The organism is Stenotrophomonas sp. Steno-C18 (assembly GCF_056393195.1).
The window spans coordinates 1-111,838 of sequence record NZ_JBWJOX010000010.1; the positions used below are offsets into that span (position 1 = coordinate 1).

General features: G+C 68.0%; 103 protein-coding genes, 1 other RNA gene, 1 pseudogene and 1 riboswitch (1 of these 106 cut by a window edge). Of the genes and pseudogenes, 40 read left to right on the plus strand and 65 right to left on the minus strand.

Annotated features, from left to right (window positions below; genetic code table 11):
• Window positions 1-195 (plus strand): annotated as a pseudogene (locus AC06FE_RS17095) (transaldolase); the annotation flags it as partial.
• Between the two features lie 170 nt (window positions 196-365).
• On the opposite strand, the gene AC06FE_RS17100 reads toward AC06FE_RS17095, so the two are convergent.
• Genes AC06FE_RS17100 through AC06FE_RS17115 form a run of 4 tightly spaced genes read right to left on the minus strand, consistent with a single transcriptional unit; the run spans window position 366 to window position 2,509 of the window.
• The gene (locus AC06FE_RS17100) at window positions 366-875 is read right to left on the minus strand and encodes a flavodoxin family protein (RefSeq protein WP_478073725.1); all 510 of its coding nucleotides are present in this window, start codon (window positions 873-875) and stop codon (window positions 366-368) included.
• Window positions 876-878: 3 nt separating this feature from the next.
• On the minus strand, window positions 879-1,529 hold the full coding sequence (gene msrA, locus AC06FE_RS17105) for a peptide-methionine (S)-S-oxide reductase MsrA (RefSeq protein WP_446541958.1): 651 nt from the start codon (window positions 1,527-1,529) through the stop codon (window positions 879-881).
• 31 nt (window positions 1,530-1,560) lie between these two features.
• Window positions 1,561-1,827, minus strand: coding sequence for a putative signal transducing protein (locus AC06FE_RS17110; protein ID WP_192286636.1), 267 nt, complete (start codon window positions 1,825-1,827; stop codon window positions 1,561-1,563).
• A gap of 13 nt (window positions 1,828-1,840) precedes the next feature.
• A complete protein-coding gene (locus AC06FE_RS17115; protein WP_478073726.1) occupies window positions 1,841-2,509 on the minus strand; it encodes a glutathione S-transferase family protein in 669 nt (222 codons plus the stop codon).
• 102 nt (window positions 2,510-2,611) lie between these two features.
• On the opposite strand from AC06FE_RS17115, the gene AC06FE_RS17120 reads away from it, so the two are divergent.
• Window positions 2,612-4,363: a glutamine--tRNA ligase/YqeY domain fusion protein gene (locus AC06FE_RS17120; RefSeq protein ID WP_132864930.1), complete on the plus strand. Its 1,752-nt coding sequence runs from the start codon at window positions 2,612-2,614 to the stop codon at window positions 4,361-4,363.
• A gap of 78 nt (window positions 4,364-4,441) precedes the next feature.
• Here the strand turns inward: AC06FE_RS17120 and AC06FE_RS17125 are convergent, their stop codons facing one another.
• From AC06FE_RS17125 to AC06FE_RS17135, 3 genes are read right to left on the minus strand one after another with little or no spacing between them, the layout of a single operon-like run.
• Window positions 4,442-5,518, minus strand: a complete 1,077-nt coding sequence (locus tag AC06FE_RS17125; protein ID WP_132864931.1) for an ABC transporter substrate-binding protein — start codon at window positions 5,516-5,518, stop codon at window positions 4,442-4,444.
• Window positions 5,515-6,900, minus strand: coding sequence for a sensor histidine kinase N-terminal domain-containing protein (locus tag AC06FE_RS17130; RefSeq protein ID WP_478073727.1), 1,386 nt, complete (start codon window positions 6,898-6,900; stop codon window positions 5,515-5,517). Before AC06FE_RS17130 ends, AC06FE_RS17125 begins: the two co-directional genes overlap by 4 nt.
• The gene (locus tag AC06FE_RS17135; RefSeq protein ID WP_478073728.1) at window positions 6,887-7,576 is read right to left on the minus strand and encodes a response regulator; all 690 of its coding nucleotides are present in this window, start codon (window positions 7,574-7,576) and stop codon (window positions 6,887-6,889) included. Before AC06FE_RS17135 ends, AC06FE_RS17130 begins: the two co-directional genes overlap by 14 nt.
• A 222-nt stretch (window positions 7,577-7,798) precedes the next feature.
• On the opposite strand from AC06FE_RS17135, the gene AC06FE_RS17140 reads away from it, so the two are divergent.
• From AC06FE_RS17140 to AC06FE_RS17185, 10 genes are all read left to right on the plus strand, one after another.
• Window positions 7,799-8,944, plus strand: coding sequence for an OprO/OprP family phosphate-selective porin (locus tag AC06FE_RS17140; protein ID WP_478073785.1), 1,146 nt, complete (start codon window positions 7,799-7,801; stop codon window positions 8,942-8,944).
• A gap of 31 nt (window positions 8,945-8,975) precedes the next feature.
• Window positions 8,976-10,313 carry a CitMHS family transporter gene (locus AC06FE_RS17145; protein ID WP_478073786.1) on the plus strand — a complete coding sequence of 446 codons (1,338 nt, stop codon included), beginning with the start codon at window positions 8,976-8,978 and terminating at the stop codon, window positions 10,311-10,313.
• A gap of 31 nt (window positions 10,314-10,344) precedes the next feature.
• Window positions 10,345-11,085, plus strand: coding sequence for an acetoacetyl-CoA reductase (gene phbB, locus AC06FE_RS17150; protein WP_192286640.1), 741 nt, complete (start codon window positions 10,345-10,347; stop codon window positions 11,083-11,085).
• Window positions 11,086-11,270: 185 nt separating this feature from the next.
• Complete coding sequence (locus tag AC06FE_RS17155; RefSeq protein ID WP_478073729.1) at window positions 11,271-13,583, plus strand: TonB-dependent receptor; 2,313 nt, start codon at window positions 11,271-11,273, stop codon at window positions 13,581-13,583.
• Between the two features lie 203 nt (window positions 13,584-13,786).
• Window positions 13,787-14,347 (plus strand): nucleoside deaminase, encoded by a 561-nt coding sequence (locus AC06FE_RS17160; protein WP_313252633.1) that lies wholly within the window; start codon window positions 13,787-13,789, stop codon window positions 14,345-14,347.
• Between the two features lie 131 nt (window positions 14,348-14,478).
• A complete protein-coding gene (rlmM, locus tag AC06FE_RS17165) occupies window positions 14,479-15,528 on the plus strand; it encodes a 23S rRNA (cytidine(2498)-2'-O)-methyltransferase RlmM (RefSeq protein ID WP_478073730.1) in 1,050 nt (349 codons plus the stop codon).
• 90 nt (window positions 15,529-15,618) lie between these two features.
• Window positions 15,619-15,999, plus strand: a complete 381-nt coding sequence (locus AC06FE_RS17170) for a hypothetical protein (protein WP_478073731.1) — start codon at window positions 15,619-15,621, stop codon at window positions 15,997-15,999.
• A gap of 112 nt (window positions 16,000-16,111) precedes the next feature.
• Window positions 16,112-17,026: an SMP-30/gluconolactonase/LRE family protein gene (locus AC06FE_RS17175; protein WP_478073787.1), complete on the plus strand. Its 915-nt coding sequence runs from the start codon at window positions 16,112-16,114 to the stop codon at window positions 17,024-17,026.
• Window positions 17,027-17,057: 31 nt separating this feature from the next.
• The gene (locus tag AC06FE_RS17180; RefSeq protein ID WP_192286645.1) at window positions 17,058-17,780 is read left to right on the plus strand and encodes a hypothetical protein; all 723 of its coding nucleotides are present in this window, start codon (window positions 17,058-17,060) and stop codon (window positions 17,778-17,780) included.
• 106 nt (window positions 17,781-17,886) lie between these two features.
• On the plus strand, window positions 17,887-18,291 hold the full coding sequence (locus tag AC06FE_RS17185; protein WP_132864940.1) for an EF-hand domain-containing protein: 405 nt from the start codon (window positions 17,887-17,889) through the stop codon (window positions 18,289-18,291).
• 110 nt (window positions 18,292-18,401) lie between these two features.
• Here AC06FE_RS17185 and AC06FE_RS17190 read toward each other — a convergent pair whose 3' ends face one another.
• Complete coding sequence (locus AC06FE_RS17190) at window positions 18,402-19,580, minus strand: UbiH/UbiF family hydroxylase (protein WP_478073732.1); 1,179 nt, start codon at window positions 19,578-19,580, stop codon at window positions 18,402-18,404.
• Complete coding sequence (gene ubiH, locus AC06FE_RS17195; RefSeq protein ID WP_478073733.1) at window positions 19,577-20,788, minus strand: 2-octaprenyl-6-methoxyphenyl hydroxylase; 1,212 nt, start codon at window positions 20,786-20,788, stop codon at window positions 19,577-19,579. The genes AC06FE_RS17190 and ubiH overlap by 4 nt, the downstream gene beginning before the upstream one ends.
• A 115-nt stretch (window positions 20,789-20,903) precedes the next feature.
• Between ubiH and AC06FE_RS17200 the strand changes: the two genes are divergently transcribed.
• The 10 genes from AC06FE_RS17200 to AC06FE_RS17245 all read left to right on the plus strand — a co-directional run bounded on the left by AC06FE_RS17200 (window position 20,904) and on the right by AC06FE_RS17245 (window position 30,720).
• On the plus strand, window positions 20,904-21,485 hold the full coding sequence (locus tag AC06FE_RS17200; protein WP_478073734.1) for a hypothetical protein: 582 nt from the start codon (window positions 20,904-20,906) through the stop codon (window positions 21,483-21,485).
• A 13-nt stretch (window positions 21,486-21,498) separates the two neighbouring features.
• A complete protein-coding gene (locus AC06FE_RS17205; RefSeq protein WP_192286649.1) occupies window positions 21,499-22,053 on the plus strand; it encodes a cob(I)yrinic acid a,c-diamide adenosyltransferase in 555 nt (184 codons plus the stop codon).
• Window positions 22,054-22,115: 62 nt separating this feature from the next.
• Window positions 22,116-23,039, plus strand: a complete 924-nt coding sequence (locus AC06FE_RS17210; protein ID WP_132864945.1) for a histone deacetylase family protein — start codon at window positions 22,116-22,118, stop codon at window positions 23,037-23,039.
• Between the two features lie 97 nt (window positions 23,040-23,136).
• The gene (lptD, locus tag AC06FE_RS17215) at window positions 23,137-25,509 is read left to right on the plus strand and encodes an LPS-assembly protein LptD (RefSeq protein ID WP_192286651.1); all 2,373 of its coding nucleotides are present in this window, start codon (window positions 23,137-23,139) and stop codon (window positions 25,507-25,509) included.
• On the plus strand, window positions 25,506-26,855 hold the full coding sequence (locus AC06FE_RS17220) for a peptidylprolyl isomerase (RefSeq protein ID WP_192286652.1): 1,350 nt from the start codon (window positions 25,506-25,508) through the stop codon (window positions 26,853-26,855). The genes lptD and AC06FE_RS17220 overlap by 4 nt, the downstream gene beginning before the upstream one ends.
• 3 nt (window positions 26,856-26,858) lie before the next feature.
• A complete protein-coding gene (gene pdxA / locus AC06FE_RS17225) occupies window positions 26,859-27,839 on the plus strand; it encodes a 4-hydroxythreonine-4-phosphate dehydrogenase PdxA (RefSeq protein WP_478073735.1) in 981 nt (326 codons plus the stop codon).
• Window positions 27,836-28,648: a 16S rRNA (adenine(1518)-N(6)/adenine(1519)-N(6))-dimethyltransferase RsmA gene (rsmA, locus tag AC06FE_RS17230; RefSeq protein WP_313252648.1), complete on the plus strand. Its 813-nt coding sequence runs from the start codon at window positions 27,836-27,838 to the stop codon at window positions 28,646-28,648. The genes pdxA and rsmA overlap by 4 nt, the downstream gene beginning before the upstream one ends.
• Before the next feature lie 49 nt (window positions 28,649-28,697).
• The gene (gene apaG / locus AC06FE_RS17235; RefSeq protein WP_132864950.1) at window positions 28,698-29,081 is read left to right on the plus strand and encodes a Co2+/Mg2+ efflux protein ApaG; all 384 of its coding nucleotides are present in this window, start codon (window positions 28,698-28,700) and stop codon (window positions 29,079-29,081) included.
• Window positions 29,081-30,091, plus strand: coding sequence for a symmetrical bis(5'-nucleosyl)-tetraphosphatase (locus tag AC06FE_RS17240; protein ID WP_478073736.1), 1,011 nt, complete (start codon window positions 29,081-29,083; stop codon window positions 30,089-30,091). The genes apaG and AC06FE_RS17240 overlap by 1 nt, the downstream gene beginning before the upstream one ends.
• 26 nt (window positions 30,092-30,117) lie before the next feature.
• Window positions 30,118-30,720: a DUF1287 domain-containing protein gene (locus AC06FE_RS17245; protein ID WP_478073737.1), complete on the plus strand. Its 603-nt coding sequence runs from the start codon at window positions 30,118-30,120 to the stop codon at window positions 30,718-30,720.
• A gap of 238 nt (window positions 30,721-30,958) precedes the next feature.
• Here the strand turns inward: AC06FE_RS17245 and AC06FE_RS17250 are convergent, their stop codons facing one another.
• The 10 genes from AC06FE_RS17250 to AC06FE_RS17295 all read right to left on the minus strand — a co-directional run bounded on the left by AC06FE_RS17250 (window position 30,959) and on the right by AC06FE_RS17295 (window position 38,809).
• Window positions 30,959-31,450 carry a dihydrofolate reductase gene (locus AC06FE_RS17250; protein WP_478073788.1) on the minus strand — a complete coding sequence of 164 codons (492 nt, stop codon included), beginning with the start codon at window positions 31,448-31,450 and terminating at the stop codon, window positions 30,959-30,961.
• A gap of 47 nt (window positions 31,451-31,497) precedes the next feature.
• Window positions 31,498-32,292, minus strand: a complete 795-nt coding sequence (locus tag AC06FE_RS17255) for a thymidylate synthase (RefSeq protein ID WP_192286656.1) — start codon at window positions 32,290-32,292, stop codon at window positions 31,498-31,500.
• A complete protein-coding gene (gene lgt / locus AC06FE_RS17260; protein WP_132864954.1) occupies window positions 32,289-33,194 on the minus strand; it encodes a prolipoprotein diacylglyceryl transferase in 906 nt (301 codons plus the stop codon). Before lgt ends, AC06FE_RS17255 begins: the two co-directional genes overlap by 4 nt.
• A gap of 64 nt (window positions 33,195-33,258) precedes the next feature.
• Window positions 33,259-33,750 (minus strand): TPM domain-containing protein, encoded by a 492-nt coding sequence (locus AC06FE_RS17265; RefSeq protein WP_478073738.1) that lies wholly within the window; start codon window positions 33,748-33,750, stop codon window positions 33,259-33,261.
• A complete protein-coding gene (locus AC06FE_RS17270; protein ID WP_478073739.1) occupies window positions 33,750-34,631 on the minus strand; it encodes a TPM domain-containing protein in 882 nt (293 codons plus the stop codon). The genes AC06FE_RS17265 and AC06FE_RS17270 overlap by 1 nt, the downstream gene beginning before the upstream one ends.
• A 10-nt stretch (window positions 34,632-34,641) precedes the next feature.
• Window positions 34,642-35,274 (minus strand): LemA family protein, encoded by a 633-nt coding sequence (locus AC06FE_RS17275; protein ID WP_132864957.1) that lies wholly within the window; start codon window positions 35,272-35,274, stop codon window positions 34,642-34,644.
• Window positions 35,275-35,372: 98 nt separating this feature from the next.
• Window positions 35,373-36,122, minus strand: coding sequence for a TerC family protein (locus AC06FE_RS17280; protein WP_132864958.1), 750 nt, complete (start codon window positions 36,120-36,122; stop codon window positions 35,373-35,375).
• Window positions 36,123-36,175: 53 nt separating this feature from the next.
• A complete protein-coding gene (locus AC06FE_RS17285) occupies window positions 36,176-36,556 on the minus strand; it encodes a diacylglycerol kinase (protein ID WP_313252657.1) in 381 nt (126 codons plus the stop codon).
• Between the two features lie 143 nt (window positions 36,557-36,699).
• Window positions 36,700-37,965 carry a sensor histidine kinase gene (locus tag AC06FE_RS17290; protein WP_478073740.1) on the minus strand — a complete coding sequence of 422 codons (1,266 nt, stop codon included), beginning with the start codon at window positions 37,963-37,965 and terminating at the stop codon, window positions 36,700-36,702.
• 130 nt (window positions 37,966-38,095) lie between these two features.
• Window positions 38,096-38,809, minus strand: coding sequence for a response regulator transcription factor (locus AC06FE_RS17295; protein ID WP_057633435.1), 714 nt, complete (start codon window positions 38,807-38,809; stop codon window positions 38,096-38,098).
• A 168-nt stretch (window positions 38,810-38,977) separates the two neighbouring features.
• On the opposite strand from AC06FE_RS17295, the gene AC06FE_RS17300 reads away from it, so the two are divergent.
• Window positions 38,978-39,331, plus strand: coding sequence for a DMT family protein (locus tag AC06FE_RS17300; RefSeq protein WP_478073741.1), 354 nt, complete (start codon window positions 38,978-38,980; stop codon window positions 39,329-39,331).
• A 106-nt stretch (window positions 39,332-39,437) separates the two neighbouring features.
• On the opposite strand, the gene AC06FE_RS17305 is transcribed toward AC06FE_RS17300, so the two are convergent.
• The 4 genes from AC06FE_RS17305 to AC06FE_RS17320 form a co-directional block, all read right to left on the minus strand.
• A complete protein-coding gene (locus AC06FE_RS17305) occupies window positions 39,438-40,364 on the minus strand; it encodes a DUF6607 family protein (RefSeq protein WP_478073742.1) in 927 nt (308 codons plus the stop codon).
• 111 nt (window positions 40,365-40,475) lie between these two features.
• Window positions 40,476-42,683 (minus strand): TonB-dependent hemoglobin/transferrin/lactoferrin family receptor, encoded by a 2,208-nt coding sequence (locus tag AC06FE_RS17310; protein WP_478073743.1) that lies wholly within the window; start codon window positions 42,681-42,683, stop codon window positions 40,476-40,478.
• Window positions 42,684-42,845: 162 nt separating this feature from the next.
• A complete protein-coding gene (gene hemP / locus AC06FE_RS17315; RefSeq protein ID WP_132864964.1) occupies window positions 42,846-43,040 on the minus strand; it encodes a hemin uptake protein HemP in 195 nt (64 codons plus the stop codon).
• Window positions 43,041-43,226: 186 nt separating this feature from the next.
• Window positions 43,227-44,198 (minus strand): potassium channel beta subunit family protein, encoded by a 972-nt coding sequence (locus AC06FE_RS17320; RefSeq protein WP_478073744.1) that lies wholly within the window; start codon window positions 44,196-44,198, stop codon window positions 43,227-43,229.
• A 199-nt stretch (window positions 44,199-44,397) separates the two neighbouring features.
• Here AC06FE_RS17320 and AC06FE_RS17325 point away from each other — a divergent pair, with 199 nt between their 5' ends.
• From AC06FE_RS17325 to dusB, 3 genes are all read left to right on the plus strand, one after another.
• The gene (locus AC06FE_RS17325) at window positions 44,398-45,696 is read left to right on the plus strand and encodes a NupC/NupG family nucleoside CNT transporter (RefSeq protein WP_132864966.1); all 1,299 of its coding nucleotides are present in this window, start codon (window positions 44,398-44,400) and stop codon (window positions 45,694-45,696) included.
• A gap of 30 nt (window positions 45,697-45,726) precedes the next feature.
• Entirely contained in the window at window positions 45,727-46,680 is a 954-nt protein-coding gene (locus AC06FE_RS17330; protein WP_132864967.1) for a ribokinase, read from the plus strand.
• A gap of 93 nt (window positions 46,681-46,773) precedes the next feature.
• Entirely contained in the window at window positions 46,774-47,772 is a 999-nt protein-coding gene (gene dusB / locus AC06FE_RS17335) for a tRNA dihydrouridine synthase DusB (protein WP_323438227.1), read from the plus strand.
• Window positions 47,773-47,873: 101 nt separating this feature from the next.
• Here dusB and proP read toward each other — a convergent pair whose 3' ends face one another.
• The 4 genes from proP to AC06FE_RS17355 all read right to left on the minus strand — a co-directional run bounded on the left by proP (window position 47,874) and on the right by AC06FE_RS17355 (window position 52,352).
• A complete protein-coding gene (gene proP, locus AC06FE_RS17340; RefSeq protein ID WP_132864969.1) occupies window positions 47,874-49,403 on the minus strand; it encodes a glycine betaine/L-proline transporter ProP in 1,530 nt (509 codons plus the stop codon).
• 309 nt (window positions 49,404-49,712) lie between these two features.
• Window positions 49,713-50,120: a ribosomal maturation YjgA family protein gene (locus tag AC06FE_RS17345; protein ID WP_478073745.1), complete on the minus strand. Its 408-nt coding sequence runs from the start codon at window positions 50,118-50,120 to the stop codon at window positions 49,713-49,715.
• Entirely contained in the window at window positions 50,117-50,671 is a 555-nt protein-coding gene (locus AC06FE_RS17350; protein WP_132864971.1) for a DUF3228 family protein, read from the minus strand. Before AC06FE_RS17350 ends, AC06FE_RS17345 begins: the two co-directional genes overlap by 4 nt.
• A gap of 67 nt (window positions 50,672-50,738) precedes the next feature.
• The gene (locus AC06FE_RS17355) at window positions 50,739-52,352 is read right to left on the minus strand and encodes an APC family permease (RefSeq protein WP_132864972.1); all 1,614 of its coding nucleotides are present in this window, start codon (window positions 52,350-52,352) and stop codon (window positions 50,739-50,741) included.
• Window positions 52,353-52,678: 326 nt separating this feature from the next.
• Here AC06FE_RS17355 and AC06FE_RS17360 point away from each other — a divergent pair, with 326 nt between their 5' ends.
• From AC06FE_RS17360 to AC06FE_RS17370, 3 genes are all read left to right on the plus strand, one after another.
• Entirely contained in the window at window positions 52,679-53,431 is a 753-nt protein-coding gene (locus AC06FE_RS17360; RefSeq protein ID WP_478073746.1) for a COG4705 family protein, read from the plus strand.
• Between the two features lie 86 nt (window positions 53,432-53,517).
• A complete protein-coding gene (metF, locus tag AC06FE_RS17365; RefSeq protein WP_192286669.1) occupies window positions 53,518-54,348 on the plus strand; it encodes a methylenetetrahydrofolate reductase [NAD(P)H] in 831 nt (276 codons plus the stop codon).
• 55 nt (window positions 54,349-54,403) lie between these two features.
• The gene (locus AC06FE_RS17370; protein ID WP_132864975.1) at window positions 54,404-55,024 is read left to right on the plus strand and encodes a DUF4124 domain-containing protein; all 621 of its coding nucleotides are present in this window, start codon (window positions 54,404-54,406) and stop codon (window positions 55,022-55,024) included.
• Here AC06FE_RS17370 and AC06FE_RS17375 read toward each other — a convergent pair.
• From AC06FE_RS17375 to AC06FE_RS17385, 3 genes are all read right to left on the minus strand, one after another.
• Window positions 55,014-55,967, minus strand: coding sequence for a Nudix family hydrolase (locus AC06FE_RS17375; RefSeq protein ID WP_313252682.1), 954 nt, complete (start codon window positions 55,965-55,967; stop codon window positions 55,014-55,016). The genes AC06FE_RS17370 and AC06FE_RS17375 overlap by 11 nt on opposite strands.
• A 240-nt stretch (window positions 55,968-56,207) precedes the next feature.
• Window positions 56,208-58,916, minus strand: a complete 2,709-nt coding sequence (secA, locus tag AC06FE_RS17380; RefSeq protein WP_132864977.1) for a preprotein translocase subunit SecA — start codon at window positions 58,914-58,916, stop codon at window positions 56,208-56,210.
• A gap of 160 nt (window positions 58,917-59,076) precedes the next feature.
• Window positions 59,077-60,027 carry a M23 family metallopeptidase gene (locus AC06FE_RS17385; protein WP_192286672.1) on the minus strand — a complete coding sequence of 317 codons (951 nt, stop codon included), beginning with the start codon at window positions 60,025-60,027 and terminating at the stop codon, window positions 59,077-59,079.
• Window positions 60,028-60,039: 12 nt separating this feature from the next.
• Between AC06FE_RS17385 and AC06FE_RS17390 the strand changes: the two genes are divergently transcribed.
• Window positions 60,040-60,474, plus strand: coding sequence for a DciA family protein (locus AC06FE_RS17390; protein ID WP_192286673.1), 435 nt, complete (start codon window positions 60,040-60,042; stop codon window positions 60,472-60,474).
• 221 nt (window positions 60,475-60,695) lie between these two features.
• Here the strand turns inward: AC06FE_RS17390 and lpxC are convergent, their stop codons facing one another.
• The 14 genes from lpxC to mraZ all read right to left on the minus strand — a co-directional run bounded on the left by lpxC (window position 60,696) and on the right by mraZ (window position 76,749).
• Window positions 60,696-61,607 (minus strand): UDP-3-O-acyl-N-acetylglucosamine deacetylase, encoded by a 912-nt coding sequence (gene lpxC, locus AC06FE_RS17395; protein ID WP_478073747.1) that lies wholly within the window; start codon window positions 61,605-61,607, stop codon window positions 60,696-60,698.
• 275 nt (window positions 61,608-61,882) lie between these two features.
• Window positions 61,883-63,115: a cell division protein FtsZ gene (ftsZ, locus tag AC06FE_RS17400; RefSeq protein WP_132864981.1), complete on the minus strand. Its 1,233-nt coding sequence runs from the start codon at window positions 63,113-63,115 to the stop codon at window positions 61,883-61,885.
• Between the two features lie 199 nt (window positions 63,116-63,314).
• A complete protein-coding gene (gene ftsA / locus AC06FE_RS17405; RefSeq protein WP_132864982.1) occupies window positions 63,315-64,550 on the minus strand; it encodes a cell division protein FtsA in 1,236 nt (411 codons plus the stop codon).
• Window positions 64,547-65,275 (minus strand): cell division protein FtsQ/DivIB, encoded by a 729-nt coding sequence (locus AC06FE_RS17410; protein WP_132864983.1) that lies wholly within the window; start codon window positions 65,273-65,275, stop codon window positions 64,547-64,549. Before AC06FE_RS17410 ends, ftsA begins: the two co-directional genes overlap by 4 nt.
• A 91-nt stretch (window positions 65,276-65,366) precedes the next feature.
• The gene (gene murC / locus AC06FE_RS17415; RefSeq protein ID WP_192286674.1) at window positions 65,367-66,803 is read right to left on the minus strand and encodes a UDP-N-acetylmuramate--L-alanine ligase; all 1,437 of its coding nucleotides are present in this window, start codon (window positions 66,801-66,803) and stop codon (window positions 65,367-65,369) included.
• 43 nt (window positions 66,804-66,846) lie between these two features.
• On the minus strand, window positions 66,847-67,938 hold the full coding sequence (gene murG, locus AC06FE_RS17420; protein ID WP_478073748.1) for an undecaprenyldiphospho-muramoylpentapeptide beta-N-acetylglucosaminyltransferase: 1,092 nt from the start codon (window positions 67,936-67,938) through the stop codon (window positions 66,847-66,849).
• Entirely contained in the window at window positions 67,938-69,254 is a 1,317-nt protein-coding gene (gene ftsW, locus AC06FE_RS17425) for a putative lipid II flippase FtsW (protein WP_478073749.1), read from the minus strand. The genes murG and ftsW overlap by 1 nt, the downstream gene beginning before the upstream one ends.
• Window positions 69,254-70,339: a phospho-N-acetylmuramoyl-pentapeptide-transferase gene (mraY, locus tag AC06FE_RS17430; RefSeq protein ID WP_313252689.1), complete on the minus strand. Its 1,086-nt coding sequence runs from the start codon at window positions 70,337-70,339 to the stop codon at window positions 69,254-69,256. Before mraY ends, ftsW begins: the two co-directional genes overlap by 1 nt.
• Entirely contained in the window at window positions 70,329-71,711 is a 1,383-nt protein-coding gene (locus AC06FE_RS17435) for a UDP-N-acetylmuramoyl-tripeptide--D-alanyl-D-alanine ligase (protein ID WP_478073750.1), read from the minus strand. Before AC06FE_RS17435 ends, mraY begins: the two co-directional genes overlap by 11 nt.
• Complete coding sequence (locus AC06FE_RS17440) at window positions 71,708-73,183, minus strand: UDP-N-acetylmuramoyl-L-alanyl-D-glutamate--2,6-diaminopimelate ligase (RefSeq protein WP_446541915.1); 1,476 nt, start codon at window positions 73,181-73,183, stop codon at window positions 71,708-71,710. Before AC06FE_RS17440 ends, AC06FE_RS17435 begins: the two co-directional genes overlap by 4 nt.
• A gap of 8 nt (window positions 73,184-73,191) precedes the next feature.
• Window positions 73,192-75,054, minus strand: coding sequence for a peptidoglycan D,D-transpeptidase FtsI family protein (locus AC06FE_RS17445; RefSeq protein WP_132864990.1), 1,863 nt, complete (start codon window positions 75,052-75,054; stop codon window positions 73,192-73,194).
• On the minus strand, window positions 75,051-75,314 hold the full coding sequence (ftsL, locus tag AC06FE_RS17450) for a cell division protein FtsL (protein WP_132864991.1): 264 nt from the start codon (window positions 75,312-75,314) through the stop codon (window positions 75,051-75,053). The genes AC06FE_RS17445 and ftsL overlap by 4 nt, the downstream gene beginning before the upstream one ends.
• Window positions 75,311-76,279: a 16S rRNA (cytosine(1402)-N(4))-methyltransferase RsmH gene (rsmH, locus tag AC06FE_RS17455; protein WP_192286680.1), complete on the minus strand. Its 969-nt coding sequence runs from the start codon at window positions 76,277-76,279 to the stop codon at window positions 75,311-75,313. Before rsmH ends, ftsL begins: the two co-directional genes overlap by 4 nt.
• 14 nt (window positions 76,280-76,293) lie before the next feature.
• Window positions 76,294-76,749 (minus strand): division/cell wall cluster transcriptional repressor MraZ, encoded by a 456-nt coding sequence (mraZ, locus tag AC06FE_RS17460; RefSeq protein ID WP_132864993.1) that lies wholly within the window; start codon window positions 76,747-76,749, stop codon window positions 76,294-76,296.
• Window positions 76,750-77,069: 320 nt separating this feature from the next.
• Here mraZ and AC06FE_RS17465 point away from each other — a divergent pair, with 320 nt between their 5' ends.
• Window positions 77,070-77,840 carry an NRDE family protein gene (locus tag AC06FE_RS17465; RefSeq protein ID WP_478073751.1) on the plus strand — a complete coding sequence of 257 codons (771 nt, stop codon included), beginning with the start codon at window positions 77,070-77,072 and terminating at the stop codon, window positions 77,838-77,840.
• A 567-nt stretch (window positions 77,841-78,407) separates the two neighbouring features.
• Here the strand turns inward: AC06FE_RS17465 and rnpB are convergent.
• From rnpB to rsmI, 3 genes are all read right to left on the minus strand, one after another.
• An RNA gene (rnpB, locus tag AC06FE_RS17470) (RNase P RNA component class A) lies at window positions 78,408-78,839 on the minus strand.
• A 49-nt stretch (window positions 78,840-78,888) separates the two neighbouring features.
• Window positions 78,889-79,653: a hypothetical protein gene (locus AC06FE_RS17475; RefSeq protein ID WP_478073752.1), complete on the minus strand. Its 765-nt coding sequence runs from the start codon at window positions 79,651-79,653 to the stop codon at window positions 78,889-78,891.
• The gene (rsmI, locus tag AC06FE_RS17480) at window positions 79,631-80,467 is read right to left on the minus strand and encodes a 16S rRNA (cytidine(1402)-2'-O)-methyltransferase (protein WP_478073753.1); all 837 of its coding nucleotides are present in this window, start codon (window positions 80,465-80,467) and stop codon (window positions 79,631-79,633) included. Before rsmI ends, AC06FE_RS17475 begins: the two co-directional genes overlap by 23 nt.
• Window positions 80,468-80,548: 81 nt before the next feature.
• Here rsmI and AC06FE_RS17485 point away from each other — a divergent pair, with 81 nt between their 5' ends.
• Genes AC06FE_RS17485 through AC06FE_RS17500 form a run of 4 tightly spaced genes read left to right on the plus strand, consistent with a single transcriptional unit; the run spans window position 80,549 to window position 84,597 of the window.
• Window positions 80,549-82,273 carry a penicillin-binding protein activator gene (locus tag AC06FE_RS17485; RefSeq protein ID WP_478073754.1) on the plus strand — a complete coding sequence of 575 codons (1,725 nt, stop codon included), beginning with the start codon at window positions 80,549-80,551 and terminating at the stop codon, window positions 82,271-82,273.
• On the plus strand, window positions 82,263-82,640 hold the full coding sequence (locus AC06FE_RS17490) for a YraN family protein (RefSeq protein ID WP_313252702.1): 378 nt from the start codon (window positions 82,263-82,265) through the stop codon (window positions 82,638-82,640). The genes AC06FE_RS17485 and AC06FE_RS17490 overlap by 11 nt, the downstream gene beginning before the upstream one ends.
• Window positions 82,640-83,182: a metal-dependent hydrolase gene (locus AC06FE_RS17495; RefSeq protein WP_478073755.1), complete on the plus strand. Its 543-nt coding sequence runs from the start codon at window positions 82,640-82,642 to the stop codon at window positions 83,180-83,182. The genes AC06FE_RS17490 and AC06FE_RS17495 overlap by 1 nt, the downstream gene beginning before the upstream one ends.
• The gene (locus AC06FE_RS17500; RefSeq protein ID WP_478073756.1) at window positions 83,179-84,597 is read left to right on the plus strand and encodes an FAD-binding oxidoreductase; all 1,419 of its coding nucleotides are present in this window, start codon (window positions 83,179-83,181) and stop codon (window positions 84,595-84,597) included. Before AC06FE_RS17495 ends, AC06FE_RS17500 begins: the two co-directional genes overlap by 4 nt.
• An 80-nt stretch (window positions 84,598-84,677) precedes the next feature.
• Here the strand turns inward: AC06FE_RS17500 and AC06FE_RS17505 are convergent, their stop codons facing one another.
• The 9 genes from AC06FE_RS17505 to AC06FE_RS17545 form a co-directional block, all read right to left on the minus strand.
• Window positions 84,678-85,232: a GTP-binding protein gene (locus AC06FE_RS17505; RefSeq protein ID WP_132865001.1), complete on the minus strand. Its 555-nt coding sequence runs from the start codon at window positions 85,230-85,232 to the stop codon at window positions 84,678-84,680.
• On the minus strand, window positions 85,229-86,185 hold the full coding sequence (locus AC06FE_RS17510) for a hypothetical protein (protein ID WP_478073757.1): 957 nt from the start codon (window positions 86,183-86,185) through the stop codon (window positions 85,229-85,231). The genes AC06FE_RS17505 and AC06FE_RS17510 overlap by 4 nt, the downstream gene beginning before the upstream one ends.
• Window positions 86,186-86,262: 77 nt before the next feature.
• Entirely contained in the window at window positions 86,263-86,625 is a 363-nt protein-coding gene (locus AC06FE_RS17515) for a roadblock/LC7 domain-containing protein (RefSeq protein ID WP_132865003.1), read from the minus strand.
• A 152-nt stretch (window positions 86,626-86,777) separates the two neighbouring features.
• The gene (locus AC06FE_RS17520; RefSeq protein WP_313252710.1) at window positions 86,778-87,176 is read right to left on the minus strand and encodes a roadblock/LC7 domain-containing protein; all 399 of its coding nucleotides are present in this window, start codon (window positions 87,174-87,176) and stop codon (window positions 86,778-86,780) included.
• A gap of 168 nt (window positions 87,177-87,344) precedes the next feature.
• Complete coding sequence (gene thiL, locus AC06FE_RS17525) at window positions 87,345-88,337, minus strand: thiamine-phosphate kinase (protein WP_478073758.1); 993 nt, start codon at window positions 88,335-88,337, stop codon at window positions 87,345-87,347.
• Between the two features lie 91 nt (window positions 88,338-88,428).
• Window positions 88,429-88,908: a transcription antitermination factor NusB gene (gene nusB / locus AC06FE_RS17530; protein ID WP_132865006.1), complete on the minus strand. Its 480-nt coding sequence runs from the start codon at window positions 88,906-88,908 to the stop codon at window positions 88,429-88,431.
• Entirely contained in the window at window positions 88,905-89,372 is a 468-nt protein-coding gene (gene ribH / locus AC06FE_RS17535) for a 6,7-dimethyl-8-ribityllumazine synthase (RefSeq protein ID WP_132865007.1), read from the minus strand. Before ribH ends, nusB begins: the two co-directional genes overlap by 4 nt.
• 264 nt (window positions 89,373-89,636) lie before the next feature.
• Entirely contained in the window at window positions 89,637-90,737 is a 1,101-nt protein-coding gene (gene ribB / locus AC06FE_RS17540; RefSeq protein ID WP_192286692.1) for a 3,4-dihydroxy-2-butanone-4-phosphate synthase, read from the minus strand.
• Complete coding sequence (locus AC06FE_RS17545; protein ID WP_446541924.1) at window positions 90,734-91,336, minus strand: riboflavin synthase; 603 nt, start codon at window positions 91,334-91,336, stop codon at window positions 90,734-90,736. The genes ribB and AC06FE_RS17545 overlap by 4 nt, the downstream gene beginning before the upstream one ends.
• Window positions 91,337-91,411: 75 nt before the next feature.
• A riboswitch (FMN riboswitch) is annotated at window positions 91,412-91,598 on the minus strand.
• Window positions 91,599-91,755: 157 nt separating this feature from the next.
• Between AC06FE_RS17545 and AC06FE_RS17550 the strand changes: the two genes are divergently transcribed.
• Complete coding sequence (locus tag AC06FE_RS17550; protein ID WP_446541925.1) at window positions 91,756-92,379, plus strand: outer membrane beta-barrel protein; 624 nt, start codon at window positions 91,756-91,758, stop codon at window positions 92,377-92,379.
• Window positions 92,380-92,581: 202 nt separating this feature from the next.
• On the opposite strand, the gene ribD is transcribed toward AC06FE_RS17550, so the two are convergent.
• From ribD to glyA, 5 genes are all read right to left on the minus strand, one after another.
• Window positions 92,582-93,667, minus strand: a complete 1,086-nt coding sequence (ribD, locus tag AC06FE_RS17555) for a bifunctional diaminohydroxyphosphoribosylaminopyrimidine deaminase/5-amino-6-(5-phosphoribosylamino)uracil reductase RibD (RefSeq protein ID WP_478073759.1) — start codon at window positions 93,665-93,667, stop codon at window positions 92,582-92,584.
• Window positions 93,668-93,784: 117 nt separating this feature from the next.
• Window positions 93,785-94,252, minus strand: a complete 468-nt coding sequence (locus AC06FE_RS17560) for a GNAT family N-acetyltransferase (protein WP_478073760.1) — start codon at window positions 94,250-94,252, stop codon at window positions 93,785-93,787.
• 58 nt (window positions 94,253-94,310) lie between these two features.
• Window positions 94,311-95,045, minus strand: coding sequence for a hypothetical protein (locus tag AC06FE_RS17565; protein WP_478073761.1), 735 nt, complete (start codon window positions 95,043-95,045; stop codon window positions 94,311-94,313).
• 88 nt (window positions 95,046-95,133) lie between these two features.
• On the minus strand, window positions 95,134-95,667 hold the full coding sequence (gene nrdR / locus AC06FE_RS17570) for a transcriptional regulator NrdR (RefSeq protein WP_313252728.1): 534 nt from the start codon (window positions 95,665-95,667) through the stop codon (window positions 95,134-95,136).
• A 171-nt stretch (window positions 95,668-95,838) separates the two neighbouring features.
• Entirely contained in the window at window positions 95,839-97,092 is a 1,254-nt protein-coding gene (gene glyA, locus AC06FE_RS17575; protein ID WP_192286698.1) for a serine hydroxymethyltransferase, read from the minus strand.
• Window positions 97,093-97,329: 237 nt separating this feature from the next.
• Between glyA and AC06FE_RS17580 the strand changes: the two genes are divergently transcribed.
• Window positions 97,330-99,024, plus strand: coding sequence for a ShlB/FhaC/HecB family hemolysin secretion/activation protein (locus AC06FE_RS17580; RefSeq protein ID WP_478073762.1), 1,695 nt, complete (start codon window positions 97,330-97,332; stop codon window positions 99,022-99,024).
• Window positions 99,025-99,034: 10 nt separating this feature from the next.
• A complete protein-coding gene (locus tag AC06FE_RS17585; RefSeq protein WP_478073763.1) occupies window positions 99,035-104,410 on the plus strand; it encodes an MBG domain-containing protein in 5,376 nt (1,791 codons plus the stop codon).
• A 129-nt stretch (window positions 104,411-104,539) separates the two neighbouring features.
• Here AC06FE_RS17585 and AC06FE_RS17590 read toward each other — a convergent pair whose 3' ends face one another.
• Entirely contained in the window at window positions 104,540-105,004 is a 465-nt protein-coding gene (locus AC06FE_RS17590) for an RcnB family protein (RefSeq protein WP_446541931.1), read from the minus strand.
• A gap of 217 nt (window positions 105,005-105,221) precedes the next feature.
• Here AC06FE_RS17590 and ettA point away from each other — a divergent pair, with 217 nt between their 5' ends.
• Both ettA and AC06FE_RS17600 read left to right on the plus strand, forming a co-directional pair.
• A complete protein-coding gene (ettA, locus tag AC06FE_RS17595; protein WP_192286702.1) occupies window positions 105,222-106,886 on the plus strand; it encodes an energy-dependent translational throttle protein EttA in 1,665 nt (554 codons plus the stop codon).
• A gap of 269 nt (window positions 106,887-107,155) precedes the next feature.
• Window positions 107,156-108,472, plus strand: a complete 1,317-nt coding sequence (locus AC06FE_RS17600) for an NCS2 family permease (protein ID WP_478073764.1) — start codon at window positions 107,156-107,158, stop codon at window positions 108,470-108,472.
• Window positions 108,473-108,500: 28 nt separating this feature from the next.
• Here the strand turns inward: AC06FE_RS17600 and AC06FE_RS17605 are convergent, their stop codons facing one another.
• From AC06FE_RS17605 to AC06FE_RS17615, 3 genes are all read right to left on the minus strand, one after another.
• A complete protein-coding gene (locus tag AC06FE_RS17605) occupies window positions 108,501-109,286 on the minus strand; it encodes a DUF3667 domain-containing protein (protein ID WP_478073765.1) in 786 nt (261 codons plus the stop codon).
• A 76-nt stretch (window positions 109,287-109,362) separates the two neighbouring features.
• A complete protein-coding gene (locus tag AC06FE_RS17610) occupies window positions 109,363-110,391 on the minus strand; it encodes a fimbrial protein (RefSeq protein WP_478073789.1) in 1,029 nt (342 codons plus the stop codon).
• Window positions 110,388-111,838 carry the 3' portion of a fimbria/pilus outer membrane usher protein gene (locus tag AC06FE_RS17615; protein WP_478073766.1) on the minus strand. The gene runs 1,156 nt beyond the window's last position, so the window shows 1,451 of its 2,607 coding nt (coding positions 1,157-2,607); its start codon lies off the right edge, out of view; its stop codon occupies window positions 110,388-110,390. The genes AC06FE_RS17610 and AC06FE_RS17615 overlap by 4 nt, the downstream gene beginning before the upstream one ends.

Consider the following 111,838-nt stretch of genomic DNA (forward strand, 5'->3'; position numbering starts at 1 on the left):
ACCGGCGAACTGCCGCGCAAGCTGGTGGCCCGTGCGGCCGAAGCCGTCGACGTGGCTGCCATCGATGAAGCCAGGTTCGACGCCGACCTGGCCGCCGACCCGATGGCCACCGAGAAGCTGGCCACCGGCATCGACGCGTTCGCCAAGGACCTGCAGACACTGCGCCAGCGCATAGCCGACGAACTGGCGAAGTAAGCAGACCCACACGTAGTACCAGCAAACCTCCCTTCTCCCCTGCAGGGGAGAAGGTGCCCCGAAGGGGCGGATGAGGGCGTTTCTGCGTCGCCTTAACGCTTGCGCGCTTCCAAAGCGCCCTCACCCCAACCCCTCTCCCGCCGTGCGGGAGAGGGGCTTGAGCAAAGAAGCTAGAACACGCCCAGCTCCAGGCCCGCCGCCAGCAACGCACCGAGCTCGCGGCCGCGCGCCAGCGCAGAGGCCGGCACCTGCTTGGCCGCCAGAATCGCCTCCGCCGTCTGTGCCTGCGTACACACCAGCACCGGCTCGGCCACCTCCTTCAGGCGCAGCCCCAACGCTATCCGCCGCAACTGCGCGATCGTTGGCTGCCCGTCCGAACCGGCACACACCAGCAGCGCATACGGTTTGCCTTCGCAGCGCCCCAGCAACGGGTAATAGCTGCGGTCGAAGAAGTCCTTCATCGCCCCGCTCATCGAGGCCAGCGTCTCGGGCGTGGCGAACACCACTGCATCGGCCGCCAGCACATCCGCCGCGCCGGCATCGGCCGCACGCAACGCACTCACTTCCACGGCATCATCCGTCGCCGCGCGTGCACCTTCCAGCAACGCACCGACCATGGCCTCGGTCGCACCGGTGAAGCTGTGCCACACCACCAGCAGACGCCGCGGCGTGGCCCCCATCGCTCAGACGTCCAGCCCGATCGGGCAGCTCACGCCGGTGCCACCGATGCCGCAATAGCCGTTCGGGTTCTTGGCCAGGTATTGCTGGTGGTAGTCCTCGGCGTAGAAGAACGCCGGTGCCGGATAGGCGATCTCGGTGGTGATCGGCCCGTAGCCGGCCGCTTCCAGCTGCTGCTGGTAGGCCGCGCGGCTGGCGATGGCCGCGTCGTACTGCGCCTGCGTATGGCAGTAGATCGCCGAGCGGTACTGGGTGCCGGTGTCGTTGCCCTGGCGCATGCCCTGGGTAGGGTCGTGGTTCTCCCAGAACGTGCGCAGCACGGTCTCCAGGGGCACCTGTGCGGGGTCGAACACGACACGCACGACCTCGGTGTGGCCCGTGAGCCCGGAGCAGACCTCCTCGTAGGTCGGGTTGGGGGTGAGCCCGCCCTGGTAGCCCACCGCGGTGGTCACCACGCCCGGCAGCTGCCAGAACTTGCGCTCGGCACCCCAGAAGCAGCCCAGGCCCACGTCCAGTACCTGCAACCCGGCCAGATCGCCCTGCAACGGCTGGCCGTTGACGAAATGCACGTTGTGCAGCGGCAGCGGGGCCTCGCGCCCCGGCAACGCCTCTTCCGGGCGCGGCAGGCGCTGCTTGAACGCACCGATACCCAGCAAACCTTGGCCGATTCCCAACATGGTCAGTTCCTCAGGCCGGGAGCAGTCCCGGCGCCTCATCTGCATCGGAAATGGGGTCGCCCGGGCCCTCGTCCAAGGCCAGTGCGGCCACGATGTCCTCGGCCTGCGGCTGGGCCGAATCCGGCACGCAGACGCGCAGCAGGCCGAACAGCGGCAGTTCGCCGCCGGCGCCCAGCAGCGACTCGCCGAACACGAACGCCGGGATGCCGGCGTCCTCCAGCGCGTGCTTGACCAGATGGGCGTCGAACAGGTTGTTGGTCTGGTAGATCTGCTGCATCAGTGTTCTCCCTTCACAGCGGCACGCGCAGTGCATCGGTGGCGGCCAGTCGCTCGGTTTCCGCCGCGCCGGCCTGACGCCATTCGCGCAGCGCCGGCAAGGCCAGCAACGCGCGATGGTACGGTTCCGCACCGCCATCCACGGGCACCCCGTAGCCATCGAAACGTACCGCCACCGGTGCAAACATCGCATCAACGATGCCGAACTGCCCGAACAGGAAGTCACCGCCGGTACCGTAGGTCCCGCGCAGTTCGGCCCACAGCGCGCAGATCCGGCCGATGTCGGCCTGGGCCGCGGCATCCCAGCGGTAGCCGTCCGGCTGCCGCCGGCTGTTCATTGGCAACTGGGTGCGCAGGGCGGTGAAACCTGAATGCATCTCGGCCGCCGCCGCCCGCGCCACGGCCCGCTGGGCCGGGTCGGACGGCCAACCACGCCCGTCCAGCCAACGCTCGTTGGCGTACTCGCAGATGGCCAGCGAGTCCCACACGTGCAGGCCGCCGTCACGCAGGGCCGGCACCTTGCCGGTCGGCGAGTGACGCAGGGCCTGGCGGGTGAAATCCGGGCTGTCCAGCGCCAGCCGCACCTCGTCGAAGGCCACGCCGAAATGGCGCAGCAGCAGCCACGGGCGCAGCGACCAGGACGAGTAGTTCTTGTTGCCTATCACCAGAACGGGGCGGTCCATCGTTACGGTCCACGGGGCGGGAACCCCCAGCATAGCCCCGTCCCGGCAGCCGAGGCCGGGCTCGGCTAAACTTGCGGCTTATTTCAATACGTTGCGTCCCCCATGTCCGAGAACACGCCTGCCGCCGGTGCCACGCCGGAGAACGCTCCCGCCGAGAAGCGCGACTTCATCCGCCAGATCGTCCGCGAGGACCTGGCCAGCGGCAAGCACACGGCCATCAAGACCCGCTTCCCGCCCGAGCCCAACGGCTACCTGCACATCGGCCATGCCAAGTCGATCTGCCTGAACTTCGGCATCGCCGGCGAGTTCAGCGGCGTGTGCAACCTGCGCTTCGACGACACCAACCCGGCCAAGGAAGACCCCGAGTACGTCAACGCCATCCAGGACGACGTGCGCTGGCTGGGCTTCGAGTGGAACGAGCTGCGCCATGCCTCGGACTACTTCGATGCCTACTACCTGGCCGCGCAGAAGCTGATCCGCGACGGCAAGGCCTATGTCTGCGACCTGTCGGCCGAGGAAGTGCGCGCCTACCGTGGCAGCCTCACCGAACCGGGCCGCCCGTCGCCGTACCGCGAGCGCAGCGTCGAGGAGAACCTGGACCTGTTCGCGCGCATGCGTGCCGGCGAGTTCCCCGATGGCGCCCGCACCCTGCGCGCCAAGATCGACATGGCCAGCGGCAACATCAACCTGCGCGACCCGGCGATCTACCGCATCAAGCACGTCGAGCACCAGAACACCGGCGATGCCTGGCCGATCTACCCGATGTACGACTTCGCGCATGCGCTGGGCGATTCGCTGGAAGGCATCACCCATTCGCTGTGCACGCTGGAGTTCGAGGACCACCGCCCGCTGTACGACTGGTGCGTGGACAACGTCGACTTCGCCCACGACAACGCGCTGACCCAGCCGCTGGTCGACAAGGGCCTGCCGCGTGAAGCCGCCAAGCCGCGCCAGATCGAGTTCTCGCGCCTGAACATCAACTACACGGTGATGAGCAAGCGCAAGCTGATGGCGCTGGTCACCGAGCAGCTGGTCGACGGCTGGGACGACCCGCGCATGCCGACCCTGCAGGGCCTGCGCCGCCGCGGCTACACCCCGGCGGCGATGCGCCTGTTCGCCGAACGCGTGGGCATCTCCAAGCAGAACTCGATGATCGACTTCAGCGTGCTGGAAGGCGCACTGCGCGAGGACCTGGACAGTGCCGCCGCACGCCGCATGGCGGTGATCGATCCGGTCAAGCTGGTGCTCACCAACCTGCCCGAAGGCCATGAAGAAACCCTGACCTTCAGCAACCATCCGAAGGACGAAAGCTTCGGCACCCGCGAAGTACCGTTCGCACGCGAGCTGTGGATCGAACGCGAGGATTTCGCCGAAGTCCCGCCGAAGGGCTGGAAGCGGCTGGTACCGGGCGGCGAAGTGCGCCTGCGCGGCGCCGGCATCGCCCGCGTCGATGAGGTGGTGAAGAACGACGCCGGTCAGATCGTCGAGCTGCGCGGCTGGCTGGACCCGGAATCGCGTCCGGGCATGGAAGGCGCCAACCGCAAGGTCAAGGGCACCATCCACTGGGTCAGCGCCCGGCACGCGGTGGAAGCGGAAGTGCGCCTGTACGACCGCTTGTTCTCGGTCGCCGACCCGGACGATGAATCCGAAGGCAAGACCTACCGCGATTACCTCAACCCGGAATCGCGCAAGGTCGTCACCGGCTATGTCGAGCCGGCCGCCGCCATTGCCGCGCCCGAGCAGGCCTTCCAGTTCGAGCGTACCGGCTACTTCGTCGCCGACCGCCGCGACCACACGGCCGGCAAGCCGGTGTTCAACCGCAGCGTGACCCTGCGCGATACCTGGGCGGGCTGATCCAACGCCGCTGCAATGAAAACGCCGGGCAATGCCCGGCGTTCTTGTTTTCCCCTCCTGGCCGTCGCTGGCTGCACGCTACCGCTGCACGTCGACAGCCTGCGGCTGACCTGCGGGTTCCACGCTGCTGCGCCAGGCATCCAGGAACTGCCGCCGCTTGAGCGCGTCCAGGTACACCAGCAGGCCCGGCCCCAACTGGATCGGCCGGCGGTTGCGGCCGGGCGTGCCATCGCGCCCTGCCGCACCCACGATCGGCATCAGCCGCGCCTCGCGTGAGAGCACCAGCTGTCCGCGCGGGGACAGCAGGTAATCCAGGAAGCTGCGTGCCTCGGCCGGGTTGCGGCTGCTGCGCGGGATCATCGCCGTGCGCAGCACCACCAGCGTGTAGTCCTCCGGCTCGACGATACCCAGCGGCGCACCGGCATCGATGCGTGCCTGCGCATACGACCCCAGCACGTTGTAGGCCAGCGACAATTCGCCGCTGCTGACCTTGTCCAGCAGCACGCCGGTGCGCTCCTCGCGGACCACCGCGTTGTCCCCCAGCGCCCCCAGCAAGGCGCCGGCGATGCTGCCGCGATGCGCGTCCTGGGTGGCCAGCAGGTACCCCACGCTGCTGCGTTCGATGTCATAGGTACCGACCTTGCCGCGCAACGGCGCGCCTTCACCGCGCAGCAGCGCCAGCAACTGCCGGCGGGTATGCGGGACCCGTGCCGGCGGCAGCGCGCGGGTGTTGTAGACGATGGTCACCGGCTCGTAGCTGATGCCATAGGCTTCGTGCCGCCACTGTGCCCAGGCCGGCACCGCGTCGGTCCACACCGACTGGTGCGGCAGCGCATGACCGTCATTGACCAGTTGCGTCTGCAGGTCCATGCCGCTGGAAATCAACAGGTCCGGCCCGTTCGGGCCCTTGCCGGTGCGCAGGAAACGCGCATGCAGGTCCTGGGTGATGATGTCCTCGTAAATCACCTCGGTGCCCGGATGCAGGCGCTGGTAGTCGGCGATCACCCGCGCGAACACCTCGATATCGGTGGTGCCGTGGATGCGCAGCTGTGCGGTGGCCGCGCCCTTGGCCGGGAAGCGTTGCACATCCCCCGGCGCGGCCCGGGCCGGCAGCACCAACAGGCAGCACAACATCATGATCAACAGGGACTTCATGCATTGCTCCTGGGCAGGTGCAGGGTGGCGACCAGGCCGCCTTCCGACCGGTTGGCCAGATCGATCCTGCCGCCATGGCTGTCGATCACCCGCTTGACGATGGCCAGGCCCAGCCCGGCGCCGCCGGCCGGCGCGTGCTCGCCGCGGCCAAAGCGCTCGAACACCCGCTCGGCGTCGGCCGCCGCGATGCCCGGGCCGTGGTCGGCGATGGTCAGCACCGCATCGGCCGCCTCCACGGTCAACGCGATCTGCAGCGCGCCGGCACCGCCGTACTTCACCGCGTTGTCGATCAGGTTCTTGATGGCCTCGCGCAGCAGCAGGGCGTCGCCGTTGACCGACACCACCGCGTTGGTCATCGCCAGCTGCACCCGCGGCGCCGGGCCCGCCTGCGGCAAGGCCTCGTGCAGGGCCTGGTGCACGACGTCGGCCAGGTCCACCGTGGCGAAGCTGCGCAAGTGCGAACGGTGGATCACGCTGGCATCGCTGAGCAGCTGGTTGAGCAGGCGGCTCATGTGGGTGGCGTTGCGCTCGATCGCCTGCAGGCTGCGCCGCATCTCCTGCGGGTCGTCCTCGTCCAGCGCCAGCTGCGCCTGCGCGCGCAAGGCGGCCAAGGGCGTGCGCATCTGGTGCGCGGCGTCGGCCATGAACGCACGCAGGGTCTCGTTGCTGCTGGACAGGCGCTCCATGAAATGATTCAGCGCACCGACCATCTGGTCCATCTCGCGTGGCACCCGCGCGTCCAGCGGCTTCAGGTCCGACGGCTCGCGCCGCGACAACTCGCGCTCCACCCGCACCAGCGGGCGGAACGCGCGGTGCACGCCGAACGCGACCAGCGCCAGGGCAAGTGCCGACAGCACCCCGATCGCCAGCAGCGCGCGGTTGACCATCTCCTGTGCCAGCGCCTCGCGGGCACGGCGGGTCTGCCCCACCTGCACCTCCACTTCGCCCTGCGCCGAGGCGGCGGCAAAACTGCGCGCGACCACCACGAAGCGCACCGTCTCGCCGCTGTAGGCGGCATCGAACAGCTGCGGCCGGCCATCGGCGAGCTGCGGCGATGCCGGCAGGTCCGGGTAGCCGGTGATCAGCGCACCACGGCTATCGGCGATGCGATAGAACACGCGGTCCTCCTCGGCCATCGACAGCAGGTCCAGCGCTGCATACGGCAGGTCCACCTGCCATTGCCCGTCCACCAGCGCCACCGAATCGGCGATGGACAGCGCCGAGGACACCAGCAGGTGGTCATAGGAGCGGTTGGCGGCGCGCTGCCCGTACTCGCGCGCGGCGAACAGCAACACCACCGCGAACACCGCCAGCAGGCCGCCGAGGTACAGCAGCAGCGTGCGCCGCAGCGAACCCGGCGCGCGCTCCTCAGTCATCGCCATCCACCGCGCCCTCGCCGGGCTCCAGCAGGTAGCCCACGCCACGCACGGTGGTGATGCGCAACGGCGCGCCGGCCAGCTTGCGGCGCAGGCGACCGATGTACAGCTCGATCGCATTGGGCCCGGCCTCGTCATCAAAACCGAACAGGCCATTGCCGATCTCGTCCTTGCTCACCACCTGCCCGAGCCGCCCGACCAGGATCTCCAGCAGGCGGTACTCGCGGTTCGGCAGCTCGATCGGCTCGCCATCGACGCTGACGCGATGGGCCGCATTGTCGAACTGGAAGCTGCCCACCTGCACCACCTCGCTGGCATTGCCGCGGGCACGACGCAGCAGCACCCGGCAGCGCGCCTCGAACTCGCGGAAATCAAACGGCTTGCCGAGGTAGTCATCGGCGCCCACGTCCAGGGCCTGCACGCGGTCCTCGATGCCATCGCGCGCGGTCAGCATCAGCACCGGGGTGCTGTCGCCGCGCTCGCGCATGCCGGCCAGCACGCGCAGGCCGTCGAGCTTGGGCAGGCCGATGTCCAGCACCACCAGGTCGAAACTCTGGTAGCGCAGCACGCTGGCCGCGCTCAGGCCGTCGGACTGCCAGTCCACCGCATGCCCGCTGCGGCGCATGCGACGGATGATCGCATCGGCCAGGTCCGGGTTGTCTTCGACCAGCAACAGGCGCATGGGCAGGAGCAGCAGGAAGGTGCGGGCATGCTAACGCGCCGCCCCCCGTCCACGCAGCAGGAATGCCACCGCGCTGCGCCGCACAAGGCGCTGACAGGCGGATGACAGCTTGGCCGCACCAGACTCTGATCCAACGCACCATCCGGTGCCCACGCCGCGCGCCTGGCGCGCAACCTGGGAGGGTTTGTGGCAAACAACAACACGTGGCGGCAACGCGCCGCCGTGCTGGCGCTGGCTGCCTGCACGGCACCGGCCCTGGCCGCCGACGGCGAGGACGACGGCCCGGTCACCGCCACGCTCGGCGGCCGCCTGCACCTGGACTTCGCCAGCTTCGACAACGACCCGCGCGGCACCCCGAACAAGGACGACACCGAGGTCCGTCGCGCATGGGTCGACGTATCCGGCCGCTTCTTCGCGGTCGACTACAAGCTGGAAGCCGATTTCTCCGGCGACCGCGTCGAGGCCAAGGACGTCTACGTCAGCCGCGGCTTCGGCAATGCCGGCAAGCTCACCGTGGGCCAGTTCAAGCAGTACTACTCGCTGGACGACCGCACCAGTTCCAACTACGGACCGCTGCTGGAGCGTGGCAATGCCGCCACCACGCTGGCGCCGCTGTATCGCCTGGGCGCGTCGTGGCAGGCCAACCCGGGCGATTTCACCTGGGCGGCCAGCATCTACAGCCTGGAGAGCATCGACGCCTGGCAGGTGAAGGGCCGCGCGGCCGGCGGCCGCGTCACCTGGGCCCCGGCGCCGCAGGCAGGCGATGTGTTGCACCTGGGCCTGTCGCTGGCGCGCGAGGCCTATGACAATCCCGGTGCCAACGGCGTGCCGGCGCTGCGCATCCGTCCGCGCCCGGCCGGCCACCTGTCCGATGAAAGCCGCTTGACCCTGGTCAGCTTCGCCGACGGCCGCGACACCGACGTCAACAAATGGTCGCTGGAGTATGCGCAGGTGCGCGGCTCCTGGTCGTGGCAGGGCGAATTCAGCGGCGCCACCTTCGATGACGGTGCGCAACGCGGCAACGTGATGGCCGGCTACGGCCTGGTCAGCTGGTTCGTCACCGGCGAGACCCGCGCGTATGACCGCAAGACCGGCCGTTTCGCGCGCATCAAGGACATCCACCACACCGCCGGCGCGTTCGAGCTGGCCCTGCGCTACGACCAGATGCGCGGCGCGCAGCATCTGGACGGCCAGCCCGACCTGCGCCGCGGCAGCACCGAGGCATGGACGCTGGGCGGCAACTGGTACCTGCGCGACAACCTGCGCTTCATGCTCAACCTGATCGAAAGCCGCAACCGCGACCGCCTGGCCGGCGCCACCGTCGACCGCACCCGCGCGGTCACCGGCCGGCTGCAGTTCGACTTCTGATCCCCTTTCCCACGTCCTGACCCTTAGGAGTCTGCAGATGATGCTGACCATCCTCGGCTTCGGCATGGTGCTCACGTTCATGTACCTCATCATGAGCAAGCGCCTGTCGCCGCTGGTAGCCCTGATCACCGTCCCCATCGTGTTCGCCCTGATCGGCGGCTTCGGCCACGGGCTGGACGAAATGATGCTCGAGGGCATCAAGAAGATCGCGCCCACCGGCGTGATGCTGATGTTCGCCATCCTGTACTTCGGGGTGATGATCGATGCCGGCCTGTTCGATCCGCTGGTGCGGATCATCCTGCGCGTGGTCAAGGGCGATCCCTTGAAGATCGTGATGGGCACGGCGGTGCTGGCGATGCTGATCTCGCTCGACGGCGACGGCTCGACCACCTACATGATCACCGTCTCGGCGATGCTGCCGCTGTACCGGCGGCTGGGCATGAACGCGCTGAACATGACCTGCGTGACCATCCTCGCCGGCGGCGTGATGAACCTCACCCCCTGGGGCGGGCCGACCGCACGTGCGGCCACCGCCCTGCACGTGGACCCGGCCGACGTGTTCGTACCGATGATCCCGTCGATGGTGCTGGCCTGCGCCGGCATCCTCGCGCTGGCCTGGTACCTGGGCATCAGCGAGCGTCGCCGCCTGGGCGTGGTCAGCCTGCCGGAGGGCGGCAACTGGATGGACACCAGCGTCTCGGACGACGGCGATGCCCTGCCGACCGTGGAGGATGCCGAGGACACCAAGCGCCCGCGCCTGCTGTGGGTCAACTTCGCGCTGACGCTGGCGCTGATGGCCGCGCTGGTGATCGGGCTGTTGCCGATGCCGGTGTTGTTCATGGTCGGCTTCGCCATCGCGCTGGTGATCAACTACCCGAACCTGGCCGAGCAGCGCCGTCGCGTGGTCAACCACGCCGGCAACGTGCTGTCGGTGGTGTCGCTGATCTTCGCCGCGGGCATCTTCACCGGCATCCTCTCCAACACCGGCATGGTCGAGGCGATGTCACGCAGCTTCCTGGCGGTGATCCCCGACGCCTGGGGTCCGTACCTGGCGGTGATCACCGGGCTGGCGTCGATGCCGTTCACCTTCTTCATGTCCAACGACGCCTTCTACTTCGGCGTGCTGCCGATCCTGTCCGAAGCGGCGGGCCACTACGGCATCACCCCGGTGGAGATGGCCCGTGCCTCGCTGGCCGGCCAGCCGGTGCACCTGCTCAGCCCGTTGGTGCCGTCCACCTACCTGCTGGTGGGCCTTGCCAAGGTCGATTTCGCCGACCACCAGAAGTTCACCCTGAAGTGGGCGGTGCTGATCTCGTTGGTGCTGATGATCGGCAGCCTGCTGCTGGGCCTGTACCCGCTGGCCGCCTGATCGGCCCCCTGCCCTCGAAACGGAGCTCACCATGACTCTTCGCATCGCCTACGTCACCAGCGGCATGGGCAGTGTCGGCACCGCCATCTGCCAGAGCCTGGCCCGTGCCGGCCATACCGTGGTCGCCGGTTGCGCGCCCAATTCCCCACGCAAGGCCAACTGGTTGCGCGAGCAACGCGAGCAGGGCTTCGACTTCATCGCCTCCGAGGGCAACGCCACCGACTGGGCTTCGACCAGCGCGGCGTTCGCCAAGGTGCGCGCCGAGGTCGGCGAGATCGACGTGCTGGTCAACAACGCCGGCGGCAGCCGCGACGTGCTGTTCCGGCAGATGAGCCCGGAAGACTGGAACGCGGTGATCGCCTCCAACGTCAACGCCCTGTTCAACATCACCAAGCAGGTGGTCGAAGGCATGAGCCAGCGTGGCTGGGGCCGCATCATCAACATCGGCTCGGTCAGCGCGCACAAGGGCCAGATCGGGCAGGTGAACTACGCCACCGCCAAGGCCGCGATGCACGGGTTCACCCGCGCCCTGGCCGCCGAAGTCGCCGCGCGCGGCGTCACCGTCAACACGCTCTCGCCGGGCTACATCGCCAGCCAGGCGATCAGCAGCTTCCCGCCGGACGTGCTCGACCGGCTGGCCGCCTCGGTGCCGGTGCGTCGCCTTGGCCGCCCGGAGGAAGTCGCCGCGCTGTGCACCTGGCTGGCATCGGATGACGCGGCCTACGTGACCGGCGCCGACTATGCGGTCAACGGCGGACTGCACATGGACTGATCCTGCTTCATTGCCCCCCGGCACGCCGCGCTGCTCCTCAGCGCGGCATTTTTTCTGCATGTTCATGGACTGCGGAAGTGACGCATCGCGCGTTCACCGCGCTGCCGTAAACAAGCTTTCATGTTGGTTTTCCATAGTGGCCGCGCACCTGTTTCACCGCGCCCTCCCCCACGCCACGGACCGACATGCAGACCCGACACCTGAGCCTTGCCATCCTTGCCGCGCTGACTTCCGCGCCGCTGTACGCCGCCACCCCCGAGGACGTGGGCGAACGCACCGACGCCACCGCGGCAACCGCCGCCAGCGCCAGCGCGCAGACCCTGGACGCGGTCTCGGTGATCGGACGCGGCGAAACCCGCCAGGTGCAACGCATCAGCGAAGTCGACAAGCTGGTGCTGCCGCCCGGCAGCAGTGGCCAGAAGATCCTCGACCGCCTGCCCGGTGTCTCGGTGCAGTCCAACGACGCCTTCGGCGCCAACGATGAATCACAGACCATCAGCCTGCGTGGCTTCGACAAGAATCGCCTGGGCTATACGCTGGACGGCATCCCGCTCGGCGACAACAGCTACGGCAACTACAACGGGCTGAGCATCGCCCGCGCCATCATCGGCGAGAACCTGGCCGGTGCCGAGCTGGCGCAGGGCATCGGCTCGCTGGGCGTTGCCTCCACCAGCAACCTGGGCGGCACCATCCAGTACTTCTCCAGCGACCCCTCCAGCGTGTTCGGTGGCCGCGCCAGCATCACCATGGGCGAGGACAACCAGCGCCGCGGCTACCTGCGCGTGGACACCGGTGAATACAACGGCTTTGCCGCCTACGTGTCCGGCGTGCACCAGGACGCGGACATGTGGGCCGCACCCTACCAGAACCAGACCACCCGACAGTTCAATGCCAAGGCGGTGTGGAATGTCGGCGACCATCGCTTCGGTGCATTCGTCGCCACCTCGCGGGTGAGCCAGGCCAACTACGCCTACCTGTCCAAGAGCATGCTCGAGCGCGGCCTGGGCTGGGACTGGAACATCTATGCCCCGGATTGGGACCGCGCGGTCGCCGCCGCCTACTGCGCCCCGGCCACCTTCAACGCCGACCGTTGTGCGTTCGTCGATGGCGTCAGGAGCATCGACGATGCGTACTACCAGAGCCGCGCCCTGCGCGATGACAACCTGTACGCGATCGACGCCGACCTGCGCGTGGCCGAGCAGGGCCGCCTGAAGCTGCTCGCCTACCACCACGAGAACCGTGGCCAGGGCCATTGGTGGGCACCGGGCCAGCCCTCCTATCCGGGCACCGACAAGATGCTGCCCATCTCCATTCGCAGCACCAACTACACCATCAACCGCCAGGGCGTGACCGCCGCACTGTCCTGGACGCTGGGTATCCACGAGCTGGAAGCCGGGCTGTGGTGGGAACAGAACGACCACAACGTCGAGCGCAACTTCTACTACATCAGCGGCCCGTTCCTGGACGACACCTACCTCAACCACCCGGACCGCCGCCTGTTCGACCAGGACTACGACATCCGCACGCGCCAGTTCTACGTGCAGGACCGCATGCGCTTCATGGACGACCGCCTGGTCGTGGACCTGGGCATCAAGAGCCCGAACACGCGGATGCGCGCCGTCGCCAGGCCGGGCACCGAGACCAAGCTCGCCTCCGGCACCCTGACCGCCAAGGAATCGGTGCTGCCGCAGGCCGGCATCGGCTTCAAGCTCACCCCGAACAACGAGCTGTTCGCCTCGTATGCGGAGAACATCGCCGCCTTCGTCGGTGGCGGCAGCGGCGGCCCGCTGCAGGTGTCGCCGGAATCGTTCGCCGCCAGCGCCGGGCTGGAGCCGGAGAAGTCCAGGACGCTGGAAGCCGGCTTCCGCACCTTCGGCGAGAGGTACCAGGCCTCGCTTGCCGCCTACGCGGTGAAGTTCGACAACCGCCTGCTCTCGCTCAACCCGTGTTCGAGCATCGAAGTCGGCACCCGCCCGGAATGCGTCACCCGTTTCATCAACGTCGGTTCGGTGAAGAGCCACGGCGCGGAGCTGACCTTCATCCTAAAGCCCGTCGATGGCCTGCAGTGGTACAACGCGCTGTCGTGGAACAAGTCCACCTACGAGGACGACTACCTCTCCGGCGGCCAGGTGGTGCCGGTGGCCGGCAAGATCACTGTCGATACGCCGCAGCGGATGGCCTCCAGCGAACTGAGCTGGAACCGCGACGGCTGGTTCGCCAGCCTGCGCGGCAAGTACACCGGCAAGCGCTACTACACCTACACCAACGACCAGTCGGTGCCGGGCGTGACCACCTTCGACGCCGGCTTCGGCTACACCTTCGGCCCCGGACTGGGCCTGCAGGACCTGAAGGTGTCGATGAACGTGACCAACCTGACCAACAAGCGTTACGCCGGCCAGCTCAGCGCGTTCGCCCCGACCGACCCGACCGGCACCCGCTACGCCATCCACGCCAGCGCGCCGCGCCAGGTGTTCATGACGCTCAGCGCCGGGTTCTAGGCCAAACGACCAGCCGGCAGACGGCCCGGCCTGAATCCCCTCCCTTCTGCGCCGCAGAAGGGAGGGTTGCGGCGGGAACACGCCCGAGCCGCCCACGCGGCAGCCCCGCTCCCCTCGGATGAACAGCCCCCGGCCCCGTCGGTGAGCCCCCGGCCCCAGTCCTATACACTGGCCGCCGTTTTTGCCTCTGGTTGGTCATCGTCATGCTTCACGCGCAGGTTCACCTCACCCTTCCCGTCTGGATCCACGACGCCGTCGATTGCGACCGCGCGTATACCGGCGACGAGGCCAAGGTGGCCCTGGCCGTGGAGCTGTCGCGGCTGAACGTCGAGCACGGCACCGGCGGCCCGTTCGGTGCGGTGGTGTTCGGCCCGGATGACAGGGTCATCGCCGCGGCCGTGAACCGCGTGGTGCCGCACGCCACCTCGCTGGCGCATGCCGAGAACATGGCCTACATGCTGGCCCAGCAGAAGCTCAACACGCCGCGCCTGAACGCGCTGCTGGCCCCCATCACCCTGGCCACCTCCTCGCAGCCCTGCTGCCAGTGCTATGGCGCCACTGTGTGGGCCGGCATCGACCGCCTGTTGATCGGCGCCAGCGCCGCCGACGTGGAAGCGCTCACCCCGTTCGATGAAGGCCCGCTGCCGGCCAACTGGGTCGGCGAGCTGAACAAGCGCGGCATCGAGGTCGTGCAGGGCCTGCAGCGTGACGCCGCACGCGCGGTACTGGCCCACTACGGCCAGAACGAAGGCGCACGCTACTGATTCCCGACGCCCCGCTCCCACCGGATGCGGGGTTGCGATGAACCGCTGACGCGACCTGCCAGCAGCGTCGCCAGTGCCTTCGCCCACCGCTGCACCACCGCCACTCCACCTGCCCTCCACCAAGGACTTCCATGACCGGCCTGCTGTGCTACTGCCGCCAGGGTTTTGAACCCGAACTCGCTGGCGAGTTGAACGAACGCGCCGGCGCGGCGGGCATCGCCGGCTACGCGCGCACGCAGCGCAACGACGGCTACGTGGTGTTCGTCACCGACCAGGCCGCCGAACTGGACCAGCGCCTGGCATGGCGCGAGCTGATCTTCGCGCGCCAGAAACTGCGCGTGCTGGCCGAGTTGCCGCAGCTGGACCCGTCCGACCGGATCACCCCGATCATCGCCGCACTGGAAGGCCAGGCGCGTTTCGGTGACCTGTGGGTCGAGCACCCCGATTCGGATGCCGGCAAGCCGCTGGCCGGGTTGGCACGCAGCTTCGGCAACGCGCTGCGCCCGGCGCTGCGTAAGGCCGGCCTGCTCACCGACAAAACCAACACCAAGCTGCCGCGCCTGCACGTGGTGTTCGTCGACGGCACCCATGCCTTCGTCAGCGTCGCCGACACGCGGGACAGCGCACCGTGGCTGCTCGGCATCCCGCGCCTGAAGCTGCTGCCCGACGCGCCCTCGCGTTCGGCCCTGAAGCTGGAAGAGGCGCTGATGACCCTGCTCACCCCGGAAGAACGGGAGGCGCTGGTCAAGCCGGGCATGCGCGCGGCCGACCTCGGCGCGGCACCGGGCGGCTGGACCTGGGTGCTGACCCGCCAGCACGTCCAGGTGCTGAGCATCGACAACGGCCCGTTGCGCCAGCACGTGCTCGATACCGGGCTGGTCGAACACCTGCGCGCCGACGGCTTCCATTGGCAGCCGGAAACCCCGCTGGACTGGATGGTCTGCGACATGGTCGAACAACCCCGCCGCGTCGCCGAGCGCATGGCCACCTGGCTGCGCCAGGGCTGGTGCCGGCACGCCATCTTCAACCTCAAGCTGCCGATGAAGAAGCGCTGGGACGAAACCCGCCTGTGCCTGGACCTGTTCGCCGAGCAGGCCGGCAAGCCGCTGACCCTGCGCGCCAAGCAGCTGTACCACGACCGCGAGGAAATCACGGTCTTCGTCACGCCCGCCTCGCGCTGAGCGGCGCGGGCCCGACCCGCCTGCCACCCCGAACAGGCGGGCGAGCACCCAGCGGCTACCATGGCGGCGTGCCCTGAAACGGAGTCCGCCATGTTGCGTTCGTTCCTGTTGCTCGTCGCCCTGCTCGCCGGCAGCGCCTGCAGCGCCCCGGCCACCACACATCCGCCCGTCACGGCGCCCACGCCGTCCCCCCAGGCAACGGCGGTGGTGGTCGACCAGAGCTGCCGCACCGATGCCGACTGCACGGTGAAGGATGTCGGCAATTGCTGCGGCTATTACCCGGCCTGCGTCAACGTCAACAGCCCCACCGACCCGAAGGGCGTGCAGGCCAGCTGCCAGGCACGCGGCATGATGAGCGTCTGCGGCTTCAGGGAGATCAGCGGCTGCAGCTGCGTGCAGGGCAAGTGCGCCGCCCGGGAGGCCGAGGCCGGTTCACTGCGGCGGCCACTGCAGATGGACGGCCAACGCTGAGCGGGAATGCCGCGCGGTTGCCTCCGCAACCACCGCCCGCGTGCACGACGTGCTCTGGCACACTGCCCCGGACCGTGAACCCGAGGATGCCGCCATCGCCCGCCCTGCCCGCCTGTCCCGCGTCGTTGCTTCCCTGAGCCTGCTGCTGGCCGGCAGCGCCTGCGCCGCCGCGCCGTTCCTCGTGCACGACCATGTGGGCGACGGCGTGTTCACCGCCGGCATCGAGGGCCCGGCCACCGGCCCGGACGGCGCGCTGTACGTGGTCAACATCGGCAAGGACGGCACTGTCGGCCGGGTCAACGCAGACGGCATCGCGGAGACCTTCCTCACCCTGCCCACGGGCAGCGTGGGCAACGGCATCCGCTTCGGCGCCGATGGCCGCATGTTCATCGCCGACTACGCCGGCCACAACGTGCTGCAGGTGGACCCGTCCACGCGCGCGGTCACGGTGTTCGCGCACCTGCCCGATGCCCACCAGCCCAACGACATCGCGCGGGCACCGGATGGCACGCTGTACGCCAGCGACCCGGACTGGGCACGCCCGGACAACGGCCAGCTGTGGCGGATCGACCGCGACGGCACCGTGCACCTGCTCGAACGCGGCATGGGCACCACCAACGGCGTGGAAGTCAGCCCGGACGGCGCCCGGCTGTACGTCAACGAAAGCGTGCAACGCAACGTATGGGTCTACGACCGCGCCGCCGACGGCAGCATCGCCAACAAGCGCCTGCTGGTCCGCTTCGCCGACCATGGCATGGACGGCATGCGCTGCGACGTGGACGGCAACCTCTACATCGCCCGCTACGACGCCGGCGTGGTCGCGATCGTGTCCCCGGCCGGCGAGCTGCTGCGCGAGGTGCCACTCACCGGCCGCAAGCCGACCAACGTGGCCTTTGGCGGCACTGACGGCCGCCAGGTCTTCGTGACCCTGCAGGACCGCGGCGCGGTGGAAACCTTCCTGGCCGAGCGACCCGGGCGTGAATACGGCGGGGCACCGCTCCAGTCTCAGCCTGTGCCATCGCGATAAGGCATCCTGTAGTCCTTCCGGGAGGACCACGATGCAAGCAATCGAACTGAAGGATCCGGCGGCGTTCGGCAATGAATTCCTGCGGCTGACGCTGCTGCAGGGCTTCCAGTCGCTGACCAAGCGTGACCTGGAACTGTTGATCTTCGTGCTGCTCGAACGCGACGGCAGCATCGACCGCAGCGAATCCAATGCCGCGGTGGCGCTGCGCCTGCGGGTCACCCCGGCCAAGGTCAAGGGACTGCGCCGCGACGGCTACGCCCGCTGGCGGGCGCTGGTGCCCGAGGAGGGCGAGGCCGCGCTGCAGCGCATCGTCGCCGGCGTGCTGACCGAAGCCAACCTGCGCTCGGGCGCCAAACACGTCAGCGAACGCAGCCGCAAGGAAGGCTTCCTGGCCATCCGCATCGAGCACCCGGATGACGCGCAGCAGTTCGAGCAGGCGATCCTCGACGTCGGCGCGATCCCGGTCTACGAGCGCAACCGTGAGGTGGTGGCGGTGCGTTTCGACACGCTGGTGCAGATCGCCGAGCGCTGGAACTACCTGCAGCCCGATCCCCAGGCCACGCTGGCGGCATTGAAGAAGCTGGCGCCGGCCTCCGAAGAGGTCGCCGACCTGCTGAAGAAGGACGTCAAGCAGCTGCGCTGGGACGACGCACGCCGCGCACTCAACAGCCTCGGCGCAAAGGCGGTCAGCTCCACCGTCGAAGGCGGCCTGCGCGGGCTGCTGAAGCTGGTGTTCCCCTTCATTCCGGGCTGAGCGGCCGGCATCGGGTTCACCGGCCCGCACCTGCGGGCTACCATCACCGCGGCGGCGCGCGTCCCGCGCGTGCCGGTTGCCTTTCCTGGATCACGTGAGCCGTTTGATGACCTGCCCGTTTCCCGCCCGCCTTGCCCTGTCGCTGTTGCTGGGCGCTGGCACCTTCGCCGCGTTTGCCCAGCAGCGCCCTGCCCCGGCCGTCAGCACGCCGCTGACCGAAGTGCCGGTCAACGTGCGCGAACAGCCGCTGTCCAGTGGCCGTGTCACCCATGCCGTGCAGGTGCGTACCGAACCCGGCCAGGCCCCGGTGACGATCCGCTCGATCCAGCCGGACACCGTGGCCGGCAACTACCGCATTGATTTCACCGCGCTGGACCTCGATGGCGATGGCTTCATCAGCCGCGCCGAAGCACAGGCCAACCCGGCGCTGGCCGATGAGTTCAATGCGCTGGACACGGCCCGTCGCGGCAAGCTGTCACGCGAACAGCTCGCCGGCTGGCTGAAACCGTAGCCGCGCCCCTGAGCGTGAGGCGGGCCATCGGACCGTCCCCGGGGTTCGCGGCCGAGAGGAAATCCCTGCGCGCTGCCTGTTGTCTATCGGCTTCGCGGCCGAGGCCGCGCCTACAGGCCCGAGGCGCGCTTCCAGAACAGTGACAACAACGGCGGCATCCTGCCGGCCATGCCCAGCAGGGCGCCACGGGCCAACGTCAGGTGCATCTCGTCGTTGGAGAACACCTTGTTGATCGCATCGAAGCTGTAGGCGGCCACGGTGTTCTCGCTGCGCCGCGTGCGCGCCCAGCGTTGCAGGCGGTGCGGCGTACTCCACTCCTGGCGACGTTGCCGGGCATCACGCACCAGCTCACGCAGGCCAGCCACGTCGCGCAGGCCCAGGTTCACGCCCTGCCCGGCCAGCGGGTGCACCACGTGCGCGGCATCACCCAACGTCAGCACGCGCCCGGCGACATAGCCCTTGGCCAACTGCCGGCGCAACGGGAACGCGGCGCGCGGTGAGGCCACCTTCATCTGCCCCAGCCGGCCGGCGAAGGCGTTGGTCAACTCCCGCTCGAACGCCGCATCCTCCAGCGCCAGCACCCGTTCGGCCTCGGCATCGGGCAAGGTCCATACGATCGAGCTGCGGTACTTGTCGTAGGGCAGCACCGCGAGCGGGCCGGTATCAAGGAAACGCTGCCAGGCCGTTGCTTCGTTCGGCCGCTCGCTGTCGATGTAGCCCACCACGCCGCGCTGGCCGTAGTCGTGCCGGCTCACGTCCAGCCCGGCCAACGTGCGCAGGGTGGATTCGGCCCCATCGGCGGCAATGGCAATGGCCGCCTCGATGCGGCGGCCATCGTCCAGGCGCAGGCGCACGCTGCCGGCGTCCTGTTCCATTTCCACCACCTTGGCCGGGCAGTGCACCTGCACGCCGGCGGCCGGCAGCGCCGCCCACAGGCGGTCCACCAGCAGGCCGTTCTCGACGATCCAGCCCAGCTCGCGCCGGCCCAGCGTGTCCGCATCGAAGGTCAGGTCACCGCCGCCGCCCGCGTCCCATACGCGCATGCGCCGGTAGGCGCAGACATGCCCACGCTCGACCTGCGACCAGACCCCCAGCGCATCCAGCAGCGCCGCGTTGTCGGCGGCGAAGGCGAACACGCGCAGGTCCGGCCGCTGCGCCGACCACGGCGGCGGCTCGCGACCTTCCACCAGCGCCACCTGCAGGCCTTCCTTCGCCAATGCCAGCGCACAGGCACCGCCCACCACGCCACCGCCGACCACCACTGCATCCCATTGCCCGCGACGGCTCATCGCGCTTCACTCCTGCACAACTCGGGCACCTGCCCACGGAATCCCATCGCACCGCCCACCAGGAACGATTGCAGCGGCGCGGCCTGCGCGGCGGCCACCAGGCCCAGGCTGCGCAACGGCCGCATCAGTGGCGAGGCATTGCTGGTCAAGCGGGCCAGGCCGTCGGAGAAGGCCAGGGTCTGCTCGCGGTCCGGGCCGCGGCGCTGCACATAGGCCTGCAGCAGGGCATCAGCGCCCGGGTCCATTGCGCCATCGGCAATCAGTTCGGCCAGGGTCAGCGCATCGCGCAGGCCCAGGTTGAAGCCCTGCGCGCCCAGCGGATGGATGGTCTGCGCGGCATTGCCGAGCAGCAGCGCGCGTTCGCCGACCAGCTTCCTGGCCAGCACCTGGATCAACGGGTACGCACTGCGCGGCCCGCTCTCCAGCAGCCGCCCGGCGCGCCAACCCACCGCGTCCTGCAGGCGTGCCAGCCAGGCGCGCTCATCCAGGGCCAGCACCGCATCGGCCTGGTCGCTGGCCACGCCATGGACCACGCCGTAGTGGCGGTCCCCGCGCGGCAGCAGGGCGGTCGGGCCGGTATCGGTAAAGCGTTCGTAGGCACTGCCGTCCGGTGCCTTGGCCGCGCGGACGCGGGCCACGAACAGGGTCTGCGCATAGTCGTGCTCGGTCACCTCGATGCCCAGTGCTTCACGCACCGCGCTGCGGGTACCGTCGGCCCCGACCACCAGCCGGGCCCGCAGGCGACGTTCGCCGTCCGCCTCGGCGATGACCACCTCCCGGTAGCCGTCGCTGCCGGCGCCCAGCCCGACGAACCTGGCCGGGCGATAGCGGGTCAGGTGCTGCAGCTCGCCCAGCCGGGCTTCCAGTGCATCGCCAAAATCACGCGCCACCACCACCTGGCCGAACGCCTCGCGGCCGTAATCCTCCGCACGCATCACCACCCGGCCGAAATCCCCGGCGCGGCTGACATGGATGCGGCGGATCGGCCCGCCCGGGTTGCCCAGCCGCTGCATCACGCCCAGCGCGGTCAACGCGTTGACCGTGGCCGCGGCGAAACTGAGGTTGCGCTGGTCGAACACCGCCGGCAACGCCCCACCCGGCGTGGCTTCGACCAGGCCCACGTCCAGCCCCAGCCGGTCCAGCGCAATGGCCAGGCTGGCCCCGACCAGGCCACCACCCACAATCACTACGTCATGGTTCTTGCTCATCCCGCCATGATACGGGCTCACCCGCCCGCTTCGACCCCGGCCCGTCCGCCGCCGGACGCCGGTTCACCCCCAGTCCGGCTAGAATGGCCTCCTGATTAACGGGAACCGACCATCCATGACCGCCAACGTCCAACGTGCCTTCATCCTGTCCCTGCTCGTGCTGCTGATGGCCAGCACCCGCATCAACCATTTCGCGCCGATCCCCGACGCCTCCTGGGCGGTGTTCTTCATCGGCGGCTTCTACCTGCGCGACTGGACCCGCTGGGCCTTCCCGCTGCTGATGGCACTGGCGGTGGTGGTCGACTGGGCGGTGATCAGCAACCAGGGCATGAGCTTCTGGCAGCACTACTGCGTCTCGGCCGCCTACTGGATGCTGGTGCCGGCCTACTTCGCGATGTGGGCCGGCGGCATGCTGCTGCGCCGCTTCCACAAGGCTGCCAGCTGGCAGTCGCTGGGCCTGCTGGTGGCCAGCCTGGTCGGCTCGGTCGCGCTGTGCCACCTGATCGCGCAGGGCAGCTTCTACTGGATCAGCGCCTCGGTCGCCGACCCGACCGTCGCCGGCTGGGCCAAGAACTACGCCGACTGGCTGCTGCCCTACCTGCGCACCGCCGCCCTGTACACCGGCGCCGCCGCCCTGGTCCACGTCGTCGTGGAAGCCGTTGCCAAGCAGCCGGCCACCGGCCGCGTCGCCCACTGAGGGCGGCGTCGGCATGGGCAACCGTCTCTCCAGGATCTATACCCGCACCGGTGACGATGGCAGCACCGGCCTTGGCGATGGCAGCCGCACCGGCAAGGATTCGCTGCGGGTCAATGCCTACGGCACCGTCGACGAGGCCAACTCGGCCATCGGCGTGCTGCTGGCGGTCACCCTGCCCGACGACGTGCGGGCACTGCTGACCACCATCCAGCACCAGCTGTTCGACCTGGGCGGGGAGCTGTGCATCCCCGGCCACGCCGCCATCCACGCCGCCGACATCGACGCGCTGGAGCAGCATCTGGACCGCTACAACGACGACCTGCCGGCGCTGAAGGACTTCATCCTGCCGGCCGGCGGCGAAGCGGCTGCCCGCTGCCACCTGGCGCGCACCATCGTGCGCCGCGCCGAGCGCGAGACGGTGGCCCTGGCCCGCCAGGAAGACATCCGTGGCGAGGCGGTGCGCTATCTGAACCGCCTGTCCGACCTGCTGTTCGTGCTGGCCCGGGTGCTGGCCCGCGCCGACGGCCATGGTGAAGTGCTCTGGAACCACGAACGCCGGCGCGGCTGATCCCTCCTTCCCCCTCCCAGGACGCCGCGCAACGCGCGGCGCCGACGGTCCAGAGTGCGGCCATGCTGGTATTCACCCACCCCGCCTGCCTTGAACACGACCCCGGCATCGACCATCCGGAGTCCCCGGAGCGCCTGCACGCGGTGATCTCGGCGCTGCGCGCCGAATTCCCGGACCAGCTGGAATGGCGGCAGGCACCGGCGGCCAAGCTCGGCGAGCTGGCACGGGTACACAGCCGCGAACTGATCGACGACATGCTGCGCGCCCAGGTCGCCCCGCTGCGCCGCATCGACCTGGACACCTTCACCTCGCCCGGCTCGGCCAGCGCCGCCCTGCACGCCGCCGGCGCCGGGGTCGCCGCCGTGGACGCGGTGATGCTGGAGGACGACCGCCGCCACGTGTTCTGCGCGGTGCGCCCGCCCGGCCACCATGCCACCGCCGATACCGCGATGGGCTTCTGCCTGTTCAACAACATCGCCGTGGCCGCGGCCTATGCCCGCGACAAGTACGGCCTGGAACGCATCGCCATCGTCGATTTCGACGTCCACCACGGCAACGGCACCCAGGCCATCTTCGAGGCCGACCCCAAGGTGGCCTACTACAGCACCCACCAGTCGGGCCTGTTCCCGTTCTCCGGCAGCATGCGCGAGCGCGGCGTGGGCAACGTGTGCAACATCCTGCTGCCGCCGGGCAGCGGCGGCTTCCGCTTCCGCAACACTTGGGCCGACGACATGCTGCCGCAGATCGAAGCCTTCCAGCCCCAGCTGTTGTTCATTTCCGCCGGCTTCGACGCCCACATGCGCGACCCGCAGGCCGACCTGATGGTCGAGACCGAGGATTTCGGCTGGCTGACCCGTGAGCTGGTCACCCTGGCCGAGCGCCACGGCAGCGGACGGGTGGTATCGATGCTGGAGGGCGGCTACGACCTGCAGGCCCTGCGCGAATGCAGCGTCGCCCATGTCCAGGCCCTGCTGCCATCGGCCTGATGGATGAACCCGACCCGGCTCCGCCGGGTGCCCTTCATTGCCCCCATGCAGGCGATGCGGCAAGCTAGCGACCGTTTTCCCCCAGAATCCGAACCGCGTGCGCCGAGCCTTCCGCCTGCTTCCCCTGCCCCTGGGTATCGCCATCTGTCTGCCCGCGATGGCCGATGACAAGCCCGTGAACTGGGGGCTGTGCCCGGCCACCGAGTCCCTGCCCGCCTTCGAGGAGGCCCCCCAGGCCGACCCGAAAAGCGCGGCCAACCGCGAGCAGTTGCCGACTGACATCGAAGGCAACGAGCTGACCGGCACCACCGTGATCCCCGAATACCAGGGCAACGTGGTGCTCAAGCGCGGCGACCAGTTCATGGGCACCGACAGCCTGCGCCTGGACACCGAAAGCGGTAACTACATCGCCGAGGGCAACGTCCGCTATTCGGACTCCTCGATCCGCATGGTCGCCGAGCGGGCCGAAGGCAACCAGGAAACCGACACCCACAAGATCAGCAACATCCAGTACCAGCTGGTCTCGCGGCGCGGCAACGGTGGTGCCGAGTCGATCGACCTGCAGGGCTCGGTCGGCCAGATGCACCATTCCACCTACACCACCTGCGACCCCTCGCAGCCGGTGTGGAAGCTGGTGGCCCCGCAGATCGAGGTGGACAACGAGGAAGGCTTCGGCACCGCCCGCAATGCCGTGCTGCGCATCGGCAAGGTGCCGGTGCTGTACGCGCCGTGGTTCAAGTTCCCGATCGACGACCGCCGCCAGACCGGCCTGCTGTATCCCAAGCTCAGCATGTCCGGCCGCAATGGCTTCGACTACGAGCAGCCGATCTACTTCAACCTGGCACCGAACTACGACGACACGCTGAGCCCGCGCTACATGAGCAAGCGCGGCCTGATGCTGGAGAACGAGTTCCGTTACCTGTACAGCGGCGGCAAGGGCCAGCTGGAGACGGCCTACCTGCCCAACGACTCGCTGCGCGACAAGGACCGCGGGCGCATCCAGTACAGCGGGTACCACAACATCGACAGCCACTGGCAGGCCCGCGCCAACCTGGGCTGGGTCAGCGACGAGCGCTACGTGGAGGACTTCTCCAACCGCCTGCTCGGCATCACCTCGTCCAACCTGCAGAGCACCATCGGCCTGTACGGCTCCGGCCGCAGCTGGACCGCCGGGGTGATGGCCGACCACTGGCAGCTGACCGACTACACCCTGACCGAGAGCTCCTTGGCCTACAACCGTGAGCCGCGCTTCTTCGGCACCTGGGACGAGAGTTTCGGCCGCTGGTTCGAAGCTGGCGTCTACGCCGAGGCGGTGCGCTTCACCCACGACGACGTCCACCTCAAGACCCAGAACGCCGATGGCGAGTACGAACGCACCGGTGTCGTAAGGCCGATGTACGGCGGCTCGCGCCTGGACATCAAGCCCTACGTGTCGATGCCGCTGGCCGGTGCCTCCTGGTACATCACCCCGACCCTGGCCTGGCGCTACACCGCCTACCAGCTGGACCGCGGAATGGTCGCCAACGGCGCGGACCGCACCCCGACCCGCAGCCTGCCGATCACCACCGTGGACGCCGGCCTGTTCTTCGACCGCGAGACCTCGCTCGGGGGCAAGTCCTACCTGAACACGCTGGAGCCGCGGATCTTCTACCTGAACACCCCGTACCGCGAGCAGAGCAACCTGCCGCTGTTCGATACCCGTGCGTTCACCTTCAGCTGGGGCCAGCTGTTCCGCGACAGCCGCTACACCGGCGCCGACCGCCAGAACGACGCCAACCAGCTGACCACCGCCCTGACCACGCGCCTGATCCGCCAGGAGGATGGCCGCGAGAAGCTGTCGGCGAGCATTGGCCAGATCACCTACTTCGACGACTCCCGCGTCACCCTGAACAGTGGCGAGGCGCCGGTCGAGCAGGGCAACTCGGCGTGGGTGGCCGACGTCAACTGGGCGCTCACCGACCGCTGGACGCTGGGCAGCACCTACCAGTGGAACCCGAAATACGGCAAGGAAGACCTGGCCAGCGTCCGCGCCCGCTACCTGATGCCGGGCGACGGCGTGGTCAACCTGAGCTACCGCTACCGCCGCAACCCGAACAACGGTACCGACCAGCTCGAACAGGCCGACCTGTCCTTCCTGTACCCGATCAACCCCACCTGGAGCGTGGTCGGCCGCTATTACTACTCCCTGCTGGACAACAAGCCGCTGGAAATCATCGGCGGCGTGCAGTGGGACAGCTGCTGCCTGACGGTCCGCGCCCTGGCCCGTCGCTACGTCCGCAACCGCGACGGCGACCTGGACAACTCCTTCCAGATCGAGTTCGTGCTCAAGGGCCTGAGCTCGGTCGGGCAGGACACAGACCGCACCTTGCGCCGTGCTATTCTCGGCTACAACCGAGACGACCTGTACCTCGTTCCGCCGAGCAACATCGAGGCGAACGATGACGACTACGATCCGAACCAGATTCCATGACCAAGACCCTTTCTGCAGTCCTCGCCAGCGTGCTGGCGCTTTCCGGCGTGTCCGCCCCGGCCGTTGCCCAGCAGCAGCCGCTGGATCGCATCGCCGCCATCGTTGATGAGGACGTGATCCTGCAGAGTGAGCTGCAGCGGGCGGTCAACAACATCAAGGGCCAGTACGCCGGCCGCGAAGCCCAGCTGCCGCCCGAAGCGGTGCTGGAGCGCCAGGTGCTCGAGCGCCTGGTGCTGGTCAAGCTGCAGGTCGCCCGTGCCGAGGGCAGCGGCATCCGCGTCGGCGACGAGGAGCTCAACCACGCCATCGGCAGCATCGCCCAGCAGAACGGCACCACCGTGGACGGCCTGCGCCAGCGCCTGGCCCAGGACGGCATCGGCTTTACCGACTTCCGCAACTCGGTGCGTGAGGAAATCATCACCCAGCGCCTGCGCCAGAGCTTCGCGCAGAGCCGCATCAGCGTCAGCGAAGGCGAAGTGGACGCGGCCCTGGCCCAGCAGAATGCCGGCGGCGCGCAGTACCACCTGGCGCACATCCTGGTCGCCCTGCCCGAAGGCGCCAACGCCGAGCAGATCGCCACCGGCCAGAGCAAGGTGGACGGCATCAAGAACCTGCTGGACAAGGGCGAGCTGGACTTCGCCGCGGCGGCAGTGCGCTACTCCGACAGCCCCAACGCGCTGGAAAGCGGCGACCTGGGCTGGCGCAGCCTGGATGAAATCCCCAGCGCGTTCTCCAACCAGATCAAGAACATGAAGGCCGGCGACGTGCTCGGCCCGATCCGCGGCCCCAGCGGCTTCCAGCTGCTCAAGCTGGTGGAAGTGCGTGAAGCCGGGGCCGGCGGCGGCTCCGCCGCGCAGGTCACCGAGTTCCACGCCCGCCACATCCTGGTGCGCATCACCGACCAGGTGGACGAGGCGGCAGCCAAGGCCAGGATCGACACCCTGCGCGCCCGCATCGCCGGCGGCGCCGACTTCCAGGCCGTGGCCAAGGAGTCCTCCGACGATGCCAACAGCCGTGGCCAGGGCGGTGACCTGGGCTGGTTCCCGGCCGATGCCTTCGGCCCGGACTTCGGCAAGCAGATCGAAGGCGTCAGCGATGGTGGCGTGACCGCACCGTTCCGCACCGATGCCGGCTGGCACATCGTGCAGCGCGTGGGTACGCGCCAGACCGATGTCACCGACGACAACAAGCGCGCGCAGATCCGTGACCAGATCGGTCGCCGCAAGCTCGACGATGAGTACAACCGCTTCCTGCAGGAGCTGCGTGGCGATGCCTACGTCAGCTTCCGCAGCGGCGACCGCGCCGAAGGCACCGCCGAGCCGGCCGCCGAACCGGCCAAGCCGTAAGCCATGCTTCCCCAGCTCGCTCTGGTCCCGGGCGAGCCCTCCGGGATCGGCCCGGAACTGTGTATCCGCCTTGCCCAACAGCCGCGCAGTGATTGCCGGCTGTTGGCGTTTGCGGACCCGCAAACCCTGCGCGACGCCGCTGCCGCGCTGCAGCTGCCGCTGCAACTGCTGCCCGAACACGCCCGGGCCCAACAGCCCGGTGACCTGCGCCTGCGCCCGGTCGCCAATGCCGTCCCCAGCCGCTTTGGACACGCCGACCCACGCAACGCGCGCGCGGTGATCGATGCCTTGCACGGGGCCGGGCAAGCCTGCCTGGACGGCGCGCTCGATGGCGTGGTGACCGGCCCAGTGCACAAGGCCGTCATCAACGACGGCGGCATCGCCTACAGCGGCACCACCGAGTTGCTGGCCCAGCAGGCCGGGGTCGAGGTGGTGATGATGCTGGCCAACGACATCGTCCGCGTCGCGCTGACCACCACCCACCTGCCGCTGCGCGAGGTCGCCGACGCGATCACCGCAGACGGCCTGCGCAAGGTCATCCTCACCACCCATCGCGCGCTGCGCCGTGACTTCGGCCTGGCCGAGCCCCGCATCGCGGTGCTCGGGCTGAACCCGCACGCCGGCGAGGATGGCCATCTGGGCCGCGAGGAGCTGGACGTGATGATCCCGCTGCTGGACCAGCTGCGCGCCGAGGGCATCCCCCTGATCGGCCCGCTGCCGGCCGATACCGCCTTCCTGCCGGCCAAGCTGGCCGGTTTCGACGCCGTGCTGGCCATGTACCACGACCAGGGCTTGCCGGTGCTCAAGTACAGCGGCTTCGAACAGGCCACCAACATCACCCTCGGCCTGCCCTACCCGCGCGTGGCGGTGGACCACGGCACCGCGCTGGACCTGGCCGGCAAGGGCATCGCCGACCCCTCCAGCCTGTTCGCCGCCACGGAACTGTGCGCCAGGCTGGCCGCACAACGTAAAATCACCGCATGAATTCCTCCCATCCCCCGCGCGCCGGCGCAGGTTTCACCGCGCCGGCGAAGAAGCAGCTGGGCCAGCACTTCCTGGCCGACACGCATTACGTCGAAAAGATCGTGATGGCGGTCAACCCGAAGGACGGCGACCGCCTGGTCGAGATCGGCCCGGGCCAGGGTGCCATCACCTTCCCGCTGCTGCGCCGCCACCCGAAGCTGACCGTCATCGAGTTCGACCGCGACCTGATCGCACCGTTGACCGAGGCCGCCGCGCCATTGGGTGAGCTGACCATCGTCCACCGCGACGTGCTGCAGGTCGATTTCACCGCGCTGGCCGCTGGCGGAAAGATCCGCCTGGTCGGCAACCTGCCCTACAACATTTCCTCGCCGATCCTGTTCCATGCACTGGAGCACGCCGCGGCGATCTCGGACATGACCTTCATGCTGCAGAAGGAAGTGGTCGACCGCATGGCCGCCGGCCCGGGCAGCAAGGTCTATGGCCGCCTGAGCGTGATGCTGCAGGCCTGGTGCGAGGTGACGTCGCTGTTCGTGGTGCCGCCAGGCGCGTTCCGGCCACCGCCGAAGGTGGACTCTGCCGTGGCCCGACTGGTGCCGCGCGACCCCGCCACAATCGGCATCGATGACCCCAGACGCTTCGCCGAGGTGGTCAAGGCCGCCTTCGGGCAACGCCGCAAGACGCTGCGCAACGCCCTCAACGGCGTCATCGACGAAGCCGGCTTCGCCGCCGCCGGGGTCCGCAGCGACGCCCGCGCCGAACAGCTGGAAGTGGCCGATTTCATCCGACTTGCGAACGTACCGCACGCCTGAGTGCGACATCTGCGCAAACCGATCACCTGCTTTTGCTTACACTCCCCCCATGGAAGAATCCCGCCACTACGCGATCGAGATCGAGGTTTCCCCTCGTTTCATCGACGACCAGTCGGCCCCTGAAGACGGGCGCTTCGCGTTCGCCTACACGATCCGCATCCAGAACCGCGGCAGCGTCCCCGCGCGGCTGATCAGCCGCCATTGGCGCATCACCGACGGCGAGGGCCGGGTCGAGCACGTCGACGGCGACGGCGTGGTCGGCGAACAGCCACGGCTGCGCCCGGGCGAGGAGTTCAGCTATACCTCCGGCGTCATGATCGGCACCGAGTACGGCACCATGCAGGGCCACTACGACATGCTCGCCGACGACGGCACCGAGTTCGCCGCGCCGATCGCACCGTTCGTGCTGTCCATCCCAAGGACGCTGCACTGATGGCGACCTGGGCAATCGGCGACCTGCAGGGCTGTTACGACGTCACCCAGTCGCTGCTGGAGAAGATCAACTTCGACCCCGCCGCAGACCGGCTCTGGTTCTGCGGCGACCTGGTCAACCGTGGCGGGCAATCGCTGGAGACCCTGCGCCTGGTGCATTCGCTGCGCGAGCAGAGTGTGGTGGTGCTGGGCAACCATGACCTGTCGCTGCTGGCCATCGGCGCCCGCAGCGAAGAGGAGCAGCGCAAGGTCAACCCGGACCTGCAGCGCATCGTGCTGGCCGAGGATCGCGACACCCTGCTCGACTGGCTGCGCCTGCAGAAGCTGGTGCACGCCGACCGCGAACTGGGCTGGATGATGTTCCATGCCGGGCTGGCGCCGAAGTGGACCGTCGCCCTGGCCGAGAAGCATGCCCGCGAGGTCGAGCAGCAACTGCACGGCAACGGCTACCGCAAGCTGTTCCGCAACATGTACGGCGACAAGCCGGCCTGGTCGCCGGGGCTGAGCGGCTATGACCGTTCGCGCGCGATCATCAACATCTTCACCCGCATGCGCTACTGCACCCCCAGTGGCCGCATCGGCATGGAGGACAAGGGCACGCCCGGCACCCAACCGCAGGGCATGTACCCCTGGTTCGAAGTACCCGGCCGCGTGGAGCGCGAGCTGAAGATGGTCTGCGGCCACTGGTCGGCGCTGGGCCTGACCATCACCCAGGGCGTGCACGCCATCGATACCGGTGCGGTCTGGGGCGGCAAGCTCACCGCGCTGCAGCTGGACAGCGAGGACCTGCGCGTGGTGCAGGTGCCGGGCCGTGACGTACCCGCGCCGGTCCCCGGTGCGCATCCGCCGCGCAAACCCAAGCCGGAGCGCCCGGCCGAGCCCCGCGGCGAGCAGCCCGCGCGCGGCGAACCGCGCCGTCGCCCGCGCCGTCGGCGACCGGGTGCGGGTAATGGCAGTGGCAACAATGCCGGCACCAACGGCGCTCCGCCCACCGTCGGGCCGGGTGAATGATCCGCGGGCCATCAGCCCTGCTGCTGATGGCCTCCGCCCTGCTTGGCGCCTGCCGGCAGGAAGTCCCCCACTCCACTGAACTGCCGCCTTCGCGTGCCCAGGCACCGGCGGTCACGTCCGTACCGCTGGTGGCCGCGGCACGTGCGCAGGTCGGCGTGACCGTGCGTTACGACCCGGCCTACTTCGCATTGGCCTATCCCGAAGGCGATCCTCCACGGGACCGTGGGGTCTGCACCGACGTGGTGGTACGCGCATTGCGCGGGGTCGGCATCGACCTGCAGGCGCGCATCCATGCGGACATGCGCGCGCACTTTTCCGAGTACCCCCCGCTATGGGGCCTGTCGCGCACGGACCGCAACATCGACCACCGACGCGTGCCCAACCAGATGCGCTGGATGCAGCGCCAGGGTTGGGAACTGCCGATCAGCACGCAACCGGGCGACTACGCTCCCGGCGACATCGTCGCGTGGAAGCTCAACGGTAATGGCCTGCTGCACGTGGGCATCGTGTCCGATCGCCTGATGGACGATGGCACGCCGCTGGTGCTGCACAACATCGCGCGCGGCACGCAGGAGGAAGACCTGTTGTTCCGGCACACGATCATTGGGCATTACCGGATGCCGGGTTAAGGCAAAGGCTTACCCCTCCCCAGCCCTCCCCTTGGCTGCGCCAAAGGGAGGGGGCGTATCCTGCGAGCGTTCAGATCATCGCCGTGCGAGCGTCGTTCGGATCACCGCCCTGCGAGCGCTCAGATCATCGCGCAGCCGCTGTTGCCCCCTCCCTTTGGCGCAGCCAAGGGGAGGGTTGAGGAGGGGTTCGTTGTTCCGGCAACCTGAAACGGCGCCGGCTTCGCGGCCGAGGCCGCGCCTACCGGCGGATGTAGTGGGCGAAGCGGAACGCGTAGGCGTGCCGCGCATCGGCCGCGTGCGGCTGGCTGTCCACTTCCTGCCACTGGGCCGGGTCCACGGCCGGGAAATGCGTATCGGCCACCACCTCGGCGTCCACCCAGGTCAGGTACAGGTCGGTGGCCTGATCGATCAGCAATCGGTAGATCTCACCCCCGCCGATCACGCACAGTTCGGACGCGCCTTGCGCCAGCGCGATGGCCTGCGCCTGCTGCAGCGATGCCACCGCCTGCATGCCCTCGAACGGCACCTGGCCGCTGCGGGTCAGCACCAGGTTGGTCCGTCCCGGCAGCGCGCGACCGAGCGACTGCGCGGTCCTGCGCCCCATCAGGATCGGCTTGCCCAGCGTGAGCATCTTGAAGTGCCTGAAATCATCCGGCAGGTGCCACGGCATGCCGTTGTCCTGGCCGATGCCGCGATTGCGGTCCAGCGCGGCGATCATCGACAGCCGCAGCTGCACCGGGGTTGCCGCTTCGCCGTTCGCCGTTCCCATCCCCTGGCTCACACCGCCACCGGTGCCTTGATCGCCGGGTGCGGGTCGTAGCCGTCGATACGGATGTCCTCGAAACGGAAACCGAACAGGTCGGTGACCTCCGGGTTCAACCACAGCGTCGGCAGCGCGCGCGGCGCACGCGACAACTGTTCGCGCGCCTGCTCGTAGTGGTTCGAATACAGGTGCGCATCACCCAGCGTGTGCACGAAATCGCCCACGCCCAGGCCGGTGGCCTGCGCCACCATGTGGGTCAGCAACGCGTAGCTGGCGATGTTGAACGGCACGCCGAGGAAGATGTCGCCGCTGCGCTGGTACAACTGGCAGCTGAGCTTGCCGTCGACCACGTAGAACTGGAACAGGTTGTGGCAGGGCATCAGCGCCATCTGCGACAACTCGCCCACGTTCCATGCGCTGACCACCAGCCGGCGCGAATCCGGGTTGCGCTTGATCTCCTCGACCAACCACTGCATCTGGTCGATCTCGCGCCCGTCGGCGGTGGCCCAGCTGCGCCACTGCTTGCCGTAGACCGGGCCGAGGTCGCCGTTGGCATCGGCCCACTCGTCCCAGATCCGCACGTTGTTGTCCTTCAGGTAGGCGATGTTGGTATCGCCCTTCAGGAACCACAGCAGCTCGTGGATGATCGAGCGCAGGTGCAGCTTCTTGGTGGTGACCAGCGGGAAGCCTTCGTTGAGGTCGAAGCGCATCTGCCAGCCGAACACGCTGCGCGTGCCGGTGCCGGTGCGGTCGGACTTCTCGCTGCCGTGCTCGAGCACGTGCCGCAGCAGATCCAGGTAGGGCTTCACGCTTTTTCCTCCAGCGGCAGGACCGGCTGCAGCACCGGGGCACGGCGCGACATCACCAGCAGGATCACGCCCAGCGCGATCAGCGGCAGGCTCAGGATCTGGCCACGGGTCAGCCAGTCAAACGCCACGTAGGCGCCGTTGTCGGGCATGCGCACGAACTCGACCAGGAAACGGAAGGCGCCGTACATCAACGCGAACAGGCCGGACACGGCGTAACGCGGGCGCGGCTTCATCGAGTACAGCCACAGCACCACGAACATCACCAGCCCTTCCAGCACCGCTTCATACAACTGCGAGGGATGGCGCGCGTACTGGGTGAGCAGCCCGGCGGCGAAGTCCTGCTTGATCTGCGCGGCCGACATCAGCTGCTCCATCGTCGGCAGGCCCGCCGGCACGTCCTTCAACGGCGAATGCGGGAACACCACGCCCCAGCCGGAATGGGTGAACTTGCCCCACAACTCACCGCCGACGAAATTGCCCAACCGGCCGAAGCCCAGGCCCAGCGGCACCAGCGGTGCGACGAAATCAATGGTGTCGAAGAAGTGCTGGCGCTGCTTGCGCGTCCACCACCAGCCGGCGATCAGCACGCCGAGCAGGCCGCCATGGAAGCTCATGCCGCCTTCCCATACACGCAGCAGCAGCAACGGGTTATGCAGGAACTCGGCGGTGGCATAGAACAGCATGTAGCCGATGCGCCCGCCCAGCACCACGCCGAGCATGGCGTAGAACAGCAGGTCCGAAAAACCGTTCATGCTCACGCCCGGCAGGCGCCCGGCGAGGATCCGCTGCCGGCCCAGCCACCAGGCGGCGCCGAAGCCCAGCAGATACATGATGCCGTACCAGTGCACCGAGATCGGCCCCAGGCTGAAGGCGATGGGGTCTATGTCATGGAGATAGATCATGAAGGCACTGTCTGGCGAACGAAGTCCTATTCTCGGGGCTGCATTCCCTGCGTCAACCGCCCACTCAGCCAAGCAGCTGCGGGCGGTCAGGCAACTCGTTGCCGCGTGGTCGGTCCGGGTCGGCGGGAAAGTGCCGGGCCAGCAGCTGCGAGACCTCGGCCACGGCGGCCAGCACGGCCGCCTCGCGGTCGCCACTGCCCAGGTGCACGCGCAGGTGCTCGCAGACCTGCTGCCACTGCCCGGCCTCGATGCGGCCCGACAGGCCGCGGTCGGGCACGATCTCGATGGCGTGGTCGGCCAGCAGCAGGTAGATCAGCACCCCGTTGTTGGCCTCGGTGTCCCAGGTGCGCAGCACCGCGAAGGCATGCTCGGCACGCTGCCGGGCATCCACGCCCCGCCACAGCATCGGCAAGGACAGGTCCGACTCCACGGCGAACATCACCTGGCCGCCGTGCTGGCGCTCACCGTCGGCGATGGCCCGGGCGATCCGCTCCAGACTGGCTTCCGGGAAGACCGCATGGGCCGAGGGCGAAAACACATGGCGCAACCAGCGCATCACCAGCTCCCCGAGGCGCCACCGCCTCCCGATCGCCCGCCGCCGCCGGACCAGCCACCACCGCCGCCGAAGCCTCCGCCACCGCCAAAGCCCCCGCTCCCCCAGCCCCCGCCCCCGCCGCGGGCGAAGCCGCCGGAAGCCCTGCCGAAGGAGAAGAACAGCGCGGCGAAGGCCGCCATCACGCCATTGGCCAGCGTCAGCAGCAGCGCACCGGCAAGCCCGGCCAGCACCGCGGCAAGCAAGCCCCGCACCGCCTTGGGCTGCCGCGCCAACAGCAGGCGCATCAGCACCGCGGCAACCACGCCGATGCCGATCGCGAACAGGAAGCTGTCCTCGCCGCCGTCCCTGCGCCCGCGGTTGCTGCTGACCTGGGCCGGCAGCTGCTCGCCATCAATCAGCTTGACCAGCACCCCTGTGGCGGCGGTGATGCCGCCGGCATAGTCGTCCTGGCGGAAATGCGGCACCAGGTACTCCTGGATCACCCGGTTGGCGATGGCATCGGGGATCGCCCCTTCCAGCCCGTAGCCGGGCTCGATGCGTACCCGCCGGTCGTCCTTGGCCACCACCAGCAACACCGCGTCATCCACGCCCTTGCGCCCGACCTTCCATTCGTCGAAGACGCGGGTGGTGTACTGGGCGATGTCCTCGGGCTGGGTGGTGGGCACGATCAACACCTGCAGCTGGCTGCCCTTGCGCTGCTGCAGGGCCAGCGCCTGCTGCTCGAGTGCCTGCTTCTGCGCTGTGTCCAGGGTGCCGGTGGCGTCCACCACCGGCGAGTCCAGCGGCGGGATCGGTGCCCGTTGCTGGGCCACCGCCACGCCTGCCCAGCCCACGCCAAGCAGGCACAGCAACAGCCACAGCCGCGGCAGCAGGCCGGTCATCGGCACGAACTCACTGCGCCGGCGCAGGCGCCGGTTGCGGTGCCGGCGGCTGCGGCTGCTGGTTGCCGAAGTTGACCGCCGGCGGCTGGGCGATCTGTGCCTCGTTCTCCACGCTGAAATTCGGCTTGGCCGCATAGCCGAACATCTTGGCGGTGATCACCTGCGGGAACGAGCGGATGTAGGTGTTGTAGTCCTGCACCAGCTGGATGTAGCGGCCGCGGGCCACAGTGATGCGGTTCTCGGTGCCTTCCAGCTGCGCCTGCAGGTCACGGAAATTCTGGTCCGACTTCAGCGTCGGGTAGTTCTCGCTGACCACCAGCAGCCGCGACAGCGCGCTGCCCAGCTCGCCCTGGGCCTGCTGGAACTGGGCCAGCGAGTCGGCATCGTCGGCGTTGACCTGGATCTGGCCGACCTTGGCGCGGGCGTTGGTGACCTCGGTCAGCACCTGGCGCTCCTGCTGGGCGTAACCCTGCACGGTGTTGACCAGGTTGGGGATCAGGTCGGCGCGGCGCTTGTACTGGTTCAGCACCTCGGACCAGCCGGCCTTGACCGCCTCGTCCTTCTGCTGGATGGCGTTGTAGCCACACCCGGAAATGGAGATTGCCGCCACGACGAGCAGCATCAAGCGGAGGAACTGGCGCATGGTCGGGTCCTTGGACGTCGGAGTGCCGAGCATGCCACGGCCGGGGTGCAGCGTGTGCCAAAGCAAAGGGCCGGCAATGCCGGCCCTTTGTGATTCGTTTACCAGTCTTCCGAACCCGGTACGTGGTGCTGCTTGGCGTTGCGCCGCATCAGCAGGTTCAGCCACTCGACCAGGACCGAGAAGCCCATCGCCGCGTAGATGTAGGGCTTGGGCACGTGGACATCGAAGCCGTCCAGCACCAGCACCGTGCCGACCATCAGGATGAAGGCCAGCGCCAGCAGCTTCACGGTCGGGTTGGCGTCGATGAAGCGGCCCAGCGGGTTGGCCGCCAGCAGCATCACCGCCACCGACAGCAGCACCGCGCAGACCATCACCGGCACGTGGTCGGCGATGCCGACGGCGGTGATCACCGAGTCCAGCGAGAACACGATGTCGATCACCGCGATCTGCGCGATCACCATGCCGAACGCGGCCGAGGCCTTGGTGGTGGTCGGGTCGGCGTCTTCACCGCCACTGACCAGCTCGCGGATTTCCTTGATGCCCTTGTAGAGCAGGAACAGGCCGCCGACGATCAGCACCAGGTCGCGGATGGAGATGCCCATCCCGGCGATGGTGAACAGGTTGTTCTCCATGTGCGCCAGGTAGGCCAGCGAGATCAGCAGCAGGATGCGGGTGATGCAGGCCACCGCGATGCCGACGCGACGCGCCAGCGGGCGCTTGTGCTCGGGCAGGCGCCCCACCGCGATGGAGATGAACACCAGGTTGTCGATGCCCAGCACGATTTCCAGCGCACTGAGCATGAACAGCGTGACCCATACGTTCGGGTCGGCAAGAAACTCAAAAGACATGCACGCAATCCTTCAATAGAACCCAACTACCCCGCGCCACCCGACGCGTGGTTTCAGAAAAGACGGGGAACCAGCAACAGGCCCCAGCACACCAGCACGTTCATCATCAGCACGAATACCGCCGCCGAGCCCATGTCCTTGGCGCGGCCGGCCAGCACGTGGTACTCCGGGCCATAGCGCTCGATCACGGCCTCGATGGCCGAATTGGCCAGCTCCATGGCCAGCACCAGCAGCATCGAGCCGATCATCAGGACCTGCTCGACCGGGGTCTGCCCCAGCCACAGCGCCACCGGGGTGAGGACCACGAACAGGTAGACCTCCAGGCGGAACGAGGACTCGTGCAGCCAGGCCGCGCGCAGGCCCTGCCAGGACCACTGGGCCGCCTTGAAGATGCGGCCCGGGCCGCGCGGCATGTGGCCGGTCTGGTCAGCCATGGCACACCTTGCCAGTCGTCGCGCCACGGCGCGGCGGGTACAGATCAAACAGGGGAGCTGCCATGAACGATGACACCGGTTGCGGATAGGCAATAGGCAATTTTGCCACATCTGCCCGTTCACTTCCCGGAACCGGCCGCCGCTCAGCTGAAGCGCACCACCGCCACGGTGCCCTGCCCCTCCCGGCTGTCCAGGCTGATCTGCCAGCAGCAGCGTTCGCACAGCCGCCGGACGATGCTCAGGCCCAGTCCCAGCGAATTGCCGTGCTCGCCGCGGACGAACGGCTCGAAGGCCCGTGACAGGGCATCGGGCGACATCCCGACGCCGGTGTCGCGCACCGTCAACTGGCCGTGGGACACCGTGACCTCGACCAGGCCGACGTCGGTATAGGTACAGGCGTTGCGCAGCAGGTTGCCGACCACCACGTGCATCACCCGCGGTGGCGCCAGCAGCGGGTGGCGGCCGTCGATGGACACCCGCAGCTCCACCGGCTTGCCGCGCAGCAGCTCCTCGGCCAACCCGGCCTCGTAGCGGACCAGGTCGCCGACATCGAACCATTCCGATTGCGGCTCCACGTCCACTTCCCGGGCCAGCAGCAGGAAGGCATCGATCACCGCCTCCATGTCGCGCCCGGCGCGCTGGATCCGCTGCAGGCTGCGCTGCAGGCGCGGGGTCAGCTCGGGGTCGGCCAGGGCCATGTCGCTGGCCATCCGGATCACCGTCAACGGGGTCCGCAGTTCGTGGCTGGCATCGCGGGTGAAGTTGCGTTCGCGGGCCACGTGCGCGGCCACGCGCCCGGCCATCGCATGCAGTGCCAACGCCAGCTGCAGGCTTTCGCCCTTGACCTCGGCCGGCAACCGCTCCGGTGCCAGCTCCCCGGCATCGGGCCGGCGCGGGTCCCACTGCGACACCCTGCGTGCCAGCCAGTTCACCGGCCAGACCAGGCGCCGCGAGACCCGGTAAGTCCGCCACGACACCGCGTAGATCACGATCAGTACCAGCAGTACCGGCACCACGCCGAACCAGAACGCATTGCGCTCGGTCTGCGAGCGCTCCAGCACCAGGTACAGCCGCCCGGCCGGCTGCGGGTCGACCAGCACCCGCTGGCTGCTGGCCTTGAGTTCATGGAACCCCGGGGAAAGCGTGCGCAGGGCGACCGGAATGCCATCGGGTGGCTGCCCGTGCAGCCACAGGTAACCCTGCAGGGTGTGGGTGTCGGGAGGTGGCTTGCCCGGGTGTTTGGCCCGCGCCTGCCAGTAGTGGGCCGCCTCTTCCTGCAGCTTCACTTCTTCCAGCCCGTGCCGGATCACCTGCGTCACCAGGTAGCCGCCCACCAGGACCGCCAGGCTCACCAGCAGCGCCTGAAGGATGAATGCGATCCTGATTTTGCGCGACAACCCGTAAGGCATCTGCCTCCCCCCGAAGCACGCGTGATTATAAGGATGCCCGCCCACCGGCCGACGCGCGTCCTGGTACGAAAAGGCCGTCGCGCCCCCAAAGGCGCGACGGCCTGCTCATTGTCCGGTCACCGCATGTGCCTCAGCCCATCGGCTGGCCGATGTCCGCGATGCGGTATCCGGCGCTTTGTACGGTATGCAGCAGCGGGCGATCAAACGGCTTGTCGATGATCTTGCGCAGGTTGTACAGGTGGCTGCGAAGGGTGTCGGAGTCCGGCAGGCCATTGCCCCAGATCTCCCGCTCGATCTCCTGGCGGGTCACCACGCGCGGCGACTCGCGCATCAGGATGGTCAGCAGGCGCAGGCCGATCGGGGAGAGCTGCAGCTCGCTGCCGGCGCGGGTGGCGCGCATGCTGACCGGGTCCAGCACCAGGTCGGCCACTTTCAGCACCTCGGCACCCACCTGGCGACGCTCGCGGCGGATCAACGCACGCAGGCGCGCTTCCAGTTCCTGGATCGCGAAGGGTTTGGTCAGGTAGTCGTCGGCGCCGTATCCCAGCCCGGTGAGCTTGTCGTCCAGCGTGTCGCGCGCGGTCAGCATGAGCACCGGCGTGGACTTGCGTGCCTCGTTGCGCAACCGGCGGCAGACCTCGATGCCGTCCAGCCGTGGCAGCATCAGGTCCAGCACCACCACGTCGTAGCTGTTCTCGGCCGCCAGGCGGTAGCCGTCCAGACCATCGACCGCGTAATCAACCTCAAACCCCTTGCCTTCCAGGTACTCACCGATCATTTCGGAGATGTTGCGGTTGTCTTCGACAACCAGTACCAGGCCGGACGATTCCTTTGTCTGTCGCATGGAGCCTCCTCAGTCTTCAGCTTTGTGAAACATGACGTACCCCGGGTAGATACCGCGTGAAGACGGCATGTGCCAATTGGTTGCCTCGGAAACCATTAGAGCCCGCCGATGAAGGCCGGCTCACGGCCTTCGGCCCTAAGCTATCGGCCCCTCACGACGAATCTGCACATGGCCGCGATGCCTTTCACCGCCTACCTGTACCCGGTGCTGCTGTTGATCGCCAGCAACGTATTCATGACCGTCGCCTGGTACGGCCACCTGAAGTTCAAGACCGCGCCGCTGATGACGGTGATCCTGGTCAGCTGGGGCATCGCCTTCTTCGAGTACTGCCTGCAGGTGCCGGGCAACCGGCTTGGCAGCGCGGTGTATTCCGCGCCGCAGCTCAAGGGCATGCAGGAAGTGATCACCCTGCTGGTGTTCGCGGTGTTCTCGGCCGTGTACCTGGGCCAGCCGCTGAAGTGGAACCATTGGGCCGCGTTCGGCCTGATCGTGGTCGCGGCGCTGTTGATGTTCAAGGAGTAAGGCGCCCCGGACAGCAGGAGCGCCTTCAAGCACGAAGCCGGTACCGCATTGGCCGAGGCGATTCCTGCAATTGCAGGCCTTGCCGGCTTCGCGGCCAGGTCCGCTCCTACGGGGCGGGCTCGACGAACTGCACGAACACCGCGTCGATCTTCGCGGTGTCCACGGCCGCACCGCCCTGCACGGCCTCGGCCTGCTCGAACAGCGGGATGATCATCGCCATGCCGTCCAGCTTGGTCTTCAGGTGCACGCCCGGCGCCTTGTCCAGGTGGGCCGCCCAGCGCTGGCGCACCTGCGCCCAGAAGCCGGCGGTCGCCTTCCAGTAGTCCAGCGCCGGGGTGAAGTCGACCTCGGTGGTCCTGATGTAATCGTTGAAGCCGAACTCGCGGGCGATCTCCACCTGGCTGCCGTCGGCGTTGCGCTGCACCTTGGTGTTGAACTGCTCGTGGGTCCAGCCATTGGGCGTGAGCGTGTGCCGGTTAACCACCGCCAGCGCGTTGTAGTCGCTGCGCTTGGTGTACTCACGGCGCGGCAACGGGCGCCAGCTCAGGTCGCTGGTCCAGGTCGGCACGTTGTTGTCGTAGGTCCACTTGCCGGTGCCGCAGTAGCGCGGGGCGTCGCTGACTTCGTAGACGCACTGCGTCCAGGCGCCCTGGTTCAACGTGGCATCCACCGGCCGCACCTGCCAGGTCTGGTCGGCGCTGAACTCGAAGCGGCTCGGTGCCTGGTACACCCAGTCCTGGCGCCAGTGCTTGGTCACGTGCCCGCTCTTGGCATCGACCAGCAGATGCTGCAGCACGATGCGGGTCGGGCTGTCCTCGACCACCACCACCACTTCATCCCCGCCACTGCGCATGGCCGGCGCGCGTTCATAGCCGGGCTTGAGCAGCACGGTCTCGTCGAAGGCGAAATCCACGGTGTACTGGCCCTGCATGGCCAGGATGCTGTCGTGGTCACGGGTGATGCTGGCGGGCGCTGCGCTGGCCAGACCGCTCACGGCGGTCAACAGCAGCAGGCTGGCGGGATGAAGCGTCATGAGGCATTCCTCGTACGTGGCGAAGTGGGTGACACGATGAAAGGCGCCTTCCCTGGCCCGGTCGCGTTCCCTCGCACCGGCCCCTGGAGGAACCGGCCTGAAGCGGGAGGGTTACCAGGACACGGCAAGGCTTGCCGACACCGTGCGCCCCGGGTTGCTGAAGCGGTCGACCACCGTGCTGCCGGTGGCCAGCGTGGAGGTGATGCCGGACCAGTCGATGTAGTTGCGGTCGCCCAGGTTGAACACGCCGACGTTGAACGTGGCCCCCGGTGCAAACTGCCAATGCGCCATCAGGTCGAGCACACCGTAGCCGGCCGGGCGGTAGGTGGCGGCACTGGCAACGCGGTCCTTGCGGCGCGCGAACGTGCCGGCCAGCTCCACGCCCCATGCCTGGCGGTCGTACATCAGGCCCAGCGTGCCGCGCAGCGGGTCGACCGAATCCAGCGGCACGTCCTCGGTACGGTTCTGGCCATGCGACCAGGCCACCGCGCTGCGCAGCGACCAGCCATCCAGCGCGGTGCTGAGCTGGCCGAAGTCCACGCCGGCCTTGAGCTCGGCGCCGTAGATGCGCGCCTCGGAAATGTTCTGCGACTGGAACACCATCAGCCCCTGTGCATTGGTGCCGACGAAGCGCTGCGACTCGATGAAGTCCTTGTAGTCGTTCCAGTAGCCGCTGACGCTGACGTAGGCCACCGGTGCGATGTAGCGCAGGCCCAACTCGACGCCATTGCTGGTTTCCGGCTTGAGGTCCGGGTTGGGGATGGCCGTGTAACCGAACATCACGTTGGTGAAGCCCAGGTTGACGTCGTTGTACGGCGGCGAACGGAAACCGTGCGAATAGCCGGCGAACAGCGACCACTGCTCATCGAAGCGCCACACCATGCCCAGCTTCGGCGAGACGCTGGTCTTGGTGAGCGAAGCCACCGCCATGTCCGGGTTGTCCTCGCGGAAGATGCTGTCCAGCTCCGGCGTGAGCCGATAGTGGTCCACGCGCAGGCCCGGGACCAGCGACAGGCGACCGTCGGCCATGCGCATTTCATCCTGCACGTACAGGCCGAGCTCGGTGGTCTTGCTGACCGGGAAATCACGCACCGGGAACACGTCCGGCAGGATCGTGCTGCTGACCGCGCCGGTCGCCGACACCTGGTAGCCATCGCGCTTCTGGCGGATTTCGGTCCATGCGCCATCGAAGCCCCAGGTCAACGCGTGCTCGATGCCGTTGCCCTGCAGCGTCTTGTTGAACTGTGCCTGTGCGCCGTAGACGCGCTGGTCGAAGTTGAACTGGCGGTGTCGACGGCTGCCGTTGGTGCGGCCCTCATCGGTGACCTGGGTGGTCTCGCTGTCCTGGCGGTACACCTGCCAGCTCAGGCTGTCGGCGAATGCCGCGTCCACCGCATCCATCTCGTGCGCGAACGACACGCGGGCGCGGGTCTGCTTGTCATGCGCGGTCATGTCGGTGGTGGTGCGCGCCGACGGCGTCGGGTGGGTGTCGTTGACCGCCGAGAAGACATCGGTATCGGTGATGTCCTCGTTGCCCTCCACGGTCAACCGGAAGCGCTGGCTTTGATCCGGCGCGTAGACCAGCTTGGACAGCACGCTGCGGCCATCGCGCTCCTGCGGATTGGCGGCGGTGCGCGTGTAGTCCTGGCTGCGCACGGTGCCCTTGTTTTCGGTTTCCTGGCCCTGGCGGTGGTTGACGTTGACCATGCCACTCCAGTGCTCGCCACCGAAGGCGGTGGTCACGCTGCCGAGCAGGCCTTTCCAGTCCCCGTCGTAACCGAACTTCAGGCCGACGTAGCTGTCCTTGCCGTCCTTCAGGTAGTCCGCCGGGTCCTTGGTGACGAAGGCGACCACGCCACCGAGTGCATCGGAGCCATACAGCGAACTGGCCGGGCCACGCACGATCTCGACCCGCTTGAGGGTCTCCAGGTCGGTGAAGTCGCGGTTGGCACTGGCGAAGCTGCCGATCAGGAAGCTCTTGGGCATGCTGATGCCATCGGTCTGGATCAGCACGCGGTTGCCGTCCAGGCCGCGGATACGGAAGCCGCCCAGGCCGAAGCGGGTCGCGCTGCGGGTCACCGAGATGCCCGGCTCGTAGCGGACCAGGTCGCCGATGTCATGCACCAGTTGCCGGTCCAGCTGCTCGCGGTCGATCACGTCCACCGTGGCCGCCACGTCGCTGACCGCGCGCTCGGTGCGGGTCGCGGTGACCTGGACGCGGTCGAAGTCGCGGGTGGCGGCGGGCGCGCTCGCACTTTCGGCATGCGCGGAAGGCAACACCGCCCACAGGGCGGCGCTCAACAGGGTTGGACGGATCATGGGAACCTGGAGGCGTTCGGGAAACAGAACCTTGGCGATGCGACCGGATTGCCAGGCAATCCGGTCGCGGCCAAGGGGGAGAGAGAGGTGGATCGGGCCGGCCGGGCGTGGGAGGGGAACGCCGCCGGCAGGCGGGCGGCGGCAGGCCGCCGCGACCAAGGCTTACTTGGTGAGGATCAACTTGTCGTTGCTGGTATGGCGCAGGCGATAGAACTTGTCGCCGTGCTGGATGACGATTTCACGCTGGCCCTTGAGCAGGGCGCCGCTGTCGATGACGCCCTCGGGCGACAACAGCTGCACCGGACGCTGCGGCAGGTGGAGGGTGCGGGGACGGAGCAGGACAGGCTGGGCGGACATCATCGTGGTTCCGTGCTGGGGACGGAGTTGATGATAATGATTCTCAATACCAATGCAAGACCCATTCTCAAAAACTTTCCAGAGAATGGCAGCGACGGACACCTCGCCCTTCCCGCGACGCCCCGGCCGCAACCGGGACGCCTTGCGTTTCATTGAAGGTCTACGGCGGCACCAGACCCGCCAGGGTCAGGCGAAGATCGCCTCGATACGCTGCCAGGCGGCCTCGTCCACGCGTTCCAGCACGTCCAGCGCGCGCAGGTTCTCCTCCAGCTGCGACACCCGGCTGGAGCCCAGGATCACGCTCGATACCTGCCGGTTGCGCAGGCACCAGGCGATGGCCAGCTGCGCGGGCGACTCGCCCAGCTCCGCCGCCACGGCGCTGAAGCGGCGCACCTTGCCCAGCCGGTCGTCGGCCGGCTCGCCCAGCACCGCATCCTGCAACCAGCCCAGCGACGGCTGGCCGAGCCGCGAATCGGCGGCGATGCCGTCGTTGTACTTGCCGGTCAGCAGGCCGGAGGCCAGCGGCGACCAGATGGTGGTACCCAACCCGGCATCGGCGTACAGCGGCGCGTACTCGCGCTCGACCCGCTGGCGGTGCAACAGGTTGTACTGCGGCTGTTCCATGCTCGGCGCATACAGGTGGTTGGCGCGGGCGAAGGCCACCGCCTCGGCGATCTGCGCGCCCGACCATTCGGAAGTACCCCAGTACAGCACCTTGCCCTGCCGGACCAACGTGTCCATGGCCAGCACGGTCTCGCTGATCGGGGTCTCCGGGTCCGGGCGGTGGCAGTAGTACAGGTCCAGGTAGTCCACCCGCAGGCGCTTGAGCGCGGCGTGGCAGGCGTCGGTGACGTGCTTGCGCGACAGCCCGCGCTGGGTGGGCGCCGGCTCCTCGGCCGAACCGAAGAACACCTTGCTGGACACGCAATAGCCATCGCGCGGCAGGCGCAGGTCGGCGATCACGTCCCCCATCACCTGCTCGGCGCGGCCCTTGGCATAGCCCTCGGCGTTGTCGAAGAAGTTGACGCCGTTGTCCCAGGCCGCGGCGATCAGGTTGCGGGACTCATCCCGGCCGATCTGGCTGCCGAAGGTCACCCACGCACCGAAGGACAGTGCGGAAAGCTGCAGGCCGGATGACCCGAGGCGACGGTATTGCATGGCTGGCTCCTGGTTTGCGGTCCGCGGCTGGCGCAGACGGGGGGCCAGTGTAACCGCCGGCCCCCACCCGGCAGGGCCCCGGACCTTGCCGATACCGGCGCAATCGCGGCCGTTGGGCGCATATGGGCCAGTGATTCTTGCTCGGCATAGGCCGCTGCACTAGGCTTGCGTCTTTTGCGGGCATGCCCGGGGATTCATCATGGTCGAAGGTTTGGGCAGGATCGGCTTCGGCCTGTTCGGCTTGGCGGTGCTGCTCGGCATCGCCTGGCTGTTTTCCAACAACAAGAAGGCGGTGGACTGGAAGCTGATCGGCACGGGCATCACCCTGCAGGTCGCCTTCGCCGCGCTGGTGCTGCTGGTCCCCGGCGGCCGTGACGTGTTCGACTGGCTGGGCCAGGGCTTCGTCAAGATCCTGAGCTTCGTCAATGAAGGCTCCAACTTCATTTTCGGCAGCCTGATGGACGTGCCCAAGTACGGCTTCATCTTCGCCTTCCAGGTGCTGCCGACCATCATCTTCTTCTCGGCGCTGATGGGCGTGATGTACCACCTGGGCGTGATGCAGGCCATCGTCAAGGTCATGGCCTGGGCCATCACCAAGGTGATGCGCGTGTCCGGCGCCGAGACCACCAGCGTCTGCGCCAGCGTGTTCATCGGCCAGACCGAGGCGCCGCTGACCGTGCGCCCGTACATCTCCAAGATGACCCAGTCCGAGCTGATCACCATGATGATCGGCGGCATGGCCCACATCGCCGGCGGCGTGCTGGCGGCCTACGTGGGCATGCTCGGCGGCGGCGACCCGGTCGCCCAGGCCTTCTACGCCAAGCACCTGCTGGCCGCCTCGATCATGGCCGCTCCGGCCACGCTGGTGATCGCCAAGCTGCTGGTGCCGGAAACCGGCACCCCGCTGACCCGTGGCACGGTGAAGATGGAAGTGGAGAAGACCTCCTCCAACATCATCGATGCCGCCGCCGGCGGCGCGGCCGACGGCCTCAAGCTGGCCCTGAACATCGGCGCCATGCTGCTGGCCTTCATCGCCCTGATCGCCCTGCTCAACGCCCCGCTGACCTGGCTGGGCGAGGTCACCGGCCTGGCCGGCGCACTCGGCAAGCCGACCAACCTGGCCACCATCTTCGGCTACGTGCTGGCCCCGATCGCCTGGGTCATCGGCACCCCATGGGCCGACGCCACCACGGTCGGCTCGCTGATCGGCCAGAAGCTGGTGATCAACGAGTTCGTGGCCTACATGGACCTGTCCAAGATCATCAACGGCCAGGTGCCGGGCGTGTCGCTGAGCGCCGAAGGCAGCCTGATCGCCACCTATGCACTGTGCGGCTTCGCCAACTTCAGCTCGATTGCCATCCAGCTGGGCGGCATTGGCGGCCTGGCCCCGGACCGCCGCCAGGATCTGGCCAAGTTCGGCCTGCGTGCCGTGCTGGGCGGCACCATCGCCACCCTGATGACCGCTACCATCGCCGGCGTGCTGACCCATTTCGGCTGATCCATCAGCCACCTTAGAGACGTAGATTCCATGAGTTCTGTTGTCGTTGCCGGTTCCTTCAATGTCGACCACGTCTGGCGCTGCGATGCCCTGCCCGCGCCGGGGGCGACCATTGCCGGTCGTTACAGCACCGGTCCCGGTGGCAAGGGCTTCAACCAGGCCGTCGCCGCGCGCCGTGCCGGCGCCGCCACCCACTTCCTCTGCGCGCTCGGCGATGACGCAGGCGGTGCCCTGGCCCGCCAGCTGGCCGGCGCCGACGGCATCGAACTGGTGGCCGAGGCCAGCAGCGAACCGACCGGCACCGCGGGCATCTACGTCGACGCCCGCGGCCGCAACTCGATCGTGATCGGCGCTGGCGCCAACGCTTCGCTGAGCCAGACGTTCATGGAGGCCAACGCCGCCCTGATCGGTGGCGCTAAGGTGTTGCTGGCGCAGCTGGAATCGCCGGTAGAGTCAATCGAGAAGGCGCTGGGCCTGGCCCGCGAGGCCGGCGTACTGACCATGCTCAACGCCGCCCCGGCCAACGCGCATTCGACCATCGGCCTGCTCAAGCTGGCCGATGTGCTGACCCCGAATGAAACCGAGTTCGCCGCCCTGCTCGGCCGCCATGTCGGCGAGCGCGTGGAGGCCGACGACGTGGCCGCGCTGGACGGTGCCAGCCTGCACGCGCTGTGCCGCAAGCTGTCCGGCAACACCGTGGTGGTGACACTCGGCGCGGTGGGCGTGTTCGTCTCGCACGACGAGGACCGCCTGCGTGGCGACGCCCAGCCGTACTACCGCGTGGCCGCCGAGTCGGTGCAGGTGGTGGACACCACCGGTGCCGGCGATGCCTTCAACGGTGCCCTGGCCGCCTCGCTGGCCCATGCCCCGGAAGCGGCCTTCATCAAGCACGTACGCTTCGCCAACCAGTACGCCGCCCGTTCCACCGAGCACGAGGGCGCCGCCCTGTCGATGCCGCGCATGACCCCGGCCGACGCGGCCTGAGTCATCGCTCCCCGCTGGACCCGCTGACGGCCCGGTAACGGGCCGTCATGCCGTTCAGGCACCGCCCCGCAGCCGGGCAACTAGAATACGCAGATGCAGATCGGCCCCTACACCATCGCCCCGAACGTGGTGCTCGCCCCCATGGCGGGCGTCACCGACAAACCGTTCCGCCAGCTGTGCAAGCGGCTGGGCGCAGGCTTGGCCGCATCGGAAATGACCATCAGCGACCCACGCTTCTGGAACACCCGCAAGTCCATTCACCGCATGGACCATGCCGGCGAGCCGGCACCGATCAGCGTGCAGATCGCCGGCACCGAGCCGCAACAGCTGGCCGAGGCGGCTCGCTACAACGTCGACCACGGCGCGCAGATCATCGACATCAACATGGGCTGCCCGGCCAAGAAGGTCTGCAACGCCTGGGCCGGTTCGGCGTTGATGCGCGACGAGGCGCTGGTGGCGCGCATCCTCGACGCGGTGGTCAAGGCCGTCGAGGTGCCGGTGACGCTGAAGATCCGTACCGGCTGGTGCGCCGAGGTGCGCAACGCGCCGACCATCGCGCGCATCGCCGAGGACAGCGGCATCGCCGCGCTGGCCGTGCACGGCCGCACCCGCGACCAGCATTACACCGGCGTGGCCGAGTACGACACCATCGCCGGCATCAAGGCGATGCTGCGCATCCCGGTGCTGGCCAACGGCGACATCGATTCACCCCGGAAGGCCGAGCAGGTGCTCAGGCACACTGGCGCCGACGCGGTGATGGTCGGCCGCGCCGCGCAGGGCCGGCCGTGGATCTTCCGCGAGATCGCGCATTACCTGGCGACCGGCGAGCAGTTGCCGCCGCCGTCGCTGCAGGAAGTACGCGACATCCTGATCGGCCACCTCAACGACCTGCACGCCTTCTACGGCGAGCCGCAGGGCGTGCGCATCGCGCGCAAGCACCTGGGTTGGTACGCCAAGGACCGCCCCGAGAACGCGGCGTTCCGCGCCGTGGTCAATGCCGCCGAAAGCGCCGAGGCGCAGCTGCGGCTCACCGGCGACTATTTCGACGCCCTGATCGCCGGTGAAGTGCCGGCGCTTTCACCGGCTGCCTGAGCGGCAGGCGGCAAACCCGAAGCATGATCCCGGTAGCGGTTCCATAGGCGGCACCAGGAACGCAACGCCCGCCGTAATGGCGGGCGTTGTGGTTCAGGACCTCACACCAGATCCGGATGCCGGTCCACCAGCACCTGCTTGCGTTGCTGCAGGTCGTCGATCTTCGCCTGCAGCCCCTCGATCTGTACATCCAGGTCGCCGACGCTGGCCTCGATGTGATCGTAGGCCTGCTGCAGCAGCTCGCGCGCCTCGCGGCGGCTGGAGGCATTGGGCGTATCCCCGCGCAACGGGCGGTTGGCGGTCTCGCGCATCAGCCAGGCCGTGAGCAGCCCCACGAGCGCCACCGCCATCAGGTAGTAGGCCGGCATCATCAAGTCGCCGGTGACCTCCACCAGCCAGGCGGCCGCGGTCGGGGTCACACCGCAGATGATCACCGAGATGTTGAACGCCGTGGCCAGCGCGCTGTAACGCACGCGGGTCGGGAACATCGCAGGCAAGGTTGAAGCCATCACGCCGATCAGGCAGTTCAGCAGCACCGCCAGCAACAACAGGCCCACGAAGATCAGGCCGATGTTGCCGCTGGTGATCAGGTGGAAGGCCGGCACCGCACCCACCAGCAGGCCGAGGCTGCCGGCGGCGATGAACGGACGACGGCCGACGCGGTCGCTGGCCCACCCCACCACCGGCTGCACGAACAGCATGCCGATCATCACCACGATGATGATCAGCACGCCGTGGTCCTCGGAGTAGTGCAGGTTGTGCGACAGGTAGGTCGGCATGTACGTCAGCAGCATGTAGTAGGTGACGTTGGTGACCAGCACGATGCCCACGCAGGCCAGCAACGAGCGCCAGTACCTGCCCACGATCTCCTTGAAGGAAATGCGCGGGGCGCTGCCCACCGCATCCTGGTCTTCCTTCTCCATGCGCTCCAGCTGCTCGGTGAAGGCCGGCGTTTCCTCGGCGGCGTGACGCAGGTACAGGCCGATCAGGCCCAGCGGCGCGGCCAGGAAGAACGGCACGCGCCAGCCCCATTCCAGGAAGCGCGCTTCGCCAAGGATGCTGCTCAGCACCACCACCACGCCGGCGCCGAGCACGAAGCCGGCGATCGAGCCGAAGTCCAGCCAGCTGCTGAGGAAGCCGCGCTTGCGGTCCGGCGCGAACTCGGCGACGAACACCGCCGCGCCGGTGTACTCGCCACCTACCGAGAAGCCCTGCGCCAGCTTGCACAGCAACAGCAGGATCGGCGCGAGCAGGCCGATGCTGTCGTACGAGGGGATCAGGCCAATGCAGAACGTGCTGACCGCCATCAGGATGATGGTGGCCGACAGCACCTTCTGCCGCCCGAACCGGTCACCCATCACGCCGAAGAACACGCCGCCCAGCGGACGCACCAGGAATGGCACCGAGAACGTCGCCAGCGCGGCGATGGTCTGCACGCTGGGCGAGGCTTCCGGGAAGAACACCTTGCCAAGTGCAAAGGCGACAAAACCGTAGACACCGAAATCAAACCACTCCATCGCGTTGCCCAACGCGGCGGCGGTGACGGCTTTCTTGACTTTGCCCTTGTCGATGACGGTGATGTCGTCGATCTGGAGCGGTTCATTGCGAATAGTGGAATCACCTGCAGACATACAGGACCAGTCCTCCCGTTACTGAGTGGGATACGTGCAGGCCCGGGCACGGAACGTCCGGCGCAGGCCGTGATGCGCACGAGTGAATGACCCGCGGCATGCGGCCACGGGAACGGTCGGGGACAGAAAGAACCGGGAACCAGGCCCGGAAAGGCGGAATGCCAGCTGTCCGGATGGCCGGGAGACAATTCCCCTGCGCGGTGCGCGCCGGCCATCAAGCTGGACTACTTTACGCCAGTGCCCGTTAAGCGCATCTAAAGGTCGCCCCGACGCGCATTCATGCAATACAGGGACGCGAAACTGCGGCGATCAGCGCCGAACCAACACCACCACCCCGGCCGTTGCAAGGCAGCCGACCGCATAACAGGCCACGTCTGCCCACGAGAACGTATTGCCGATCACCGTGTACATCAGGTCACCGCGCACGAATCCCAGCCGCTCGGCGACGGTGAAATACTGCGCGAACTCGATGCTGCAGGCGAAGGCGAACACCGCCAGCAGCAGTGCCAGGTCGTTGACCCGCACCACGCTGCGTACCGCCGCGTAGATCAGCACCACGACCAGCACGTCCCCCAGGTAGGCGCGGATCCATGACACATGCGGCAGGCGCATGGCGATGATCACTTCCAGCGCGAACAGCAGCAACGCCAGCAGGAAGAAGCCCGCGCTGAAACGCAACGACGACGCCCGACGCGCCCGCGGCAGGCCGGTACTCATCGCCAGTTCGCGTTGTCTTCCCAGAACGCGACGGCGCGCTGGTACGCGGCGCGGTCGATCGGCACGCCCGAGCCACCCTCCTCCACGCCCAATGCGTTGCGCATCATCGTGATCGGCGCCATCGGGATCTCTTCCGGCGTGGCCGTGTACAGGCAACCGACCACGCCCCAGTCGGCTTCGATCGGCGCGCCTTCCTTCTGCAACTGCTCGCGGCTGTACAGGATCACCACCAGGTACTCGGCCACTGGCGGTTCGACGCCCTCGAACCAGCGCACCAGCACCGGCAGTTCCTCGCGCGTGCGTGCTTCATAGCCCGAACGCAGCAGGTGGCGGTTGTCGTCGGTGACCGGCACCGTCAGGCAGCGCGTGCCGGTCCAGTTGCGGTACACGTGCAGCTTGCAGAACGGCGCATAGCCGTCCAGCACGCGTTCGGCCGCGTGCGTGTTCAGGTGCTGCTCGAATTCCTCGGCGGTGCAGTCACGGATGGTGTTGGGGCGCGGCGTGCGCGGGAACAGGCGGGTACGGGCGAAGGGCGTGAGGAAGATCGACATGGGCGAACCTGTGGAAAGCTGCGCCCATTGTCGGTGATACGACCACGCCGCGGGGACACCCGCCAGCTCAACCGTGTGCGCGTGCCTCGTGCTCGGCGACTTCCACCGAGGGCGTGCGCCAGCCCGACTTCACGCCCCACACGTAGAACACGATGCCGATCGCGGCCACCAGCACCAGGTCCCAGCCGTACGGCAGCAGGCCCCGCCCACCGAAGGTGGTGCTGCCCAGCCACGACACCAGCGCCAGCATCGGCAGGTAGCAGACCAGCCACAGCGCGCCCTTGAACTGGCGGCCGAAGTCATGCCAGCCGATCTTGCGCTGGTAATGGAAGTACACCGGCAGCGCCACCACCATCAGCAGGATGATCTGCCCGGTCAGCGGCCAGCGCGCCCAGTACAGCAGCTCGGTGGCCATCACGAATGCCACCCCGGCCAGCAACGGCAGCGCGAGCACGCGCAGCGGCCGGTGCAGGCCCGGCGCGGTGCGACGCAGCGACATCGCGCTGATCGGACCGGTCATGTACGAGATCACCGTCGCCACCGAGATCACCGCCGCCAGCGTGCCCCAGCCGCGGAAGAAGAACAGGAACAGGAACGACACCGCCAGGTTCACCCACATCGCCGGGCGTGGCACGCCCCAGCGCGGATGGATGCGCCCCAGTGCCTGCGGCGCGGTGCCGTTCTGCTGCATGCCGTAGAGCATGCGCGCAGTGGTGGCGGTATAGGTCATGCCGGTGCCGCTGGGGCTGACGAAGGCATCGACGTACAGCAGCATCGCCAGCCACTGCAGGTTGGCCAGCAACGCCAGCTGCGCGAACGGCGAACGGAAATCGACACCGTGCCAGCCGGCCTTTTCCAGCATCTGCGGCGGTACCGCACCGAGGTAGGCCACCTGCAGCAACACATAGACCACGGTGGCCAGCAGGATCGATCCCACCACCGCCATCGGGATGCTGCGCCCCGGGTTGCGCGCTTCACCGGCCAGGTTCACCGGGCTCTGGAAGCCATTGAAGCTGAAGACGATGCCGGCCGTCGCGATCGCGGTCAGCACCGCGGCGAAATCCAGCGTCGGGCTGCCGGCCCCGTGCAGCCCCACCGAGAAATTCTCGTGGTGGAAGCCACTGGCGATCAGTGCCACCGCGGTCAGGGTCGGCACCACCAGCTTGAACACGGTGATGGCGCTGTTGGAGCGCGCGAACAGCTTCACGCTCCAGAAGTTGATCAGGAAGTAGACCACCACCAGCACCGCCGAGATCAGCAGGCCCGCCGTGGTCAGCTCGCCATGCCCGTCGGGCATCTGCACGTACATGTCCTGGGCCCATTGCCACGGCCACGACGCCATGTACTGCACCGAGGCCTCGGCCTCGACCGGGATCACCGAGACGATGGCGATCCAGTTCGCCCAGGCGGCGATGAAACCCACCAGCGACCCGTGCGAGTAGTGGCTGTAGCGCACCATGCCGCCGGACTCGGGGAACATCGCGCCCAGCTCGGCATAGGTCAGGGCGATGGTCAGGATGATCGCCGCGCCCAGGATCCATGCCCAGATCGCCCCCGGGCCCGCCAGCCCCGCCGCGCGCCAGGCGCCGAACAGCCACCCCGAACCGATGATCGAGCCCAGGCCGGTCAGCATCAGGGCAATGGGGCCGACGTCGCGGCGGATGGCACTGGACGTGTTCATGCGGGTTCCAGGGAAACTGCAGTGGCAACGGAAAGGAAGGTCGATCATCGCAAAGCCCGGCCGGCAGACACCTGCCATCGGTCGTGGTCAGCCAGCTACCGCCACAACCGGCACAACCGGTGAACCCGGGCAGCGCAGTCATGCGCCTGTCCGGGACGCAATGCAAGCCGAAGCCGCCGACCGGGGGCGCTCCGGAGAGGGCCGGGCCGCGCGCCCGACGCCCCGGATGCCGGCAACTGGCCGGTGCATGAACAGCCGCCTCGGCTACGACGCGGCTCCGACACGCTCGCTCCGAAGGTAGGCCATCCCCGTCCATGACCCGCGCCATGTCGACCACGCACACGCTCAGCAAGGTCCCCGCCGTCACCCTCGGTTTCTGGCTGATCAAGATCCTCGCCACCACGCTGGGCGAGGTCGGCGGCGACGCGGTCACCCTGTCGATGGCGCTGGGCTATCTGGTCGGTACCGCGCTGTTTGCCGGCGTGTTCGTCATCGCGGTCAGTGCGCAGATCCGCAGCCGCGACTTCCAGCCCTGGCTGTACTGGTTCGCCATCGTCGCCAGCACCACCGTGGGCACCACCCTGGCCGACTACGTCGACCGCTCGCTGGGCATCGGCTACAGCGGTGGCAGCGCGCTGCTGCTGGCCCTGCTGTTGGCCACGCTGTGGCTGTGGAAACGCAGCACCGGCAGCATCGCGGTGGCCAGCATCACCCAACCGCGCAGTGAGTTCTTCTACTGGCTGACCATCACCTTCTCGCAGACCCTGGGCACCGCGCTGGGCGACTGGGCCGCCGATACCCAGGGACTGGGGTATGGCGGTGGCATCGCCATGTTCGGCGGCCTGCTGGCACTGGTCGCGGCGCTGTACCTGACCACCCGCACCTCGCGCACCGCCCTGTTCTGGACGGCCTTCATCCTGACCCGACCGCTGGGCGCGGTGGTCGGCGACTTCCTGGACAAGCCACTGGACCACGGTGGCCTGGCCCTGAGCCGCTACGCCGGCACGGCGGTGCTGCTGGTCGCCATCGTCGCCTGCATCGCGCTGCTGCCACAGCGGGCCGCGCGGCGCGCGCACTGATCCGGGGCGGTCACGCCTGAAACATTTGCACATCCATCTTGATGGAGAGATATAATCGCTCGCATTCGTCATGCCCGGCCCCCTCCATGACCGCGATCAGCTTCGAGTTCTACCCCCCCAAGACCGACGACCAGCGCGCCCAGCTGGACCGCACCGCCGCCAAGCTCAAGGGCCACGCGCCCGAGTACGTGTCCTGTACCTTCGGGGCGGGCGGTTCGACGCTGAGCTACACCTCCGAGACGGTGCGCCACCTCAACCAGCACCATGGCTTCCAGGCGGCGCCGCACCTGTCCTGCGTCGGCGGCACCCGCGAGGAGATCCGCGAGCTGCTCAAGCTGTACCGCGCCATCGGCGTCAAGCGCCTGGTCGCGCTGCGCGGCGACCTGCCCTCGGGCATGGGTTTCCCCGGTGACCTGCGCTACGCCTCCGAGCTGATCGCCTTCATCCGCGCCGAGCATGGCGACGCCTTCCGCATCGAGGTCGGCGCCTACCCGGAGACGCACCCGCAGGCCAACGATGCCCTGGCCGACCTGCGCCACTTCAAGACCAAGATCGATGCCGGCGCCGATGCCGCCATCACCCAGTACTTCTACAACGCCGATGCCTACTTCCATTTCGTCGACGCGGTGACCCGGCTCGGCGTGGACGTGCCGATCATTCCCGGTGTCATGCCGATCTCCAACTTCAGCCAGCTGCGCCGCTTCTCCGAGCAGTGCGGCGCCGAGATCCCGCGCTGGATCAGCAAGCGCATGCAGGCCTATGGCGACGACGCCGAGTCGGTGCGCGCGTTTGGCGCCGACGTGGTCGCTTCGCTGTGCGAGCGCCTGATCGCCGGCGGCGCACCGTCGCTGCACTTCTACACGCTCAACCTGGCCAAGCCGACCAACGCGGTACTGCAGCGCCTCGAGCGCGGCTGAGCCGGCCCACACCGCATCACTTCCGGCCTGCGGGGGCAGTGGTTACCCTTGCCGGATGCGCACCGTCCTGCTCCTGCTGCTCAGCTGCCTCGCCCTGCCTGCCATCGAGGCACCCGCACAGCAGATCAACCGCTGCACCAACCCGCAGGGCCAGACCGTGTACGGCGACAAGCCCTGCGAAGTGATGGGTGCCCGCGCGCGGCTGTTGCCGCCCGCACGGGCGGCCGGCAGCAGCGGCCTGTACCGCGACAGCTGCGCGCGGCGCTTGAGCGAAGTGGTCGGCATCATCCAGTCGGCCGCCGACGCCCGCGACCCCAACCGGCTGTCCGGCATCTACCTGTGGACGGGCCTGTCCAACGAGGCTGCTACGCGGGTGATGGACCGCCTGGATGACATCGTGCAGCGCCCGCTGGTGGACATCGCGCCGGTGTTCCCGGAAGCCCCTGCCTACGCGCCGGCACCCACGCAACCGTTCACCTATGCCGACGGCACCCCGGTCGACCCTGCCGATGGCAGCGCCGAGGCCCCGGTCGAACACCTGCTCACCAACGTGCAGTACACACCGCGCAGGCCCATCGGCCTGCGCCTGGAGCAGACCCTGCCACGCAGCAGCACCCCGAGCCGCACCGTGTTCCGGCTGCGTCGTCAGTACAACTGCTTCTGGATCACGCTGTAAGCACGGCCGGCCACAGCGAACGGATCGCCGCCACGCCCAAGGCGCCATGCTGGCGCGCGGCCTGCACGTCGGCCGCCGCCAGTCCGCCGATCGCATAGATCGGCAATGACACCTGCTCGCGCAGGCGTTCGAACGCCTCCCAGCCCAGCGGCGTCGCATCGGGGTGGGTCGCGGTGGCCCGTACCGGGCCGAGCACCGCAAAGTCGCAGCCCAGTCGTTGCGCGGCCTGCAACTGCGCCAGGTCGTGGCAGGACGCGGCCACCGGCAGCGTCGCCGGCAGTGGGCGCGCCTCCAACGCCAGCAGCTGCTCGCCGCCCAGGTGCACGCCAACCCCCAGCTCCTGCGCCAGGGCGATGTCGCGGTTGATCAGCAGTTCCAGATCCCGCCCGAAGCGCTGCACCGCGCTGCGGGCCAGTGCCTGGCGATCGGCGGCCACCGGCGTGCGTAGCTGGACCCGGCGGATGCCGGAAGCCACGGCGGCCTCGATGCCGGCCAGCCAGGCCGCGTCGCCGTGCAGCGGCTCGGGCGTGACCAGGTAGCACTCCGGCTGGCGCAGCGCCGCCACCACCGGCAGGTCCGCCGGCGGCATCGAGTAGCGCCCCAGCTTGTCCGGCGTCACCCACGTGATCGCCTGCCCTTCGCGGCCGCGCGCCGTCCCTTTCCATTGCCGCACCATGCGCACTTCCAGGCGCAGGCGCTTGTCCGGGTAGAGCTGCGGCACCTCCATCACCCACTCGCCCACCTCGGCCTCGATGCCCAGCTCTTCGTGCAGCTCACGCGCCAACGCCTGCTCGGAGGTTTCGCCGGGTTCGCGCTTGCCACCGGGGAACTCCCACAGGCCGGCCATGTCGCTGTTGCCGGTGCGGCGGTTGAGCAGGATGCGGCCGCGCGCATCGACAATGACGGCGGCCACGACGTGGATTGAACGCAGGGGGGAATTCATGCCACGAGCATGCCGAACAAGCGCCCGCACGCGCAACGGGAACCGTGCGCCACGATCCGGATTCGAGACATCGAACCCAGCCGCGGGAGCGACCACGGCCGCGAAGCACGGCAGCCCGCCGCACCGAAATCCCCGGCGGTCACCGCGTGCATGGGGCCGGCCGCACCGGCATCGCGGCCCAGGCCGTTCCTGCCGCTCGCCATGACGAGAACGCCCCGCTTGCGCGGGGCGTTTCGTGGATCAGTTCAACTGGCCGTGGCAGTGCTTGTACTTCTTGCCGCTGCCGCACGGACAGGGGTCGTTGCGGCCGACCTTGACCTCGCCCGAGGCCAGCGCCTGCTCGGCTTCCTCGTCGGCGCTGTAGCCGCCGTTGTCCTGGTGCTGGAACTGCGACATCTTCAGGCGGGCCTCGGCCTGCTGGCGCTCCAGCGCCTCCATCGCCGCCACTTCCTCCTCGCTGCGGATACGCACGCGCGACAGCATCAGGATCACCTCGCGCTTGACGTTCTCCAGCATGTCCGAGAACAGCTCGAAGGCTTCCTTCTTGTACTCCTGCTTGGGCTGCTTCTGCGCGTAACCACGCAGGTAGATGCCCTGGCGCAGGTAGTCCATGCGGGCCAGGTGCTCCTTCCAGCTCTGGTCGAGCACGGTCAGCATCACGTGCTTCTCGAGCGCCCGCATGGTTTCCACGCCCACGGACACTTCCTTCTGCGCGAAGTGCTCATCCATGAACTCGATGACCTTCTGCGCGATGCCCTCGGCGTCCAGCTCCTCGTGCTGCTTGACCAGCCCGACCACGTCCATCTCCACGCCCAGCTCGGCGTGCAGGGTGGCCTGCAGGCCCGGCAGGTCCCACTGCTCGTCCACCGAATTGGCCGGCACGAAGCGGGTCACCAGGTCGTAGATCACGTCGCCGCGGATGCCGTCGATGTTCTCCTTGACCGACTCGGCGTCCAGCAACTCGTCGCGCTGGGCATAGATCACCTTGCGCTGGTCGTTGTTGACGTCGTCGAAGTCCAGCAGGTTCTTGCGGATGTCGAAGTTGTGCGCTTCGACCTTGCGCTGCGCCTTCTCGATCTGGCGGCTGACCATGCGGTCTTCGATGACGTCGTCTTCCTTCATGCCCATCAGGCGCATCGCCTTCTGCACCCAGTCCGAGGCGAAGATGCGCATCAGGTTGTCTTCCAGCGACAGGTAGAAGCGGGACGAGCCCGGGTCACCCTGGCGGCCGGAACGGCCACGCAGCTGGTTGTCGATACGACGCGATTCGTGGCGCTCGGTGCCCACGATGTGCAGGCCGCCAGCGGCCTTCACCGCGTCATGGCGCTCCTGCCAGGCCGCCTTGAGCGCGGCCTTCTGCGCGTCGGTGGCATCCTCGCCCAGCTCGTGCAGCTCGGTTTCCAGCGAGCCGCCGAGCACGATGTCGGTACCGCGGCCGGCCATGTTGGTGGCGATGGTCACCGAGCCCGGGCGGCCGGCGTTGGCGACGATGGTCGCTTCGCGGTCGTGCTGCTTGGCGTTGAGCACTTCGTGCTTCACGCCGGCCTTGCGCAGGTGCTCGGACAGCATCTCCGAGGTTTCGATCGAGGTGGTGCCCACCAGCACCGGCTGGCCGCGCTTGGCGCATTCCTCGATGTCGGCCAGCACCGCGTTGAACTTGCCGGTGCGGTTGAGGAACACCTGGTCCGGGTGGTCCTTGCGCACGGTCGGCTTGTTGGTCGGGATCACCACCACTTCCAGGCCGTAGATGCTCTGGAACTCGTAGGCTTCCGTGTCGGCCGTGCCGGTCATGCCGGACAGCTTCTTGTACATGCGGAACAGGTTCTGGAAGGTGATGCTGGCCAGCGTCTGGTTCTCGCGCTGGACCGGCACGCCTTCCTTCGCCTCCACCGCCTGGTGCAGGCCATCGGACCAGCGGCGGCCGGCCAGGGTACGGCCGGTGAACTCGTCGACGATCACCACTTCGCCATCACGCACGATGTAGTCCACGTCACGCTGGTAGATCGCGTGCGCGCGCAGGGCGGCGTTGAGGTGGTGGACGACGGTCAGGTTCTGCGCGGCGTACAGGCCGTTGTCGTTGTCCTCGCCGATGATGCCGGCTTCACGCAGCAGGGTCTCGGCATGCTCCATGCCGGCCTCGGACAGGTAGACCTGCTTGCCCTTCTCGTCCACCCAGTAGTCGCCCTCGCCGTCTTCGGCGTCCTGGCGGATCAGGTGCGGCACCACGCGGTTGACGCGGATGTACAGCTCCGGGGAATCATCGGCCGGGCCGGAGATGATCAGCGGGGTACGCGCCTCGTCGATCAGGATCGAGTCGACTTCGTCGACGATGGCGTAGTGCAGGCCGCGCTGGTAACGGTCGGCGCGGGTCAGCGCCATGTTGTCGCGCAGGTAGTCGAAGCCGAATTCGTTGTTGGTGCCGTAGGTGATGTCGCAGCCATAGGCTTCGCGCTTGTCGCCGTGCGGCATGCCCGGGTAGACCACGCCCACGCTCAGGCCCAGCCAGTTGTACAGCTTGCCCATCTGCGCGGCGTCGCGGCGGGCCAGGTAGTCGTTCACGGTGACCACGTGGACGCCCTTGCCTTCCAGCGCATTGAGGTAGACCGGCAGCGTTGCCACCAGGGTCTTGCCTTCACCGGTACGCATTTCGGCGATCTTGCCCAGGTGCAGCACCATGCCGCCGATCAGCTGCACGTCGTAATGGCGCATGCCCAGCACGCGCTTGGATGCCTCGCGGCAGACCGCGAAGGCCTCCGGCAGCACCTTGTCCAGGGTTTCACCGCCGGCGATGCGCTCGCGGAACGCGGTGGTCTTGGCTTTGAGCTGGTCGTCGGAGAGCGTCTGGATCTCCGGCTCCAAGGCATTGATCTTGGCGACGATACGGTTGAGCTGGCGCAGCTGGCGCTCGTTACGGCTGCCAAAAACGCGGGTAAGCAGGCTGTTGATCATTGAAGGAACCGGTTTGAATGAAATGCCGCGCGACGCAGGATCCCCCCCGGGTTCACCTCGTCACAAACGAAACAGGGCGCAATGCGCCCTGTCTATGGCAACGCCTATTGTAGCTTGGGGCGGGGGCTTGGCGATTCAAGCCACCCGCACCCGGCAAACATCAGCCCCGGCTGAGACGGCCGACCGGGGTGTTGCCACCCTCGCCCAGGAACTTGCGCGGGTTCATGACCTGGCCGTTCTGCCAGACCTCGAAGTGCACGTGGGCACCGGTGGAGCGGCCGGTGGAGCCGGCCTTGGCCACTTCCTGCCCGGCCCGGACCAGCGCACCTTCGCGCACGGTCAGGCGGGAGTTGTGGGCGTACAGGGTCTTGTAGCCGTTGCCGTGGTCGATCTCGACCACGTTGCCGTAACCGCCCTTGACCCCGGAATAGCTGACCACGCCATCGGCCACGGCCATGACCGGGTCGCCGACGCGGGCGTGGAAGTCCATGCCCTTGTGGTTGCCGGCACCGCGGCCGAACGGGTCGGCGCGGGTACCGAAGCTGGAGGTGATGTAGGTGTTGCTGATCGGCATGCGCGAGGGCACGGCGTTCTGCTCGAGCTGGTGGTCGAACAGCAGCGACTCCAGCACCGACAACTGTTTGCCTGAAGCAGCGAAACGCTGCTCCAGCACCTGTAAGTCGCTGTTGACGGCGTTGGCAGGGATGTCCTGGGTCGGGCCCGGATCGCCGTCACCCATGCCGGGGGTTTCGTTGAAGTCGAACTCGCCGTCCTGCAGCTTGCCCATCTGGGTCAGGCGCTCGCCCAGGGCGTTCAGGCGCGTGGCCTGGGCCTGCAGCTCGCCCAGGCGGGCGGCCAGCGCATTGACCTGGGTCTGTGCGTCGGCACGGACCTTGGCCAGCTCCTGCTCCTGGTGGTCGACCTTGGCTTGCAGGGCCGAATCCCCGACCATGCCCAGCGCGAAGCTCATCGCCACGCCCATCAGGCACCCCAGTCCAAGTACGCTGCCCAGCAACGCCTTGGGTCGATCCTCGAAGTACATCTGAACGCGTGCGAGCGGCGTCTTGGCCTGCGGTTCACGCGTTTTGATTACGATCTTTTTGAATGCCATTGAAGAATTCTTATGTCTGAGCCGAAATCCAGCGTTCGTTCCCGTTCCGCGCCCAAGCAGGCGCTGGAAGCGGTGATGGCGGACAAAGCTGGAAACCCGTTGCGACGAGCCCTGTGGCTCGATGCGCTGGACCGGCAGTTGCGCCCCCATTTGCCGCCGGCGCTGGCAAACCGTTGCCGGTTGGCCAATGTGGACGGCGAACACCTCGTTTTTCTCGTCGAATCGCCGGTGTGGCATGCCAAGGTAAGGCTTGCCGAAGGCCAGCTGATCGACGCGGCCCGATCCATCGGGCTGAAGGTCACACGGGTGACCGTCAAGACTGCCACTGCGCCACCGCACTCCCCAGTGCGTAACGACCAGCGCAGTACCGCAGTGTCGGAAGCCACGCACAAAGGCCTGCGTGACGCCCTGGCTGCCCTTCAGGATGTGAAACCCACGCGTTCCTGAAACCACCGGGGCCTTGGGGCCCCGGTTCCCGTCCGCCCCCGAGGGGGGACAAACAGGAAGCCGGCAGGAATCCTAGCCGCCGAATGCGACCGGGGAGTTAGTCTTTTGTTAATTTTTAGTTAAATTCAGGCTCGAACCCGCGCGAGGTTCACATTTCGACAACACAGCTGTCCGCCTGTCCGTGGGACAGAACAGGACACATGCGCGGGTGAGCGCCCGGCTCAGGCCAGGGCGGGGACACCGTAGACCACCGGGTCGGTGGCGGTGGGGGACGCGTAGCTGGCCCATTCCCAGGCACTCTGGTCGGCCAGCAGGGCACGCACCAGCTTGTTGTTGAGCGCATGGCCGGACTTGAAGCCCTCGTAGGCCCCAAGCACCTGGCCACCGGCCAGGTACAGGTCGCCGATGGCATCGAGGATCTTGTGACGCACGAACTCGTCGGCGTAGCGCAGGCCGTCGTCGTTGAGCACGCGGAACTCATCCAGCACGATGGCGTTGTCCATCGAGCCGCCCAGGCCCAGGTTGCGCTCGCGCATGTACTCCAGGTCGCGCATGAAGCCGAAGGTGCGCGCGCGGGAGATTTCCTTGATGTAGGCGGCCGTGGAGAACTCGACCTCGGCGCGCGACTGCTTGGCCGGGATCATCGGGTGGTCGAACTGGATGGTGAAGCCCAGCTTGTAGCCCTCGTACGGGTCGAAGCGGGCGACCTTGTCGCCGTCGCGCACTTCCACCGTCTTGAGGATGCGCAGGAAACGCTTGGGCGCGTCCTGCTCGATGATGCCCGCCGACTGCAGCAGGAACACGAACGGGCCGGACGAACCGTCCATGATCGGCAGCTCGGCCGAGGACAGCTCGACGATGGCGTTGTCCACGCCCAGGCCGGCCATGGCCGACATCAGGTGTTCGACGGTCTGGATCTTGGCGCCTTCGCAGGTCAGGCCGGTGCATAGCGTGACTTCGGTGACCAGGTCGGCACGGGCCGGCACTTCGACCACGGGCTCCAGGTCGACGCGGCGGAACACGATGCCATGGTCCACCGGCGCAGGACGCAGGGTCATGTAGACCTTGTCACCGCTGTGCAGGCCGACGCCGGTGGCGCGGATCGTGTTCTTGAGGGTGCGTTGCTGGATCATGGACTCGGAACCGGGAAAGCCGCGCATGCGCGGCCGGGGACAAACAAGAATAACACGCGTTCACACGCGGCCCTGGCCCACTGAAACGAGGCGCCTGCCGCGATTCAGGACGGAAAATGCCGCCGGGCCTGCCCTGGCCCGGCGACAAAGGACATGGATGTTGCCCGTCGGGGTGGACGGCCCCGACGTGTATTGCCTTGCCACGGGCCAGGCCTACCCCGGCCTGCCGTCATCGGCAGGCGCAGGGGCCGGCACGCCCGGTCATGCCGGCCGGATCAGTCCGCCTGGCGGCGCAGGAACGCCGGGATGTCCAGGTAGTCGCTCGGCAGTTCGGCGGCGGCCGGGGTCGAAGCCGATGCCGACGAGGCGGCAGCGGTATCGGCGCTCGGACGACGCAGGCCCATGCCCAGCGAGTTGCCGGCGGCCTTGGCCACGGCATCGGCCGGGCTTTCGTACTCGCCGAACTCGGCCTGGCCGGTGGTGGCGTTGCGGACCAGCTTGATCGGTGCGCGCTCGCCGGCACGCGGCGCGGCGCCCTTGGCAACGGCACGGTTCAGGCCGGTGGCCACCACGGTCACGCGCACTTCGTCCTGCATGTCCGGGTCGAGCACGGTGCCCACCACCACGGTGGCGTCCTCGGAGGAGAAGCCGTCGATGGTGCGGCCGATCTCGTCGAACTCGCTCATGGTGAAGTCCGGGCCGGCGGTGATGTTGACCAGGATGCCGTTGGCACCGGCCAGGTTCACGTCGTCCAGCAGCGGGTTCTGGATGGCGGCCTCGGCGGCGGCCTGGGCGCGGTCATCGCCACGCGCGGTGCCGGTGCCCATCATGGCCAGGCCCATCTCCGACATCACGGTGCGCACGTCGGCGAAGTCGACGTTGATCAGGCCCGGACGCACGATCAGGTCGGCGATGCCCTGCACGGCGCCCTGCAGCACGTCGTTGGCGGCACGGAAGGCCTGCACCATGGTGGCGTTGCGGCCGAGCACGGTGATCAGCTTCTCGTTCGGGATGGTGATCAGCGAGTCGACGTGCTGGCTCAGTTCCTCGATGCCCTTCAGCGCGACCTGCATGCGGCGACGGCCTTCGAACGGGAACGGCTTGGTGACCACGGCCACGGTCAGGATGCCCATTTCCTTGGCCAGCTGCGCCACCACCGGCGCGGCGCCGGTGCCGGTGCCGCCGCCCATGCCGGCGGTGATGAACACCATGTCCGCCCCCTGCAGGGCATCCATGATGCGCTCACGGTCTTCCAGGGCGGCCTGGCGGCCGACTTCCGGGTTGGCGCCTGCGCCCAGGCCCTTGGTGACGTTGGTACCCAGCTGCAGCTGCAGCTTGGCACCGCAATTCTTGATGGCCTGCGAGTCGGTATTGGCGGTGATGAACTCCACGCCATCCACGCTGCTGTTGACCATGTGCGCCACGGCGTTGCCGCCGCCGCCGCCCACGCCAACCACCTTGATCACCGCGTTCGGTGCCATCTTTTCAATCAGTTCGAAATGCGCCATGTCCATGTCCTCTCTATTGCCGTGATTGGGTCGGGCATCCGGGAAGCATCCTTCTCCTTCTGCGCCCGCCCGCACCGGCGAGTTTTAGTTGATGTACCGCCCGGGCTGCCCCTGCGCGGCGTTGTTGCCTGTATCAATGACTGCGTTACTGCACTTCGTTTGCCCTGCCTACCACTTCACTGCACTACTGCCGCGACGCTCAGAACTCGCCGCGGAACCAGTTCTTCAATTTGTTGAACACGCTGCCGGCGCGCCCGGTGGGCAACGACGGACGACGCGGGTGCTCGATCTGGCTGCCCATCAGCAGCAGGCCCACGCCGGTGGCATGCACCGGGTTACCCACCACTTCGCCCAGCCCGGTGACGTGCTGCGGGATGCCCACGCGTACCGGCATCTGCAGCATTTCCTCGGCCAGCTCGACCACGCCTTCCATCTTCGAGGCGCCGCCGGTGAGCACCACGCCGGCGCGCACCATCTCCTCGAAGCCGGAACGGCGCAGCTCGGCCTGCACCATTTCAAAGATTTCCTCGTAGCGACCCTGCACCGCCTGCGCCAGCGAATGGCGCGGCATGCGACGCGGCGGACGGTCGCCGACCGACGGCACCTGGATGCTCTCCTCGGCGGTGGCCAGCTGCGCCAGCGCGCAGGCGTAGCGCACCTTGATCTGCTCCGCTTCCGGGGTCGGGGTGCGCAGCATGTGGGCGATGTCGTTGGTGACGTGGTCACCGGCGATCGGCAGCGAGGCGGTGTGGCAGATCGCGCCCTGCACGTACACCGCGATGTCGGTGGTGCCTGCGCCGATGTCCACCAGCACCACGCCCAGCTCGCGCTCGTCGGCGGTCAGCACCGCCACGCTGGAGGCCAGCGAAGACAGCACCAGGTCGTCGACCTGCAGGCCGCAGCGCTGCACGCACTTGCTGATGTTGGCCGCGGCCGACTGCGCGCACACCACCAGGTGCGCATGCACCTCCAGGCGCACGCCGGTCATGCCGACCGGGTTGCGGATGCCTTCCTGCGAGTCGTCCAGCACGTACTCGCGCGGGATCGCATGCAGGATCTTCTGGTCGGCCGGGATGGCGACCGCCTTGGCCGCTTCCAGCACGCGGTCCAGGTCGCCCCAGCTGACCTCGCCTTCGCGGATCGGGGTGATGCCCTGCGAGTTGCGGCACTGCACGTGGTTGCCGGAGATCGAGGCATAGACCGAACGGATCTCGCAGCCGGCCATCAGCTCGGCTTCCTCGATGGCGCGCTGGATCGACTGCACGGTGGATTCGATGTCCACCACCACGCCGCGCTTGAGGCCGCGCGATTCGTGCGAGCCGATGCCGATCACCTCGATCGGGCTGCCCGGCGAGTACTCGCCCACCAGCGCCACCACCTTGGAGGTGCCGATGTCCAGGCCGACGATCAACGATTTGTCACCCTTGCGATTCATGTCCTGTCCTGCGTCTGCTTTGTTGCCGGCGGCGGGGTTCCCCAGCTCAGCGTGAAACCGTTGGTATAGCGAAGGTCGGCGCGCACGATCGGCACCTGGGTGCGCGTGAGCTGCGGCAGCACCCGCACGAAGCGGGCCAGGCGCGTGCGTGCGTCATTGCGGCCGACGATGATCTCTGTGCCGTTGTCCAGCGCCAGCGACCAGCTGCCACGGGCGTCCATCACCACTTGGTGCACGTCCACCCCGGCCGGCGCGAACAACGCGCGCGAGTCGTTGTAGAGCTCGACCACTTCGGCGGTCTTGCTGTCCGGGCCATCGAGCAGCGGCAGCGGCGCGTCCTCCAGGCCATGCGGCACGGCGAACAGGCGGCCCTGCTCGGACAGCAGCCGGTCCTTGCCCCAGCGGGCGAACGGCTTGTGCTCGACGATGGTCACTTCCAGCACGTCCGGCCACTGCTTGCGCACCTGCGCGCTCTCCACCCACGGCAGCTTCTGCACGGCGCTCTGCGCGTCCTGCAGCTCGACCGCGAAGTAGCCGGCGCGTGCATACGGCAGCAGGGCCTTCTGCAGCTGTTCGCCGGAGACCCGCTTGAATTCGCCGTGCACGCGCAGCTTGGCCAGCGGCCAACGCTCGGCGCCGACCCAGCCGTTGAGCACGGCCACCACCGGCAGCGCCACCAGGGCGATGGCCAGCAACCAGGCGAGCATGCGCAGGAGCGCGTTCATCGCGCGCCCTCCCCCGCATTCCGCGCACGCGCGGCCGACACCGACCGCGGCGCGGCGATGTGGGCGGGCATGGACGGGAATGCGTGGCGGTTCATTCGGCGGGGTGCTCCTTGAAGCCTTCGGTCACCACCGTCTGGGCCACCGCGCCGATGTCGCCGGCCCCCATCATCAGCAGCAGGTCGCCGTCCTGCAGGACGTCCGGCAGCACCGAGGCCAGGTCGGCCGCCTGGCCGACCACCACCGGCTCGCTGCGACCGCGTGCGCGGATGGCGCGTGCCAGCGACTTGGAATCGGCACCCGGGATCGGCGCTTCGCCGGCCGGGTAGACCTCGCTCAGCACCAGCGCGTCCACTTCGGACAGTACCGCGGCGAAGGCATCGAACTGGTCACGGGTACGGCTGTAGCGGTGCGGCTGGAAGGCCACCACCAGGCGCTGCGACGGCCAACCGCCGCGGGCAGCGGCGAACACCGCCGCCAGCTCGCGCGGGTGATGGCCGTAGTCGTCGATCACCCGCACCTTGGCCCCCTTGTGGGTGGTCACGATGCCCAGGTCGTTGAAGCGGCGGCCGACGCCTTCGAACTTCTCCAGCGCAGCGGCGATGGCTTCCGGGGCCACGCCCAGCTGCCAGCCCACCGCAGCGGCGGCCAGCGCGTTGAGCACGTTGTGCTTGCCCGGCAGGGCCAGCTTGACCGGCACCGAGCTGCCTTCCGGCAGGCGCAGGGTGAAGCGCATGCAGGCGCCGTCCTGGACCACGTCCTCGGCACGCACGTCGGCATTGCTGCTCATGCCGTAGCTCATCACGTGGCGCGGGGTCTTGGCCGCCAACGCCGCCACTTCCGGGTCGTCGATGCACAGCACCGCCAGGCCGTAGAACGGCAGGCGCTGCAGGAACTCGGCGAATGCGGCCTGGACGCGGGCGAAGTCGTTGCCGTAGTTCTCCAGGTGGTCCGCATCGATGTTGGTGATCACCGCCACCAGCGGGTTCAGGCGCAGGAAGCTGCCGTCGCTCTCGTCGGCCTCGGCCACCAGCCACTGGCCACCGCCGAGCTTGGCGTTGGCGCCGGCGGCCAGCAACTGGCCACCGATCACGAAGGTCGGGTCCAGGTTGCCTTCGCTCAGCACCGCGGCGGTCAGCGAGGTGGTGGTGGTCTTGCCGTGCGTGCCGGCCACCGCGATGCCGCGACGGAAGCGCATCAGCTCGGCCAGCATCGCCGCGCGCGGCATGATCGGGATGCGCTGGCTGCGCGCCTCCATCAGCTCCGGGTTGTCCTCGCGGATGGCGCTGGAGACGACGATGCAGTCGGTGCCCAGCACGTTGGCGGCCGAGTGACCGCGCATCACGCGCGCCCCCAGCCGCGACAGGCGACGGGTAGCCGCGTTGTCGGCGTTGTCCGAACCGGAGACTTCGTAGCCCAGGGTCAGCATGACTTCGGCGATGCCGCTCATGCCGGTGCCGCCGATGCCGACGAAGTGCACGCGCGGGAACGCGCGGACCAGGTCGTTGGTGTCGTGGAGGCGACGGATCATGCCCGGCCTCCGGTGTGGCGGGCGCGGGTGCGCGGTGCCGTGTTCATGCTGATTCCTCGAGAATGATGTCCGCGATGCGTTCGGCCGCATCGACCTTGGCCAGCGCACGCGCGGCTTGCGCCATCTGCATGCGGCGGGCCGGCGTATCGGCAAGCGTGCGCAGCACGCCTTCCAGGTTTCTGGCCAGCGCGTCGTCCTGCTTGAGCAGTTCGGCGGCACCGCGCTCGACCAGGTATTCGGCATTGCGGGTCTGGTGGTCATCCACCGCCGCGGCGAACGGCACCAGCACGCTGCCCACGCCCACCGCGCACAGCTCGGCCAGCGTCGAAGCACCGGCGCGGCACACCACCAGGTCGGCCCACGCATAGGCGGCGGCCATGTCCTTGATGAAGGCATCGACGCGGCCGTCCACGCCCGCGACGCGGTAAGCCTGCAGGGCTTCCTCGTGCAGCTTCTCGCCGCACTGGTGCCAGACCTCGATGGCCACGCTGCCACCGAGCGCGGCCAGTGCCTGTGGCACGGCGTTGTTCAAGGCGCGTGCGCCCTGGCTGCCGCCCAGCACCAACAGCCGCATCGGGCCACTGCGTCCGGCCAGGCGCACGTCCGGCGCCGGCAATGCGGCGATCTCCTCGCGCACCGGGTTGCCCACGGCTTCCTCGCGACCATTGGCGAAACTGCCCGGGAAGCCGGTCAGCACGCGCCGCGCGAAGCGCGACAGGATGCGGTTGGTCATGCCGGGCGCGCGGTTCTGCTCGTGCACCAGCAACGGCAGCCCGTGCAGGCGCGCGGCCATGCCACCCGGGCCGGCGGCGAAGCCACCGAAGGCCACCACCGCGCGCGGATTGCGCTCGCGCAGCACGTAACCGGCGCCGCGGATGGCGCGCAGCACGCGCATCGGCGCACCCAGCAAGGCCAGCTTGCCCTTGCCGCGCAGGCCGGAGATGGCCAGCGTGTCGATCGGGATGTCGTGCTGGGGGACCAGCCGGGTTTCCATCGCGCCATCGGCGCCCAGCCACACCACCGGCACGCCACGCGCGCGCAGCACCTTGGCCACGGCCAGGCCGGGGAAGATGTGGCCACCGGTACCGCCGGCCATGATCATCACCGGGCGTGCCTGGGCAGTGGACGCGGCCATCAGGCGATCCTCCCGAAGGTCGGTTCGGCCCGTTGCTGCATGCGGCTGGTACCGCGCGCCGAGCTGTCGCGCCCGTTGGCGGCCTGCAGCGCGGCGGCCACCTCGGTGGCCGAACGGCGCTCGGCGCTGTCGTCCTCGGCGGCGGCAACCACCGGTTCGATGTCCTCGCGGAATTCCTGGCGGCGCACGGCGCGGTTGTATTCGTAGGACACGCGCAGCAGCAGGCCCATCGCCACGCAGGTCATCATCACGCTCGAGCCACCGGAGGAGATCAGCGGCAGGGTCAGGCCCTTGGTCGGCAGCATGCCCAGGTTCACGCCGATCGAGACGAAGGTCTGCAGGCTGATCCACAGCGCGATGCCGAAGGCGATGTAGCCGGCGAAGTGGCGGCGCATCTCGATGCAGCGCATGCCCAGCCAGAACGCACGGCCGACCAGCAGCGCGTACAGGCCGATGATCGCGCACACCCCCAGGAACCCCAGCTCCTCGGCGATCACCGAGAAGATGAAGTCGGTATGCGATTCGGGCAGGTAGTTCAGCTTCTGGATCGAGGCACCCAGGCCGACGCCGGTCCACTCGCCGCGGCCGATCGCCATCAGCGCGTTGGACAGCTGGTAGCCCGAGCCGAGCTGGTCCTGCCACGGGTCCATGAACGAGGTGACGCGGCGCATGCGGTACGGCTCGAAGATCACCAGCAGCACCAGCGCCGGCAGCATCAGCAGCACCGGCAGGATGATGCGCTTGATCTGTGCGCCACCGAGCACCAGCATGCAGGTGGTGATGCCCAGCAGCAGCATCGAGGAGCCGAAGTCCGGCTGCATCAGCAGCAGGCCGACCAGCAGGCCGACCACGCCGACCGGCTTGAGCATGGCGACCCAGGTCGCGTTGACCTCGTCGCGGAAGCGCACCAGGTAGCTGGACAGCCACACGATGTAGAGCACCTTCACCGCTTCCACGGTCTGGAACTTGGACACGCCCAGGTTGATCCAACGCCGCGCGCCGTTGACGCTGCTGCCCAGGCCGGGGATGAACACCACGATCAGCAGCGCGAAGCAGCCCAGCAGCAGCAGCTGGTTGTACTTCTCGATTTCCTTCAGCTCCACCCGCATCGCCACCGCGGCCAGCACCACGCCGATGGCGATGAACATCAGGTGGCGGGTCAGGTAGTAGAACGGACTCTGCGTCAGCGCGATGGAGCTGGAAGCCACCATCACGATCCCGATCGAAGCCAGCGCCATGGCGGCGCCCAGCAGCCACTTGTCGTAGCTGCCGCCGATGGCTTCCAGTCGGGTTGCCTGACGCGAGTAATCGTCCATCAGCGCACCTTGAGCGTTGCCAGGCCGATCAACACCAGCACCACCGAGATGATCCAGAAGCGCACGATCACGCGCGGCTCCGGCCAGCCCTTCAGTTCGAAGTGGTGGTGGATCGGGGCCATGCGGAACACGCGCTTGCCGGTGAGCTTGAACGAGGCCACCTGGATCATCACCGACAGGGTCTCGATCACGAACACGCCGCCCATCACCACCAGCACCAGCTCCTGGCGCACGATCACGGCGATGGTGCCCAGCACCGCGCCCAGCGCCAGTGCGCCGACGTCACCCATGAACACCATGGCCGGATAGGTGTTGAACCACAGGAAGCCCAGGCCGGCGCCGGCGATGGCCGCGCAGATGATGACCAGCTCGCCGGCGCCCGGGATCTGCGGGATCTGCAGGTAGCTGGAGAACACCGCGTTGCCGGAGGCATAGGCGAACACGCCCAGCGCGCAGGCGACCAGCACGGTCGGCATGATCGCCAGGCCGTCCAGGCCATCGGTCAGGTTGACCGCGTTGGAGAAGCCGACGATCCAGAAGTAGGCGATGGCCACGAAGCTGATGCCCGCCAGCGGCAGCGCGATCGCCTTGAACATCGGGATGTAGAACGTCAGCGCCGCCGGCACGTCGGCGGTGTAGAACAGGAACAGGCCGGCGGCCAGGCCGAAGATCGACTGCAGCAGGTACTTCCAGCGCGACTTCAGGCCGTTCGGGTCGCGCTTGGCGATCTTGATCCAGTCGTCGTACCAGCCGATGGCGCCGAAGCACAGCATCACCACCAGCACCAGCCACACGTAGCGGTTGCGCAGGTCGCCCCATAGCAGCACCGAGATCAGCACGGTGGTCAGGATCAGGCCACCGCCCATGGTCGGCGTACCGGCCTTGGAGAAGTGCGACTGCGGGCCGTCCTTGCGGATCGGCTGGCCGCCCTTGAGCTGGGCCAGGCGACGGATCGCGATCGGGCCCAGCCACAGCGACAGCGACAGCGCGGTCAGCGCCGCCAGGATGCCGCGGAAGGTAAGGTAGTTGAACAGGCGGAAGAGGCCGTCCAACTGCTGCAGCCATCGGGCCAGTTCAAGCAACATGCGGGGTTTCCTCGCCGCGCGGCAACAGCGCGGTCACGATCTTGTCCATGGCGCTGCCGCGCGAGCCCTTGACCAGGCAACGCACACCAGCATGAAGTTCGGTTTCCAGCGCGGCCGCCAGCGCGGCGTGGCTGTCGAAATGACGGCCGCCTTCGCCGAAGGCGGTCGATGCGGCCTCGCTCAACGGCCCCAGCGTGTACAGGCGCTTGAGGCCGGCCGCGCGGGCGCGCTGCCCGGCCTGCGCATGCAGCGCGCGTGCATCCGGGCCCAGTTCGCGCATGTCGCCCAGCACCAGCCAGCCTTCTTCCTGGCCTGCGGCCAGCGCGCTGATCGCCGCGGCCAGCGAACCGGGGTTGGCGTTGTAGCTGTCATCGACCAGCACCGCGCCGTTGGCCAGCACGTGGGCAACCTGGCGGCCGGCGACCGGGCGCGCCTGCGCCAGGCCCTGGATCACCAGCGGCAACGCGATGCCGGCGGCCAGCGCCAGCGTCGCGGCGGCCAGTGCGTTGAGCACGTTATGGCGGCCCGGCAACTGCAGCGCCACCGCGGCCTCGCCCTGCGGCGCGTGCAGCTGGAAGCGCGAGCTGCCCTGGCCCAGCACGATGCCGGTGGCGGTGACCTCGGCGCTGGCCTCCAGGCCGAAGCGCAGCACCCGATGGCTGCCGGCACGGGCCACGAAGTACGGTGCGAACGCATCGTCGGCATTGACCACCGCCACGCCGTCGGCGCGCAGGTCGTCGTAGACCGCCGCCTTGGTGTTGGCGATCTCCAGCAGGCTGCCCATGCGCTCCAGGTGCGCCGGCGCGACGTTGTTGACGAGCGACACGTCCGGCGCGGCGATGGCGGTCAGGTAGGCGATGTCGCCCGGCTTGCCGGTGCCCATCTCGTAGATGGCGAAGTCGGCATCGTCCGGCGCATCGATCACCGCCAGCGGCAGGCCGATCTCGTTGTTGCGGTTGCCCGGCGTGGCATGCACGTGCAGGCCCTGCACGGCGGCGGCGTGCTGCAGGATCGCCAGCAGCAGGTTCTTGACGCTGGTCTTGCCGTTGCTGCCGGTGATGGCGAACACGCGCGTGGCGCGGCCCTGCTGCATGCCGGCGGCGATGCGGGCCAGGGCCAGCGTGGTATCGGCGACCACGACCTGTGGCACGTCCAGCGGCTGCAGCGTGTCCACCAGCAGCGCGCTGGCGCCACGGGCCACCGCCTCGGCGGCGAAGTCGTGGCCGTCGAAGCGCTCGCCGCGCAGTGCCACGTAGAGGCTGCCGGCGGCGAGCGTACGGGTGTCGTTGCCAATGGCGTCGATCGCCACGTCCTCGCCGTGGATCTCACCGCCGGCCCAATGCGCGATCAGCGACAGCGGGGTGCGCTTCATGCGGTCACCTCCCCGTTCGCCGAGCGTGCCTGCAGCGCGCGCGATGCCACGTCGGTGTCATCGAAAGGATGTTTGATACCTGCAATCTCCTGGTAGGGCTCGTGGCCCTTGCCGGCGACCAGCACGATGTCGCCCGGGCCCGCCTGCGCGACGGCCGCGCCGATGGCGCGGGCACGGTCACGCTGCACGTTGACCCGGGACGGATCGGCGAAGCCGGCCATGATGTCGGCGACGATCACGTCGCCGTCCTCGCCGCGCGGGTTGTCGTCGGTGACGAACACCACGTCGGCCAATTCCTCGGCAATGGCCGCCATCTGCGGGCGCTTGCCGGTGTCACGCTCGCCACCGCAGCCGAACACGCACAGCAGGCGGCCATCGAGGTGGCCATGCAGGCTGCGCAGCGCCTGCTCCAGTGCGTCGGGCGTGTGCGCGTAGTCGATGACCACGGTCGGTTCACCGTGGCCGCCGAGACGGTTCATGCGGCCACGGATCGGCTGCAACTGCGCCAGCACCTGGGCGATGGTCGCCGCCGGCTGGCCCAGGCCATGCAGCGCACCGGCCACCGCCAGCAGGTTGTCGACGTTGAAGCGGCCCAGCAGCGGCGAACGCAGCGCGAAGCGCGCGTCCCCGATCACCAGCTCGAAGCCGATGCCCTGCCCGTCCAGCACCAGTTGCTCGGCGCGCACGCTGGCACCGGCCTGGCCGGTCGAGCTCAGGCCGATGGCCTGCACGCCTTCGGCCAGGGTGGTGATCAGGTCGCGGCCGAACGCATCGTCCAGGTTGATCGCCGCCGCCTTCAGGCCCGCACGGTGGAACAGCCGGGCCTTGGCCGCGCCATAGGCTTCCATGCTGCCGTGGTAGTCCAGGTGGTCGCGGGTGAGGTTGGTGAACACCGCCACGTCGTAATGCACCGCATCCACGCGCCCCTGGTCCAGGGCGTGCGAGCTGACTTCCATCGCCACCGCGGCGGCGCCGCCGTCGCGCAGTTGGGCCAGCACGTCATGCATCTGCAGCACCAGCGGCGTGGTGAAGCCGGTCGGCACGATGTTGCCGTACAGGCCCACGCCGAGCGTGCCGATCGAGCCACTGGCGATGCCCAGCAGGTGCCATGCCTGGGTCAACAGCTGCACGGTCGAGGTTTTGCCGTTGGTGCCGGTGACGCCGACCATGGTCATCGCACGCGACGGCTGGCCATGGAACTGGTCGGCCATCATGCCCATGCGCTGGCGCAGGCCCGGCACCGCGATGGCATCGGCCGGGGCCGGCAGCTCGGCCGGGGCCGGCGGCTCGAACAGCACCACCGAGGCGCCGTTGGCCCTGGCCTGCTCGACGAAACCCAGGCCATGCGCGCCGAAGCCGGCAATCGCCACGAAGGCATCGCCGGGGCGCACGTGGCGCGAGTCGAGCACCAACCCGCTGATCTGCGGGTCGTGCGGCAGGGCCAGGTCAGGCAGCAGGTGGGACAACAGCATCGTGTGGCTCACTGGCGCACCTCCGTCGTGGCAGGCGCAGGCGCACTGGCCGTTGGCAGTGCGGCGTCGAATTCGGTTTCAGCGTTGGTGGCTTCGGCGGCGTCCTGCGGGATCGGCAGCGGTGCCGTGCTGCTGCCCGGCTTGCCCCCGACCTTGCCCGCGGCCTGCGCCGCCAGCCACGACTGGATGTCGTCCGGCGGCACGTCCATCAGGCGCAGCGTGCCTTCCATCACGTGGTGGAAGACCGGCGCGGACACCAGGCCGCCGTACTGCAGGCTGCCCTGCGGGTCGTTGACCACGATCACCGCGGCATAGCGCGGGTTGGTGGCCGGCACCACGCCGGCGAACAACAGGTTGTAGTGGCCGCGCTCGTAGCCGTTGGGGCCGTTCTTGCGCGCGGTGCCGGTCTTGCCGGCGACGTGATAGCCCAGGATCGCCGCCTGCTTGGCGCCGCCGTTGGTGACCACGGTTTCCATCATCCGCACCACTTCCTGGGCCACGGACGGGTCCAGCACCTGCCGCGCCTCGTTGCGCTGGCCCTTGATGAAGGTCGGCTGGATCACCTGCCCACCGTTGGCCAGCGCCGAGTACGCCTGCGCGATCTGCAGCGGCGTCACCGACAGGCCGTAGCCGTAGGACATCGTGGTCTTGGTGGTGCCGTACCAGCCCGGGCTGCCCGGCGACGGCACCACGCCCGCCGATTCGCCGGGGAAGCCGCTGTGCGGGGCCACGCCGTAACCGAAGCCACGCACCGAGTCGTAGAACATCTGGTCGGGGATGCGCGCGACGATCTTGGCCGCGCCGATGTTGGAGCTGCGGGTGATCACACCGGTGACGTTGAGCACGCCGTTGTTACGCGGCACGTCGCGGATGGTGTAGCGGCCCAGCGACAGGTAGCCCGGGTTGGTGTCGATGACCGTGTCCGGGGTGACCACGTGGTTCTGCAGCGCGGTGGCGATGGTCAGCGGCTTCATCGTCGAGCCGGGCTCGACCAGGTCGGTCACCGCGCGGTTGCGGCGCGTGTCCGGGGTGGCGCCACTGACGGCATTCGGGTTGTAGGTCGGCAGGTTGGCCATGGCCATCACCTCGCCGGTGGCCACGTCCATGATCACGATCGAACCACCGGCCGCACGGTTGGTGGTCACCGCGTTGCGCAGCTCGCGCATGGCCAGGAACTGGATGCGGCGATCGATGCTCAGGGTCAGGTCCTTGCCCGGCTCGGCCGGACGGACCAGGTCGATGCTCTCCACGATCGCGCCCTTGCGGTCGCGGATCACCTTCTTGATGCCCGGCTTGCCGCGCAGCCATTCGTCGAAGGCCAGCTCCAGGCCTTCCTGGCCGTGGTCGTCGATGTTGGTGAAGCCCAGCACGTGCGCCATCGCCTCACCCTGCGGGTAATAGCGACGGAACTCGCGCTGCGAGAACACGCCCGGGATCTTCAGCGCCACGACCTGCTCGGCCACGTCCGGGTTCATCCGGCGACGCAGGTACATGAACTCCTTGTCGGCCTTCTGCGTGACCTTGGCCGTCACTTCGTCGGCGGGCAGGCCCAGGGCCTGCGCCAGCTCGGGGATGCGCTCGGGCACGCGCAGCAGTTCCTGCGGGTTGACCCAGATCGAGGCCACCGGCGTGGACACCGCCACCGGCTCGCCGTTGCGGTCGGTGATCATGCCGCGCGAGGTCGGGATCGGCACTTCGCGCAGGTAACGGGCCTCGCCCTGGCGCTGGTAGAAGTCGCTGTTGATCAACTGCACGTAGGCCGCGCGCCCGACCAGCGTCACCCCGCACAGGCCCAGGCCCACGGCCACCATCATCAGGCGGTTGCGCAGGTTGAACTGGCTGCGGTTGCGGTTGCGCACGGGCTGGTTCATGGCCGGATCACCACGATGTCAGCGGCCTCGGGGAACTTCATCGCCAGCCGGCCCCGTGCCTCCTGGTCCACGCGCGTGGCCTGGGCCAGGGTGGCCTGCTCCAGCTGCAGGCGACCGAACTCGATGTTCAGCTCGTCGCGGGCGTGCTCGAGCCGGGACAGTTCGACGAACAGCTGCCGATGGCGATGGCGCATGAACACCACCCCGATCGCCGAGGCGATGGTGCAGGCCAGCAGCACGATCAGCAGCAGGCGGCTCATGCAGCCACCTCGCGTTTCTGGGCAACCCGCAGCACCGCGCTGCGCGAGCGCGGGTTGACCGCCAGTTCGTCGTCCTCGGCCTTGATGGCGCCACCGATCAGGTCCAGCGTCGGCACGAAGGCCACCGCCTCGGGCAGCCGGCGGTTGCTCGGCGGGGCCTTGGCATGGCGGTTCATGAACTGCTTGACGATGCGGTCTTCCAGCGAATGGAAGCTGATCACCGCCAGCCGGCCGCCCGGCTTGAGCCGCGCCATCGCCGCGTCCAGCCCGGCCTCCAGGTCGGACAGCTCGCGGTTGATGTGGATGCGGATGGCCTGGAAGCTGCGCGTGGCCGGGTGGATCTTGTCCTTGCCACGCGGCATCACCGAGGCGATCACGTCGGCCAGTTCGGCCGTGCGGCTGAACGGCTGGTTGGCACGACGCGCAACGATGGCCCGGGCGATGCGGCGGCTCTGCCGCTCCTCGCCGTAGGTCCACAGCACGTCGGCGATCTCGCGCTCTTCGGCGCGGTTCACCCACTGCGCGGCGCTCTCGCCCGAATCCGGGTCCATGCGCATGTCCAGCGGGCCGTCCTTGCCGAAGCTGAAACCGCGCTCGGCCACGTCCAGCTGCGGCGAGGACACGCCCAGGTCGAACAGCACGCCGTCCAGGCCGGCAGCGGTCTGGTTCCAGTCCAGCAGGTCGGCGAAGCTGCCGCGGTAGATCGACACTCGACCGTCCGGCGCGAAGTCGCGCTCGGCCACGGCGATGGCCTCGGGGTCCTTGTCCATCACCAGCAGGCGCCCGTCCGGGCCGAGCTGGCGCAACACGCCGCCGGCGTGACCGCCACGACCGAACGTGCCATCCAGGTAAGTACCGTCTTCGATCACCCTCAGGCCCTGAAGGACCTGGGTGTACAGCACCGGCAGGTGAGCCGCCGGCGGCTGCGACACCGGAGGGTGACCGGCCTGCGCTTGACCGCGCACCCGGGCACCCCGGCTCACAACTTCAAGTCGAGCAGCCCATCGCCCAGATCCTCGTCAGACAATGTCTGCTGGATCAGTGCGCGATGCGCTTGCTCGCTCCAAAGTTCGAACTTGTCGCCCATTCCCATCAGCACGGCCTTCTTCTCGATGCCCACCGCATTGCGGTGACTGGAAGGCAGGCTGATGCGGCCATTGCCATCCAGTTCCAGATGGGCCGCCGAACCGACAAGCTTCTGCTGCAGGGTGCGCACCACGCGCTGCGTGTTGGGCTTGGCCATCACATCGTCCCGCACCCGTTCCCACTCCTGCTCTGAGTACAACCACAGGCAACCGGCTTCGAACGGGTTGTAGGTCAGTACCAGGCGATTGCCGCTCACGCGCGCGACTAGGTCGCGGTAGGCGGTTGGCACCGCCATGCGTCCCTTGTCGTCAACCGTGATGGCAGTCTCGCCTTGAAACACGACGGCTATACCTGTTTGTCCGCTTTTGCCCAGGGGGTCATTGAACCACGAAAAACCACAAAAAACCCGGTTTTCCCTCTGATGCCCACCTTAGCAGCCGACCTTGGCTTGTCAACAACTTTCCATGCACAAAATCGCCATAAGCATCAATAGCTTGCAGCAATGTTTAGAGACTTGTTCAAGGCTTATCCACAAGTTGCTGTTTCGTCTCAAATTTTGAGATTTCCATGAAATTCAGCACTGTAGAGACCATGTGAAATCACGCCGGTGGCTACCTTGCCATTCAGGCGGGCATGGCTGGCAACTGCGCAAACAGGCACACTCCGTGCATGTGCCTGGTCACCCTTGCCTGGAAATGCCATCCCCGTTGGCGCCTGCTGATGGCCGGCAACCGCGACGAGTTCCACGCCCGCCCGACCGCTGCCCTGCACGCCTGGCCGGCTTCCCCGGCAGCGGTGATCGCCGGGCGTGACCTGCGCTCGGGTGGCAGTTGGATGGGAATCAATGGCAACGGGCACGCCGCCGTGGTCACCAATGTCCGTGACCCGACCGCCGCAACCGGCGGCCCCTCGCGGGGCGAGCTGATCGCCGGCTACCTGGAGGGCAACGTCGGTGCCACCGCCTATACCGACGCACTGGCCCTGCGTGCGGCCGAGTTCGCCCCGTTCAACCTGCTGGTCGCCGATGCGGACCACTGCGCCTACCTGGGCAACCGCCCCGCGGCCCATCGGGTACTGCAACCGGGCATCCACGGCATGTCCAACGGCGCGCTGGACGCGCCCTGGCCCAAGACCCGTCGCCTGATGCAGGTTCTGGACGGCTGGTTGGAGAGCGGCGAGGAGGCGCTGGACGTGATCTGGCAGGCCCTTGCCGATGAGACGCGGCCGCCGGACGCGGAACTGCCGGCCACCGGCGTTCCACTGGAACTGGAGCGGATGCTCTCCAGCGCGTTCATCCGTGGCCGTGACTATGGCACCCGCGCCAGCACGGTGGTCGCGATCGACCATGATGGCCGCGGCTTCATCCATGAGCGCCGATTCGGGCCGGACGGCGTGTGCCTGGGCGAGCAGCGCGTCGATGTGGCACCGGGCCGGGAGTGAGGCTGCGGGGTTTGCCGGGGGCTTGCCAGAAGCCGCCCTCACCCCAACCCCTCTCCCGTGGACGGGAGAGGGGCTCGGTGGATCAAGCATTCCTGGAGCTGAAGCCTGGTATTCACGCTTTTGGTGCCCTGACGCGACGCGAGCCAAGCCATCCCACAGCAGCAGGAAGCCCCTTTAGTAAAGGGGGGGGGGCGCCGACAGACGCGGGGAATTGGGTGGCCAGAGGCCCGGGGCCCACGGTTTCGCACCGCGGAACCTTGGGGCTTTCCTCGCCAGGCAGGTGGTGCACGCCACCACGTGGAACGATCCGCCAGAAGCCGCCCTCACCCCAACCGCTCTCCCGTGGACGGGAGAGGGGCTCGGTGGATCAAGTATTCCTGGAGCTGAAGCCTGGCATTCACGCTTTTGGTGCCCTGACGCGAGCCAAGCCATCCCACAGCAGCAGGAAGCCCCTTTAGTAAAGGGGGCGCGCCGACAGGCGCAGGGAATTGGGTGGGCAGAGGCCCGGGGCCCGAGGTTCCGCGCCGCGGAACCTTGGGGCTTTGCTCGCCAGGCAGGCGAGGAAAGCGGCGGAGCCGGCCGATAAGCCGGGTTCTGTCGTGGACAGTCATTCTTCTAGGCGCCACGTCACCGTGACGCTCAAGCAACCTACCCGGACCCGACGCGGGCCACGTCATGAGGTCCCTATTTGGTCTTGCTCCAGGTGGGGTTTGCCGTACCGGTCTGTTGCCAGACTCGCGGTGCGCTCTTACCGCACCATTTCACCCTTACCGGCCCCTCGCCACCCCGTTGCGTCCTTCCGGACCACTTGGGCGATGCATTCGCATCGCCAGTTGCGGTCATGAGGCCGCAATGGGGTGACGAGGGACGTAGGCGGTATCTTTCTGTTGCACTTTCCGTCGGCTCGCGCCGCCCAGGCGTTACCTGGCACCTTGCCCTGTGGAGCCCGGACTTTCCTCGGCATTCCCGAAGGAATGACGCGACTGTCTGGCCGACTCCGCCGCGCGCATTGTCGCACGTCCAGCAGGGTTTCTGCCCGACGCTTCGTTCATCCGGCCACGGGCGGCACATAGCGCATGCGCTGCACGCCAGTGGCGGTGAACGACAGCAGCCAGCCTTCGCGCAGGATGTCGACCTGCTGGAAGTCGGCATGCGCGTCACTGGCGATCAACTGCGCCGACAGCGCATCCAGCGCCGCCAACCCCCAGTCCAGCAGTGCTTCCTCGGCGACGTCCTCGATGAACGCCACCGGCGGCAGCGGCCAGTTGTCGTACAGCAGCAGGACGTTGCACGGCTGCACCGCGAACGCCGGCTTGTGCAGCACCTCGCGTTTCTTCTCCACCGCCCAACGCATCACCTCCACCCACAGCCGCTCCGGCTCATCGCCGATCCAGGGACTGCCTTCGTAGGTATCGGCCAGCAGTTGCCGCATCAACGGGCTGTCCCATTCCGCCCGCCCTTCCCCCGGACGGTAATGCGGCACCGGACGGACCCAGCCGGAGTTGATGCCGCTCAGCTTGGCCTGCAGCTGCTTGAAGCTCTCCGGCACCACCTCCATGCATTCCACGCCCACCCGCCCGGTTCCGGTATCAACCAGGAAATCCGGGCTTTCGCGCTTGTGCACCTGCACCGGGTACGCCAACTGCGGGGACCAGGCGGTCAGCCAGCGGGTCATCATCCAGCGTTCGCGCTGCTCCTTGGCCTGGCTGCCCGTGGCCACGGCCAATGGATGCTCGCGCAGGTCCAGTTGCCCGCGCAGGCTGGCGGCGTCGGCCGCCGCCCACCACGCCTCAGTCGTTGCCGCCCTGTCCATACAAGGCCTTGCGCGGCGCACCGCTCAGTTCGGCCGCCAGCTTGGCGGCGGTGGAGGGAGGCAGGTGCTCGTTGAGCCTGGCATACAGGCGGCGGCCTTCTGCGACCTTGGCCGCCTCATCGTCGCCGGCGCCCTGCACCATCACCACGAACTCGCCCTTGCGCTGGTTGTCGTCGGCCTGCACGGTGGCCAGCAGCTGCGCCAGCGAGCCATCCAGCACGGTCTCGAACAGCTTGGTCAGCTCACGCGCGACCACCGCCGGTCGCTCCGCACCAAATGCCATCGCCATGTCGGCCAGCGATTCGGCGATGCGGTGCGAGGACTCGTAGAACACCAGCGTGCCTGTCTCGCTGGCCAACCGCTGCAGGCGGTCGCGGCGCGCGGCCGCCTTGGCCGGCAGGAAGCCCTCGAACACGAAGCGGTCGCTGGGCAGGCCGGCCACGCTCAATGCGGCAATGGCGGCGCAGGCCCCCGGCACGGGGCTGACCTTGATGCCGGCCGCGCGCGCGGCGCGCACCAGCCGGAAGCCCGGGTCGCTGACCAGCGGGGTACCGGCATCACTGACCACGGCCAGCGATTCGCCGGCCTGCAGGCGCGCGACCACGCGCTGCGCCATCGCTTCCTCGTTGTGGTCGTGCAGCGCGACCAACGGCTTGCTGATGCCAAAATGCGACAGCAGCTGCCCGGTATGACGGGTGTCCTCGGCGCAGATCGCCGCCACCGAACGCAGCACCTCCTGCGCGCGCGGGCTCAGGTCGGCCAGGTTGCCGATGGGCGTGGCAACGACATACAAGGTGGCAACGGTGGTACTCATCATCGGGATTTCCATGGGCAAGGGTAGAATCCTACCGTTTCCCCCGCCCGGCACCGCCGCGCCCCGTCGAACGGACCTCAAATGAACAAGCAAGCCGCTCGGATTTCCGCCCTGTCACTGTCGATGCTGCTGTTCGTGGGCTGCGTCACCACCAGCGTGGCGCCGACCACGTCGCCTGCCCAGCAGGCCGCCATCGCCCTGCTCGAGCAGGGCAAGCCGCGCGAAGCGGCGCAGCAACTGGAAGCCCAGGCCGCGCAGGCGCGCGGTGCGGGCAAGTCGATGCTGCTGGCCGACGCCGCCTTTGCCTGGCACGACGCCGGCGACGATGCGCGTGCGCGCATGCTGATCCCGCAGGTGCAGGTGCGCCAGCTCAGCGGTGCCACCCGCCAGCGGTACCACCTGATGCTGGCCGAGCAGGCCCTGGCCGAGCAGCAGCCGGCGGTGGCCCTGCAGGCGCTGACCGGCAGCAATGACCCGTTGCCGCCCGCGCTGCAGACGCGCTGGCTGCTGGCCCGCGCGCAGGCGCTGGAAGCCACCGGCGATGCGTTCGCCGCCGCCGCCGAGCGCGCCCGCGCCGGCGTGCTGCTCAGCGGCACCGCGCGCAACGACAACCAGCGCGCCATCACCCGCCTGCTGGCCGGCATCAACGATGCCACCCTGTCCAGCCGCGCCGCCGCGCTGCCAGTCGGCGACCCGCTGTACAACCACGCCGGGCGCGCCCTGCTCGGCCGTGGCCTGCCGCTGCCGCGTCCGTTCGACCGCGATGCCGCGTGGCAGGTCGATACCGGCAAGCGCCCGCCGGCCGACGTCGACGGCTACCGTCCGCCGGTCAAGCTCGCGGTGCTGCTGCCGCTGACCGGCAACCTGGCCACCGCGGCCGCGCCGGTGCGCGATGGCCTGCTGGCCGGCTATTACGGCGAAGGCCGGCGCCGCCCGCAGATCGATTTCCTCGACACCCGCGGCACCGCCGCCGGTGCGATCGCCGCCTATGACAAGGCCGTGGCCGCCGGCGCCGACTTCGTGGTCGGCCCGCTGGGCCGGGACGAGGTCGATGCGCTGTTCCACCGCGATCCGCTGCAGGTCCCGCTGCTGGCCCTGAACCGCGGCAAGGATGCACCGCCGCCGGGCAGCGCCGCGTTCTCGCTGGCCCCGGAAGACGACGGCATCATGGCCGCCGAATACCTGCTCGGCCGCGAGCGCGGCAACGTGCTGGTGATCGCCAGCAACGACGACAGCGGCCGCCGTGCCAGCGCCGCGTTCAAGGAGCGTTTCGCCGAACGCGGCGGTAAGCTCGCCGCCAGCATCAATGTCGGCGAAGCCCCCGGCGACATCAGCGCGCAGCTGCGCCAGGCCGCCGGCGTGGACGCGGTGTTCCTCGCGGTGAAGGGCAACCAGGCGCGCGCACTGGCCCCGCAGCTGGCACTGTCCGGCCTGGCCGGGGTCAGCCGCGTCGGCACCTCGCAGCTGGTCAACAACACCGGCAAGGCCGAGGAAGACACCGCGCTGGACGGCATCATCTATCCGAGCGAGGCATGGACCACGCGCGGCGTGGCCGGCCTGCCGGCCGCCAGCAGCCTGGCCAGCACCCTGCCGACCGCGCGTGGCGGTGCCGCCCGCCTGTTCGCCTTCGGCTTCGATGCCTGGAAGATCACCGCCTACCTGGAAAAGCTGGCCACCAGCACCAGCGGTGGACTGAGCGGTGCCACCGGCGCGCTGCACCTGGACGGCTTCGGCAACGTGCTGCGCACGCCGGCATGGTCCACCTTCAGCGGCGGCCGCCCGACCCCGATCGGTGATGGCCGCTGACCAGGCCCGGCGTGGCGCGGCGGTGGAAGCTGCCGCGCGCACGCACCTGGAACAGGCCGGCCTGCGTTGGCTGGCCAGCAATGTCCGCTATCGGGGTGGCGAACTGGACCTGGTGATGCGCGAGGCCGGCCGCGAAGGCGCGTTGGTGTTCGTCGAAGTCCGCTACCGTCGCTCCAGCGCATTCGGTGGCGGTGCCGCCTCGGTCGATGCCGGCAAGCGCCGCCGCCTGCTGCATGCCGCGCAGCTGTACCTGTCCCAGCACGACGTACTGGCACGCCTGCCATGCCGGTTCGACGTGGTCGAAGCCAGTGGCGAGCCCCCGCGCCTGCACTGGATCCGCGACGCCTTCCGCGCCGACGACTGCTGATGCCCAGTGTCTTCACCCATGCCGCGGTCCCGCTGGCGCTGTGGTGCGCGAGCGAACGCGGGCGCATTTCCGCCCGCCTGCTCGGTGCCGGCGTAGCGGCGGCAATGCTGCCCGATGCCGACGTGCTCGCCTTCGCCCTGCACATTCCCTATGCCGATGCCTTCGGTCATCGCGGCGCGAGCCATTCACTGCTGTTCGCCGCCGTGCTGGGCCTGGTGGCATGCGCGTTGTCGCCCTGGCTGCGCGCCAGCCGGGTGCAGGCGGCCGCGTTCGTGACCGCCTGCGCGCTGTCGCATCCGCTGCTGGACGCCTTCACCTCGGGCGGGCTGGGCGTGGCGTTGTGGTGGCCGTGGAGCGAGCAGCGCCTGTTCGCGCCGTGGCGCCCCATCCGCGTTTCGCCCTTCGCCAATAATTTCTTCAGCGCCCGCGGGCTGCAGACCATGCTGTCGGAACTGCGCTGGGTATGGCTGCCGCTATTCTCCTGCGTGCTGGGCTGGAAGCTGGTCCAGCACCGCGCACCCACCGATCAGACATCCCCATGACGCCGTTGCCGCCCGCCTTCCACGCCACCCTGTCCGAACTGCTCGGCGAAGACTGGCGCACCGATGCCACCGCGCTGGAAGCGCACGCGCAGGACAACTCCTGGCGGCATGCCTTGCCGCAGGGCGTGGCCCTGCCACGCAACCGTGAACAGGTGCAGGCCATCGTGCGTGCCTGCCACGACCATGGCGTGCCGCTGGTCGGCCGTGGCGCCGGCACCGGCACCACCGGTGCTGCGGTGCCCACCGCCGGCGGCGTGGTGCTGTCCTTCGTGCACATGAACCGCATCCTCGACATCCGCGCGGGCGACCGCTGCGCGGTGGTCGAACCCGGCGTGCTCAACGGCGACCTGCAGCAGGCACTGATGCCGCATGGGCTGTTCTGGCCACCGGACCCGTCCAGTGCCGAGATCTGCAGCATCGGCGGCAACCTGGCCTGCAATGCCGGCGGCCCACGCGCGGTGAAGTACGGCACCAGCCGCGACAACGTGCTCGGGCTGGTCGCGGTGACCGGCACCGGCGCGCTGATCCGCTGTGGCGGCCCGTATACCAAGGACGCTACCGGCTACGACCTGACCCACCTGATCGTCGGCAGCGAAGGCACGCTGGCACTGATCGTGGAAGCCACCCTCAAGCTGGCGCCGCGACCGCGCGCGCAGGCCGGCCTGCGCGTGCTGTACCGCGACGCCGGGTCGGCCGCAGCGGCGGTGTCGCGGGTGATGGCGCAGCCGGTGACACCGACCATGCTGGAATTCATGGATGCCCGCAGCCTCGAACTGCTGCGCCGCAATGGTGCGCAGGTGCCCGATGCCGGCGCGATGCTGCTGATCGAGGCCGACGGCGACGACGACACCCTGCCCTACCTGCTCAATGCACTGGCCCAGGCCGCCGAAGGCGATGGCATGCTGGAACTGGACGTGGCCACCGACGGCAGCGCCCGCGACCGGCTGTGGGCGGCGCGGCGCGCGCTCTCCCCCGCGCTGAAGAGCATCGCGCCGGGCAAGATCAACGAGGACGTGGTGGTGCCGGTGTCGCGCATCCCGGAACTGGTGGAGGGCGTGCAGCAGCTGTCGCGGGAAGCGGCGTTGCCGATCGTCACCTTCGGCCATGCCGGCAACGGCAACCTGCACGTCAACATCCTTTACCACCCGGACGACGCCGGCGAGAGCGCCCGCGCCCATGCCGCGCTGCCCAAGGTGTTCGCGCTGACGCTGGCGCTGGGCGGCACGCTGTCCGGCGAGCACGGCATCGGCCTGGCCAAGCGCGACTTCATGGCCCAGGCCTTCAGCGCCAGCACGCTGGCCGCGATGCAGGCGATCAAGCAGGCGCTGGACCCGGCCGGCATCCTCAACCCGGGGAAGGTAATGCCGCCCCTGGTGCCCACTCCCCATGGGCACCAGGGCACGGACTTCCCCTGAGACATTGCCCCGCACACGCACGGCGACCGGCGCGCCTGCATGCGCCGTCGCGCGTGGCGGGGAATCGTAGGTCGGTGGTGTTACGCCACCGCTTCAGCGTAGCGGCAGGACAGCAGTGCCTTGACCAGGAAATCGACCTGGCTGGCCTCACGCGCATCCACCCACATCACCGGCAGGCGATGGCCTGCCTGGGACAGCGCGTTGCGGAAATCGGTGAAGCGGAACGCCGGTTCGCGGTCCTGGCAGGTGATGCCCACCGCGAAGCAGGCCTCCGGCGCCAATGCACGGAAGTGTTCCAGCAGCGTCAGCGTACTTGGCAGCGCGCGCGGGTTGAGTGCGCTCACAAGTACGATCACGCCAATCGCTCCTTCGGCGACGATCGGCCACATGAAATCCAGGTAGGCCTGGCCCGGCACGCCGTAGACATGCAGCAGTTCGCCGTCACCCAGCTCGATGGAGCTGTAGTCCAGCGCCACGGTGGTATGCGACTTGTCCTCGAACGCCTCCAGTGCCGCCTCGTCACTGATCGGCATTTCGGTGCTGATCGGTTCCATGTCCGAGATCGACCTGATCGCGGTCGTTTTTCCCGCACCCATTTCACCGACAAATACCAGCTTGGTTGCCATAGCCGTCAGACCTGAAGCCCCTTGGAAAAATTGAGCCCGAACCGTTTTGCGATACGCGAGAAGAAGCCGGAGACCTTGTTGCCGGAGCCGCGCGGGGTGGCCACCGGCGCGCTGGAGGTATCCAGCAGGTGCGTGCAGGCAGCGGCCCCCATGATACGGGCAACGTCGTCCAGTGACGTACCCGTGGCCTGGGCCAGCTCGTCCGGTCGCCATGGACGGATCATCATCGCCGCCATCGGCAGCAGCCACTGCATCGGCAGCTTGCCGGTCTCCACCTCGGGCCAACCGCGCAGCCGGCAATGGCCCTGCAGGTCCACCGGCAGCAGCGGCTCGCTGTTCAGCACCGCCGCCCGCCAGCAGAAATCCTCGAACGGGTGCTGCCCGACCGCATCGGACATGCACTGCTCCAGCGTCGTGTCGCCGTCGAGCAGCGACAGCGTCCAGCCGGCTTCGGCCGCCGCCCGCAGGCAGTTCTCGTAGGGGATGTCGCGCAGCAGGGTGACCTGGGTCTGGTCGGCATCGACCACCACCTTCACCAGGCCCATGTGCAGCAGGCAGGGTTTGCCCCTGGCCTCTTCCAGGCTGCGGAACAGGGTGCGCGGGCGGAACCGCTCGCCACTGCTGTCCGCGGCCAGCAGGAGCTGGCGCAGTTGCTGGAAGATCTCGCGGACGCTGGCGCCATAGGCCACGCCCGGCACGCTCAGGCTGGACAGGACGTTGCGGGTGACCGCCAGTACCGGCAGCCCCTTCCGGTCGGCCTCGCGCAGCAGCTCCTGGCCGCGGCTGTCGTCGGCACTGGCCACCAGCAGGTCCACCTTCTGCTGGTTCCATTCCTGCACGTCGGCCTGGATGTACTCGGCCATCAACAGCGAACTGGCGACCTTCAGCCGCATGACGTGCAGGACATCCAGTCCCTGGCAACCAATCACGGCGGCGGAGATCTTGCGGGCGGGTGCACTCATCGTATCGATCAGGCCTGGGCGTCGAAGCGCATCAACTGCACCGCCGCCCCGTCACGGGGCAGCGGTGCATCGGTCGATCACTTGAAGTCGAGCGTCTGCTCGAAGGACTTCAGCTCGTGGCGAGCCAGGGCCAGGTTGGCGCGCGAGCGATCCAGCACCACGTACAGGAACAGGTCCTGGTTGCTTTCCAGCGGACGGATCAGGTGGTACTGCTTGGTCAGGGTGATCAGGATGTCCTCGATCGCCTCGGTGATGCCCAGCGACGCGGCGACGCGGCGCTTGGCGCGCACCACTTCGGTGTTGCCTGCCGCAGCGACTTCCAGGTTGAGCGGACCGCCGCCGAGCATGCCCAGGGCCATGCCGCTGTCGCTGTCGACCAGGGCAGCGCCGACGAAACCGGCGATTTCATTCAACTTGTCGAGCTTTACGTTTCCAGCCATGTTCATCTCCAAGGTTCAGTGATCTTGATGACGTGCCGCCCAGTCCTTCCCCGGAAAGGCAACACGGTTGGTCGAGGCGAAGCCCGTCGACCCGGGCCGGTCCTCCGGCACGCCGGAAGACCTGTAGCACAGATGCGTTACAGCCAATGGGGTTACAGCAGGGACTTGATGCGGGCCGCGGCATCGCGGGCCGCGTAGAGCAGGATCGCCAGCGAGGTATCGGAATGGCCCAATGCCGCCAGCGTGTACGGACGGTCGGCATCGACGCGGACCAACACCATGCTGCCCTGCGCGGTGGACATGGTCACGTAGTCGGCCGTTGCCAGCCCGAGCTCGCGCGACAGGGTCTCACCCAGGGTCAGGAAGGAGTTGCTCATCGCCGACAGACGTCGCGGGTCGAGCTTGTTGCGGGAACGGTGCGCGATGGCACGGCCATCGGCCGTGGACACCAACAACATGGAAATGCCAGCGCTGCCTTCCATCACGCTGTCCAGTGCCGCTTCCAGCGCAGGGCCGTCCACGGTCACCGAAGGCGAACCTACATCGCTCATCTTCGCCCTGACCTTTTCAAGCGTTGCCATTTCCATTCACGATCCCCTGTTAATCGCGTCGCACCCAGCAGGAACGAAAAACGCGACATCGATCACGTTGTTGATGGTATGTATGAATACGTGGACACGATGTGAACGGCATTTCTCATCGTTCAAAACGGGCTTTTCCTATTGCCCCCCGATCGAAAAGTGATTGAACCCCGACCGCTCCCTGGAGACTGCCTTGCCCTCCCCGTCGAGCAGCCGGACCCCGCTTCCGGTTCGAATATAGCCAATACGTGTAGCCCGAACTGCTACCGATGCCATGCTTTGAGCGACCTGCGCGCGCGCGGACGCCGGCGCGGTGAAGCACAGCTCGTAGTCGTCACCGGCGCCTGCACGCAGATCTTCGAAAGCCGCGCCGAGCTGCAGCTCGCTGGCGTGCTGCGATGCCGGCAGGCTGCTTTCCATCACCTCCGCGGCAACCCCACTGCGCGCGCAGACATGCCCGAGGTCGGCCAGCAGGCCGTCGGAGACATCGATCGCCGCACTGGCCAGCCCGCGCAGCGCCAGGCCGGCCTCCAGCCGTGGCGTCGGCCTGGCCAGGCGCAACCGCAACTGCTCCCGTGCCGGCTCGGCCACAGGGCCGGCCACCGCCAACTGCCCCTGCTGCCATAGCGCCAGCGCCAGGCCCGCCTCACCCGGCACGCCGGTCACCCAGACATCGTCGTCCGGCCGCGCGCCGTCGCGGCGCAGCGCTTGTCCGACGGGCACCTGGCCCATCGCGGTGATCGAGATCGCCAGCGGGCCGCGGGTGGTGTCCCCCCCGACCAACGCCATCCCGTGCCGGTCGGCCAGCGCGAAGAAGCCTTCGGCGAAGCCCTCCACCCAGCTGGCCGATGATTCGGGCAGCGACAGCGACAAGGTGCACCATGCCGGCTGCGCGCCCATCGCGGCCAGGTCGGACAGGTTCACCGCCAGTGCCTTCCAGCCGATGTCCTGCGCCGGGGTCTCGTGCGGGAAGTGCACCCCGGCATTGAGCGTGTCGGCGGTGACCACCAGCTGCTGCCCGGGCGCAGGCAGCAGCAGCGCGGCATCGTCACCAATGCCCAGCGCGATGTCGGCGCGTGCGCCGGTGCGGCGACGGATGCGATCGATCAGGCCGAACTCGTCAAGACTCATGGGTTGCACTCTGGATACGAAAACGCCGGTGCCGATGATGCCGGCCCCGGCGTGTTCATGGATCACGGGCGGCGGCGAGGCCGCCGTCGGCTTACTGGCCGGACTCGGTCTTGCGCCACTCCACCGCAGCGCGGTCGAGCACGCCGTTGACGTAGGTGTGGCCGTGTTCGGAACCGAAACGCTTGGCGGTCTCGATGGCCTCGTTGATCACCACGCGGTACGGCACGTCCAGGCGGTAACGCAGCTCGTAGGCGGCCACGCGCAGCACCGCGCGCTCGATCGCATCGACTTCTTCCACGCCACGGTCGACGAACGGGGCCAGCGCCTCGTCCAGGTCGCGACGGTGGTCGAGCACGCCGCGCAGCAGGCTCTCGAAGTAGGCCAGGTCGGCGATTTCATGTGCCTGCTCGTGCGCGAACTGGGCCAGCAGCGACTCGGCGTTGCCGCCGGAGATCTGCCAGGCGTAGATCGCCTGCAGGGCACGACGACGGGCGCGCGAGCGCAGCACCGGGTCGATGCCGTCGCGGCGGACGGGCTTTCCGGCAGGCTTGCCGTTGTTCTTGCTGCTCATGGCAACTGCTCCAGAAGATTGACCATTTCCAATGCCGCCAACGCGGCTTCCTCACCCTTGTTGCCGTGGCTGCCGCCTGCGCGGGCCTCGGCATCCTCGACCCGCTCCACTGCCAGCACGCCATTGAGCACCGGCACGCCGAAATCCAGCTGGGCGCGCATCAGGCCTTCGGCGCAGCGGTCGGCCACGTGCTCGTAGTGGCGGGTATCACCACGGATCACGCAGCCCAGGGTGATGATGGCGGCGTGCCGGCCAGCGGCGGCCAGGCGGGCGGCGACCAGCGGGATTTCCCACGCACCCGGCACACGCACCACGTCGATAGCGTCCTCGCCGATGCCGTTGCCGGCCAGGCTCTGGCGGGCGCCAGCAACCAGCACGTCGGTGATGCGGGCATTCCAGCGGCTGGCGATGATGGCAAAGCGGGCCGAACCGGCCGGGCGGAGGTCGCCTTCGTAGTGGCTCATGGGGTGTGGGGATCCTGAGGGTAGGTAAGTTTAACGTGCGCGGGCGGTGCGGGGCGGGCTTGGCGGTGCTTGGGCTGCGGGACAAGGCGGAGAACACCCCTCCCCAGCCCTCCCCTACGCCTTCGGCGCAAGGGAGGGGGTAGTCCTAGCGAGCTGCCAGAGTTCAGCAATGCCGGCTTCAGCCCCCTCCCGTTGGCGCAAGCCAAGAGGAGGGTTGGGGAGGGGTTATTCTGTGCGCGGGACAACCTCTCACCCCATCCGCCTTCAGGCCTGAACGGTCTCGACGATCTCCAGGCCGTAACCGGCCAGGCCGATCTGGCGGCGCGGGGTGCCCAGCACGCGCAGCTTGCCCAGACCCAGGTCGGACAGGATCTGGGCACCGGCCCCGTTGCGGCGCCACTGGCCCACGTCCTTGTCCTTGCCCGGCACCACCGGCGCCGGCTGCTGGCGCAGGCGGGCCAGCAGGCTGCCGCTGTCACGCGGCGCCGACAGCACCACCATCACGCCGGCACCGGCCGCATCGATGGCGCGCAGCGCATCGGTGGCGGCCACGCCGAAGTCGTCGCGGCGCCAGTGCAGCAGGTCGGCCAGCGGGTTTTCCACCTGCACGCGCACCAGCGTCGGGGTGTCCTTGTCCGGCGTGCCGCGGACCAGCGCGAAGTGCAGGTCATTGGCAATGCGGTCGCGGTAGGTGACCAGCCGGAACGCACCGAATTCGGTGTCGATGTCGCGCTCGTCCACGCGCTCGACCGTGTGCTCGGTGGCCAGGCGGTAGGCGATCAGGTCGGCGATGGAACCCATTTTCAGGCCGTGCTCGCGGGCGAACACCTCCAGCTCCGGGCGACGCGCCATGCTGCCGTCGGGGTTGAGGATCTCCACGAGCACGCCGGCCGGCTCCAGCCCGGCCAGCATGGCTAGGTCCACGCCGGCCTCGGTGTGGCCGGCGCGGGTCAGCACGCCACCGGGCTGGGCAATCAGCGGGAAGATGTGGCCCGGCTGGTGCAGGTCCGACGGCTTGGCATTGGGCTTGACCGCGGTACGAATGGTGTGGGCGCGGTCGTGCGCGGAGATGCCGGTGGTGACGCCCTCGGCGGCCTCGATGCTGACCGTGAAGTTGGTCTGGAACTGCGCGGTATTGGCCTGCACCATCGGCGCCAGACCGAGGTCTGCCGCGCGCGTGCGGGTCAGCGGCAGGCACACCAGGCCGCGGCCATGGGTGACCATGAAGTTGATGTCCGACGGCTTGACCAGCTCGGCGGCCATGATCAGGTCGCCTTCGTTCTCGCGGTCCTCGTCATCGACGATGACCACCATGCGGCCGGCACGGATCTCTTCCAGCAGTTCGGGAACGGGTGCGAAGTTCATCGTGCGGCTCCTTGGCCCAGCAGGCGCTCGACGTAACGGGCGACCAGATCGATTTCCAGGTTCACCGCGCTGCCCACGCCGGTGGCCGAGAACGCGGTATTGGCGACGGTGTGCGGGATCAGCGCGACCTCGAAGCCTTCGTCGTCGGCCTCGTTGACGGTGAGGCTGACGCCGTCCACGCAGATTGAGCCCTTCCTGGCGATGTACTTGAGCAGCGGTTCGGGCGCGGCGAAGCGCCAGCGCAACGCGCGCGCATCCTCATGGATGGACAACACCTTGCCCAGCCCATCGACGTGGCCGCTGACCAGGTGCCCGCCGAGGCGGTCGGTCGGGCGCATCGCGCGCTCGAGGTTGATCACCGCGCCGTCGGCCAACGTGCCAAGCGTGGTCAGGGACAGGGTCTCGGTGGACGCATCGGCCTGGAAGCTGTGCGCGTCGAATGCGATGACGGTCAGGCAGACGCCGTTGACGGCGATGCTCTCGCCCATCTGCACGTGGTCGAACGGCAGGTTGCCGACGTTGAAGGTGAAGCGGACGTCGCCGCCGATGGGTTCGCGTGCGGCCAGCATGCCGACGCCTTCGATGATTCCAGTAAACACTAACGTTCTCCGCGGAAAGTGAGCGAAAAACGCCGCAAGGCAAACAGGCGCACGGACCCTGCGAGGGGCCCGGGACACCGTCTTCTTTCATCCGGACTATGACCGTCGGCTCCGGCATCTGACCGGATCTGCTGACCTCCTGCCCACCATCTGCACATGTTTGTGCCGGCCGACCGGAGCGCTCGCGGGCTCGTCCGGCTACCCCGGAAAGGGCGCCAAACCTACCGCCGGTGGGGAGTTACACCCCGCCCTGAAGACGTTTGTGCGTGCCGGCGAACCGGCCCGCCCATTGTATCAGCCCCGTCTGAACGGATGGATTCCCGTCAATATTTCGTTAAACTCCCGCCGCCGCGACATGAGGTTGCGGTGCTGGCCTGCAATGGGCCGGGCGATACACACTGGATTTGAAGAGGATTTTCATGCGCAAGACCCTGATTCTGGCCGCCCTGCTGGCCGCCACCCCGTTCGCCGCCGCCGCTGACGAACTGAGCTACACCTTCGTCGAAGCCGGCTGGACCCAGGTCCGCATCAACGACAACAACCTGGACGATCCCAAGACCAACGGTGCCTACCTGCGCGGTTCGTACAACATCGCCAAGAACGTCAATGTGTTCGGTGGCTACTCGCGCATGTCCGAGAGCTTCAACCTGGGTTACGGCGCCCGCGCCAAGTACACGCTGGACATGCCGGAGCTGGGCATCGGCTACCACATGAACCTGAGCGACCGCGTGGACTTCACCACCGACATCGCCTGGGTCCGCGTGGGCACGAAGGAAGAGCTCTCCGGCTTCGGCGCCTACGACGGCAGCTACAAGGAACACACCAACGCTGGCCGCATCACCGCCGGCATCCGCGCCAAGCCCTCGCCGCGCACCGAAGCCTGGCTCAAGGGCGGCGTGATCGATGGCAGCCGCATGGACACCGAGTTCGTCGGCACCCTGGGCGGCCAGGTCAAGTTCAACCAGACCTGGGGCCTGGTCGGCGAGATCCAGCTGTTCGACGACGTCAGCCAGTACTCGGTTGGCGTTCGCGCCAGCTTCTGATCCCCTCCGGGATCGGCATGCAACGGGGGCCGCAAGGCCCCCGTTGTTGTTTCAGGCGCACAGGAGCGGCCCCGGCCGCGAAGCACGTGTGGTTCCCGTGCGCGGAAGAAAAAGCGATCTTGCAGTGCAGGCGGTTGGACTTCCCGGTGCCTGCGCCCTTCCCGGCTTCGTGCCTGAAGGCGCTCCCACCGCAGGTGCGCGGCTACGGGCGCAGCAATACGCGCAGCTCCTTGCCGACCCTGCCGGCATCCACCACCTCCAACGGCACCGCCTGCGCCATGTGCTCGATGCCCAGGCCCGCCAGCAGCGGCCGGGCCCCGTCGCCCATCAACAGCGGGGCGATGTAGAGCAGCAGTTCGTCGGCCAGGCCGGCCTTGAGCAACGCGCCGCACAGGGTGGGGCCCGCTTCCACATGGACTTCGTTGATGCCGCGTGCGCCCAGCAGGGCCATCACCGCATGCAGGTCGAAGCGGCCATCCCCGCCCAACGGCGCGGTGGCAAATTCCGCCCCTTCCAGGCAGGGCGCAGCCAGCGCCGCATCGTGCAGGTACAGGGTGGGTGCGTCGCCTTCGCGTACCCGCGCGCGTTCGAGCGTGCGCAGCCGGGCATCGAGCACCACGCGCAGCGGCGGCAGGAACTGGCCGTGTTCCGGGCGCGCGGTCAGCTGCGGGTCGTCGGCCAGCACCGTGGCCGCACCGGTCAGGATGGCACCGGCGCGTGCCCGCCAGTGCTGTACGTCGGCACGTGCCGCCTCACCGGTGATCCACTTGGACTCACCATTGGCCATGGCGGTGCGCCCGTCCAGGCTGCCGGCCAACTTGACCCGCACGAACGGCCGGCCGCGTTCCACCCGCGACAGGAAGCCACGGTTGAGCGCGCGTGCCGCGTCGGCCATCAGGCCCACCGCCACCTCGATGCCGGCCTGACGCAGCAACGCGAAGCCCCCGCCATCCACATCCGGGAACGGGTCGCCCATCGCCGCCACCACCCGCGCCACGCCCGCCTCGATCAGCGCCAATGCACACGGTGGCGTGCGGCCGTAATGGGCGCAGGGCTCCAACGTGACATAGGCAGTGGCCCCGCGTGCGCGCTCGCCGGCCGCGCGCAGGGCGAACACCTCGGCATGCGGCCCGCCGGCACGCTGGTGCCAGCCTTCACCCACCACCTCGTCACCGTGCGCGATCACGCAGCCGACCATCGGATTGGGCCGCGTGGTCCAGGCCGCCTGTTCGGCCAGGCGCAGCGCGCGGGCCATCAGCAGGTGATCGGTGGCGGTGAACGGGCTCATGCGGGACTCCAAGGGATGCTGCGTGCGATGACGGCAACCGGCGGGAACGACGATCCGGAGTGCCTGGCATGCAAGTTTACGCGTGCCGCCACCTGCACCGCCGGCCATGCGTGGGACTCAGCCTTGCCGCGTCCGGATTTCCATCACGGTGATGGCCAACGGCCCCAACTGCAGTTCGGCGTGCACCCGCCAGCCAAGGCCCTGGTACCAGGGCACCATCGGCGCCTCGCAGTACAGGTACAGCGTCGGCACACCCAGGGCAGCGGCCTGGGCGACGCAATGCCGCACCAACGCCGCACCCACGCCCATCCCGCGTGCGCGGGGCTGCACGTACAACGATGCCAACCACGGCGACCACCCGCGGATCTGCTCATGGTCGTCATGCAGCAGGCTGACCGAGCCCAGCCAGCCCTGCCCGTCTTCGACCAGCCAGCTGCACGGAATGGCATCGCGCTGCTGCGCGCGCAGTTCGGCTTCGGCCTGGGCAACGGTCCAATCGGGCAGCAGGCCGCCGAAGGCCTGCACATGGGCAGCCGCCAGCGCCGGCAGGTATTCGGGGCGGTCAAGCAGATTGACGATCAACATCCGTACTCACGAAATCAAATGGCAGAACCGGTCAGGCCCACTGCGCAACGGCCAGCGTTCACGGCCGCTGGTAACGCCCGCGCTCACGTTCGTCCCCCGGCCAGACCGGCACCAATGCCTTGTCTTCGACACGCAGGAAGGTCGGCATCGGCGCATCGCCCCCTGCGCTCAGGGCTTCCACATCCAGCCGCATCAACAGTGGCCAGCGCGCGTCCCCGTCCACCGCCATCCAGGTCATCGGCATGCCGCTGCGCGGCCAACGTGCCCCCACCTGCACCGGCATGCCCGGGCGCGGCGCGAACAGGGCCGCACCGCGTTCGGCCTGTACCGTCTGTTCCTGGCCATCGGGCCAGCGCAAGGCGACTTCAAGGCCATCGGCGCTCATGCCATGGCTGACCTCGAATGCATAGACCAGCAGGCGATCGCCCTGGTCCGGCATCGGGTACTTGTCCATGTCTGCATACGTCGCGCGCGCCTGCTCGTCACCGTCACGCCGCAGCAGCTGGAACGGCACCTGGGCGCCCTGCTCCCGCGCCATTCCCACGCAGTCCCCGTTGCGCCACCAGCGCCCCTGGGCGGCGAAATCCAATGCTCCGTAGGCCAGCATCCACTGGAAACGCCCGTCCGCGCCGAGTACCAGCTCCGAGCCCACTTCCTGCATGCCGGAGAGGTAGTAGTGGCCCGCGACCGCGCTCGATTCCGCCGATGGCCGCTGCGATGGCTCCGGACACACACCCGCCCGGGAAGGGTCCGCCGCCAGCACCGGCAACGGAACGGCCAACGTCAGCAGCATGCCCAGCCGCCGCCACCTGCTCCGCACCGTCCGGGTCTTCTGGCCTGGCATCACCGTGCCTTCCTGTCATGCCGTGGCAGACACGGCTTCACCGCCGGACCGGCTTTGCCGCCTTGCCGTCCGGCACATCGGCCACCTCCAGCAACGGCAGCTGGCCCTCGTCGGTCGGGTGGTCACGCTCGAGCTTCTCGATCTCGTCGCGGAAGTCGGCCACGTCCTCGAAACTGCGGTACACCGAGGCAAAGCGCACGTACCCGACATGGTCGAGCTTGCGCAGTTCATCCATCACGAAGCCACCGACCTTGATCGACGGCACTTCACGCTCGCCGCACATGCGCAGCTGGTGGACGACCGCACGCACGGCCGCCTCGATGCGCTCCTCCGACACCGGGCGCTTCTGCAGCGCACGGTCGAAGCCCACCCGCAGCTTGCGCGCGTCGAATGCCTCACGGCCTCCATCGCTCTTGATGATCACCGGCAACTTCAGCTCGATGGTTTCCAGCGTGCTGAAGCGCTCGCCACAAGCCTCGCAGCCACGGCGGCGGCGGATGGTGGCGCCATCCTCGGAAACGCGCGAGTCGATGACGCGGGTGTCGGTGTGTTGGCAGAACGGGCAGTGCATCTATCTCGCCTTGAACATCGTGCGCCGACAGCACGGCGCGGGAAATACTACAACGCAGATACAGCAAACCCCGGGATGGAGCAAGGCTGCCCGGCCCGGGGTCTGGCCGCCATCACCGCGGCGGTCCCTTCAACGAACCGGTGCCTGCACAGGGCCGGCACCGGTAAACCGTCAACCGTAAACCGGGTACTGACGGCACTGCAGGGTGACGTTCTCACGCACGCCGGCAATGACGTTCTCATCGCCCGGGTTGTCCAGCACGTCGGCAATCCAGTTGGCCAGCGCCACGCAGTCCGCTTCCTTGTAGCCGCGGGTGGTGATGGCCGGGGTGCCCAGGCGCAGGCCCGAGGTCACGAACGGCGAACGCGGGTCGTTCGGCACCGAGTTCTTGTTGACGGTGATGTGGGCCTTGCCCAGCGCGGCCTCGGCGTCCTTGCCGGACACCTCCTTGCCGATCATGTCCACCAGCATCAGGTGGTTCTGGGTGCCGCCGGAGACGATCTTGTAGCCGCGCGAAATCAGCGTGGTGGCCATCGCCTGGGCGTTCTTCACCACCTGCTGCTGGTAGGCCTTGAATTCCGGCTCCAGCGCTTCCTTGAAGGCCACCGCCTTGGCCGCGATGACGTGCATCAGCGGGCCACCCTGGATGCCCGGGAACACGATCGACTGCAGCTTCTTCTCGATTTCCTCGCCCGCGCCCTTGGCGATGATGATGCCGCCACGCGGACCGCGCAGGGTCTTGTGGGTGGTGGAGGTCACCACGTGGGCGTGTTCGATCGGGTTCGGGTAGACGCCGGCGGCGACCAGGCCGGCCACGTGCGCCATGTCCACGAACAGGTAGGCGCCAACCTTGTCGGCGATGGCGCGGAAGCGCGCCCAGTCCACGACCTGCGAGTAGGCCGAGAAGCCGGCCACGACCATCTTCGGCTTGTGCTCCAGCGCCAGGCGCTCGACTTCGTCGTAATCGATCAGGCCCTGTTCGTTCACGCCGTACTGGACGGCATTGAAGATCTTGCCCGAGGCGTTGACCTTGGCACCGTGGGTCAGGTGGCCGCCATGGGCCAGGCTCATGCCCAGGATGGTGTCGCCCGGCTGCAGCAGCGCGAAGTAGACGGCCTGGTTGGCCTGCGAGCCGCTGTGCGGCTGCACGTTGGCGTAATCGGCGCCGAACAGCTGCTTGAGGCGGTCGATGGCCAGCTTCTCGGCGATGTCCACGTACTCGCAACCGCCGTAGTAGCGCTTGCCCGGGTAACCCTCGGCGTACTTGTTGGTCAGCTGGCTGCCCTGGGCTTCCATCACCGCCGGGCTGGCGTAGTTCTCGCTGGCGATCAGCTCGACATGGTCTTCCTGGCGCTGGCACTCATCGGCGATGGCCTTGGCCAGTTCAGGGTCGTAGGACGCAATACGGACTTCACGCGAGTACATCGTCAGCTCCAGGAGATGGGCGAGGGAACTGCCGATTGTAGCCGTTCCTGCGGGCCCGCCCCCGCGCGCGGGGCTGCCTTCCCGGCATCCCCCACCCGCCCACAAATAGTGAACCAATTCACATTTTGAAGCGATTACCTGAATTCGCTGATCGATCCTGCCGGCTTCTTACGGTTAACAGGGTACAGGCGGGCGTTTGCCGCCTGCCCCTGATCGATCTCCAAGGAACACGTCCCGATGCCCCGCCCCGCCTGCAGCACGCATGAGTCCCTCCCCCCACGCCGGATCGCCCCGGTCCGCGCGACGCTGCTGGCCGTGGCCCTGGCTGGCCTGGCGGCCACGCTGTCCGCACCGATACAGGCGGCAGAACCGTCACCGGCCGTGGCGACGGTCCAGGTCGCCCGGGTCCAGGTGGAGGGCGTAGGTGAACACCCCGACAGCGGCATCAGCCCGGCAGGGATCGAGGCGCTGGCCAATCAGGCACTGCGCGCGCTCGGCCCGGATCAACCCCTGGCCCTGAGCTTGGCCCAGATCGAGCAGATCACCGCGCGCATCACCCAGGCCTACCGGGATGCGGGTTTCCTGGTATCGGTGATCTACATCCCGCCCCAGCAGATCGGCGACAGCCAGACGCTGACGCTGAAAGTGATGGAAGGCCGGGTCGGCCGGGTGCTGGTACAGGGCAGCCGGCGCTACCGCGAAGATCAGCTCACCGCCAGCAGCCTTGGGCTGATTGGCCGGCCGTTGCGCCGCAACGAACTCGACCGCGCCCTGCTCTACGCGCGTGACCTGCCCGGCGTATCGGTCACCTCGGTCCTGCAGGCAGGCCAGAACCCCGGCGAAACCGACATCGTGCTGGTGGCCACCGACAGCGCACGCCCGTACGAGATCACCGCCGGGCTGAGCAACCACGGCACCGACAGCACCGGCAAGTACCGGGCCGAGCTGGGCATCAGCGCCTTCAACGCATTGGGCGCGGGCGATGTGCTGGCCGCCAGCATCGGCTACGGGTTGGACCCGGCCGACAGCTGGCAGGCGGCACTGTCACTCAGTGTGCCCTCGGCGCAGGTGCAGGGACTGAGCGCCATCGCCGGCGTCAGCCGCAGCGAGATGGAGTTGAACACCGGCCCGTTGGCGGCGTTGGAAATCACCGGCCCCACCACGATGTTCTACGCCGGCAGCGACTGGAAATTCATCCAGCGCGCCAACCTGCAGGTGCAGGCCTCGGCACGCTGGATCCACGAGGATTCCAAGCTCGAAGGGCTCGGCTTCCTGCTCTCGCGCCACACCTTTGACGTCCTGGACGCCGGCCTGAGCCTGCGCCATACCGACCACCGCTGGCGCGGCATGAACCTGGCCCAGGTGTCGCTGCGCAAGTCGGTCAATGACGAATCCTCGCCGATGAACTGGCTGTACACCTCGCACGCGCCGTACTTCTGGGTGGCCCGGGCAAGCGTGGCGCGCCTGCAGGCCCTGCCCCACGACCAGCGCCTGCTGCTGCGTGGCAGCGCGCAGTTCACCGATGACGCGCTGACACCGATGGAGCAGTTCAGCGTGGGCGGCCCCACCAGCGTGCGTGCCTACCCGCTGTCCACGGCGCTGGGCGACCGTGGCGTGCAGGCCAGCTTCGAATACCAGCTCAGCGCGCCGGGTTTCGCCAACAAGCCCTCGCCGTTCAATGGCCGCCGCTGGGGTGACCTGCTTGATGTGAATCTGTTCTACGACTGGGGACGCACCTCGCCGACGCCGGACAACCGCCGCTTGGGCGCATTGCCCATCACGCTCGAAGGTGCCGGCCTTGGCCTTGGCCTGCGCCTGCCGTGGCAGCCGGAACTGCGCCTGGACGTGAGCGCGGCCAAACCCACCGGAAGCTACCGCGGCAGCGACGGCCGCAGCACCCAGTACTGGGCGCGCATCAGCACTACTTTCTGAGGACACCGCCATGAATCGCATTTACCGCCTTGTGTTCAACAGCGCACTGCGCCAGGTCCAGGTGGCGTCGGAAGCTGCCAGCGGTGGCCGGATCGTCGCCCGTGGCCGACGCACGCAGGCGCTCGATCGCCCGCGGTTGAAACCACTTGTCCTGGCCCTGGCGCTGGCCTGGGCAGGTGGCGCACAGGCCCAGGTGCTGCCGAGCAATCCGGTTGTGGTGCAGGGCACGGTAAGCATCGCCAATACCCCCAACACACTGCAGGTGACGCAGACCGGCAACCGCGCGCTGATCAACTGGAGCAACTTCAGCATCGGCCAGAGCGATGCGGTGAACTTCATCACCAATAATCCGTCCGCGGTCACGTTGAATGTCGTGATCGGAAATCTGGCCAGCCAGATCGACGGCATGCTGAATTCCGATGGCCATGTATTCCTGATCAATCCGAACGGCATCACCTTCGGTGGCAATGCGCACGTCAACGTTGCCGGGCTGCTCGCCACGACGTTGTCGCTGCAGGACCCGAACGCTCCCATCTACGATTTCCGGCGTGGCGCACATCCGGGCGCGGCGGTGTTGAACCATGGCCAGATCAATGCCAATGGCGGCCCGGTGCTGCTGGCAGGGGCGGCCGTTGGCAACTACGGCACCATCCAGGGTGGCCACATCGGCCTGGTCGCCGCGGACCGGATGGTGGCGTCCTACGATCCTGCCGCGGGCATGAGCTACTACATCGTCGATGCCGTGGATGACGCCCCGCTGGGGCCGGGTCCGGTGCTGGTCAACACCGGCACCTTGCAGGCTTCGCAGGTCAGCCTGCTGGCGCGTGTGCCGACGGGCAGCAGTGCGATCGCGCTCAACATGGGGGGCGTGATCGTCGCCGATACGCTGGTGGCCAATGCCGGTGGCGGCGCCCTGGCAGTGGGAGCGAACATCGAGGCCACGCAGACCAGCCTCATCAGCGATGGCTCGCTGCAGCAGACGGGCGGCACCATCGATACCAACACGCTGGCGCTGCAGACCGGCGGCGGTGCATCGTTGAACGCAAGCGGCAACACCATTTCGTTCATTGAAGGCAGCGTCGGCACCAGCCTGGTGTTGAGCAATAGTCGAGCCCTGTCGCAGCTGGGTGCGCTGAGCGTCGGAGGTGACGCCACCTTCAACAATGGCCCGCATGCGATCACCCTGAGCAACGCCAACAACACGTTCTCGGGCGGGGTGAGGCTGGAAGGCGGTACCACCACGATTGCCAGCAACGGTGTGCTCAAGCTGCGCGCGGCCGAAGTGCAGTCGCTGACGGCATCCGCCATCGGCATCGAACTCAATGGCTTCTTCAACAGCACCGGTGACCAGGCCTACAACGGCGAGGTGACACTGACCGGCAATGCCAGCCTGTCATCGAGTGCCGGGAACATCGCGTTCAACGGTTCCGTCAACGGCGGTGGCAACCTGCGGGTCGATGCGAAGGACGAAGTGCGCTTCGGCGGGATCGTCGGAGGGGCTGCCCGGCTGGGGAGCGTGGAGGTGGTGAGCGGTGATGCCATCCTGAACGGGAGTGTGTATACGTGGGCCATGCAGCGCTACGCCGATGCCGTGAGGCTCGGTGGCAGCGTGTCGCTGAGCAGCAGCCTGGGCAGCGACATCGTGTTCGGCAGCACCATCGATGGTGCTTACAACCTGCTGGTACAGACCGATGGCACGACCCGGTTCGGGGGCACGGTCGGCGGCAGCTCGGCGCTGGCCACCCTGCGGCAGGACGGGGGAACCTTCGAGCTTGGCGCGAATGTCAATGCCATCGGCCTGCAGACCTATGAGAAGGTCAAGCTTGTCGGCGATGTCAACGTGGCCAGCCTGGGCGGTGGCGACATCCGCTTTGATGGGGCGGTCAACGGAGGGCATGCATTGGCGACCTCCACCACCGGTCAAACGTATTTCACGGGTTCCGTTGGCGGGTTGGACGCATTGACGTCGCTGACCGCCGGTGGTGGTGGCGTGACGCTGCTGGGCGGTAATGTGACCACCACGGGCAATCAGCACTACCTCGATGCAGCGGTGCTGGTCGGCAACAGTACGCTGACCAGTACCGGCTCCGGCACCATTCAATTCAGCAAGCGACTCGACGGCAACTTCAACCTGGCGGTGAACACGGCCGGGCAGAGCATTTTCGATGGCACTGTCGGCTTCTATACGCCACTGTTGTCCTTCAGCAGTGATCTGCCAGGCAGCACGCGGATCGGCACCCAGTTCCGCAGCGTGGGTGGCATCGTGTTCAACGATATGCTGGAGCTGAGTGCGAATACGGTGGTGACCAGCACCACCGGCAGCGTCCGGTTTGGCAACATGATCTCCGGTGGCGGCTGGGACCTGCGCGTTGGCGGGGCGACCGGAACGCGCTTCGACAATGATGTCCAGGCCAACATGCTCACCGTGGAAGGCAACGGCACCACCACGCTGGCGGGGGATGTCACCGTCGCGGATGCGGCGCAGTTCAGCCGCCCGGTGCTGCTTGCCGGTGACGTGGCAGTGAGCGGGCAGAGCGTCGTCTTTGGCGGAAGCATCGATGGCGGGCACGCACTGGACATCACCGCCGCGGCGGTGAATGTCGCAGGCCACATCGGCGGCAGCACCCCGCTGGCCTCCCTGGCCGTGGACGCCGGCACGCTTGCGTTGTCCGGGACGGTGACGACCAGCGGCGCATTGTCGTTGACGTCCACCGGCAGCCTGCTCCAGGCCGGTGCCTTCCAGGTTGGCGGGCCTGCCAGTTTCAGTGCTGGTGTCGACATCACCCTCAGCAACGCTGGCAACAGTTTTGCTGGAAAGGTCGCGCTGCATGGCGAGGACGTGACCTTGCATGGCAGCAGCGGGCTGGACATGGATGGCGTGCAGGCGGAAACACTGGTCGCGACGGCGGGCGGGCGCCTGGATCTATCCAATGCCGTGGTCAACGGAGATGCGACGTTGACCGGTGGCGGGCTGGGGTTCGCGCAGGTGCAGGTGGGCGGCAACCTGGTCGCCGACAGCGCGGCCGCTATCACGCAGAGTGGCAGCCTCCAGGTTTCCGGAACCAGCACGCTGGATGCGGGCGGTGACATCACACTGCGCAATGCGGGCAATGTGTTCACCGGCGCGATGGATGTCGACGGCGAGGCGGTGGCGATCACCGCAGGCGGCGGACTGAACATCAGCGCACTGCAGAGCGGCACCAACAAGGCGGTGGAGCTGGTCGCCGGCGGACAGCTGAGCGTGGCGCCTGCGATCAACACCGGCAATGCCAGCCTGCGCCTGAGCTCGCTGGGCGGCGCGCTCGCCATTGCAAACGCGCTGTCCGGCGGGCAAGTGAGCCTGAACGGCGCCTCCGGCCTCACCCTGGCGGCTGATGTGACCGGTGCGCAGCTGTCATTGAGCAGTCAGGGGGGATCGATCATGCAGACGGCGGGCAGCCTGTTGGCCGCCGGTACCACGACGCTGTACGCCGGAAACGCGATCAACCTGGGAATGATTGGCAACAGTTTCGGTGGCGATGTAAGCGTGAACGCGGGTGATGTCCTGCTTCGCACCGGACAGTCCCTGTCCCTGGCCGACGTCACGGCAAACCGTCTCGAGGCGCTGGCGGGCACTGGCCTGACGGTCAGCAACGCGGATACCACCGGTGATGCGACATTGGATGGCGGAAGCGGCCAGCTCCTGCTTCGTGGCGTCACCACAGGAGGCGGCCTGACGGCAAAGGGCACCTCCATCGGCCAGGGCAGCACCCTCTACGTCCATGGCGACAGCAGCTTCCTGGCCGGCGGCGACGTCCTTCTCACCAATGCCGGCAACTTCTTTGGAGGCGTCATGGACATCAACGCCTCCAATGCCCACATCATCAGCGGCGGTGAGTTGGTACTGGGCGAGGTGACAGCCAGCACGCTCGCCGCCCGGGCGGACACCGGCCTGCGCCTGATCGGCCACGTCGTCGCAGACAACGTCGACCTTGCCACCGCTGGCATCTTCGACAACCGTACCGGCGCCGACGCCATCCGGCTGAGCGGCAACGGCCGCTGGAACATCTACCTGGACTCTCCGCATCAGGCGCATGCCTTCAACAACCTGGACAGCGGCAACACCGCCGTCTGGAACACTGCAGCGTTCGGCAATTCCAGTGCAACCGGCAACCGCTATGTGTTCGCCTGGCAGCCGACGCTGACGGTTGCCGGAAACACCCTGCGCAAGACCTACGGCGACGTGCTCAACCCTCTGCTGGCCTTCCGCATGCAGGGTGCAATGACTGCCGTTGCCGGAGCATACAAGGGCGACGAATTGGCCAGCCTGTTCAGCGGACTGCCGAGTGTCATCTCGTTTGGCGCCGCTGCCAATGCCAATGCAAGCGCCTCGCCCTATGTCGTCACTGTCGGCCCCGGGACACTGGATGCTTCCGCTTCCGGCTATCAGCTGGCCTACACCCCCGGGCAGCTCTTCGTTGACCCGCGCGGGCTCATCATCACGGCCGGCAATGCGAGCAAGACCTACGGGCAGGCATCGTCGCTGGGCGGTTACTCCGTCGATGGCCTGGTCAATGGCGACACGGTGAGCGGGCTGGACCTGTTCAGCAACGGCAGTGCCGCCACCGCCAATGCCGGCAACTACGTCATCACCGCCGGCAATGCCTCCGGCACCGGGCTCGGCAACTACGCCATCACCTACGTCGATGGCCTGCTGTCCGTCGGCAAGGCGACGCTGACCATCACCGCAGGGCCCGGCAGCAAGACCTACGGCCAGGATGGCGGGTTCGGCAACTACAGCGTGGACGGACTGCTCAACAGCGATGCAGTGGCCTCGGTGAAGCTGGGCAGCGACGGCGCAGCGGCCAATGCCAGCGTGGGCCATTACGCCATTCACGCCGGTGACGCACAGGGCACAGGCCTGGGCAACTACACCATCACCTACGTCGATGGCCAGATGTCGGTCGGCAAGGCCAACCTGGTCATCACCGCCCGCGATGCCAGCAAGCGCATGGGCCAGGCGCTGCTGCTGGACGGCTACACCGTCGAGGGGCTGCTCAACGGTGACCGCGTCGAGGGGCTCGATCTTTCCAGCGACGGCAGCGCCGCCACCGCCGAGCCGGGGCGCTACGCCATCCTCGCCAGCGCCGCGCGGGGCGACCGCTTGGCCAATTACGCGATCAGCTATCAGGAAGGAACCCTGGACGTTTCGGGGATCGCCTCGGAGGTGCAGGCCCGCCTTGCGCGGGAGATCGCCGCAAACGCGGCCAGGCCGGGCAGCCGCGCCCCCACCGGGCCAGCCGTCGATGCGCCGCTGTACCGGGCCATCGGCGAGGGCATCGCCCGCCCGGGCGACGCCTGCGTCCACATGGGCGACATCCGCTGCCTCAGCCATCAACCGGAATGACCGACGGGCGGGCCAGGAAGCTGCGCCGTTCTCCCCTGCCCGGGTCACCCGGGCCTCGTCCCGCCCCCTGAACGCAGAAGGCGCATCCGCTGGATGCGCCTTCTGTCATTCATGCCTGCGTGGATCAACTCAATGGTTGAACACGATGTCGGCGATGATGCCGGTGGCGATGGCCACCATCAGCAGGTTGCCGCGGTCATCGCGGATCCAGCGGTGGCCGTGCGGGGGGCGACGCACGTGGTAGCGGTCATAGTCGTTGACCACGTAGACCGGGCCACCGTAGTAGTTGTTGTAGCGATAGCCACGCTGGAAGCCGTAGGGCTGGTAGACCACCCGACGCGGCGGGTCGTAGTAGCGACGGTCGTTGTAGCGGGCGTCGCGATAGCCCTCGCGGTAGCCAGCGTTGTAGCGGCGGCGGTCATCGCGCCATTCATGACGGTCATGGCCGCGACCGCGGTCATGGCCCCGGCCCCGGTCATCCCACCCATGGCGCCCGCGGTCGTGGTCACGGTCGCCTGCCGCGAAGGCCGGTGCAGTGGCACCGAAGGCCAGCAGGGTAGTCATCGCGGCGACAACTAGACGGTTCATCTTCATGGGTGGCCCTCACAGGTTGGGTGGACGGTTTCCATCATGCTCACGTCATCTGAACGGATTCCGGCTGGAAACGGTTACGGATCTTTCCTATTCACAAATCAGCAAGCCCTCGCCGGCCGGCCGGCCCCGGCCGGCTTCCGGCTATAATCGCCCATTCCCTTTTGCCCTGGGCCCTGTCCATGCCGGACCGGGCGCGGGCGTGCGCTACGGAGACTTCATGTCCTCGCAATACATCTACACCATGAACCGCGTCAGCAAGGTGGTCCCGCCCAAGCGGCAGATCATCAAGGACATCTCGCTGTCGTTCTTCCCGGGCGCCAAGATCGGCCTGTTGGGCCTGAATGGCGCCGGCAAGTCCACCGTCCTGAAGATCATGGCCGGCGTGGACACCGATTTCGAGGGCGAGGCCCGCCCGCAGGCCGGCATCAAGGTCGGCTACCTGGAGCAGGAACCGCGCCTGGACCCGGCCCAGACCGTGCGTGAAGCGGTCGAGGAAGGCGTGGGCGAAGTGCTGCAGGCCCAGGCCGCGCTGGACAAGATCTATGACGCCTACGCCGAGGAAGGTGCCGACTTCGATGCCTTGGCAAAGGAACAGGAACGGCTGGAAGCCATCCTGGCCGCCGGCGATGCCCACACTCTGGAGAACCAGCTGGACGTGGCCGCCGACGCCCTGCGCCTGCCGCCGTGGGACGCGGTGATCGGCAACCTGTCCGGCGGCGAGAAGCGCCGCGTGGCGCTGTGCCGCCTGCTGCTGCAGAAGCCGGACATGCTGCTGCTCGACGAACCGACCAACCACCTGGACGCCGAGTCGGTGGAATGGCTGGAGCAGTTCCTGGCGCGCTACACCGGCACCGTGGTGGCCGTCACCCATGATCGCTACTTCCTGGACAACGCCGCCGAGTGGATCCTGGAACTGGACCGCGGCCGCGGCATTCCGTGGAAGGGCAACTACACCGAATGGCTGATGCAGAAGGACGAGCGCCTGAAGCAGGAAGACAACCAGGAGAAGGCCCGCCAGAAGGCGATCCAGAAGGAACTGGAGTGGTCGCGCCAGAACGCCAAGGGTGGCCGCACCAAGGGCAAGGCCCGCCTGGCCCGCCTGGAAGAGCTGCAGAGCGTTGACTACCAGAAGCGCAACGAGACCAACGAAATCTTCATCCCGCCGGGCGAGCGCCTGGGCAACTCGGTGATGGAGTTCAAGAACGTCTCCAAGAAGTTCGGCGAGCGCCTGCTGATCGACAACCTGTCGATGATCATCCCGCCGGGTGCCATCGTCGGCATCATCGGCCCGAACGGTGCCGGTAAGTCGACCCTGTTCAAGATGATCACCGGCCAGGAAAAGCCGGATTCGGGCGAGATCGTGGTCGGTCCGACCGTCAAGCTGTCGTACGTGGACCAGAGCCGCGACGCGCTGACCGGCAACCACAACGTGTTCCAGGAAATCGCTGGCGGCCTGGACATCCTCAACATCAACGGCGTGGAGATCCAGTCGCGCGCCTACATCGGCCGCTTCAACTTCAAGGGCCAGGACCAGCAGAAGCTGGTCGGCTCGCTGTCCGGTGGTGAGCGTGGCCGCCTGCACATGGCCAAGACCCTGCTGCAGGGTGGCAACGTGCTGCTGCTCGATGAACCGTCCAACGACCTGGACATCGAAACCCTGCGTGCGCTGGAAGACGCGCTGCTGGAGTTCCCGGGCAACACGTTCGTCATCTCGCATGACCGCTGGTTCCTGGACCGCATCGCCACGCACATCATCGCCTTCGAAGGCGACTCGCACGTGGAGTTCTTCCAGGGCAACTACCGCGAGTACGAAGAGGACAAGAAGCGTCGCCTGGGCGACGATGCCGGTCCCAAGCGCCTGCGCTTCAAGGCGCTGAAGTAATACCCGACAGACGGCCGCCCAGTGCGGCCGTCTGCTTTTAGCGGTGCCACCAGATTGCGTGGCCGCCGTTTGAGCCCCTCTCCCGTGTACGGGAGAGGGGTTGGGGTGAGGGCAAGCTCTGCGCGGAGAAGCCAGCATCGCTTGCGTCAGTCAAAAGGCTTGAAGATCTGAGGATCGGGTGAAGCTCCCCCTCATCCGCCCCCTCGGGGCACCTTCTCCCGCATGCGGGAGAAGGGACGGCCCGCATCTCCTGCACGTCGGAATTCCCCATGTCCCTGCTCGACCGTCTCTTCAAACTCCAACAGCACGGCACCAGCGTCCGCACCGAACTGCTGGCCGGGCTGACCACCTTCCTGACGATGTCCTACATCGTCTTCGTCAATCCCGAGATCCTGGGCACCACCGGCATGGACCCGGGCGCGGTGTTCGTGGCGACCTGCCTGGCCGCGGCCGTGGGTTCGGTGGTGATGGCGCTGGCCGCCAATTTCCCGGTCGGCATGGCCCCGGGCATGGGCCTGAACGCCTTCTTCGCCTTCACCGTGGTGGGCGCGGCCGGCCTGCCCTGGCAGCAGGCGCTGGCGGCGGTGTTCATCTCCGGCGTGGTGTTCTGGGTGCTGACCCTGACCGGCGTGCGCGCCTGGCTGGTGGCCGGCATCCCGGCGTCGCTGCGCTCGGCCATCGTGGCCGGCATCGGCCTGTTCCTGGCCATCATCGCGCTGCAGAAATCCGAGGTGATCGTCGCCAACAGCGACACCATGCTCACCCTGGGCCCACTCAACACCGCCCCGCCCCTGCTGGCGCTGGGCGGCTTCCTGCTGATCGCGGTGCTGGAAGCGCGCAAGGTCCGCGGCGCAATCCTGATCGGCATCCTCGCCGTGACCGGCGTGGCCTGGGCGATCGGCAGCGTGCAGTACCAGGGCATCGTGTCGCTGCCGCCGAGCCTGGCGCCCACCTTCCTGCAGCTGGACCTCCCCGGCCTGCTCCACCACGACGGCGGCGCGCCGCTGGCGGTGTTGCTGCAGGTGGTGCTGGTGTTCGTGCTGGTGGAAGTGTTCGACGCCACCGGCACGCTGTACGGCGTGGTCGGCCGTGCCGGCCTGCTCAAGCTGGGCGATGGCAACAAGCGCTTCGGCCGTGCACTGCTGGCCGACAGCACCGCGATCGTCGCCGGCTCGCTGCTGGGCACCAGCTCCACCACCGCCTTTGCCGAAAGCGCCTCCGGCGTGCAGGTGGGCGGTCGCACCGGCCTGACCGCGCTGGTGGTCGCCGCGCTGTTCCTGGCCGCGCTGCTGTTCTCGCCGCTGGCCGAGATGGTGCCGTCCTACGCCACCGCCCCGGCACTGCTGTTCGTGGCCGGCCTGATGCTGCGCGAACTGGTCGAGGTGAAGTGGGACGACCTGACCGAATCGGTGCCGGCCGCGCTGTGCGCGCTGGCGATGCCGTTCACCTACTCCATCGCCAACGGCCTGGCGTTCGGCTTCATTGCCTATGCCGCGTTGAAGGCCGGCACCGGGCGCTGGCGCGAAGTGCGCCCGGCGGTGTGGCTGGTGGCCGGGCTGTTCGTGCTGCGCTACGCGCTGGAGTAACCCGGCCAGCGCGGCCGGACACCCGCGTTCAGTGGACCAGCAGCACCACAATCACGGCAACAACCGTGGCCATCGTGCTGAGCACGGAGAAAATGCCCAGCGCCAGCAGCGCACGCCACAGGGTCGACCAGATCGGCCGGCCCTCGAAGAACTGCACCAGCGAAACGACGCTGTAAGCCGAGCCCAACAGCGCCGCCAGGACCTGCGTCTGCGGCAGCCAGCGATGCACCAGCACCAGCAGCGACCAGACCACGAAGGTCTGCACCGTGAGCAGGGTGGTGATCACCAGCCATTCGGGATAGTTCAGTTTGCCGAAACGGCTGAACACCACGCGGAAGATCAAGGCTTCCAGCGGCAGCAACATCAGCGTGAACGCCGCGAAATGCGATTCGATCCACGCGTTCACGCTGCGGAACGACGCTGCCAGCTTCGCCAGCTCAGGCGGTACCCCCGGCCCCGCCCCCAGTGCATCCATGGCGGCACTGTCCATCACGCCTGCGCCGTTGAGCAGGCGGTTCAACAACAGCACCGCGGCCGCCGTCATGGTGATCAGCAGCACCGGTTTGACCTGGTTGCCGCGGCGGCCTTCGATGTAGTCGCGCAGCAGCTTGCCCGGCTGCAGCATCAACTGCTTGAGCGAGTACAGGATGCCGCGGTCCATGTGCAGCACGCTGTGCTCCAGCTCGTGGCCGAGGAAATGCCAGTCGATGCGATGCACCGGCGTGGGCTGGCCACAGCCCGGGCAGAACTTCTGGTCGGCACCGCCGACCGCGCGGCCACAATTGATACAGCTTGCGTCGACGTGCATCCCCATGCACCGCCCCCTTGTTGGCAAGGCGGCATTCTAGAACGGGCCTCGGCCAGGCCGCCATCGCCCTGCCCGGCCGGGCTCAATCGTAGGTGATGGTGAAGGTGGCCGCCCCGTTGGCCGTGCCCGGCCCCACCGCGCCCGCCTGGGTCTGGATGTAGCGCGCACGCAGCGGCAGGTTGAAGGCACTGCTGCCAACCACGGTCGTTCCCAGCGGCACCGTGGTGCCGAATGCCAGCGCGCGTTCGGCCGCGCCATCACGCTGCACCAGCTCGATGCCGATCCGCGTGGCGGTGTTGCCGCCCTGGGTCAGGCGCAGCACACCGGCACGGTTGGAGCTGTCCTGGGTGGCATCCAGGCGGATGCCGATCGCGCTCTGGTAAGCGGCCAGGTTGCTGCCCTGGCAATTGAGACGGATGTCGAAATCACGATTGACCGCCCGTGAGCCCACCCCGGTGAAGGTGCTGGCCGGCACCGCGCCGAAGTCCACCACCAGGTTGCGGCTACCGGCCAGTACCTCGCAGGTGGGACTGACCACGGTGGTGCCGGTGCCTTTGAAGGTGGAGGTGAGCACGGGCTTGGCCGCGCCATCGCCGTCCATGTAGTACGTCGTGAACCGGCCGGCGGCGGCAATCGATCCAGAGCCTGTCTGGGCCGCCGTCTTGATCAGTTCGACCCGGAAGGTGCCACCGGCCAGGTCCAGGGTGGAACTTCCGGTGTTGAACGACAAGGTGTGCGGGTAGTACGCCTGTACGCTGCCGGAGTCGCGATACACCCGGATTCCCACCCCGTCCACCAGTGTCCTGTAGGTGTTGGCGATACCCGTGGTGATGGCCTGCTGGGCGTTGACATACTTGCCTTCGGCATAACCTCCCGAATTGCAGCTGGCCACTCTGCTGACCGGGTTGATGGTCGCGTTCAAGGTCTTGATCACGCCCCCGACCGGCGTGCTGGGCAGGATGGTCACCTGCCCCATGTCCATCTGCACGTCCTGCGCGACGAACCCGGATTTGGTGATGCTGCACCTGGCCAACGCGGGCCCGGCCTGCAGGCCAGCCAGCAGCACGGCCACCCCGCAGATACCACGACCAACCGCACCCGGAAGAATCATCGACATATCGCCTCCATGGATACAACGCCTGCCTGCCCGGCCGAAGCTTCAGCCGGCACCTGATAGTCCACGCCGCAGTGCTGGTCGTCGTTCGCGCCCCAGCGCACCTGCAGCCGGCCGGCGTCGTGTTCGCTGCGCAGGTAGATGCGCCCGCCCTGGCTGACCATGCCCACCGGCTGCCCGGCCGCATCGACCACCTGCGCACCGAACGGCATGGCCTGGCCATGGCCGTCGCGTACCCGCATCAACAACGCACGCCCCTTGCGGGTGGCGAAGTGCAGATGGCTGATGGCACCGGCATACGGCGCCACCGTCTGGCTGCTGCCCTGCAGCTCCACGTCCAGCGACATGCCCTGCGGATCCAGCGTGACCGTATTGAGTCGATACGGCGAGACATATGGCACCACCGCGTATCCATCGCCATCGATGCGCAATCCGGGGGCATTGCCCACGCGCGCATCGCGCGCATCGCGTGCTTCCACCAGCACCATGGTGTCGCCGCGGTCCGGCGTGAAGGTCGCCCCGCCCGGATGCACGACCAGGCTGCCATTGGCGCCGAACGCTGCCTGGCGGAACGCGCTGGAATAGCTGTACGAGCCGCTCAGCGCGGTGTAGCGGCTGCGATACTCGGCATTGCCGACCAAAGTGCTGTCACCATCATGTGCATCGGACAGGGCCAGCCCATAGCTGAGCGCGTTCGCCTCGCCGGTCGCGCCGGTGATGCCGATGCGGCTGTTGTCATACCCCTGCGTGCCGCGCGCGCCCACGTCCACATTCAGCGACAGCGGCTGCGTGCCACGGCCCAGCGGCACGCTCACCGACAGCAGGTATTCGGTGTCCGGGCGTCCGCCAACGCCGTCTTCGGTGCGCACCGCGGAGAACCCATAGTTGAGTGCGCGCCAGGCATGGTTGTAGCCCACCTGGAACTGCTTGCCGGTGCCTGCGCGGTCATAGAAGTCGCGCAGCGAGCCGGTGACGTACAACGCGCCCCATCGCTGTCCCAGTGGCTGGTTCAGCGTCAGCTGGACCTGGCTGCGCTGGCGGCCCAGCGCAAACCCGTCGCCGCGACGTACCGCATCGCGCACCTGCATCGCATCGAGCAGGCTGTAGAAGCCACGGGTGGAATAGCGATACGCCGCCACGGTCAGGTTGGTTCCGGTGTCGCCGATGAGATGGCTGTAACTCAGCCGGACACTGGCGCCCTGCCGCCGGCGCAGGCCCGCCAGCTCGGTGCGCGCATGAGTGACATCGGCCGCGAAGGCGCCCACCGCGGTGGAAAGGCCCAGCCCATACAGCACCGAGGCATAGCCCTCGCTGGCGTTGCCACCGCCGTACAGCGTCAGGCGGTTGCCCATCCCGCGCTGGTAGGTGGCCTGCAGCAACCAGGGGGCATCATCCAGCTGATCGTTGCGCACCTTGCCCGCGGTGATCGCATAGCGCGAAATGC

What these genes read in the sequence shown, in the direction of transcription:
- ftsW (WP_478073749.1), bottom strand. Translation starts at nt 69,254, where the DNA reads ATGGACGATTACTCGCGTCAGGCAACCCGACTGGAAGCCATCGGCGGC.
- AC06FE_RS17120 (WP_132864930.1), top strand. Translation starts at nt 2,612, where the DNA reads ATGTCCGAGAACACGCCTGCCGCCGGTGCCACGCCGGAGAACGCTCCC.
- ftsA (WP_132864982.1), bottom strand. Translation starts at nt 64,550, where the DNA reads ATGAATCGCAAGGGTGACAAATCGTTGATCGTCGGCCTGGACATCGGC.
- AC06FE_RS17355 (WP_132864972.1), bottom strand. Translation starts at nt 52,352, where the DNA reads ATGAACACGTCCAGTGCCATCCGCCGCGACGTCGGCCCCATTGCCCTG.
- phbB (WP_192286640.1), top strand. Translation starts at nt 10,345, where the DNA reads ATGACTCTTCGCATCGCCTACGTCACCAGCGGCATGGGCAGTGTCGGC.
- AC06FE_RS17440 (WP_446541915.1), bottom strand. Translation starts at nt 73,183, where the DNA reads ATGCTGTTGTCCCACCTGCTGCCTGACCTGGCCCTGCCGCACGACCCG.
- apaG (WP_132864950.1), top strand. Translation starts at nt 28,698, where the DNA reads ATGGAAGAATCCCGCCACTACGCGATCGAGATCGAGGTTTCCCCTCGT.
- AC06FE_RS17605 (WP_478073765.1), bottom strand. Translation starts at nt 109,286, where the DNA reads ATGGGGATGCACGTCGACGCAAGCTGTATCAATTGTGGCCGCGCGGTC.
- AC06FE_RS17160 (WP_313252633.1), top strand. Translation starts at nt 13,787, where the DNA reads ATGCTTCACGCGCAGGTTCACCTCACCCTTCCCGTCTGGATCCACGAC.
- mraY (WP_313252689.1), bottom strand. Translation starts at nt 70,339, where the DNA reads ATGTTGCTTGAACTGGCCCGATGGCTGCAGCAGTTGGACGGCCTCTTC.
- AC06FE_RS17485 (WP_478073754.1), top strand. Translation starts at nt 80,549, where the DNA reads ATGAACAAGCAAGCCGCTCGGATTTCCGCCCTGTCACTGTCGATGCTG.
- AC06FE_RS17305 (WP_478073742.1), bottom strand. Translation starts at nt 40,364, where the DNA reads ATGACGCTTCATCCCGCCAGCCTGCTGCTGTTGACCGCCGTGAGCGGT.
- AC06FE_RS17180 (WP_192286645.1), top strand. Translation starts at nt 17,058, where the DNA reads ATGCAAGCAATCGAACTGAAGGATCCGGCGGCGTTCGGCAATGAATTC.
- AC06FE_RS17345 (WP_478073745.1), bottom strand. Translation starts at nt 50,120, where the DNA reads ATGAGTACCGGCCTGCCGCGGGCGCGTCGGGCGTCGTCGTTGCGTTTC.
- AC06FE_RS17375 (WP_313252682.1), bottom strand. Translation starts at nt 55,967, where the DNA reads ATGAATTCCCCCCTGCGTTCAATCCACGTCGTGGCCGCCGTCATTGTC.
- AC06FE_RS17325 (WP_132864966.1), top strand. Translation starts at nt 44,398, where the DNA reads ATGGTCGAAGGTTTGGGCAGGATCGGCTTCGGCCTGTTCGGCTTGGCG.
- ubiH (WP_478073733.1), bottom strand. Translation starts at nt 20,788, where the DNA reads ATGAGCAAGAACCATGACGTAGTGATTGTGGGTGGTGGCCTGGTCGGG.
- AC06FE_RS17270 (WP_478073739.1), bottom strand. Translation starts at nt 34,631, where the DNA reads ATGACCGGCCTGCTGCCGCGGCTGTGGCTGTTGCTGTGCCTGCTTGGC.
- AC06FE_RS17280 (WP_132864958.1), bottom strand. Translation starts at nt 36,122, where the DNA reads ATGTCTTTTGAGTTTCTTGCCGACCCGAACGTATGGGTCACGCTGTTC.
- AC06FE_RS17350 (WP_132864971.1), bottom strand. Translation starts at nt 50,671, where the DNA reads ATGTCGATCTTCCTCACGCCCTTCGCCCGTACCCGCCTGTTCCCGCGC.
- AC06FE_RS17560 (WP_478073760.1), bottom strand. Translation starts at nt 94,252, where the DNA reads ATGTTGATCGTCAATCTGCTTGACCGCCCCGAATACCTGCCGGCGCTG.
- AC06FE_RS17125 (WP_132864931.1), bottom strand. Translation starts at nt 5,518, where the DNA reads ATGAAGTCCCTGTTGATCATGATGTTGTGCTGCCTGTTGGTGCTGCCG.
- AC06FE_RS17185 (WP_132864940.1), top strand. Translation starts at nt 17,887, where the DNA reads ATGACCTGCCCGTTTCCCGCCCGCCTTGCCCTGTCGCTGTTGCTGGGC.
- AC06FE_RS17520 (WP_313252710.1), bottom strand. Translation starts at nt 87,176, where the DNA reads ATGAGCGATGTAGGTTCGCCTTCGGTGACCGTGGACGGCCCTGCGCTG.
- AC06FE_RS17385 (WP_192286672.1), bottom strand. Translation starts at nt 60,027, where the DNA reads ATGGCATTCAAAAAGATCGTAATCAAAACGCGTGAACCGCAGGCCAAG.
- AC06FE_RS17370 (WP_132864975.1), top strand. Translation starts at nt 54,404, where the DNA reads ATGCGCACCGTCCTGCTCCTGCTGCTCAGCTGCCTCGCCCTGCCTGCC.
- AC06FE_RS17200 (WP_478073734.1), top strand. Translation starts at nt 20,904, where the DNA reads ATGACCGCCAACGTCCAACGTGCCTTCATCCTGTCCCTGCTCGTGCTG.
- glyA (WP_192286698.1), bottom strand. Translation starts at nt 97,092, where the DNA reads ATGTACTCGCGTGAAGTCCGTATTGCGTCCTACGACCCTGAACTGGCC.
- AC06FE_RS17265 (WP_478073738.1), bottom strand. Translation starts at nt 33,750, where the DNA reads ATGCGCTGGTTGCGCCATGTGTTTTCGCCCTCGGCCCATGCGGTCTTC.
- AC06FE_RS17290 (WP_478073740.1), bottom strand. Translation starts at nt 37,965, where the DNA reads ATGCCTTACGGGTTGTCGCGCAAAATCAGGATCGCATTCATCCTTCAG.
- AC06FE_RS17320 (WP_478073744.1), bottom strand. Translation starts at nt 44,198, where the DNA reads ATGCAATACCGTCGCCTCGGGTCATCCGGCCTGCAGCTTTCCGCACTG.
- AC06FE_RS17550 (WP_446541925.1), top strand. Translation starts at nt 91,756, where the DNA reads ATGCGCAAGACCCTGATTCTGGCCGCCCTGCTGGCCGCCACCCCGTTC.
- ftsZ (WP_132864981.1), bottom strand. Translation starts at nt 63,115, where the DNA reads ATGGCGCATTTCGAACTGATTGAAAAGATGGCACCGAACGCGGTGATC.
- AC06FE_RS17495 (WP_478073755.1), top strand. Translation starts at nt 82,640, where the DNA reads ATGCCCAGTGTCTTCACCCATGCCGCGGTCCCGCTGGCGCTGTGGTGC.
- AC06FE_RS17100 (WP_478073725.1), bottom strand. Translation starts at nt 875, where the DNA reads ATGGGGGCCACGCCGCGGCGTCTGCTGGTGGTGTGGCACAGCTTCACC.
- AC06FE_RS17360 (WP_478073746.1), top strand. Translation starts at nt 52,679, where the DNA reads ATGTCGACCACGCACACGCTCAGCAAGGTCCCCGCCGTCACCCTCGGT.
- AC06FE_RS17515 (WP_132865003.1), bottom strand. Translation starts at nt 86,625, where the DNA reads ATGGCTGGAAACGTAAAGCTCGACAAGTTGAATGAAATCGCCGGTTTC.
- rlmM (WP_478073730.1), top strand. Translation starts at nt 14,479, where the DNA reads ATGACCGGCCTGCTGTGCTACTGCCGCCAGGGTTTTGAACCCGAACTC.
- ribD (WP_478073759.1), bottom strand. Translation starts at nt 93,667, where the DNA reads ATGAGCCCGTTCACCGCCACCGATCACCTGCTGATGGCCCGCGCGCTG.
- thiL (WP_478073758.1), bottom strand. Translation starts at nt 88,337, where the DNA reads ATGAGTCTTGACGAGTTCGGCCTGATCGATCGCATCCGTCGCCGCACC.
- lpxC (WP_478073747.1), bottom strand. Translation starts at nt 61,607, where the DNA reads ATGATCCAGCAACGCACCCTCAAGAACACGATCCGCGCCACCGGCGTC.
- AC06FE_RS17580 (WP_478073762.1), top strand. Translation starts at nt 97,330, where the DNA reads ATGCCCCGCCCCGCCTGCAGCACGCATGAGTCCCTCCCCCCACGCCGG.
- AC06FE_RS17110 (WP_192286636.1), bottom strand. Translation starts at nt 1,827, where the DNA reads ATGCAGCAGATCTACCAGACCAACAACCTGTTCGACGCCCATCTGGTC.
- rsmI (WP_478073753.1), bottom strand. Translation starts at nt 80,467, where the DNA reads ATGAGTACCACCGTTGCCACCTTGTATGTCGTTGCCACGCCCATCGGC.
- AC06FE_RS17565 (WP_478073761.1), bottom strand. Translation starts at nt 95,045, where the DNA reads ATGCTGCTGACGTTGGCCGTTCCGTTGCCGGTGCTGGCGGCGGACCCT.
- AC06FE_RS17590 (WP_446541931.1), bottom strand. Translation starts at nt 105,004, where the DNA reads ATGAAGATGAACCGTCTAGTTGTCGCCGCGATGACTACCCTGCTGGCC.
- AC06FE_RS17310 (WP_478073743.1), bottom strand. Translation starts at nt 42,683, where the DNA reads ATGATCCGTCCAACCCTGTTGAGCGCCGCCCTGTGGGCGGTGTTGCCT.
- hemP (WP_132864964.1), bottom strand. Translation starts at nt 43,040, where the DNA reads ATGTCCGCCCAGCCTGTCCTGCTCCGTCCCCGCACCCTCCACCTGCCG.
- AC06FE_RS17245 (WP_478073737.1), top strand. Translation starts at nt 30,118, where the DNA reads ATGGCCTCCGCCCTGCTTGGCGCCTGCCGGCAGGAAGTCCCCCACTCC.
- AC06FE_RS17410 (WP_132864983.1), bottom strand. Translation starts at nt 65,275, where the DNA reads ATGAACGCGCTCCTGCGCATGCTCGCCTGGTTGCTGGCCATCGCCCTG.
- pdxA (WP_478073735.1), top strand. Translation starts at nt 26,859, where the DNA reads ATGCTTCCCCAGCTCGCTCTGGTCCCGGGCGAGCCCTCCGGGATCGGC.
- AC06FE_RS17210 (WP_132864945.1), top strand. Translation starts at nt 22,116, where the DNA reads ATGCTGGTATTCACCCACCCCGCCTGCCTTGAACACGACCCCGGCATC.
- AC06FE_RS17500 (WP_478073756.1), top strand. Translation starts at nt 83,179, where the DNA reads ATGACGCCGTTGCCGCCCGCCTTCCACGCCACCCTGTCCGAACTGCTC.
- AC06FE_RS17115 (WP_478073726.1), bottom strand. Translation starts at nt 2,509, where the DNA reads ATGGACCGCCCCGTTCTGGTGATAGGCAACAAGAACTACTCGTCCTGG.
- AC06FE_RS17155 (WP_478073729.1), top strand. Translation starts at nt 11,271, where the DNA reads ATGCAGACCCGACACCTGAGCCTTGCCATCCTTGCCGCGCTGACTTCC.
- AC06FE_RS17135 (WP_478073728.1), bottom strand. Translation starts at nt 7,576, where the DNA reads ATGCGCCTGTTGCTGGTCGAAGACAACCCGGACCTGGCCGATGCGATC.
- proP (WP_132864969.1), bottom strand. Translation starts at nt 49,403, where the DNA reads ATGTCTGCAGGTGATTCCACTATTCGCAATGAACCGCTCCAGATCGAC.
- murC (WP_192286674.1), bottom strand. Translation starts at nt 66,803, where the DNA reads ATGATCCGTCGCCTCCACGACACCAACGACCTGGTCCGCGCGTTCCCG.
- AC06FE_RS17465 (WP_478073751.1), top strand. Translation starts at nt 77,070, where the DNA reads ATGTGCCTGGTCACCCTTGCCTGGAAATGCCATCCCCGTTGGCGCCTG.
- AC06FE_RS17295 (WP_057633435.1), bottom strand. Translation starts at nt 38,809, where the DNA reads ATGCGACAGACAAAGGAATCGTCCGGCCTGGTACTGGTTGTCGAAGAC.
- rsmA (WP_313252648.1), top strand. Translation starts at nt 27,836, where the DNA reads ATGAATTCCTCCCATCCCCCGCGCGCCGGCGCAGGTTTCACCGCGCCG.
- murG (WP_478073748.1), bottom strand. Translation starts at nt 67,938, where the DNA reads ATGGCCGCGTCCACTGCCCAGGCACGCCCGGTGATGATCATGGCCGGC.
- AC06FE_RS17220 (WP_192286652.1), top strand. Translation starts at nt 25,506, where the DNA reads ATGACCAAGACCCTTTCTGCAGTCCTCGCCAGCGTGCTGGCGCTTTCC.
- AC06FE_RS17330 (WP_132864967.1), top strand. Translation starts at nt 45,727, where the DNA reads ATGAGTTCTGTTGTCGTTGCCGGTTCCTTCAATGTCGACCACGTCTGG.
- ftsL (WP_132864991.1), bottom strand. Translation starts at nt 75,314, where the DNA reads ATGAGCCGCCTGCTGCTGATCGTGCTGCTGGCCTGCACCATCGCCTCG.
- AC06FE_RS17300 (WP_478073741.1), top strand. Translation starts at nt 38,978, where the DNA reads ATGGCCGCGATGCCTTTCACCGCCTACCTGTACCCGGTGCTGCTGTTG.
- AC06FE_RS17510 (WP_478073757.1), bottom strand. Translation starts at nt 86,185, where the DNA reads ATGAGTGCACCCGCCCGCAAGATCTCCGCCGCCGTGATTGGTTGCCAG.
- nusB (WP_132865006.1), bottom strand. Translation starts at nt 88,908, where the DNA reads ATGAGCAGCAAGAACAACGGCAAGCCTGCCGGAAAGCCCGTCCGCCGC.
- AC06FE_RS17285 (WP_313252657.1), bottom strand. Translation starts at nt 36,556, where the DNA reads ATGGCTGACCAGACCGGCCACATGCCGCGCGGCCCGGGCCGCATCTTC.
- AC06FE_RS17275 (WP_132864957.1), bottom strand. Translation starts at nt 35,274, where the DNA reads ATGCGCCAGTTCCTCCGCTTGATGCTGCTCGTCGTGGCGGCAATCTCC.
- nrdR (WP_313252728.1), bottom strand. Translation starts at nt 95,667, where the DNA reads ATGCACTGCCCGTTCTGCCAACACACCGACACCCGCGTCATCGACTCG.
- AC06FE_RS17610 (WP_478073789.1), bottom strand. Translation starts at nt 110,391, where the DNA reads ATGATTCTTCCGGGTGCGGTTGGTCGTGGTATCTGCGGGGTGGCCGTG.
- AC06FE_RS17445 (WP_132864990.1), bottom strand. Translation starts at nt 75,054, where the DNA reads ATGAACCAGCCCGTGCGCAACCGCAACCGCAGCCAGTTCAACCTGCGC.
- AC06FE_RS17435 (WP_478073750.1), bottom strand. Translation starts at nt 71,711, where the DNA reads ATGAAGCGCACCCCGCTGTCGCTGATCGCGCATTGGGCCGGCGGTGAG.
- AC06FE_RS17600 (WP_478073764.1), top strand. Translation starts at nt 107,156, where the DNA reads ATGTCCCTGCTCGACCGTCTCTTCAAACTCCAACAGCACGGCACCAGC.
- AC06FE_RS17205 (WP_192286649.1), top strand. Translation starts at nt 21,499, where the DNA reads ATGGGCAACCGTCTCTCCAGGATCTATACCCGCACCGGTGACGATGGC.
- AC06FE_RS17240 (WP_478073736.1), top strand. Translation starts at nt 29,081, where the DNA reads ATGGCGACCTGGGCAATCGGCGACCTGCAGGGCTGTTACGACGTCACC.
- AC06FE_RS17170 (WP_478073731.1), top strand. Translation starts at nt 15,619, where the DNA reads ATGTTGCGTTCGTTCCTGTTGCTCGTCGCCCTGCTCGCCGGCAGCGCC.
- AC06FE_RS17390 (WP_192286673.1), top strand. Translation starts at nt 60,040, where the DNA reads ATGTCTGAGCCGAAATCCAGCGTTCGTTCCCGTTCCGCGCCCAAGCAG.
- secA (WP_132864977.1), bottom strand. Translation starts at nt 58,916, where the DNA reads ATGATCAACAGCCTGCTTACCCGCGTTTTTGGCAGCCGTAACGAGCGC.
- ribH (WP_132865007.1), bottom strand. Translation starts at nt 89,372, where the DNA reads ATGAGCCACTACGAAGGCGACCTCCGCCCGGCCGGTTCGGCCCGCTTT.
- metF (WP_192286669.1), top strand. Translation starts at nt 53,518, where the DNA reads ATGACCGCGATCAGCTTCGAGTTCTACCCCCCCAAGACCGACGACCAG.
- AC06FE_RS17130 (WP_478073727.1), bottom strand. Translation starts at nt 6,900, where the DNA reads ATGGCGATGACTGAGGAGCGCGCGCCGGGTTCGCTGCGGCGCACGCTG.
- AC06FE_RS17490 (WP_313252702.1), top strand. Translation starts at nt 82,263, where the DNA reads ATGGCCGCTGACCAGGCCCGGCGTGGCGCGGCGGTGGAAGCTGCCGCG.
- ribB (WP_192286692.1), bottom strand. Translation starts at nt 90,737, where the DNA reads ATGAACTTCGCACCCGTTCCCGAACTGCTGGAAGAGATCCGTGCCGGC.
- AC06FE_RS17475 (WP_478073752.1), bottom strand. Translation starts at nt 79,653, where the DNA reads ATGGACAGGGCGGCAACGACTGAGGCGTGGTGGGCGGCGGCCGACGCC.
- dusB (WP_323438227.1), top strand. Translation starts at nt 46,774, where the DNA reads ATGCAGATCGGCCCCTACACCATCGCCCCGAACGTGGTGCTCGCCCCC.
- ettA (WP_192286702.1), top strand. Translation starts at nt 105,222, where the DNA reads ATGTCCTCGCAATACATCTACACCATGAACCGCGTCAGCAAGGTGGTC.
- AC06FE_RS17190 (WP_478073732.1), bottom strand. Translation starts at nt 19,580, where the DNA reads ATGAGCCGTCGCGGGCAATGGGATGCAGTGGTGGTCGGCGGTGGCGTG.
- lgt (WP_132864954.1), bottom strand. Translation starts at nt 33,194, where the DNA reads ATGATCTATCTCCATGACATAGACCCCATCGCCTTCAGCCTGGGGCCG.
- AC06FE_RS17585 (WP_478073763.1), top strand. Translation starts at nt 99,035, where the DNA reads ATGAATCGCATTTACCGCCTTGTGTTCAACAGCGCACTGCGCCAGGTC.